Raw genomic sequence first — 95,805 nt, forward strand, 5'->3', positions numbered from 1 at the left:
CTGAACACCGCGCTTCGTAAGCCGTTGTGCCGTGTCAGTGGAGGCGCATTATAGGGAGTTCTTTCCGGCTGACAAGCGCTAATTTAAAAAAAATTATCGTTCGCATTAATTTTCGTCAAATCGCTGTTATTCACGCCGATTTGGTGGGTAACTGAGCAAATTCCTGCGCAAAACGCGCCACCTGATGCCAGTCGGTGTACTCCACCTCTTTCGTCTTGTCCGTTTCCCCGCCCGTCATGCGCATAATCAACTGAATCATCACCCGGTCAAACCAGCGATAGCGTGGATAGCGCAGCGCGCCAGCGAACACGGCGCAGCAATCAGGCTGCCAGGGCGACTGCTGTAAGAACTTACGCGTATAGGCATTAGTTTGCGGAGAACGTTTCTCCGGCTTACGCGCAGTCAGGTTCACGCAGAAGAAGCCGCTCGCACGCTGCTGTAGTTCACGCAGATGCGCCTTAACGAATTTCGCGACCGCCGGATGGAAATGGCCATAGCGGATCGAGGCGCCAATCAGCACGCGATCGTATTGCAGCCAGTCAACGGACCCGGCATGCAGAATATTGATAACGTCGCACGCCTGCTGCGCTTTTATCTCGCTGGCAATATAAGAGGCGATTTCGCGCGCTTGCCCGTCGCGGCTGGAAAAGAGAATCAAGGCTTTCATCGTTACATCCTGTTTTGCTTATTCACGCCAGAAGGTCGGCGTAAAGAGGACTAATAAGGTAAACACTTCAAGACGTCCAAACAGCATGGTCGAGATCAGGATCCATTTCGCCACGTCATTCATCGACGTAAAGTTGTCCGCCACTACGCCCAGTCCTGGCCCCAGGTTATTCAGGGTCGCCGCAACGGCTGCAAACGCAGAAAAGTCATCGACGCCGGTCGCGATAATCGCCAGCATGCTGATCAGAAACACCAGCGCATAGGCGGAGAAGAATCCCCATACCGCTTCCAGAATACGCTCCGGCAGCGCGCGGTTGCCGAGCTTGATGGTGTAGACCGCATTTGGATGCACCAGACGCTTCAGCTCGCGCGAACCCTGCTTGCACAGCAGCAGAATACGGATCACCTTCAGACCGCCGCCGGTAGAGCCCGCCATTCCGCCAATAAAAGCGGAGCAGAGCAACAGCACCGGTAAAAACAACGGCCAGCGTGCAATGCTGTCGGTAGTGAATCCTGCCGTGGTCGCCATCGATACCACCTGGAAAAAAGCCTGATTCAGGGTTTGCCAGCCGCTGGAGTAAACGTTGTGGAACCAGAGCACCAGCGTGCAGATAATGACCAGCGTAAGCTGCACGCCGATAAAGGTGCGAAACTCCGGATCGCGCCAGTAGACGCGTAGGCTGCGATTGCTGAGCAGCGAAAAGTGCAGGCCGTAATTACAGCCTGAAATCAGCAGAAAGATACCGATGATAGTGTTGATGGTGCCGCTATTGAAATAGCCGATACTGGCATCATGCGTAGAAAAGCCGCCAATGGCGATGGTCGAGAAGCTGTGTCCTATCGCATCGAAGAGCGGCATGCCCGCCAGCCAGAGCGCCACGGCGCAGGCTATTGTCAGCAATACGTAGATAAGCCACAGCGTTTTCGCGGTTTCGGCAATACGCGGTCGCATCTTATTGTCCTTCAGCGGCCCCGGCATTTCCGCGCGGTAAAGCTGCATGCCGCCTACGCCCAGAATAGGGAGAATCGCCACCGCCAGCACAATGATCCCCATCCCCCCCAGCCACTGCAGCATCTGCCGATAAAACAGAATGGCTTTAGGCATCGTATCGAGCCCCACAAGGGTGGTTGCGCCGGTTGTCGTCAGACCGGAAAAGGACTCAAAGAAAGCGTCAGTCACGGAGAGATGCGGCTGCTCGGCGAAGATAAAAGGCATCGCCCCCACGCTGCCCAGCACCGTCCAGAAGAGCACGACGATTAAGAAGCCTTCGCGCGGCTTCAGCTCGGTACGCTGTTTGCGGTTCGGCCACCACAGCAGCGAGCCGATCGCCAGCGCCATCAAAAAAGTCTGGCTAAACGCGCGCCCGGCGCCATCGCGATAAATTAAAGCCACCAGCCCCGGCACGATCATGGTTACGGAAAAGAGAATGACCAGCAGACCGACAATGCGAGTAATGGCGCGAAAATGCATTCAGCCGTTCCTTAGAAATGAGTTGTCATGGTGTTAAAGGGTCGAGGCTCAGCGCGCCCCGGCTAAAGTCAGAAAGCGTCTGTTTGAAAGCGTCAATGTGCGCATAGGGTAGCGCCAGCGTCAGAGCGATACGGTCCAGGTAAACAACCTCATCGATGCGGCCGTCGAACCTGGCCAGCAGGCGTTCGATATCGCCTAACTGAGCATAATCGCACTTTAGCTCATAGCGTTTCACAGGCACTTTGCGCATGCGCGCCAGCTGCTTAAGCCCTTGCTGAACGCCGCCACCGTAGGCTTTTACCAGTCCGCCGGTGCCCAGCATAACGCCGCCATAGTAGCGCACCACCACGGCGGTGATCTCGCCGATATCCGCGCCCATCAGCTGCGCCAGCATCGGTTTGCCCGCCGTACCGGAGGGTTCGCCGTCATCTGAAAAGCCCAGCTGCTGCGAATCCTGCGGCGCGCCCGCAACCCAGGCCCAGCAGTGATGACGCGCGTCGGGATGTTCGCCTTTCACCTGCTGAACAAAGGCGCGCGCCGCCTCCACGCCGTCGGTATGGGCCAGCAGCGTGATAAAGCGGCTTTTCTTAATCGTCTCCTCGCTGATGCTGACGGCATCAGCGGGAATATCGTAAGCGTCCATCAGGCAAGGTGCAGATCGCGCGTCATGTTCTCAATACGGTTCGCATGGATCACGACGTTATCTTCAATGCGAATGCCGCCGTAGGGCTTCAGCGCATCAATCGCTTGCCAGTTAAGGTATTGACTGAACGGATCTTCCCGCAGCGGCGCCAGCAGCGACTCGATAATATAGAAGCCCGGTTCGATGGTCAGCACCATGCCTGGCTCCAGCACGCGCGTGCAGCGCAGATAAGGATATTGCGCCGGGGCCGCCAGATGCGTGCCCGCCTCATCCTGCATAAAGCCTGCGACATCATGCACCTGCAAACCGAGCGGATGCCCCAGCCCGTGCGGCATAAAGGGTCCGGTGATGTTTTCCGCCACCAGCGCCTCTTCACTTATCCCTTGCGCCAGCTCGAATTTCAGCAGCAGCTTAGCGATGCGCTGATGCATCTGCAGATGATAGTCGGTGTAGCGAACGCCCGCTTTCAGCGTGCCGATCAGCGCCAGCTCCTCGCTGTTCATCGCCGCGACCAGGCTGGCATAAAGCGAGTTCTTTTGCGCCGCATAGCTGCGCGTTAAATCGGCGGCATAGCCGAGATATTCGGCGCCCGCGTCAATCAGAAAGCTGTGGCGTTTCGACGGTGGCTGGTGATCGAGGCGAGTGTAATGCAGTACAGCGGCGTGCTCGTTAAGCGCAATAATATTGCCGTAGGGCACATCGATATCGCGATGGCCAGTCGCCGTCAGGTAAGCCTGATTGATATCGAACTCGCTCAGACCAGAGAAAAACGCCTCTTTAGCGGCGCGATGCCCGGCGACAGCCAGCTTTTGCGCCTCGCGCATACAGGCCAGCTCGTAATCGGTTTTGATGCTGCGATGGTAGTGCAGAAAATCGATCACCGCTTTCGGGTTAATGTTATCGGCGCTGATGCCCAGCTGCGCGGCGCGCTGCACGACTGGACCGATATAGGCGACCTTATCGCGCTGCGCGGGCAGCAGCTGAGCAATCTCATCGGCGCTTTTCAGACCCATTACCTCAACGGCCTCAGTCCAGAAGCTGTTCGGTAACGGCTCAACGTTATGCCAGTAATCGACCGGCGAGTAGAACCAGAGTTTGGGCTTATTGACCCCGTCGATCCAGAGCCAGCAGTTCGGCACCTGCGTGACCGGCACCCAGGCTTTGAACTGGGGATTCACCTTAAAGGGATAGTCATGATCGTCGAGAAAAACCGTCAGTAATTCGCCGGAGTGAATCAACATCGCATCCAGTTTATTACGTGCCAGCACCTGCTGCGCCCGCTGTTGCAGCGTAGCGATATGCGTCTGATACAGCGTTTTCATTGAATCCATTGCTCGCTCTCCCGTGTCGCGAAAATCGCCGCAGTGTAGCACAGCCGCAGCCTGAACGCCGCGTTGCAGACGCTGTGATCCTGTTAGCAAATAATCAAACTTTGGTTTGCAAAAAATTAACACGAATCCCACACTCCTGATCATCTGGTACGACCAGATCCCCTTTCGCGATCAGGAGACGCACATGCTCTACCAAGGCGATACCCTTTCACTGCGCTGGCTTGAAGACGGCGTCGCTGAGCTGCAGTTCAACGCCCCCGGCTCAGTCAATAAACTCGACACCAAAACCGTCGCCAGTTTTGGCGAAGCGATTAGCGTGCTGGAGCAACAGACCGCACTGCGCGGCGTGCTGCTGAGTTCGGCTAAACCCGCCTTTATCGTCGGGGCCGATATTACTGAATTTCTCTCGCTGTTCGACGCACCGACGGAAAAGCTCAGCCAGTGGCTGGCCTTCGCTAACAGCATCTTTAACCGGCTGGAAGATCTGCCGGTGCCGACTATCGCCGCTATAGATGGCTACGCGCTGGGCGGCGGGTGCGAATGCATCCTGGCGACCGATCTCCGCGTCGCCACTCCCGGCGCGCGTATCGGGCTGCCGGAAACCCGACTGGGCATCATGCCCGGCTTCGGCGGCAGCGTACGCCTGCCGCGCCTGCTGGGCGCAGATGCCGCGCTGGAGATCATCGCCGCCGGAAAAGAGGTCGACGGCGTTAGCGCGCTGAAGCTCGGGCTGGTCGATGCGGTGGTCAGCAGCGACAAACTGCGCGATGCCGCGCTCGCCATGCTGAAAGACGCCATCGAACAGGGCGGCTGGCAGACGCGCCGCGCGCCAAAACTGGCGCCGCTGCGCCTGAGTCCCATCGAGGCGGCCATGAGCTTTACCGTTGCCAAAAGCGTCGTGCTGCAGACCGCAGGCAAACACTATCCTGCGCCGCTCGCCGCGGTAAAAACCATTGAGGCCGCCGCCGCGCTGGGACGGGACGATGCGCTGAAGCTGGAAACCGCCGCTTTCGTGCCGCTGGCGCAGAGCGATGAGGCGCGCGCGCTGGTCGGCATTTTCCTTAACGATCAGTACGTCAAAGGGCTGGCGAAAAAATATGCCAGCGCCAGCAGCACGCCTGAGCAGGCGGCAGTACTGGGCGCGGGCATTATGGGCGGCGGCATCAGCTATCAGTCGGCGTGGAAAGGCGTACCGGTGAAGATGAAAGATATTCAACCGCAGGCGCTGGCGCTGGGCATGAGCGAAGCGAGCAAGCTGCTGAATAAACAGCTGGAGCGCGGCAAGATCGACGGCGCCAGGCTGGCCAGCACCATTGCGATGATTCAGCCCACGCTCGACTATGCCGGTTTTGAACGCGCCGATATCGTGGTCGAAGCGGTAGTGGAAAATCCGCAGGTCAAAGCGAAAGTGCTGGCGGAAACCGAGCAGCATCTGCGCGCGGATGCGGTACTCGCTTCTAATACCTCCACGATCCCCATCAGCCAGCTGGCGCAGGCGCTAACACGCCCTGAGAATTTCTGCGGCATGCACTTCTTCAACCCGGTGCCGCGCATGCCGCTGGTGGAGGTGGTGCGCGGCGAGAAGAGCAGTGACGCCACCATCGGCAAAGTGGTGGCCTGGGCGAGCAAAATGGGCAAAACGCCGATCGTCGTCAATGACTGCCCCGGCTTCTTCGTCAACCGCGTGCTCTTCCCCTATTTCGCCGCGTTCGGCCTGCTTCTGCGCGACGGCGCCGATTTCCGCCAGATCGACAAAGTGATGGAGAAGCAGTTCGGCTGGCCGATGGGCCCGGCCTGGCTGCTGGACGTGGTCGGCATCGATACCGCGCATCACGCGCAGCGCGTGATGGCGGAGGGTTTTCCGACGCGCATGCAGAAAGATTACCGCGACGCTATCGACGTGCTGTTCGAAGCCGAGCGCTATGGCCAGAAGAACGGCAAAGGCTTCTACCGCTGGGAGACGGATCGCAAAGGCAAAGCGAAAAAAACGAACGATGCAGAGGTGGACGCGCTGCTTAACCCGGTATGCGCCTCTACGCGCGTCTTCAGCGACGAAGAGATCCTCAACCGCATGATGATTCCGATGCTTAATGAAGTCGTACGCTGCCTGGAAGAGAACATTATCGCCTCTCCAGCCGAAGCCGATATGGCGCTGGTCTACGGGCTCGGCTTCCCGCCCTTCCGCGGCGGCGCGCTGCGCTATCTCGACACGCTCGGCAACAGCAACGTCGTAGATCAGGCGAGACGCTACAGCGATCTTGGCGCGCTTTATCAGCTGCCTGAACTGCTGTTGCAGAAAGCGCATCGACGCGAAAACTGGTATCCGGCGGTTAAACCCATCGACGAAGCGGCGCTGCAAAGCGCCTGAGGAAAGAAAATGGAAAATGTGGTGATTATTGATGCGCTCCGCACGCCGATGGGCCGCTCCAAAGGCGGCGCCTTCCGCCAGGTAAGGGCGGAAGACCTCTCCGCGCACCTGATGCGCGAACTGTTAAACCGCTATCCGGCGCTCAATCCCGCGAGCCTGGATGATGTGGTGTGGGGCTGCGTGCAGCAGACGCTGGAGCAGGGATTCAATATTGCGCGCAACGCCGCGCTGCTGGCGGAAATCCCCCATCGCGTTCCGGCGACCACCGTCAATCGCCTGTGCGGCTCATCAATGCAGGCGCTGCACGATGCGGCACGGGCCATCATGGTAGGCGACGCGCACGCCTGTTTAGTCGGCGGCGTTGAACATATGGGACATGTGCCGATGAGCCACGGCGTCGATTTTCATCCCGGACTGGGCCGTACGGTGGCTAAAGCGGCGGGCATGATGGGTCTGACCGCGGAAATGCTGGCGCATATGCATCATATCAGCCGCGAGCAGCAGGACGCCTTCGCGCTGCGCTCTCACCAGCGCGCCTGGGCTGCAACGCAGCGCGGCGACTTTTTGCGGGAGATTGTGCCGACCTACGGACACGACGCCGACGGCGTGCTGAAACGCTACGACTATGACGAAGTGATCCGCGAGGAGACCAGCCTCGAAGGGCTGGCGGCACTGAAGCCGGCGTTCGACCCGGTCAACGGCACGGTCACGGCGGGCAGCTCATCGGCGCTCTCCGACGGCGCATCCGCGATGCTGGTGATGAGCGAGAGCCGCGCGCGCGAACTGGGCCTGACGCCGCGCGCGCGTATCAAAAGCATGGCGGTCATCGGCTGTGACCCGTCAATTATGGGCTACGGCCCGGTGCCCGCCAGCAAGCTGGCGCTGAAGCGCGCCGGATTAAGCGTGGAAGATATTGAGGTATTCGAGCTGAATGAAGCCTTCGCCGCGCAGACGCTGCCCTGCATTAAAGATCTCGGTTTGCTGGAAAAGCTGGACGACAAAGTGAACCTGAACGGCGGCGCGATTGCGCTCGGGCATCCGCTCGGCTGTTCCGGCACGCGCATCAGCACCACGCTGCTGAATATTATGGAACGACGCGATGCCCAGTTCGGCCTTGCCAGCATGTGCATCGGCTTAGGCCAGGGCATCGCAACCGTATTTGAACGTCTGTAATACGTTGATTATGTTGGTAGTTTGTTCCCGCCTGTCAGGGGCGGGTTTTTTCTGCCTGCGGCGCCTTAAATAAAGGCGAACGCGTCACCAAACATCTGCGTCTCTTTTGCGCCGCGCTCGACGCAGAAGCGGTCGCGCGCGATCTTCGCCATCTCAAAGCGTCCGGCGATATAGATATCATGCTCCGCCAGCGTGGCGTAATCCTGCATAACAGCAGTCAGCACCGTACCAGAACGTCCCTGCCAGCCCTCTTCCGGCTGCTCGACTACCGGCACCACGCGTAAATTCGGGTGCTTCACCGCCAGCGCCTTGAGCTCATCCAGATCGTAAAGGTGCTGCAGTTCGCGGCCGCCCCAGTAAATGGCGATATCGCGATCCGGCTGCTGCGCCAGCGCGGTCAGCAGGATTGAGCGCGCATAGGAAAAACCGGTGCCGCCAGCGATCAGGACAATCGGGCGCGTGCTATCTTCCCGTAGCCAGGCGTCGCCGTGCGGAATATCCACGGTGATCTGACGATCGTCGCGAATGCGATCCATCACCGCCATGGCGTAGAGATTAAGATCGGAAGCACCGATATGCAGCTCGATAATATCCTTTTCCATCGGCGTCGAGGCGAGCGAGAACGGGCGCTTGTCGCGTTCGTCCATTACCACCATCAAATACTGCCCGGCGCGAAAGGTAAAATCCGCTTCGGGGATCAGGCGAACGCGATATACGGTATCGGTAATCGCTTCAACCGAGGTTACTTTACAGCTTAAGGTTGTCATGCGTTCCCTCTGTCGGGTCGTCATTAGGGTTGTGCTCGCCGTCAGCGCTGCGGCGGCGGGTTAAAGATGCCTAAGTCATCCCAGATCGCGTCGATGCGCGCCGTCACGGCGGGATCTTTCACGATCGGACGTCCCCACTCGCGCTGGGTCTCGCCCGGCCATTTATTGGTCGCGTCCAGGCCCATCTTGGAACCCAGACCGGAAACCGGCGAGGCGAAATCCAGATAGTCGATAGGCGTGTTCTCTACCAGTACCGTATCGCGTGCCGGATCCATACGCGTGGTAATGGCCCAGATCACGTCGTTCCAGTCGCGTGCGTTAACATCGTCGTCACACACAATAACAAATTTGGTGTACATGAACTGCCGCAGGAATGACCAGACGCCGAACATGACGCGTTTGGCATGACCTGCATACTGTTTCTTCATCGTCACTACGGCCAGGCGGTAAGAGCACCCCTCCGGCGGCAGATAGAAATCCACGATCTCCGGAAACTGCTTAATCAGGATCGGCACCAGCACTTCGTTCAGCGCGACGCCCAGCACCGCCGGTTCATCTGGCGGACGGCCGGTATAGGTGGAGTGATAGATGGCGTTCTGCCGCTGCGTGACGTGCGTGACGGTGAAAACGGGAAAGTTATCAACTTCATTGTAGTAGCCCGTATGATCGCCATACGGCCCTTCCGGCGCCATATCGCCCGGCTCAATATAGCCTTCCAGCACGATCTCCGCGCTGGCGGGCACTTCCAGATCGTTGGAGAGACACTTCACCACTTCGGTTTTGTTGCCGCGCAGCAGGCCGGCGAAAGCATACTCCGACAGCGTGTCCGGTACCGGCGTCACCGCGCCGAGAATAGTGGCGGGATCGGCGCCGAGCGCCACCGACACCGGGAAGCGTTCGCCGGGATGCGTCTGGCACCACTCCTGAAAGTCGAGCGCGCCGCCGCGGTGGGAGAGCCAGCGCATAATCAGGCGGTTTTTGCCAATCACCTGCTGACGATAGATGCCCAGATTTTGCCGCTCCTTGTGCGGGCCACGCGTGACGGTCAGCCCCCAGGTAATCAGCGGCGCGGCGTCGTCCGGCCAGCACTTCATAACCGGAATGCGCGACAGATCAACCTCATCGCCGCTGAACACCACTTCCTGACAGGGCGCGTTGCGCAGCCGTTTGGTCGGCATGTTCAGCACCTGTTTAAACTGCGGCATTTTGTCGAACAGATCGCGAAAGCCTTTCGGCGGCTCCGGCTCTTTCAGAAACGCCAGCAGCTTGCCGACTTCGCGCAGAGCGCTAACCTCTTCCTGGCCCATGCCCATCGCCACGCGTTTCGGCGTGCCAAACAGGTTGCACAGCACCGGCATGTCATAGCCTTTAGGATTTTCAAACAACAGCGCCGGTCCGCCAGCGCGCAGCGTGCGGTCGGCGATTTCCGTCATTTCCAGTTCAGGATCGATAGACTGGCTAATACGCTTCAACTCGCCGCGCTGTTCCAGCAGGGTGAGGAAGTCTCGTAAATCGTGATATTTCATGCGGCCTTCGCTTCCAGCCAAAGTGAATCGGCCATTATAGGGCCGATTCTTAAGCCGTGTTGGATTTTATGCGGCAACCTCAGTTGCAGCGAAAAGGAACCAGCGCCTGTAGCGCCGAGACGTCGCGATAAGCCTGGATCGGCTGTTCGTGGCGAAAAACTTTAAAGTCTTCGTCGCGCACGCTGAAGTAAGAGAGCTGGTTTTCATGCACATGCAGGAAGCTGCCTTCGCGCAGCGCAATGACCGACTCCTCAGGATTGACGGCGCAAAACTCCGCCAGGCGTTCGTCGCGCGTTTCGCCCATATGCCCGCTGGCATGCGCATCAAGATAGTGTGGGTTGATCTGGAGCGGAAACAGGCCCAGCGCAGGCAAGACCACACTACTGCGCACCGGCATATCATTAGTGGTGCGAATCGACGGCGTCGCCACGTTGCAGCCGGCGCTCCAGCCGACGTAAGGCACCGCCCGTTCGCGTACAGCGCGCTGGATCGCTACGATCAGGCCGGTCTCGTGCAGCATCTGATTGAGCAGCCAGGTATTGCCGCCGCTGACCAGAATCAGTTCGGCCTGCTCGATGGCCGCCACCGGCGTAGCGAAATCCTGCACGCAGCGAACCGCCACGCCCAGCGACGCGCTCAGCTCGGCGGCGCGCTGTTGATGGTCACCGCGAATAATGGCGTACGGCACCAGCACCGCAGAACGGATACCGCGCTGGGCGATCATCGCGTGCAGCTGCGGCTGCGCATAACCCAGCAAAGGCGCATCGTCAGCCAGCTTGCCGTTGCTCAATAAAAACAGTTCCATCAGCAGATCCTTTTCGCAAACGTGATAAGCACCGAGTCTGACCCAGCGCACCGCCGCTCGTCAATTATCCTTCTTGCGGCGGGCTGTTTGCGGAAACCTCAGCCAGTTTGCCCGCCCCGGCATCTTTCCGCGCTGCGATGCGCTATAACTCTGGCAGCAGGTTTGCTATTCTTAGCGTCCATTCAATGGGAGCATTTATGGAATCCTGGTACTTACTCTATTGCAAACGTGGACAGCTGTTGCGCGCGAAAGAGCATCTTGAGCGGCAAGAGGTGCATTGCCTCAGCCCAATGATCGCTCTGGAAAAAGTGGTGCGCGGCAAACGGACCACCGTGAGTGAGCCCCTGTTTCCTAACTACCTGTTTATCGAATTCGATCCGGAAGCGATTCATACCACCACCATCAGCAGCACGCGCGGCGTCAGCCACTTCGTGCGCTTCGGCACGCTGCCCGCGACGGTGCCTTCAGCGGTCATCGAAGCGCTGCAAACCGACGCGCCGCAAACGCTGATCGATCCGGAAACGCCGCAGGTCGGCGATGAGGTCATCATCACCGAAGGAACCTTTGAAGGCCTGCGCGCCATCTTCGCCGAACCAGACGGCGAAACCCGCTCTATGCTGCTGCTTAACCTGCTGAATAAGCAGGTGATGCGTAGCGTAGACAACAAGCAGTTCCGCAAACTTTAAGCCAGGCGGAACAGCGCACGCGCGTTGCGATCGACCTGCGCCGCCAGCGCATCCTGCTCTTCCCCGCGCCACTTCGCCACCTGCTGCACGATATGCGGCAGAAAACAAGGCTCATTACGACGTGACGCGGGCCGTGGATGCATATCGCGCGGTAGCAGATAAGGCGCGTCCGTCTCCAGCAGCAGACGATCTGCTGGAATCAGCGGCAGCATGTCGCGCAGCGCCATGCCACGTCGTTCATCGCACACCCAGCCGGTAATGCCCACCGACAGCCCCATCGCCAGACAGGCCTCCAGCTCCTCGCGCGTGCCGGTAAAGCAGTGCACCACCGCGCCCGGCAGCTTCGGCAGCCAGGGCGCCAGCACCGCCGCAAAACGATCGTGCGCCTCGCGGCAGTGGAGAAATACCGGCATATTCAGTTCGGCGGCCAGCGCCAGCTGCGCGTCAAAAGCGTACTCCTGCTGATCGTGCGCGGCGAGGTTGCGGTTGAAATCGAGCCCGCATTCGCCAATCGCCACCACCTGCGGCCGCTCTGCCAGACGACGCAGCGTATTGGCCGTCTCATTCGACCACTCACTGGCGTGATGCGGATGCACGCCCGCCGTAGACCAGCAAAAGTCGGGCTGGCGCTCCGCCAGCCGCTGCGCCTGCTGGCTCTCCAGCGCATTGGTCCCGGTTATTAATATGCCGGTGACGCCCGCTTCGCGCGCGCGCTTTACCACCTTGTCGCGGTCGGCGGCGAATTGCGTGCTGGTCAGGTTTACACCGATATCAAACATAATTTTTCCCATAGCTTATTAAACAAAAACCGCCCAGATGGGCGGTTCGGTAACAGGTTCTACCCGCCAGGCGCGGGAAACATAATCAGAGCGGATCAGGAATCGGTATGCTGTTCCTCTTCTTCCTGCGACCGCCGTCCCTTCCCGACGTAGTAACGGGAAAAGAATACGCCGACTTCAAACAGGCAGTACATCGGAATAGCGAGCAAAGTTTGCGAGAAAACGTCCGGCGGTGTGAGCAGCATCCCAACAACGAACGCGCCGACCAGGATGTAAGGACGTTTCTTTTTCAAATCTTCCGGCGTGGTAATGCCGGTCCAGCAGAGCAGCACAATCGCCACCGGCACTTCGAACGCCACGCCGAACGCCATAAACAGCGTCATCACGAAGTCGAGGTAGTTAGTGATATCGGTTGCGATAGTCACGCCCTGCGGCGCGGTTTTAGCAAAGAAGCCGAACGCCAGCGGGAAGACGATAAAGTAGGCAAAGGCCACGCCGACGTAAAACAGCAGGGTGCTGGAGAAGAGCAGCGGCATCACCAGCTTACGTTCGTGACGATAGAGCGCCGGGGCGACGAAAGCCCATACCTGATAGAGAATGACCGGCACCGCAAGAAAAACCGACACGATGATGGTGAGCTTAATCGGCGTAAAAAAGGGCGACGCGACATCGGTAGCAATCATGCTGGCGCCTGCCGGCATCTGGCTGATCAGCGGCGAGGCGACCAAATGATAGATGTCATTGGCGAAAGAGATCAGCGCCAGGAAAATCACAAACACCGCGATAATGCAGTACAGCAGACGCTTACGCAGCTCAATCAGATGGCTGATAAGCGGTTGGGTATCTTCAACGGCCATGGTTATCGTTCATCATTTGCAGAAGAGGTTGTTGCCGGACTGCGCGACGCGGCCGGTTGCGGGTTAACAACCGGCGCTTGCAGGTTCGCATCGGTTTTAGCGGGGTCAGCGACATCTGGCGTCTGCGCCGGGGCGCTGGCCTGCGTGTGGGCCGTCGCGGGCGTCACGGACTCAGCCGCGCGCTGCTGCTGCGGCGCATGAATGGTATTGGCTTCGTCCTCGGCTTTCTCGATGTCGATGCTCTGCTGAACCGAACGCTTCATTGAATCGGCGGTTTTACGCAGCTCTTCCATTGACTCTTTCAGCTCCGGCGACATGGTGCCGCGGCTCGCCTCTTCCACTTTTTTCAGGCTGTCCTGCAGCTCCTGCAGTTTCAGCTCTTGCGCCAGCTCATGCTGCACGTTGGCGGCCAGCGAGCGCATCGCCCGAATCCAGCCGACTACGGTTTTTACCGCAACCGGTAATCGTTGCGGGCCGAGAACAATCAGCCCGATCACGAACACTAATACCAGTTCACTAAAACCAATGTCGAACACGGTTTATACCTGCTTGTCGTTTTTGGCTTCTTCTTTGTTAGCCGGAGTTTGCTGTTTGTCCGCCAGCGTTTTAGCGCTAAAGTCAGCGTCCTGCGGCGGGTTTGGTTCGTTCTTTTTCTCTTCTTCATCGCTCATGGCTTTTTTAAAGCCCTTGATAGAAGAACCAAGATCGGAACCCAGGTTTTTTAACTTATTGGTTCCAAACAAAAGAACAACGATGACGGCAATGATTAACAATTGCCAGATACTGATACCGCCCATGAGATATAGCCTCTGATGTTGCGAGATATTGAGAAGAATAATGTCAGCCAAAAGCCCTGATGACGCCGGGCTTAAGGCTGCGACATTACCGCGATTCAGGCGTGGCTGACAATTAGTTTGTCTTACGCCAGCCGATGAGCCAGGTGACGAAACCCGCCGCCATTAACAGGGCCGGGAAGAAATCCCAGTCCGGACGACTCAGCAATACGGCAGTACCGCTTAACAGCAGGGTCGCGCCGACGCCGAACAGATAGCGCGCTTTATGATGGCGCGTCCGCTGGGCGTGCATATCGTGGGTCAGCTTATCGACGCTGTGCTGCAAAAGTTTATGGTGCCGCATGCTTTCATAGAAAAGCTCCGGCAGTTCCGGCAGCTTCTCCGCCCAGAATGGCGCTTTCTCTTTTACGGCGCGCAGAATCGCAGGCAGACCAATCTGATCTTTAATCCAGTCCTCAAGGAATGGCTTTGCGGTTTTCCACAAATCGAGCTGCGGGTAGAGCTGACGACCAATGCCTTCAATATAAAGCAGCGTTTTTTGCAGCAGCACCAGCTGCGGCTGGACTTCCATATTGAAACGGCGCGCGGTGCTGAACAGGTTCAGCAGCACATGGCCGAAAGAGATCTCCGCCAGCGGCTTTTCAAAGATAGGTTCGCAGACGGTACGAATGGCGAACTCAAAATCTTCCACGTTGGTGTCGGGCGGCACCCAGCCTGAATCAACGTGCAGCTCTGCCACTTTGCGGTAGTCGCGGTTAAAGAAGGCGATAAAGTTTTCCGCCAGGTAGCGCTTATCCTCTTTATTCAGCGAACCGACAATGCCGCAGTCGATGCCGATATATTGTGGATCTTCCGGATGGTCATAGCTGACGAAAATATTGCCGGGGTGCATATCGGCGTGGAAGAAGCTGTCCCGGAAAACCTGGGTAAAGAAGACCTGCACGCCGCGCTCGGCCAGCAGCTTCATATTGACGCCGTGCTGCTCCAGGGTCGCCACGTCGGAGATGGGGATGCCGTAAATGCGTTCCATCACCAGCATCGTCTCGCTGCAGTAGTCCGAGTAGACCTCCGGCACGTAGAGCATGCGGCTGTCTTCGAAATTACGGCGCAGCTGAATGGCGTTGGCTGCTTCACGCAGCAGGTTCAGCTCGTCGATTAACGTCTTCTCATAGTCGCGCACCACTTCCATGGGACGCAGACGACGCCCGTCTGGCAGCAGACGCGGCACCCAGCGCGCCAGGCGGTAGATCAGCTTCATATCCGCCTTGATCACCGGCAGGATGTCCGGGCGAATCACCTTGATCACCACTTTTTTGCCGGTGGCTTTCAGGGTAGCGGTATGCACCTGGGCGATCGACGCTGACGCCAGCGGTTTGATATCGAAATCGTCAAACCAGGTTTCAACCGGACCGCCGATCGACTTTTCAATTTGCTCTTTGGCTTTCACGCCGTCAAAAGGCGCGACGCGATCCTGCAGGATGGCGAGCTGATCGGCAATAACGGGCGGAAAAAGGTCGCGACGCGTTGAGAGCATCTGACCGAATTTAATCCAGACCGGTCCCAGCTGCTCCATTGCCAGTCGCATACGGACGCCAATCTCTTCATCTTTATGACGATTGGGGATCCAGAAAATAGTGCGACGCCAGAGGCGCAGCGGGATGGTAAGGCGCATGCGGGGGATCAGTTCATCAAGACCGTAGGTCAAAAAGATCCTGATGATGAAATACAAACGGCGAATCTCTCCAAATGTCATTTCGCCTCCAGCTGCGCTAAACGCGCATTCAGCGCATCAAGCGAACGTTCCATCGCGTCTACCTCCTCAGAAAACCACGCCAGTTCCAGCGCGCCCGGCGCGACGCGCCACTCTTCGGTTAATGCCTGCCCCAGATAATCCTGACGACGTGAGACCTCGCCACGTAGCCGCCGCACAACGCGCTGCGCCGCCTGGCTGACGCCCTGCGCGGCGATATCGCCGATCCAGGGCGCGAGATATTCGGCCGGATCCAGCTCTGCCAGATCGATCAGCGCGGAAAAGCGCTGCACAACCTGCAGATCGCCTTCGACCTGCAGCTCGCCGCTGCGGATCAGGCTGGTCAGCTGCTGGCGGTCGCGCAGCTTCGGCAGGGTCTTCAGCTGCGTAATCACGGTGCAGTCGCTGCTGTCCTGCCAGTCGCTCAACACATCGAGCTGCTGTTCGCTAAAGACCAGCACCAGCGGATGGGAAAGCTCCTCAAGACGCAGCGTCAGCACCTGTCCCACCAGTCGCTGGCGAGCGGCTTTCAGGCTGCGATCGCGATAGAGCATGCGGTTTAGCGCGGTCTCAAGACCGGCGGTAATCAAGGGCGTCAAGCGCATCACCATATCCGGTTAAAACTTAAATCCACGATGCAACGCGACGATGCCGCCGGTCATGTTGTAATAAGTAGTGTTCTCGAATCCGGCGTCGTTCATCATCGCCTTCAGGGTTTCCTGATCGGGATGCATACGGATCGACTCCGCCAGATAGCGGTAGCTTTCAGCGTCCTGCGCCACCAGCTGACCGACGCGCGGCAGAATATGGAATGAGTAAGCGTCGTACGCCTTGCTGAGCGGATCGAGCACCGGTTTGGAGAACTCCAGCACCAGCAGACGTCCGCCTGGCTTGAGCACGCGGAACATCGACGCCAGCGCCTTCTCTTTGTCGGTCACGTTACGCAGCCCGAAAGAGATGGTGATGCAGTCGAAATAGTTATCCGGGAAGGGCAGCGCTTCGGCGTTGGCCTGCACATAGCTGACGTTGCCGACTACGCCGAGATTGCGCAGCTTGTCGCGGCCCATTTTCAGCATCGAGCTGTTGATATCCGCCAGCACGACCTGGCCGTTATCGCCGACCAGACGGGAAAACTTTGCCGTCAAATCGCCGGTGCCGCCCGCCAGATCCAGCACGCGCTGTCCGCGGCGCACGCCGCTGCTGTCGATGGTAAAACGCTTCCAGATGCGATGGATGCCAAACGACATCAGATCGTTCATCAGGTCATATTTCGCCGCTACGGAGTGAAACACGTCCGCGACTTTGTCAGCCTTTTCGCTTTTGGCGACCGTCTGAAAGCCAAAATGGGTAGTTTCCTGCTGTGATTCATCTGCCATCGGTTTTACCTGTTCCACAAACAATACTTCCCGAAGTGTATCAGAGTCAGGGTAGTCAGGCACGCGACGACCCGCTTATTCATGGAGCCGCCTTACGCGCGCTTCCATTGTTGCGACGTCGTCGTCGGGCGTCTCCTCGTCGTCCCATGCCTTTTCCGGCATAGCCTGCTCGACTAACTGCGGATTAATTGACCGTTTAACTTCAACGCCCAGGGATTTAAACGCCTCGCTCTGCGCGATCAGGTTGCCGCGCCCTTCCGCCAGCTTTTTCATCGCCTCGCGGTAGCTGTTATGCGCCTTGTCCAGATTATGGCCGATGCCGGTCATATCATCGACGAATAGCCGCATTTTGTCGTACAGGCGCGCCGCGCGTTCGGCGATACGCTGAGCGTTGCGGCTCTGATGCTCGTAGCGCCAGAGATTATTAATAGTACGCAGCGCTACCAGCAGCGTAGTCGGGCTGACCAGCATAATGTTCTGCTGCAGCGCCTCGCTGATCAGCTCCGGCTGACGGTCGATCGCCAGCAAAAACGCCGGCTCCACCGGGATAAACATCAACACATAATCGAGGGAGCGTAAACCGGCAAGTTGTTGATAATCTTTACGACTCAGCAGGCGAATATGGCTGCGTACTGCGGCGACGTGCTCCTGCAATGCCTGTTCGCGCGTCGCCTCATCTTCCGCGTTGAAGTAGCGCTCATAGGCCACCAGCGTCATCTTGGCGTCGACCACCACATCTTTGCCCTGCGGCAAACGCACGATCACATCCGGTTGCATTCTCCCCTGCTGTTCCGACTGTAAACTCACCTGCGTCTGATATTCATGACCTTCGCGCAGGCCTGAAGCCTCCAGCACGCGGCTCAGCACCACCTCGCCCCAGTTGCCCTGAATTTTGTTGTCGCCCTTCAGCGCCCTGGTCAGGTTGATCGCCTCCTGCGCCATCTGCGCGTTCAGCTGCTGCAGCTGACGGATCTCATGCGCCAGCGTGTGACGCTCGCGCGCTTCCTGACCAAAGCTGTCGTGCACCTGACGACGAAAGCCGTCCAGCTGTTCACGCAGCGGGCCGATCAGGCTGTTCAGGCTCTGGCGGTTCTGTTCGTCGACGCGGCGGCCGCTGTTTTCGAAGATGCGGTTGGCGAGATTTTCAAACTGCGCGCTGAGGCGCTGTTCGCTGTTGGTGAGCAAACGCTGCTTCTCCTCGGCGGCGAAGCGCGTCTCTTCAAGGCGGATGGTCACTTCGCGCAGTTCAGCTTCCTGCGCGCTGTTGACCTCCAGCTGGTTGCGCAGTTCGCGGTTAAGCTGTTCGCATTCGCCGCGCCAGTAATCGAGCTGTTGCAGACGCTCCTGCGCACCGCTCAGCGAGCCGTGCAGCTGGCGCAGCTCTTGTTCGCGCTGCTGAAGCTGCTGCTGGAGCTGTTCAAGCTGCTGCTGTTGACGCTGCTGCGCCTCCTGCTGCAGGCGGCGCTCGGTGGCGAAGCTGGCCGCCTGATGGCTGGCGCGCAGCTGCGCCAGCATCCAGCCGATACCCAGTCCGGCGAGCGCCAGACAGGCGCTGATAATAATCTGCTGATCCATAATTCCCTCGCGACGCGCGTTGCTGGGAAGAAAGTAGAGTCGCACTGTATGAATGTCCAGACTATTTTCAGTCCGGAAAAGGATTTACAGCGCTTTTACCTGCAGGTCGCCTGCTTTCCAGGCGTCAGTTAAAAAGAACGGCATCGGCATTATCCATTCATCGCCGGTTACCCGCGCCGGATAAACAAAGGCGCTGCCGCCGTAAGTCAGTTCTACAGGCTGCATCTCGCCCTCTTTCACCGTCGCCTTGCCTGCCATGCTGGCGAAACCGGCGTTGCTGCCGACGTGGAAGTTGTCCATTCGCCAGCGCACCGGCGCATGCGGCGGCCAGGGCTGCGCCTGATGAAAATGAAAAATCTCGTCGTGGCTGAGCAGGCTCTCCCGCACCGTCGGCCACAGCGCCACCTTCAGGAAATATTGATCGGTAAAGCGCGCGCTGCCGCTATAGCGGGCGATAAAGTCGCGCATCGCCTGCGCCATATTGCTGAAGACGCCGTTGCAGCCGCCCCACATGCCCGCCAGCAGCAGCTCGGTATGAGAAAAATAGTCGCGCATATGGTGGAACCAGTATGGCGAAGCGAGCCAGGCGTTTACCGCCGCTGCTTCACGCTCCGACAGCAGCGAGTCGGCGTCACGGATAATGAAGCGTCTGACGCTGGGGTCGTCCATTACCAGAAAACGCCACAGCGTCGGGTAAATCGCTTTTTCCTGCGACATATCGATCAGCGTGACGTGCGGCTGCTTGAGACGCTGCCACACATGCTGCGGCACGCTCTCATCCAGATAGATGCGACAGGTCCAGCCGGGATAAAGCGCCTGCGCGACCTCAACGTTTTTAATCAGGGTTTCGCAATAGCGCGGGTGGCTGCCATAAAGGCTGAAGGCGATTACGTTCTGCTCGGGCCGGGTGAGATCGACAGGTTCAGGCCGCGCCGCCGGAAAGGCGAAACGCTGGCCCTGGCGGAAACGCGCGTCCGCGCCGTTGAGCGATTCCAGACCATATTTCGCCAGCTCATCTTTTTTACCCATCCAGCCGCACAGCTCCGCCAGACCATCCAGCCAGGTTTCCGATGCGGTTGCGCGCACCGCGGGCGGCGCCTGATATATCTTCTGATAGATCTTGTAAGACTTGTTGTACTGACCAAGCCGCAGCAGGCAGAGCGCATAGTCGCTCAGCACCTGCATCTGACTGGGCATCGCGCGCAGCACCTCTTCACAGCACCGGGCGGCGGCGGCGTAATCCTGCTGCGCCATATGCTGGCGGAAGCGCGCGGCGGCATGTTCAAGACGCGCCTGCATGACGGCGGGGGAAGCGGTTAAGGCCGGTTTTTGTCGGGGCGGAGTCTGGCGCATCGGGCGGTCCTCGCTTTTGCTGTAAAGAGCAGAGGCAGCGCGCGCGGGCGCGCTGCCTGAAAAGCGTTATAACAAACGGCGCGCCGCTTCGACCACTATTTTTACCGCATCGCTCTCGGTCTGCTTCATGGTGGCTGCATCCGGGATCTCTTTCTGGGTACGGTTGACGATAACGCCCGCCACCATGCCCGCGCGCAGTCCCTGGCTGGCGCACATCGTCAGCAGCGTAGCGGACTCCATCTCATAGTTGAGCACGCCCATCTGCTGCCACTCTTTCATTGAGCCCTGAAAGCGGCTGACTACGCGGCCAGAGAAGGTGTCGTAACGCTCCTGGCCCGGATAGAAAGTATCGGACGATGCGGTAACGCCGATATGGGTCGTGGCGCCGCTCGCCTCCGCCGCCGCGACTAGCGCGGTGGTACAGGCGAAATCGGCTACCGCCGGAAACTCCAGCGGCGCGAAGTGCTGGCTGGCACCGTCGAGACGCACCGCGCCGGTGGTGACCAGCACGTCGCCGACGTTAATGTGCGGCTGGATCGCGCCGGTGGTGCCGACGCGCAGGAAGGTGCGTACGCCAAGCTGCGCCAGTTCTTCCACTGCGATAGAGGTCGAAGGCCCGCCGATGCCGGTCGAGCAGACGACGACGGGTTTGCCGTCCAGCTTCGCCAGCCAGGAGGTGAATTCCCGGTGCGATGCCAGCGGCTGGGCATCCGCCATCAGTCCGGCAATTTTTTTTACGCGCTCCGGATCGCCGGGAACGATAGCAAGGGTCGCGCCCTGCAGATCGGCTTTGGTCAGGCCAAGATGGAAAACGTCAGACATAGCAAACTCCTGAACAGGGAAGTGAAGCGCGCCACTCTACGTGAGCGCAGCGCAAATTTGTGTGATAACAATCACCATCAAAAATGAATGTTACATTTTATCAGTCCACAAACGAGACCTTTGTCACATAACTCATCCATTCAGAGCGCCATTGCTACAAGCTGTATGCGCCAGGGTTGGCAGCAATGTTAAAGAGAAGAGTGTTTTTACTCGCTTCCTGCTCTGTTCCCCACCTCTGGCTCAGACGTCATCTGGCCAGGCTATAGTTACGTGATTGCGCTACTGCCAGCACGGAGAGAAAAATGAAAACCGAAGACAATATGGCACAAAAATCATCGACGGGCGGTTTTGCACCCGCAGTACAGCCGACCGCCTCAACCACTATTCACACCGACAGCCCGGATATTCAGGCTGGCGAAACCTCGGTGCCGAGCCAGGGCGAAAATATGCCCGCCTGGTACGCCAGACCCAAAGAGGCCAGCGGACCGCTGCCAGTGGTGCTGGTGGTGCAGGAGATCTTTGGCGTGCACGAGCATATTCGCGATATCTGTCGCCGCCTGGCGCTGGAAGGCTATCTGGCCGTCGCGCCGGAGCTTTACTTCCGCGAAGGCGATCCGAATGATTATCACGATATCCCGACGCTGTTCAGTGAGCTGGTAAGCAAAGTGCCGGATACACAGGTACTCTCCGATCTCGACCATGCCGCTAACTGGGCGGCGCGCAACGGCGGCGATATTCGCCGCATGGGCATTACCGGCTTCTGCTGGGGCGGCCGCATCAGCTGGCTTTACGCCGCGCACAATCCGCAGCTGCGCGCCGCCGTCGCCTGGTATGGCCGTCTGATCGGCGAAAAAACCATGAAGCAGCAGAAGCATCCGATCGATATCGCGGTAGATTTAGGCGCGCCGGTGCTGGGCCTCTACGGCGGCCAGGATGAGGGCATTCCGCTGGAGAGCGTAGAGCAGATGCGCCAGGCGCTGCATGCCGCTAACGCTAAAGCGGAGATCGTCGTTTATCCCGACGCGGGCCATGCGTTCAACGCCGACTACCGTCCGAGTTATCACGCCGAGTCGGCGCAGGATGGCTGGGCGCGTATGCTGACATGGTTTAAGCAGTTCGGCGTTGTCTGATTTCGCCATACAAAAAGGGGGCGCATAGCGCCCCAATATCAACAACACACAGCAAAATCAGGCGGTTTCGCCGCGCAGTTTCTTCGCCGCTTCCACCATGTTCGCCAGCGCCTGACGGGTTTCCGTCCAGCCGCGCGTTTTCAGCCCACAGTCCGGGTTAACCCACAGACGCTCTCGCGGAATGCTCTGCGCCGCTTTACGCAGCAGGTTTTCCATCCACTCAACGCTCGGCACGTTGGGCGAATGAATATCGTAAACGCCGGGGCCGATTTCGTTCGGATACTCAAAGGCTTTAAAGGACTCCAGCAAATCCATATCGGAACGTGAGGTTTCGATGGTAATAACGTCCGCATCCAGCGCCGCGATAGCGTCCATGATGTCATTGAACTCGCAGTAGCACATATGGGTGTGGATCTGCGTGTCATCTTTCGCCACGGCAGCGTTAAGACGGAAGGCGTCTACCGCCCACTTCAGGTAGGCCGCCCAGTCGGACTGGTGCAGCGGCAGCCCCTCGCGCAGCGCCGGTTCGTCAATCTGGATAATGCCGATGCCCGCCGCTTCGAGATCCGCCACCTCGTCGCGCAGCGCCAGCGCGATTTGCTTCGCAATGGTTTCGCGCGATACGTCTTCACGCGGGAAAGACCAGCAGAGAATAGTCACCGGGCCAGTCAGCATCCCTTTTACCGGCTTGTCGGTAAGCGACTGCGCGTACTTCGCCCACTCCACGGTAATCGGCTGCGGACGGCTAACGTCGCCGATAATGACCGGCGGCTTGACGCAGCGCGAGCCGTAGCTCTGTACCCAGCCGTTTTGCGTGAACACAAAGCCGTCGAGGTTTTCGCCGAAGTATTCCACCATATCGTTACGCTCAGCTTCGCCGTGAACCAGCACGTCGAGACCCAGACGCTCCTGCTCGAGGATCGCCTGCCTGATATGTTCCGCGATGCCGGTGCGGTAGTTGCCGCCGTCGATGTTGCCTTTCTTGAAGTCGAGACGCAGACCGCGAATTTCAGGAGTCTGCGGGAAGGAGCCGATGGTAGTGGTCGGCCAGGCGGGCAGATTAAAACGGTTGCGCTGCTTGCTGGCGCGTTCGGTATAGGGACTTTGACGCTCGGTATCCTGCGCCGAGATCGCCGCCAGACGCTTGCCGACCGCAGCATTGTGTACGCGGCTGGAGTGAGCGCGGTTGCGGATCGGCGCGCTCCAGGCCTCCAGCGAGGCCGCGTCGTTGTTATTAAGCGCATCGCTCAGCAACTTCAGCTCGCCGCATTTTTGCAGCGCGAAGGCGAACCAGCTTTTCACTTCGTCATCAAGGCGCGTTTCAACACTCAGATCGATCGGACTGTGCAGCAGCGAACAAGAGGAGCCGATCCACAACTGGTTGCGCTTGCCGACCAGCGGCTGCAGACGCTCGAACCAGCGGCTCAGATCGGCACGCCATACGTTACGGCCGTTGATGACGCCGAGCGACAGCAGCCACTCCGCGGGCAGCTGCTGATTGAGCAGGTCGATATCGTCGTGACCATGCACCAGATCCACATGCAGCCCCTGCACCGGCAGGTCGCGGATCACGTCAAGATTCTGGCCGATACTGTCGAAATAGGTGGTCAGCAGCAGCTTCACGTTGCCCTGCAGCGCGCTATAAGCGGGTTTGAACGCGTCGCGCCACGCCTGCGGCAGTTCCAGCGCCAGCGCAGGCTCATCAATCTGCACCCACTCAATATCGCGTTTTTTCAGCTCGGCCAGTACCTGCTGATAAACCGGCAGAACGGCATTCAGCAGCGACAGACGATCAAACGGCTCGCCTTTGACTTTGCCTAACCAGAGCCAGGTCACCGGGCCGAGCAGCACGGGTTTCACCTTATGGCCCAGCGCCAGCGCTTCGTCCACTTCGTCCAGCAGCTGCGTCCAGGTCAGTTTGAACTGCTGACCTTTAGTGAACTCCGGCACGATGTAGTGATAGTTGGTGTTAAACCATTTGGTCATCTCACCGGCCGCTGCCGGTTCACCGGTCGGTGCACGGCCGCGTCCAATGCGGAACAGCGTATCGAGATCGACGGAGCCGTCTCTATTCTGATGGCGTGCCGGTACGTTGCCCAGCATCAGGCTGGTGGTCAGCACATGATCATACCAGGCGAAATCGCCGACCGGCACCAAATCAACGCCCGCCTCCTTCTGCTGCTGCCAGTGACGGGCGCGCAGCTCACGGCCCACGGCCAGCAGCGCTTGCTGAGTGACATTGCCCGCCCAGTAGCTCTCCTGCGCTTTTTTCAGTTCACGACGCAGACCGACGCGGGGAAAGCCAAGGGTGTGGTTCAGAATAGTCATTTGCTCTTCTCCAGTAATCTCTCTCTTAGGCTTCGCCTGGAAGCCAAAGGATGTTTAGCCGTCCAGATGTTTACACCGCTATATTCTGCGGGTAGTGTATGTTCCTCAAGCGCAAATTGTTCAATCTCGATGTGAAGGACTCTCATGATCGAACTCAAGCACCTGCGGACGCTTCAGGCTCTGCGTAATACTGGCTCGCTGGCCGCCGCCGCCGCGCAGCTTCATCAGACGCAATCCGCGTTGTCTCATCAGTTCAGCGATCTCGAACAGCGGCTGGGATTCCGCCTGTTCGTGCGTAAAAGTCAGCCGCTGCGCTTCACGCCGCAGGGCGAGATCCTGCTACAGCTGGCGGAGCAGGTGCTGCCGCAGATCCAGCAGGCGCTGCAGGCGTGTCACGAGCCGCACCAGGCGACGCTGCGCATCGCGATTGAGTGCCACAGCTGCATACAGTGGCTGACGCCCGCGCTGGATAATTTCCGCCAGAGCTGGCCGCAGGTGGTGATGGATTTCAAATCGGGCGTCACCTTCGATCCGCAGCCTGCGCTGCAGCAGGGCGAACTGGACGTGGTGCTGACCTCGGATATCCTGCCGCGCAGCGGCCTGCACTACACGCCGATGTTCGATTTCGAGGTGCGGCTGGTGCTGGCGCCGGATCATCCGCTGGCGCAGATTGAACACATTACGGCGGAGGATCTGGCGCAAGAGGTGTTGCTGATCTATCCGGTACAGCGCCAGCGGCTGGATATCTGGCGGCATTTTCTTCAGCCGGCGGGCGTCAGCCCGGCGCTGAAAAGCGTCGACAACACGCTGCTGCTGATTCAGATGGTATCGGCACGCATGGGTATCGCCGCGCTGCCGCACTGGGTCGTAGAGAGCTTTGAAAAGCAAGGCTTAATCGTCACGAAAACGCTGGGCGAAGGTTTGTGGAGCCGCCTCTATGCCGCCGTTCGCGACGGCGAGCAGCGTCAGCCGGTACTGGAAGCCTTTATCCGCTTTGCACGCCAGCACGCTTGCGAACATCTGCCGTTCGTGCGCGATGCCGCGCATCCCGGCGCGATTTTGCAACGCTGAGCCGCAATTTCCCCTATAATGCGCAGCCTGTTAAACGACCATGAGAAAATCTCACCATGACCAATAACGATATTTTGCGCAGCGTGCGCTTTATGCTGGATTTAAGCGATGCCAAAGTGGTGGAGATTTTCGCACTGACCGACTGCGAGGTCGCGCTGAGCGACGTGCAGGCCTGGCTGAAAAAAGAGGATGACGCCGCCTATAAAGCGCTGCCGGACGTGCTGATGGGCTACTTTCTTAACGGCCTGATTTTCTTCCGCCGCGGCAAAAGCGAAGATGCGCCCGCGCCCTCCATCGAGCGTCGGATGAACAACAATATTTTTATGAAAAAACTGCGTATCGCTTTCGATCTGAAGACCAGCGATATTCCGGCGGTGCTGGCTAAAGCCAACTTCTCGGTTTCCCAGGCGGAAATAGGCGCGATTTTCCGCAAGCCGGATCATAAAAACTATCGCGAATGTGGCGACCAGATTATGCGGAATTTTTTAAAGGGCCTGACGCTGACGCTGCGCCCGACGCAGGCGGCGAAATCAAAATAATCCCAACCTCAGTCAGGGCGTGAAGCCTGTCTGGCCCCTGCCCTGACTGTCGGCGCTAGTTATTGCGTACTACCCAGCGCTTATGCACATACAGCGAGGCGAAAATCACCAGCGCCCCGGCGATAAAACTGGGCCAGTGCGGCTTCTGCTGCCAGATAGCCAGATTGACCAGCAGTCCCGCCGGAACGTGCATATTGTTCATAATGCCCAGCGTGCCCGCATCCACCTGCGTGGCGCCGTAGTTCCACATAAAGTAGCCCAGCCCTGACGCCGCCACGCCCAGCCAGACCAGAATGCCCCACTGTAGCGAGGTGGTCGGCAGCTTCGCGGCGTTGCCCCAGAGACACCAGGCGATAATCGCGATCAGCACCGCGCCGAGATAAAACCAGGAAAAGGCGGTGTGCTGCGGCATTGGCCGGGTTTCCTGGAGACGCTTGTAACCCACCATACCTACGGCAAAGCAGATATTCGCCAGCTGCACCAGCAGCAGACCCAACCAGAAATGATCGCTGACCTTGTCATAGCGAATAATCGCCGCGCCCGCGACCGCCAGCAGCGCGCTGAAGGCGTAGCCAATACGCAGCGGCCGCTTGCTGATCAGATCATAAATCAGGGTGACATAGAGCGGCGTCATGACGGTAAACAGCAGGAACTCCGATACGCTGAGGTAAAGGTAAGCCTCGAAGCTGATCAGATACATGATGCCAAGCTGAAGCATGCCCACCAGCATATAGAGCAGCAGCGTGGACGGACGGTAGCCGCGCCAGCGCAGAAAGGGTAAAAACACCAGCGCCGCCAGCGCCAGGCGCATCAGAACGGAGAACCAGGTATCTACCTGCCCCGCCAGATATTCTCCGATCAGGCTAAACGAAAAAGCCCAAAGAATGGTGGTAACGATCAGTAACAGCACAGCGTCAATCCTGAAAAAAGAGAGAGGCGGCTAGTGTAATCAATGTCCTCTGCGCACGCGGCGCTTTTTGGTTGACAACTGTTCACAAACAAGACGTTTAGCGTGCATTGCACCCGATCGTTTTATCAGCCATGCGCGTTTAACACCTCTGTGTGAATTTAACTCGACGTGATTGTCATAAAAGTGTAACAAATGTGTCAACTGTCACAGCCAGCATGCGCGAAAAACGCCATAATAAACGCGAAAAGGAACATGGCGGCGCAACCTCTGGGCATATCCGCTCATTTCCATTTCCCATAACGACAATACCGCCTGGGAGGGCAGCTATGCTGAGTATCTTTAAACCCGCGCCTCATCGACCGCAGGTAGCGGACGATCAGGTTGATCCTTTATATCGCCGCCTGCGCTGGCAGATCTTCTTCGGGATCTTCTTTGGCTACGCCGCCTACTATCTGGTACGCAAAAACTTCGCGCTGGCGATGCCCTATCTGGTAGAGCAAGGCTTTTCGCGCGGCGATCTCGGCTTTGCGCTTTCCGGCATCTCTATTGCGTATGGCTTTTCGAAATTCATTATGGGTTCGGTCTCGGATCGCTCTAATCCGCGTGTCTTCTTGCCTGCCGGACTGATCCTCGCTGCTGCGGTAATGCTGATAATGGGCTTCGTGCCCTGGGCGACCTCCAGCATTATGGTGATGTTCGCCCTGCTGTTTATTTGCGGCTGGTTCCAGGGCATGGGCTGGCCCCCCTGCGGACGCACTATGGTGCACTGGTGGTCGCAGAAAGAGCGCGGCGGCATCGTCTCGGTGTGGAACTGCGCCCATAACGTCGGCGGCGGCCTTCCGCCGCTGCTGTTCCTGCTCGGCATGGCCTGGTTCAGCGACTGGAAAGCGGCGCTCTATATGCCCGCTTTCGCCGCCATCGCCGTGGCGCTGATCGCCTTTGCGCTGATGCGCGACACACCGCAGTCCTGCGGGTTGCCGCCCATTGAGGCGTACAAAAATGACTACCCGCTGGACTACAGCGCCACGCATGAAGAGGAGCTGACGGCGAAGCAGATTTTCACCCAGTATGTGCTGCCCAATAAGCTGCTGTGGTATATCGCGCTGGCCAACGTCTTTATCTATCTGCTGCGCTACGGCATTCTCGACTGGTCGCCAACCTATCTGAAAGAGGTGAAGCACTTCACGCTGGATAAGTCTTCCTGGGCCTACTTCTTTTACGAGTACGCCGGGATCCCCGGCACGCTGCTGTGCGGCTGGATGTCGGATAAAGTGTTCAAGGGGAACCGCGGCGCGACCGGCGTCTTCTTTATGACGCTGGTAACCATCGCCACGGTAGTCTACTGGTTTAATCCGGCGGGCAATCCCGGCGTGGATATGGCCTGTATGATCGTGATCGGCTTTTTGATTTACGGCCCGGTGATGCTGATCGGTCTGCATGCGCTGGAGCTGGCACCGAAAAAAGCGGCGGGCACCGCAGCAGGCTTTACCGGCCTGTTCGGCTATCTCGGCGGATCGGTCGCGGCCAGCGCCATTGTGGGCTATACCGTCGACTTTTTCGGCTGGAACGGCGGCTTTCTGGTGATGGTGGTGGGCTGCGTACTGGCGGTGATCCTGCTGCTGTTAACCATGATTAATGAACGCAAACACAAGCAGCAACTGGCGTCATAACTAAAGGGGCCGGCATCGCGCCGGCCCTTTGGCCGTCAGGATAAAAACAGCGTGCGCAGCGTATGCGGCACGGCGTCTTCTGCATTGCTGCCAATCACTTCCAGTTCAGGCAACGTATCTTTCAGCCGCTGATGGGCGTTGCGCATAATGCAGCCTTTGCCCGCCATGCTCAGCATCTCTACATCATTCATGCCGTCGCCGAAGGCGATACACCCTTTTAGCGAGTGCCCAAGCTGTTTCGCCACCGCTTCCAGCGCATGCCCTTTCGACACGCCGCCCGCCATCACCTCCAGGCAGGTAGGCAGCGAAAAGCTGACGTTGACGCGATCGCCCCAGCGCGCCTGCAGCGCCAGCTCAAGCGGAATGAGCGCGTCGGGATCGTCGCTGGTGAAAAAGACCTTGCTGATATTATCGCCGGGCAACATGCCTGGCTCATAAACCTGATAAGTGAATACGGACTCGCGAAAATAGTCCTGTTCCGCCGGATGCGCGCGGCTCATAAACCACTCATCGTCGCGGTAGACGTGCGTCAGGATAGCGGGACTGGCGTAGTGCAGCTCGTAAAGCTCCAGCGCGATATCTTCGTCAAGGTTGTGGCTGAACACCAGCTCGCCCTCGGCATTGTGCACGCGCGCGCCGTTAGAGGTAATCATATAAGCGGGAATGCCCAGCTTATCGCGCATCTGCCCCACGTCGATGTAATGGCGTCCGGTAGCGAAAACAAAGTGGATATCGCGCGCCACCAGCTGTTGCAGAGTATCGTGCGCGTAAGGCGTCAGGCGATGTTCAGGAGAGAGCAGCGTGCCATCCAGATCGGATGCGACGATTTGAAACATGAAAACCTCAGGTATTGTTTTAGGCCGTAGCCGGTAAGGTAGCGATTCGAATTACGGGTGCGCCTCGAAAAAATCGACCAGCGCGTTGAGCGCCTCAGCGCGCATGGCATCTTTTTCAAACAGGATTTCATGGCGCGCTTCTTTAATCAGGCGCGTCTCGCATCGATGACCCGCCTGCGCCATCGCCGCGCAGAAGAGATCCTGCGAACGGTTATCCACCACGCGGTCGTCGCCCGCCTGCAGCAGCAGGACCGGCGTAGTGATAGTGTTTGCCACGCTCAGGATATTGCGCCCGGCATGGATGCCTTCACGTACCCAGTGATAGGTCGGGCCGCCCACGCGAATAGCGGGATCGTCAGCGTAAAAGCGCAGGCTACGGCGGTAGCGCTCCGCACTGTGCGTCAGGCGATTGATGCCGAACGGATGGGCACGCCAGCGCCCGGTGCCGAGCGCATACCCATCGCGGATCGCCGGTCGCTTTTCCGCCCAGTCGAGGATGCGGTTCGCCAGGAACGAGGGCATCGGCAGCGCGATGCCGAACATCGGCGCCACCAGCGTTACGGCGTGAAACGCCTGCGGCTGACGCGCCAGAAACAGCGCCAGGATCGCGCCGCCCATCGAATGCGCCAGCGCGTAACGGCGCTGGTAATGACCACCGACGATCTCTTTCAGGTAGAGAGTCTCTAAGTCATCTACGTAGTGCGTGAACTCCACGACATGGCCGCGATGGGTATCCTGCAGCAGGCGATCGGAACGTCCCTGCCCGCGATGATCGAGGATTACCACGTCAAAGCCGCAGTGAAACAGGTCATATGCGAGTTCAGGATATTTGACGTAGCTTTCAATACGTCCAGGTACGATAAGAATAACGCGCTTATGTTGCGGTGCAGTGAAACGCACATAGCGCAGCGTAACGTTTTCCACGCCGATAAATTCACGCTCTTCGCGGCGGTGCCAGAAGTCGAGCAGCGGACCGTGCGCAAAGGCGGCAAAGGCTTTTTCCCGATTGAGCCAGCTCGCTTTATGTCGTTCCATCCAACCCCCTGCAGATGCGCGATTAAAGAGTAACAGGCTGCGCATGCAGCCCGTAGCGCCGCGCTTGTTTCTGGCGTATTGTGTCACATTTCCGCCCAGACAGGGAGCGCAACCCATGACCACTGAATGGTGGCTGACCTACCTTCTTACTACCACTATCCTCAGCCTGTCGCCGGGCTCCGGCGCGATTAATACCATGAGCACCGGCATCAGCCACGGCTATCGCGGCGCAGCGGCCTCTATTAGCGGTCTGCAGCTTGGGCTGGCGATTCATATTGTGCTGGTGGGGATCGGTCTGGGCGCGCTCTTTTCGCAGTCGCTGCTGGCGTTCGAAATTCTGAAGTGGGCGGGCGCAGCCTATCTGGTGTGGCTCGGCATTCAGCAGTGGCGCTCTGCAGGCGCGATCGATCTGGATGCGGTAGCCAAAGCGATGCCGCGCCGCCGCCTGTTTAAGCGGGCGGTACTGGTGAACCTCACCAACCCGAAAAGCATCGTGTTTCTCGCCGCGCTGTTTCCGCAGTTCATCCTGCCGCACCAGCCGCAGGCGATGCAGTATCTGGTGCTCGGCGCGACCACCATTGTCGTCGATATTATTGTGATGATTGGCTACGCCACCTTAGCCACGCGCATTGCGGCATGGATCAAGGGGCCGAAGCAGATGAAGCTGCTGAACCGTATTTTCGGCGGATTGTTTATGGCGGTCGGCGTGCTGTTAGCCAGCGCCAGAAAAATCGCATGAAGGTGTAACGAGAGCACCAGGAATAAGAGCCGTCGGCGGCGCAGTCAGATTTCGGGCGGACAGCGCGCAGTCACCGCAGCGTACTTTGAGTACGTGAGGATGACGAGCACTGCCCGCCCGCAAGCTGGCCAGTAAGCCAGGCTCTAGCGTGAAAGGATAAGGTGAATGCCGAAACCGGCGAATAACACGCCCGCCACGCCATCCACCCATTTTGCCGCACGCTGATACTTGTCGCGCATCCACGGCAGAGCGAAAATCGCCGCCACCAGCGTAAACCATGCAAAGGTTTCGCCAACGATCAGCAGAAACAAGCCCCAGCGCTCCAGCGCACCGACGTCGTTGCCGACGAACAGCGAGAATACGCTGCCGAAGTAGATAATCGCTTTTGGATTGGAGAGGTTGGTGAGAAAGCCTTTCAGAAAACTTCTGCCTTTTTTCGGCAACTCTACCACCGGGGCATCCTGCACCGGCTGTTTATGGCGCTGACGCGCCGAGCTGAGCAGCTGCCAGCCCATCCACAGCAGATAGAGACCGCCGCCGATCATTATAATCTGATGCAGCCACGCCATTTTCTCCAGGATCAGGTGCAGCCCCATCAGCGCGACGCCCGCCCAGATAACGATCCCCAGCGTAATGCCCAGCACGCCCATCATCGCCTCTTTGCGCGAGCGGCTGGCGGCGGTTTGCGAAACGAAAAAGAAGTCCGGGCCGGGGCTCATCAGCGCAACCAGATGCACCAGCGCGACCGTAGCAAATAACATCAGCATGGGTAGTATCCTTTACTCTTCATCAAGATGCTCTTTGATCATTACCAGGAAAGGTTTGCCAAAGCGCTCCAGTTTGCGGTGGCCGACGCCATTGACGCTCAGCATCTCCGACGCCGTGACCGGCATCTGCTCTGCCATCTCAATCAGCGTGGCGTCGTTAAACACCACGTAGGGCGGAATGTTCTCTTCGTCGGCGATGGCTTTACGTAGCTTGCGCAACTTGGCGAACAGCTTGCGATCGTAATTGCCACCATAAATTTTCGGCGAGCTGCTGCTCTTCGGCTTCGCCGCGTTCAGACGCGGCACCGCCAGCATCAGCGGCACTTCGCCGCGCAGCACCGGGCGCGCCGCTTCTGTCAGCTGCAGCGCGGAGTGCATGGCGATATTCTGCGTCACCAGCCCAAGATGGATCAGCTGGCGCAGCACGCTGACCCAGTGTTCATGGCTCTGCTCGCGGCCGATGCCGTACACCGGCAGCTTGTCATGGCCCTGCTCGCGGATGCGCTGGTTGTTAGCGCCGCGCAGCACTTCCACTATATAGCCCATGCCGAAACGCTGCCCGACGCGATAGATGCTGGAAAGCGCTTTCTGCGCCTCGACCAGGCCATCGTAACGCTTCGGCGGATCCAGACAGATATCGCAGTTGTCGCACGGCTGCTGGCGTCCTTCACCGAAATAGTTAAGCAACACCAGACGACGGCAGGTTTGCGCTTCGGCGAACGCGCCCATGGCGTTAAGCTTATGGCGTTCTATATCCTGCAGCGGACCTGGCGCTTTCTCTTCCAGGCATTTGCGCAGCCACGCCATATCCGCCGGATCGTAAAGCATCATCGCTTCGGCCGGCAGCCCGTCGCGTCCGGCGCGACCGGTTTCCTGATAGTAGGATTCGATATTGCGTGGAATATCAAAGTGCACCACGAAGCGCACGTTGGGCTTGTTGATGCCCATACCGAACGCGACCGTCGCCACCACGATCTGCAGATCGTCGCGCTGAAACGCCTCCTGCACGCGCGCGCGCTGCGCGCTGTCGATGCCCGCATGATAGGCGCCAACGCTCAGCCCGCGGCTTTGCAGACGCGCGGCGGTGTCTTCCACTTTGGCGCGGCTGTTGCAGTAGATAATGCCGCTCTTGCCGCGCTGATCCTGAACGTAGCGCAGCAGCTGCTCGGTGGGCTTGAACTTTTCCACCAGCGTGTAGCGAATATTGGGACGATCGAAACTGCTGATCTGAATCAGCGGGTCCTGCATATGCAGCAGGTGCACAATGTCGTTGCGCGTGGTTTCGTCGGCGGTGGCGGTCAGCGCCATAACCGGCAGCTGCGGGAAACGCTGGCGCAGCTGGCCCAGCGCGCCATATTCGGGACGGAAATCGTGACCCCACTGCGAAATACAGTGCGCCTCGTCGACCGCCAGCATCGCAGGCTGCCAGTGCGCCAGGTTCTCGAGGAAGTTGTCCATCATCAGACGCTCAGGCGCGATATAGAGCAGCTTGACGCGGCCGGTGCGGCAATCCGCCATTACCTGCTGCTGCTGCTCGCGCGTCATGGTGGAGTTGAGGCACGCTGCCGCCACGCCGTTCGCCAGCAGCTGATCCACCTGATCTTTCATCAGCGAGATCAGCGGCGACACCACCAGCGTCAGCCCGTCTTGCACCAGCGCCGGGATCTGATAGCAGAGCGATTTACCGCCGCCGGTGGGCATAACGACCAGACAATCCCGTCCGCTCAGCGCCGCATTGATAATGGTTTGCTGACCGGGACGAAAATGCTGATAGCCGAAGGTATCCTGCAATACCTGCTGCGCCAGCGACTCCTGATTATGTACTACCGAGATTGCCACTGTATTCCTGTTGTTTTCCGGAGAGTCAGAACAGATCGTTTAGCATGACGCCGACGCCGACACGCGTCTGGCGATGGTTGTAGTCGATAAGCGACTCGCCATAACCGCTAAACACCTGGGTATAGAAACGAACGTGTTCGCTGAGCGGATAGCTCCAGCCCAGCGTCGCGCCGCCAAAGCCGGTGTTCCAGTTGTAGTTGCCTTCCACGCTGAAGATATTCTCACCGGCGATATAACCCAGTTTAAGACGGTAGTAGCCCATATATTTAGTAATATCCGGGTTATCGTCTTCACTGTCCGGTATGCGATACCAGGGTTTTACTTCGGCGAGGAAGTTGCCGTTCTGCGCCATCAGGCGCGCGTAGACGCGGTTCCAGCTGCGCGACGTCGGATCGCTGCGGCCGTTGGACTGGTGATTAAAGCCCATTTCAACATCGCGCAGCGTCCAGCCGGCGAAGTCATAATCCGTAGCCCAGCCGAGGAAAATCTGCGGCTCGTAGTTGGTTTCGCGAAACGGCGACGACTCGCCGCGGTTCGACAGCTGCCACCAGGAGCGCTGCGTATAGGAGGCCGCCAGTACGGAGTTATCCCCCAGAATACCGCGCCACAGCGGAAATGCCAGACTGAGCTGAAATTTCACTTCATCTTTGCGCGCGTTATCCGCCCAGTTATATGAGGAGATCGCCTCTTTATTCATGTTGCTGGTATAGGTATAGAGCAGATAGTTGCTCTCATACGGGTAGAGCACAAACGGATTGTCGTGCTGCTCCAGCAGGTTGGCGATAATGCTGCCGCGCACCTGAGGGGTGTCGTGGACATCTTTAACGGTGGCTTCCTCAGCCTGCGCCAGCGCAGGAAATAACAGGGCGGCTGCTAACAAGGCGCGATGCTTGCGCATAACTTTCTCCGATGAAGGCTGCGTGTCAAATGAATGGGGAGTCATAAAAAGGAGGCCATTCTACACGCAAAATGCGGTGAAGATGAGCGCTGATTTCTGAAACTGGAAACCCCTTCGCGCGCGGCTTAGAATACACAACTCGTTAACATTTCGCGCCGCTAAAGGCGTGTTCGCAGGAATCTCGTCATGTCATCAGTGCTGCTGTCTCAGCATGAAGCCCGCCGGATGGTGGGCGAAATCTTTGTTTATCATATGCCCTTCAATCAGGCGCTCGGCCTGGAGCTGGATCGGCTGGAGAGCGACTACGCTGAAATCAGCTTCGCCAGTAAAACCATGCTCATTGGCAATGCGGCGCAGCAGATCCTGCACGGCGGCGTTATCGCCTCGGTGCTGGATGTCGCCGCCGGTATGGTCTGCGTCAGCAACGCCCTGACGCGCGCGGAGACCATTAGCGAAGAGGAGCTGCGTCAACGTCTCTCGCGCATGGGCACCATCGATATGCGTGTCGACTATCTGCGCCCCGGCCGCGGCGAACGCTTTACCGCCACCAGCAGCCTGCTGCGCGCCGGGAATAAGGTGGCAGTGGCGCGCGTAGAGCTGCATAACCAGCAGGGCGACTATATTGCCACGGCGACGGCGACCTATTTGATTGGTTAATCGCGGGCGCCATGCGAGAATCGACTTTTTGCGGACGCTTTCTATCTATGGATACGCAACAAACTCGCCAGGGCATAGGCTTCGCGCTCGGCGCCTACTTTATCTGGGGCATCGCTCCGGCCTACTTCAAGCTGGTCAAAACCGTTCCGCCGACAGAGATCATGACGCATCGCGTGATCTGGTCAGCGCTCTTTATGCTGGTGCTGATTAGCCTGAGCCGCAGCTGGGGACAGGTACGCAGCGTGCTGGCGCAGCCGAAGAAGGTGCTGCTGCTGGCGCTGACCGCCGTGACCATCGGCGGCAACTGGCTGCTGTTTATCTGGGCGGTGAATAACCAGCATATGCTGGAAGCGAGCCTCGGCTACTTTATCAACCCGCTGATTAACGTGGTGCTCGGCATGCTGTTCCTGCGCGAGCGCTTCCGGCGGCTGCAGTGGCTGGCGGTAGCGCTGGCGACCATCGGCGTGCTGGTGCAGCTGTGGAAGTTCGGTTCGGTGCCCCTGATCGCGCTGGGTCTGGCGTTGAGCTTCGCCTTTTATGGACTGGTGCGCAAAAAAATTCAGGTCGATGCGCAGAGCGGCATGCTGATTGAAACGCTGTGGCTGTTTCCGCTGGCGGCGATCTATCTGTTCGGCGTCGCCGATACGCCAACCAGCCACCTGAGCGCCAATCCGCTGAGTCTGAACCTTAAGCTGGTCGCAGCAGGCATCGTGACGACGATTCCGCTGATGCTGTTTGCCGCCGCCTGTACGCGACTGCGTCTTTCCACCGTCGGCTTTTTCCAGTACCTCGGCCCGACGCTGATGTTCCTGCTGGCGGTGCTGTTTTACGGCGAGACCATTACGCCCGACAAGATGGTGACGTTTGCCTTTATCTGGCTGGCGCTGGCGGTGTTTATTTTCGATGCGCTGGTGGCGACGCTGCGTAGCCGACGCGCGATAAAGCAACAGGTTATTTAATTCAACAGCGCGCAAAAATGTCAAAACGCGAATGACAGGGGCCTAAAAGCAAAGCGTCCCGCGCCAGGGAGGGCGCGGGACGAGCGGGCAGCGATACCGTTTTTTGCGTCTTTGCGATCGGTCCTTGCTATTTGCGTAGGCCCCGGATTCGCCGTCCGCTGATGAACGATTACAACCAGTTTTTGCGCTTAAAGTAGAGATAAGGCGCCAGACCGGCGAGGATCATCAGGCCAATCGCCGCGGGATAACCAAAGCTCCACTTCAGTTCAGGCATAAATTCAAAGTTCATGCCGTAGCTGGAGGCCACCAGCGTCGGCGGCAGGAAGACAACCGACACCACCGAGAAGATCTTGATAATGCGGTTCTGCTCGATGTTGATAAAACCCATCGCCGCCTGCATCAGGAAGTTAACCTTCTGGAACAGTGATTCGTTATGCGGCAGCAGCGACTCGATATCGCGCAGGATCTCGCGTGCCTGCTCCAGCTGGTTGTTCGGCAGACGCGCCTTGCGCACCAGGAAATTAAGCGCGCGCTGGGTATCCATCAGACACAGCCGCACCTTCCAGCCGATATCTTCCAGCTCGGCGAGACGCGACAGCGCCTGGTCATACTCTTCGCCCTGCTGCCCTTCCATAATCACGCGGCTGAGCTTCTCCAGCGCGCTATAGATGTTCTCGATCTCATCCGCCAGCTGTTCGATTTTAGTCTCAAACAGATCCAGCAGCAGTTCGAAGGCGTTACCGTCGATCAGCGTCTGATTGCGGGCGCGCATACGGTAAAGGCGAAACGCAGGCAGCTCGCGCTCGCGCAGCGTATAGAGCCGCCCTTCACGAATGGTGAACGCCACGGTGGAGTTGCCGGCGTGGTCTTCCGCATCTTCATAAAAGAAGAAAGAGTGGATATGCAGCCCGTCTTCATCTTCGAAGAAACGCGCCGAGGCTTCGATATCCTCCAGCTCCGGACGCGTAGCCAGGCTCTGGCCCAGCTCGCTCTGCACGCGCTCGCGCTCGCCCTCTTCCGGCTCGATCAGATCGACCCAGACCGAGGTGGTCAGTTTGTCGTTTTCGTCTTCCAGCTCCAGACGCGTAAGGCGGCTGCGATCCAGTTTAAATGCGCTCAGCATAGCAATACTCCCCATTGCAGACTTAATGGGACAAGGCCGTAGACCGATCGGCCACGGCAAACGCCTGAACACGGAAACGCTCGTTCAAAAGGTGAATCAGTGCTGACTCATGCGACGGGATAAAAAAGGGAGGTCGCTGATAACCGCTAAGGCTACCAGCAAAAAGAGGTAGCCTTAGATGTTATTCCTGGTAACCAGGTGACTGAGCCAGCATCGACTGGGCGTGTCCAAGGCATTGTCCTCTCTTGATAATAGTGCGCGCATGTTACGCTGAGACGAAAAAGTCGTCAACCGGTGACTAAGCAGTTTCCAGCTTCGCATAGGCGGCCACCAGCCACTTGATGCCCTGGCCCTGAAACGCCACCTGAACGCGGCTGTGCTCGCCGCTGCCCTCCAGATTGATGATGGTGCCTTCGCCGAATTTCGCATGCTTCACGCGCTGTCCCAGCGAAAAACCGCTGTCGCTTTTCGAGACCGGCGTGCCCATACGCTGATGGCTAACCGGACGGCTGACGCTGGCGCGCAGGCGCACCTCTTCGATGCACTCTTCCGGCAGCTCGCCGATAAAGCGCGACGGCCGGTGATACACCTCTTTGCCGTAGAGCCGCCGCGTCTCGGCATAGGTCAGCGTCAGCTTCAGCATGGCGCGCGTCACGCCGACATAGGCAAGACGACGCTCCTCTTCCAGACGACCGCCCTCATCCAGCGACATCTGGCTTGGGAACATCCCCTCTTCCATACCGACGATAAAGACCTGGCTAAACTCCAGCCCCTTCGCCGAGTGCAGCGTCATCAGCTGCACCGCATCCTGCCACTTATCGGCCTGGCCTTCGCCCGCCTCCAGCGCGGCGTGCGACAGGAACGCCTGCAGCGGCATCAGATCTTCATCTTCATCCTGGTAGCTGAACTGGCGCGTTGCCGTCACCAGTTCCTCAAGGTTTTCAATACGCGCCTGGCCCTTTTCGCCTTTCTCCTGCTCATACATGACCCACAAGCCGGAATCTTTAATCACGCGGTCGGTTTGCACATGCAGCGGCATTTCGGCGGTTTCGCTCGCCAGTGAATCGACCAGCTCGCAGAAGCGCTGCAGCGCCGAGGCCGCACGGCCCGCCAGCGCTTTGGTTTGCAGCAGCTCACGCGTCGCCTGCCACAGCGTCATCTGCCGTTCGCGAGCGGTCTGGCGTACCACGTCGAGCGTGCGATCGCCCACGCCGCGCGTCGGCGTATTGACCACGCGCTCAAAGGCCGCATCGTCGTTGCGGTTGGCGATCAGGCGCAAATAGGCGAGCGCGTCTTTAATCTCCTGACGCTCGAAGAAGCGCATGCCGCCATAAATGCGATACGGCATGCTGCTCTGCAGCAGCGCCTCTTCCAGCACGCGCGACTGGGCGTTGCTGCGGTAGAGAATGGCGCAGTCCTGCAGGGCGTTGCCGTTCTCCTGCCAGGTTTTGATGCGGTTGACCACAAAGCGCGCTTCGTCCAGCTCGTTAAAGGCGCAGTAGATGGAAATGGGATCGCCGTCGGTGCCATCGGTCCACAGCTCTTTGCCGAGACGGCCATTGTTATTGGCGATCAGGGCGTTAGCCGACTTCAGGATATTATTGGTAGAGCGATAGTTCTGTTCAAGGCGAATGGTTTCCGCCGCCGGGAAATCCTGCAGGAAACGCTGAATGTTCTCGACCTGCGCGCCGCGCCAGCCGTAAATCGACTGATCGTCGTCGCCGACGATAATCACGCGGCCGCTGTCGCCTGCCAGCATGCGGATCCAGGCGTACTGAATGTTGTTGGTGTCCTGAAACTCATCCACCAGAATATTGCTGAAGCGTTCCCGATAGTGATTGAGAATATGCGGCTTATGCAGCCACAGCTCATGGGCGCGCAGCAGCAGCTCGGCGAAATCGACCAGTCCGGCGCGGTCGCAGGCTTCCTGATAGGCCTGATAGATGCGCAGCCAGGTCTGCTCTACCGGATTGCCATAGCTTTCAATATGTTTCGGGCGCAGCCCTTCATCTTTTTTGCCGTTGATGTACCACATGCCCTGACGCGCGGGCCACTGCTTCTCATCCAGATTCATCGCCTTAATCAGGCGTTTCAACAGGCGCAGCTGATCTTCGCTGTCGAGGATCTGAAAATCCTGCGGCAAGCCAGCGTCGAGATGGTGGGCGCGCAGCAGACGATGCGCCAGGCCGTGGAAGGTGCCGATCCACATGCCGCCCTGGCTGGTGCCGATCAGCTGCTCGATACGGTGGCGCATCTCCGCCGCCGCTTTGTTGGTAAAGGTCACCGCCATAATCGAATAAGGCGAGCAGTTCTCCACCGACAGCAACCAGGCGATGCGGTGCACCAGGACGCGTGTTTTTCCGCTGCCCGCGCCTGCCAGCACCAGCAGGTTGCCGCGCGGCGCCGCCACGGCTTCGCGCTGTTTGTCATTCAAACCGTTGAGCAGATCAGAAACGTCCATAAGCACCGTTCACTAAAGAAAACAAAAAGCGAACCCTGAATCATTCGGCTTGCAGCAAGGCGCATGACTCAGGGTACGACTGGATAAATCTACAGCCATTATAACAGTGAGGTCAGGGATGCCAATCGCGAAATTTCCACATGCGGCACCAGACGCGCATCGGCAATGTGCATCAGGTTGCCGCCACGCAGATTGATCCAGCACGCCTGCATACCGCAGCGCAACGCGCCAGCCACATCGGTGGTCAGATCGTCGCCCACGTGCAGGATCGCTTCCGGCGGAAGGCCGAGACGCTGCGCGGCGAGATGGTACATATCCTGATAAGGCTTCGCGCGGCCGTCCGGCCCGGCGCGCAGCGCGAACTGAAAATAGTCGGCGATCCCGAGCTGTTCCGGACGCGCGTTGCCGTTGGTGATCGCCACCAGCGGGACTTTTTCGCCGAGCGCTTTGAGCGTCTGATGCGTCTCTTCCGGCATCTCCACCTGGCTGCGCCAGTGATGGAATACGCTCATGATCTCCTCAGCGCCGGTCGTCGCTTCCTGCGCCGAAAGACCGACGTTCAGCAGCGCCAGCTCGACCGAGCGTCGACGCCACTCTGAGACGTCGTGGTAAATATCCGGCTCGCGCGCCAGCAATTCGTCGCGCAGCTTCTGATAGTCCAGCGGCGTAAATTCGCGCAGCGACGGATGCCAGGCCTGCAGCGCCGCGTGCGCTTCAGCGGTGGTTTTGCGGATCACGGGATAGTTGTCGTAGAGCGTATCGTCGAGATCGAAAGTGATAGCCTTAACGGCGCGTAATGGACGGTAAAACTTCATTCGTTCTTTCCTCGTTTGGCGCGGGGATGCGCAGCATCATACACCGTCGCCAGATGCTGGAAATCGAGATGGGTATAGATTTGCGTCGTAGAGAGGTTGGCGTGGCCCAGCAGCTCCTGCACTGCGCGCAGATCGCCGCTCGACTCCAGCAGATGGGTAGCGAAGGAGTGACGCAGCTTGTGCGGATGGATGTGGCTGGCGACGCCCTGTTTGACGCCCCATTCGGCGAAACGCTTTTGCACGTTACGTGCCGAAATCCGGCGTCCGCGGCTGGAGAGAAACAGCGCGTCATCCTCGCCGCCGAAACTGGCGCGCAGCGGCAGCCAGCGCTCCAGCCAGGCAACGGCGGTGCGGCCGATCGGCACGCGACGCTCCTTGCTGCCTTTTCCCACGACCCAGACTTCGCCCGCCTCAAGATCGACGTGACGGCAGTCCATATTGACCAGCTCCGACAAACGCAGCCCGCCGCCGTACATCACCTCCAGCATCGCGCGGTCGCGCACCGCCAGCGGATCGTTGAGGTCGATCTCCAGCAGCTGATTGACCTCATCGACGTCGATATTCTTCGGCAGGTGACGCGCGTTGCGCGGCGTAGTGACGCCTTTAGCGGGGTTAGCGGAGAGCCGGCCCTGGCTGACCTGCCAGTCGAGAAAACTGCGCAACGCCGACAGGCGCAGCGCGAGGCTGCTGGCGCCTAAACCAGCGCGGCGGCTGCGTGACGCCATGCTGCGCACCTGCGCAGGCTCCAGCTTCGCCCAGTCGTCCAGCTTCATCTCTTCGGCCATCGTCGTCAGCGCCGCCAGCTGGCGCGCATAGTTCTCCTGCGTCAGCGGGCTGAGCTGGCGCTCAACCTTGAGGTAGCGCAGGAATTCGTCGACGACCGCCTGGAGCGCGTTCATGCGCGTTCTACCCAGCGCGACAGCAGCTCCGGCATCATCTGCGCCAGATGCTGCAACAGCAACGTGCCCATACCAGCCTGATAGTGCTGGCTGTCGCGGCTGCTGAAAATCAGCACGCCCAGTTCGCCGCGCTCGCCCATAAGCGACATCGCAACCGAACCGATCGCCTTGGCCTGCGGCAGCAAGAGCAGCAGTTCGGGACCGTTCAGGCTGCCGAGAAAATGGTGTTGCTGACCGAAACGCTGGATGCGTAACGGTTCAAACGCCTGACGCGACAGACTGAGCTGCACGAACTCAGAGGGTGCGCCCAGTCGCCACTGGTCGGCGAAGAGGCGCAGGTTAGCACCAGCCAGACCCAGCTCGCGCGCCCAGCGTTGCAGGCGATTAAGCATCTCCTGCAGCGAATCGGCCGCCGCCAGATGTCCCTGCAGCGCCAGCAGCCGATCGAACAGCTCATGGTTGGCGCTGGCCTGCTCCATCAGCAGCGTGATCTCTTCCTCCAGCCGCTGAATATGGTTGCGCTGGCGCGCCATATGCCACTCCACCAGCGACACGCTGCCGCGCACCGGATGCGGCACCGCCATCTGTTCGACCTGGCGGGCGTTGCGGATAAAGAAGTCAGGATTTTGCTGCAGATAATCGTTAACGGCCTGATCGTCCAGCAGGAGAGTATTATCAGCCTGCTCTTCGATATTTTTCATAAATGAATAAACCCATCATAAACGTGTGTGGCGGGTCCGGTCATAAACAGCGGCTGACCGGCTCCTTTCCAGGCGATATGCAGCATGCCGCCCGGCAGATCGACGCGCACCTTCGGCGCCAGAATGCCCTGCTGAACGCCGCAGGCTACCGCGGCGCAAGCACCGCTGCCGCACGCCTGGGTTTCGCCCGCGCCGCGCTCGTAGACGCGCAGGCGAATATGCTCTGACGACACCACTTCCATAAAGCCGACGTTGACGCGTTCGGGAAAGCGCTCGTGGCTTTCCAGTGCCGGGCCCAGCGTTTCGACCGCGGCGGTCTGCACGCTGTCGACCTGGATCACGCAGTGCGGATTGCCCATGGATACCGCACCGAACATCACCGTCTGTTCGGCGACGCGCAGCAGATAGAGGTTTTCCGCCTTATTGGCGCGGAACGGCACCTGCTGCGGCTCGAAGTTGGGCTCGCCCATATTGACGCGCACCAGTTCGTCCGGCGTCACGCTCAATACCATGCGGCCGGTTTGGGTGCTGACCCGGATCTCGCTTTTGTTGGTCAGGCCTTTCAGCCGCACAAAGCGGGCAAAGCAGCGCGCGCCGTTGCCGCACTGCGCCACTTCGCTGCCGTCGGCGTTGAAGATGCGATAGTGGAAGTCGAGGTCGGGATCGTAAGGCGGTTCGACGATCAGTAGCTGATCGAAACCGATCCCCAGATGGCGATCCGCCAGCCGGCGAATCAGCTCCGGCGAGAAAAAGACGTTTTGCGTCACGGCATCCACAACCATGAAATCGTTGCCGAGTCCGTGCATTTTGGAGAACTGCATTTTTTGCTCCGCCGGGTGCGCCATTACAATTATTCTGCTGACATGCTGGCGTTGCCGCCGCTCACCAGTCCACGCGTATCCGCCTGCGCCGCTCGCTGTTGCTGCTGCTTTTTCTGCTGCTCAGCTTGCTGTGGAGTTTGCGTTTTCGGCTGGTTAGCGGGCGGGAAGTAAAGCGGTCCTTTTAGTCCACAGCCTGCCAGGCTCGTCAGCGCCAGCGCCATTGCCAACAGGCTTTTTACTCTCTTCATCTCTTCTGCTCTTTTGTCCTTAACCTGGTTGCTTATCATCGCAGTTGAAGATGGAAAAGCAACAGGAAATCCCCGCAATTCACGTGCGCGCGGTGACAGTTCAGCAAGGAAAGGGCCGCGCGGCGAGCGCGGCGTCAGTGTACCTGGTAGCGCGGCTGATAGTCGCCGTTGTCGTTATCTGGCTGCGTGGCGCAGAGCTGGGCCAGCGTCTGGCTGCGGAACGGGATAACCTGGAAGCGTTCGCCGGTATTTACGATCTGGTAGAACTGCGGCAGGTTAAAGTTGATAAAGCTGGAGCCGTAGGTAAAACTATCGTGCGAAGAGGAGTAAAAGCGGCTGACGTCGCGCACCAGCTCCTCTTTGCTGCCTTCGCAGTGGTGATAGACCTCGACGCGGTTGGTTTCATCCAGAATATAGATGTTGAAACCTTGCTCGTCGGTGGTGTCTTCGAAGAAGAACTGAATAATGCCTTCGCTGGCGTAGCCGTTCACGACCGGCGGCAGCGGCGTCTGGTTCGACTCCACTTTAATCGACAGGCCGTGCAGCTTGTTGTTGGAAATCGCGCCGTAAAACTCCACGGCATTTTCCAGCTTCTGTACCGAGACGCTCATGCGCTCAAAGAAGAGTCCCCACGTCTGGCCAGCCATGCGCAGCGCCTTAAAGCGACCCGGCTCCTGACGCGTGCTGGAGAGACGCAGCTCAATGCATTCGGAGACGAGCTGCTGAACGCGCGTGCGGATCAGCCCACGCAGATGCTGGCTGTAGCAGAACACTTCGACCGTGTCCGGCGGCGCGGCATCCTGGTGCATTTTGCCCAGAATAGTTTTTAACGCCTCGATCATCGCCTGCTCGCCGCTGAAGTGCAGCGTGCGCACTTCATTCCATGAGTTGCGATAGAGCAGATCGATGCTGCCGATCAGGCACTGCTGCTGTTGACCGAAGCTAAAGACGTCGAGCTTACGGAAATCGAAATGCACCACCTGATTGCGAAAAGCGGAGGTCGGGTCGTGCTCAAGGTTGACGATAATCGCCAGATGACGGATCTCGCATGGGCTATAGAGCGCTTTCGGCGTCGGCGCAGGCAGACGCAGCGGGAAGTGAGACGACACGTCGTTCACCAGCTCCTGCAGACGCGCCAGATCGCAAATCTCGTTGCCTTTGATATGCAGACGCGTCTTGCTGGTCAGCAGGCCGTTGAACCACGCCCAGGCCACCAGCTTATTCAGGTAGCGGTTATACTCCAGCGGCTGATGGCTGATGATTGAGCTCATATCCGGCGCCTGATTATAGAGATACCAGCCTGAACGGTTGGCGCGACCAGCCGGGACATGAATAAAGGTGAGGTTCTCTTCCGACAGATCGGGTGAAATCTGCGGGTTGACCAGCGTCACTTTGCCCGGCAGCGCTTCAAAAGCGGCGTACAGTTTACGCGTCAGCACGCCGATATCCTGCGGACTCGCGCTGACGCTTAAATTGTTGCGGCGGGCAAAACGGATCAGGTTGCGATAGCTCTGCATCATCGCATCCAGCAGTTCGTTGTGCGCCTCGCGCACGCGTTCGATTTTCCAGCCGCCGCGGTTATCGAGGATCGCCAGTTTCTCTTCGTCCCAGCCCCACTCTTTCACCAGCTGCGACAGGATCTCGCGTCGCCAGCCTGAGCGGCTGCTGTTTTCGTCGGCACTCAGCTTCTCGCACACTTTCAGATAGAAACAGCGGCGCACCAGATCGAGACGCGGCTGATCGTCCACGCTGGTCAGATAGTGCGTCACGCGCTCCAGCATCATGCAGTAAGGATCAAGACCAAAGCTGACGATTTCGCCGTCGTGCAGGCGCTGTTTAATGTCCATCGCCAGCAGCTGCGTGTTGGGATACTCCCAGCTATACGCTTCCAGCAACAGGGTTTTCAGCACCGCCTTATAGGGTGAGTCGATACTTTTATAGAGCTGCCACAGGCTGGCGCCGAAATACTCTTCCGCCGACAGCGTGCCGAGTCCGCCAAGATCGAGCCACTCGTTAGGCGTCAGCACGCCCTGCGCATAAAGCGACATCACATAGTCGTCGTAGTGATGTTCTTCTTCGCACGGCACCATATTCCACAGGATGCGTTTACCCGCCATACGCACGGCGGTGCGATAGAACTCATCCAGCAGCAGGATATGTTGCGTCGAGCCGCAGTCTTCTGCGCCGAGGCTGCCGCTTTCATTATGGCGGAAGCGGTTTTCATCAATCAGGAAGAAGCTGACTTCCACGCCCATCGACACGCACCACTTCTGCAACAGCGTACATTTGCGCTGCAGGTTGAGACGCTCTTCGTTGTCCAGCCAGGATTGATGACAGACCCAGATATCAAGGTCAGAGACGCTGTTCTGCCCGACCGACGAGGTGCTGCCCATGGAGTAGATGCCGGTAATCGGCATTTCGCCGGTGCGCGATACGTCCAGCGTCAGCTCATGACCGCCCGCCAGCTCACGCATCAGCAGAAGCTGGTTTTCTTCAGGCGTGAAGAAGCTGATACCGCGGGGAACGTTACCGTCGAAGTAACCCGGCATCAGCGGATGATGATAATGCAGTAAGGTCGGCAGCAGACTGTATACGTGCTGGAAAGCAGGTCCCATCGCAGCCAGCGCACGATCGACGCGCAGCTGATTAATGGCATCCAGTCTCTGTTTCAGTGTCTCAATGTAGAGGTACAAGACGTTTCGCCTGATTGTCCCAGTGTTTAAGCAACCTGTTTCCGAAATCCGCCGCTTAATAATCGAAAAAGATGGGCAGATTATTGCTGGAAACGTGATCAATCTAACACCTGGCAGATTGACCGTAAAGAAAGTTGCGCTACTTAACAGTTTAGCACGTTCCTGTTCGCTTCCTGCGCTTTCGGACACCGGTATCCGCTTCATCCTCTTTTAACTGGCGAATCTTCCCGCCTGCCCGGTCAAATAATCCGTTGAAACTGTCAGCCTTCAGCCGACAATGATAGGATATTCGGTGAACGATCAAAATGGTTAACAGCATGTTAGACAAAATTTTCAGAATTGCTACAAGACAAAGTCCTCTTGCGCTCTGGCAGGCACATTATGTCCAGCAACGCCTGATGGCCGCGCATCCGGGCCTGCGCGTTGAGCTGGTACCTATGGTCACTAAAGGCGACGTCATCCTCGACACGCCGCTGGCGAAAGTGGGCGGTAAAGGACTATTTGTCAAAGAGCTTGAGCTGGCGATGCTGGAAAATCGCGCCGATCTCGCCGTCCACTCAATGAAAGATGTGCCGGTCGCGTTCCCCGAAGGATTAGGGCTGGTCACGATTTGCGAACGCGAAGATCCGCGCGACGCCTTCGTCTCGAACCACTACAACTCGCTTGACGAGCTGCCGCAGGGTGCCGTGGTAGGCACCTCCAGCCTGCGTCGCCAGAGCCAGATTAGCGAACGCCGTCCCGATCTGGTGATCCGCTCGCTGCGCGGCAACGTCGGGACGCGCCTGTCGAAGCTCGACGCCGGCGAATATGACGCCATTATTCTGGCGACCGCCGGTCTGAAGCGTCTGGAGCTTGAAGCACGCATTCGTCAGCCGTTGCCGGCGGAAATTTCTCTGCCCGCTGTCGGCCAGGGTGCGGTGGGTATTGAATGCCGCCTCGATGACAGCGAGCTGATCGGGCTGCTGCAGGCGCTCAACCATGACGATACCGCTGTGTGCGTCAAAGCCGAACGCGCCATGAACACGCGCCTGGAAGGCGGCTGTCAGGTGCCGATCGGCAGCTTTGCGCTGCTGGAAGGCGACGAGCTGTGGCTGCGCGGTCTGGTCGGCGCGCCAGACGGCAGCGTAATGGTGCGCGGCGAACGTCGCGGCCCGCGCGCCGAGGCGGAAGCGATGGGAATTTCTCTCGCCGAAGAGCTGCTCGGCAAAGGCGCGCGCGATATTCTGCGCGACGTCTACCAGGGGCAGCAGCCGCTATGACTATTCTGGTCACTCGCCCGGAGCCCGCAGCCAGCGCGCTGGTGACTCGCCTGCGCGCGCTTGGCCGCGAGGCGTGGAGCCTGCCGCTGATTGAGTTTGCACCGGGCAGCGACCTTGGCCGCCTGCCACAACAGCTTGCCGCGTTACGCAAGGGCGACCTGGTTTTCCTGCTTTCTCAGCAGGTGATCCAGTATGCGCAGCCCGCGCTGGCGCGCTACAACGCAGCGTGGCCCGCAGACGTGGACTATTATGCAATTGGTCGCAGCACCGCGCTGGCATTTCACACCGCCAGCGGCCGTCACGTCGACTATCCGCACGCGCAGGAAACCAGCGAAGCGCTTATCAACATGGCGGCATTGCAGCGGGTATCCGGTAAGAAAGCGCTGATTTTACGAGGGAATCCAGGGCGCGAACTGTTGGCGGAAACGCTGATCGATCGCGGTGCGGAAGTCTCGTTCAGCCAGTGCTACCAGCGCTGTCAGAAGCACTATGACGGCCCCGTTGAAGGCCGACGCTGGCGTAACCGCGGCATCACAACGCTGGTGGTCAGCAGCGGTGAAATGTTACAACAGCTCTTTTCTCTGTTCCCCGCGGTCGATCGCGAGGAATGGTTATTACGCTGCCGACTGGTTGTCGTCAGCGAACGTTTGGCTACGCTCGCCAGTGAACTGGGCTGGCAGGATATTCAGGTAGCCGATGGTGCCGATAACGATGCGCTGCTGCGCGCGTTACGCTGAACTTAATCATGGGATGTGCCACAGATGACGGAACAAAAAGCGACCTCCGCCACGGTTGAAGAGACTACGCCAGCGGCAGATACTTCGCCCTCTTCCCGCCAGCAACCGCCGCGCGACAAAAAGAGCGGCGGCATGGTGCTGGGCGCAGTGGCGATTATCATTGCCCTGGCGACCGGCGCGGGTTTATACCTTAACGGGAAACATCAGGCTGAACTTCAGGCGCAGGCAAATCAGAGCCTGAGCGATAAGCTGAACGCCTTGCAGCAGCAAGCGAGCAGCGACAAACAGCAGCTGGCGCAGCAGCTCAGCAGCGCACAAAACGCGCTGAACGACGCGCGCACCCAGCAGGCCGCCACGGCGAAGGAGCTGGAGACGCTGCGTGAAAAGGTCGCCACCATCTCTGGCAATGATGTACACGCCTGGCTGGTGTCGCAGGCCGACTATCTGGTGAAACTGGCGGGCCGCAAGCTCTGGAGCGATCAGGATGTCACCACGGCGGCGGCGCTGCTGAAAAGCGCCGATGCCAGCCTGGCCGATATGAACGATCCGAGCGTCACCAACGTGCGTCGCGCGCTGACGCAGGATATCAGCACGCTCTCGGCTATCAACCAAATCGATTATGACGGCATTATTCTGAAGCTGAACCAGCTATCGAACGGCGTCGATAATCTGCGTCTGGCGGACAACGACAGCGACGACGCACCGATGGACAGCGATGGCGGCGAGCTGACCTCCTCGCTGCGCGAATGGCGTCAGAACCTGGTGAAAAGCTGGCATAACTTTATGGATGACTTCATCACTATTCGCCGCCGCGACAATACGGCGCAGCCGCTGCTGGCGCCGAACCAGGACGTCTATCTGCGTGAGAACATCCGCTCGCGTCTGCTGATCGCCGCGCAGGCAGTGCCGCGTCATCAGGACGAAATTTATAAACAGTCTATCGACACCGTATCCAGCTGGGTTCGCGCCTGGTACGACACTAACGATCCCGCGACCAAAGCCTTTCTGGCGCAGCTGGACGAACTGAGCCAGCAGAGCATCAATATGAATCTGCCGGATAATCTGGAAAGCCAGCCGCTTATCGATAAGCTGATGCAGACACGCGTGCGCAACCTGATCGCGCAGCCTTCCGTCGCCGCTGACCAGCAAGGAGGCTAAGCGCATGCTTAAGGTATTTATCCTTTTCGTCCTGCTTATCGCCGGCATTGTGGTAGGCCCGATGATTGCTGGTCATCAGGGCTATGTGCTGATTCAGACCGATAACTGGAACGTAGAAACCAGCGTAACCGGACTGGTGATCATTCTGATCATCAGCCTGCTGATTATTCTGGGTGTTGAATGGCTGCTGCGTCGTCTGTTTCGCACCGGCGCACGCACCCGAGGCTGGTTTACCGGTCGCAAACGCCGTCGTGCGCAGCGCCATACACAGACCGCGCTGATGAAGCTGGCCGAAGGCGATCACCGTCAGGTTGAAAAGCTGCTCTCTAAAGATGCCGATCACGCTGACGTGCCGGTAGCCAACTACCTGCTGGCGGCTGAAGCGGCGCAGCAGCGCGGCGATGAAATCCGCGCCAACCAGCATCTTGAGCGGGCCGCTGAACTGTCGGACAACGATGTTATTCCAGTCGAAATCACCCGCGCGCGCATTCTGCTGGCGCGTAACGAAGATCACGCTGCGCGTCATGCCATCGATCGACTGCTGGAAGTCGCGCCGCGCCATCCGGAAGTTCTGCGGCTGGCGGAGCAGGCTTACGTGCGCACCGGCGCATGGAGCTCGCTGATTGATATTCTGCCTGCGATGGAGAAATCGCAGGTTGGAGATGAGCAGCATCGCGCCGACCTGCAGCAACAGGCGTGGCTGGGTCTGATGAATCAGGCGATGGCCGATCAGGGCAGCGACGGCCTGAAGCGCTGGTGGTCAAATCTGAGCCGTAAAACGCGTCAGCAAACGGCGCTGCAGGTGGCGATGGCTGACCATTTGATTGAGTGCGACGATCATCAGACCGCGCAGGATATTGTGCTGGACGGCCTGAAGCGACACTACGACGATCGTCTGGTGCTGCTGATGCCGCGCATCAAAAGCAGCAATCCGGAAGCGCTGGAGAAAGCGCTGCGCCAGCAGATTAAGCAGCATGGCGCGACGCCGCTGCTGCACAGCACGCTGGGGCAGTTGCTGATGCGCCATGGCGAATGGCAGCAGGCCGTTGACGCGTTCCAGCAGGCGCTGGCACAGCGTCCCGACGCGTTTGACTACGCGTGGCTGGCGGACGCCTACGACCGTATGCATCGCCCGGAAGAAGCAGCGAAAATGCGCCGTGAAGGCTTACTGCTGACGCTGAAAAACAACCCGAATGCTTAATGCTGTTGTTACTTGTTTACGCCGGGCTTGCCCGGCTTTTTTTTGCCCTTTATCCGTACCAAAAAAAAACACCTGCCAGAGGCAGGTGTAAAATCAGGTCGGTAAGACAACCTTGAGGTATCCGACTCAACGGTATGTCTGTTGACCCTGCAAGGCGTAAGCGATGCAGGCAGGCAGACAACGGATACCCAAAAGTGGCTCTGCGTCATTCCCAGGTTTATGCAGCATCAGCAGACATAAGAGGTGGAATGAGCATCTACGCGATAATTATTGCACAGCGCGTGCCAGGTTGCAGAAGATAAAATAAAAGCTTTAATTTCAAAGGGTTGAATTTGACTGCTCAGACAAAAAAGGCGCAGGTTGTCTGTGCCAGACGACAAACAGCCTGGACGCTGTCTCCTTTTTGAGACGATGAAGCGCATTTATTTTTAATATCTGTTAAATCAATAAATTAGTAGTCTCCAGAAAGAGACAATGAGTCTGTTTCTGTCACAGAGGGCAATCTGCTTATCCTCATTTTCTACAGACGAAAAAAAACCTGCTTTTTCAAGCAGGTTTATAAAATGGTCGGCGAGAGAGGATTCGAACCTCCGACCCACTGGTCCCAAACCAGTTGCGCTACCAAGCTGCGCTACTCGCCGATAATTTTTATTGTTTTGTTTTGCCTGGTGCGAAGAGAGGGACTTGAACCCTCACGTCCGTTAAGACACTAACACCTGAAGCTAGCGCGTCTACCAATTCCGCCACCTTCGCGTATCCCAGCAAAATCTGGGGTGGCTAATGGGACTCGAACCCACGACAACTGGAATCACAATCCAGGGCTCTACCAACTGAGCTATAGCCACCACAATTCGTTATGTTGCAAGTCTCTGACCTACAGCATGTAACTCTTTACTAACGCGGTAATGTAACCACCGCAGCTCCTGCGCACAAACTAAATGGCGCGCCCGACAGGATTCGAACCTGAGACCTCTGCCTCCGGAGGGCAGCGCTCTATCCAGCTGAGCTACGGGCGCGTAGCGCCGTTGCGGATGGGCATACTACGGACTTGGGGTGATGCTGTCCAGTGCTTTTTTAATAAAAAAACGCGTTTGATTACGCTTTGTGCATTTCGTCGAGTAATGCAGCACTCTGGCTATTTCCTCAGCGAAAAAACGCCGCAGTAATCAGTGATATCAGAGATCGCCGCGCCAGTGATAGCGCAAATATTTGATCAGTTTTAACTGGCGGCGCAGGCGGCTGGGCTGTCGAATCAGGCGATAGAGCCATTCCAGCCCCAGACGCTGCCAAATCTTCGGCGCGCGCTTTATCTGTCCCGTAAAGACATCATAGGTTCCGCCGACGCCCATATAGAGTGCGTGCGGCCAGCGCGCGCGGCAATCGCGCATTAACAGCTCCTGACGCGGCGATCCCAGCGCCACGGTGACGATACGCGCGCCGCTGGCGGCGATGCGGGTAAAAAGCGCATCACGATCGGCTGGCGCGAAGTAGCCGTTCTGCGCGCCGACGATATTCAGGTTCCACTGGCGACGCAGCTTGTTGCAGGTCTCATCCAGCACCGCCTGTCGCCCGCCAATCAAAAACACCGGCGTGCCCTGCCGTCCGGCGCGTTCCATTAAGGCCTCCCACAAATCCGCGCCCGCTATACGCTGCACCTCGGCATGGGGATATTTTTTACGGATGGAGCGCACGATACTGATGCCGTCGGGGTATTTAAACTCCGCCTCCTGCAACAGCGCGCGCAGTTCATCATCCTGCTCCGCCGTCAGTATCTTTTCGGCATTAATCGCCACTAACGTTCCGCTGCGTACCGCCTCGTCCGGCAGCAGAAAATCCACAAACGCGGACATACTGTCGAAACCATACAGCGACACGCCGCGTATCTCATACTGCGGCGCTTCTGGTAACCTTGTCATGGTTGAGTTTTGTTTCCCTGTTATGCCAGAGGCGTTAAGTGGAGCTCTGTAAAACCTGGCCGCTGCGACGTCGAATCAGCCCGGCGCGATCCAGCAGCCAGTAAAGCATCTTCGCCACGCCGAGGCAGGCCAGAAAAATTAAAGCGAAAAAGACCACGCGGGAGCCGAACGCATCCAGCCCCTCGCGCGCCAGCACAATCATATTGAACACCGCGCCAAAGCAAAAACTCTGCATGATCGCACCGCTGTAGCGGTTGCTGGCGTCGCGGCCGCGCAAATAAAGCGTATCGAAACCCTTAATAATCAACCCGACCGCCACCGCGCCCGGCAGAATAAACCAGACGCCGCCCATTACCAGCAGCGAGCCCAGCAGCGTAGGCGAAATCGCCAGGCCTGAATGGTTGTTCAGTACTTCCCAGGTAAAATAGTTAGCACTGTTCAGTACCATCGACGGCCTGCCCGGCCACAGCCAGCCCGGAATATAGACATAGAAGTCGCGCCAGATGGGTGCCAGCCCCTGAAATTCTATTTTGGAATAATTTTCCAGCAGCAATGCCAGATTCTCCCACGGCGAAAACGTATCGCGCGTCAGGTAAAGAAACGTGTAAACCGCCTCTTCGCCGAGCACGTTAAGGTTATAGCGCCGCAGCGCCAGCCAGAACATGCCGCCTATCGCCAGGACGCCCGCCGCCGCCAGCATCCACAGGCTGATCCAGCCGCGCGTAATGCCGATAAACAAAAACAGGGCAAAAGCGATAATGATATTGGCGCGCGTACCGCCGACCAGCGCGTAGGTCAGCAGGCCGAACGCGACCGTAACCACCAGAAACAGCAGCCAGTTGCGCTGCGTAGGACGCAGAAAATAGAGGATCAGCATCGCCGGAATAAAGAAATAGAAAAAGCGCTTCAGCGCCACGCCGGAGACTTCGCTGGAGAAAATCTGGTTATAGGCGGTCAGGCGGAACAGCAGAAAGCCGTTGTTCAGGAAAAACACCGTCACCGTGCCGATAGCGACCAGCGCCAGCAGCACACAGGTCAGGTGCGTCTCGACGCGATTCATCTGCAGCCAGGGTCTGGCGCGCGGCACTGCCGCAGGTCGCAGCCGCACCTTATAGCTGACGTAATAAACGGCATAGAACGCCGTCGCCGACAGCAGCGCCTGCAGCAGATACTCAGGCGGCACCACCTCAACATTAAAGCGGAACACCAGCAGGCTGGTCAGCGGGAAGCCGAAATAGAACGTCAGTAAAAACAGCAGGGTAAAAAAGAGGTGAAAGTTAAAGCGTACGCGCCTGAACTCCCGCCAGGTCAGCGTCAGGATAAAACCCAGCGACAGCAGATAAACCACCAGCAGACCGCTGAACTGCATCAGGTTCATGAGGACTCCCTTTCACAATGGCGCAATGCCTCACGCCAGCCCGTCACATAGCCCGGCGCGAAAAAAGCGATGGCCTGTTTGTCGCAGCTCGCCAACTGGCGGCGCGCTTCCGCCACGCTTCCGCTGTCCAGCACATCGCCACTAAACAGCACCGGCAGCCCCTGCTCGCTGAGATCGCGCCAGAACGGGTTGCGCCGGTTAAGCACAAAAGGCACGTTGGCCTGAATCAGCAGGCAGAGCGTTCCGATGCCCTGCTGCCGTTCGAACATAAAATAACCTAAATGACAGCGGGCGAGCAGCGCTAAATAGTCATCAAAGGCGAGATGACTGCGCAGCAGCTCGACCTGGCCGTCAGGAAACAGCCTGTCTGCCGCTGTCGCTACCTCGTTAATGTAGGCTTCATTGTTCGGCGGATAGCCCAACGGCACGACGATGCGCACCTCTGTGCCAAACTGCTGGCGGATAGACGTTAAGCCTTCAATATGGCGATTGCTGGCGTCGCCGGAGTTGCCCAGCAGAATGGTAAAACGCGATTCCGGCGCGCTTTGCGGCGCGGTGGAGGGCATTTTAGTTGGAAAATAGAGCCGCGCAGCAGGCACGCGGGGATGGCGCTGCTGGTAATAGTGTAAATCGCCAAGAGTGGCGAAAACCTGCGCCACGCGCCCCTGCGCGATACGTCGCAACAGATAAAAGAGGCGGAACTTCAGGCTACGCGACTCTTCGTAAAGGTCGGCGCCCCAGACGTGCCAGTAGAGCTGGCTGGAGCGGATCTTACCGCTCAGCAGCGCCAGCCAGATGCCCGGATTAAACTGCCCGTGGCAGAAAAAACGTTGTTCACGGTTTTTCGCCCGCGCCGTCAGCGCCTGCGCCAGCGCTTTCTTCGAACCAAAGGTCTCAATAGCAAGATTGCTGAAAGCGGCGAGCGAGGCGGGCTGCTGCGTCACCACCATAAACTGGCGCGGCTGGTCGACAGGCAGCTCAACGCTTAACACATCGTTGAAAAAGCGCAGCACCGTTTGATTGTGATGAGGGATATCCGATCCCAGAACGTGTATTAACGTCATTTTTTCCGGTAATAAACCATAAATGCGCCGCAGCAGAGCGCGAAATAACAGAGATAGGTCGCCATGTAGGCCTGCGCTGCGCCGGTCGCTCCCGACAGCGGGATCAGCCAGCGCGAGAAGAGCGTCAGCAGCACGAACTGGCTGATTTCGGCCAGAATATAAAAGCGCAGCGACGCCTTAGCAATCACCAGATAACCGAAAACGTAGGCGCCGACCTTAAACACATCGCCGCACAGCTGCCAGACAAAGAGATCGCGCATGGCGTGAAACGCCGGAGAAAAGAGCAGCCAGATCGCCAGATCGCGCAGCAGCCAGACGCAAAAGCCGACTGCCGCCACGGCAGGCAGAACAAAGCGCAGCGCCCGCATGATTTCGCGCGCAATATCGCGCTTCTGCTCCAGGCGCGCCAGCGTCGGCAATAGCCAGACGCTGAAGGTGGCGGTAATGAACTGCAGCCAGGCGTCCGAGATGCTGGTGACGCCCTGCCACAGACCGACCTGCGCCCAGCCGTTATGTTGCGCCAGCAGGTTACGCATCATGACCCAGGCTACCGGCAGCGTTACCGAGGTAATCAGCGCCATCAGGGTAAACTTCGCCAGGCTGCGCGCAAAGTCTGGCTGCCACTGCGGCTTCAGCCAGCCGATCGGCAGCGGTACGCGTCGCTTTAGCAATGCGAATGCCGGTACCACAACCAGCGCAGGCACCAGCGCAAATCCCACCAGCGCGCCCGCATAGCCACCAACCCACCAGCACAGCACGTAGGCCGCGACCCCGATTAGACTACCGATGATCAGCGCCAGCGCGTTGCCGCGCGCGTCGCGATAGCCTTTCAGCAGCGCCAGCGCCAGGTTAGCCCAGGCTATGCCGAACTGCAGGAAGGCGACAATGCGCACCACATTCTCGAAGCGCGTGTGGCCGAACAGCGCCTGGCTGATCGGCGCGGCCGCCAGCAGAAAAACCAGCGCCAGCAGCGTGGAAAAGCCCAGCACCATCGCGGATGCGGTACCCAGCAGCGCACGTAGCGGCTCCGGCTGATGCTGATACTTCGCCACAAAGGTGGTGACGCCATTAAAGATGCCTGCGCCCGCCAGCACGCCAAGAACGGTGATCAGCTGACGAAAGTTACCCGCCTGCCCTACGCCTTCCGGGCCGAAACTCACCGCCAGTAGTTTCACCACCAGCAGCCCGGCAGCGATTTTCACCAGCGTAGACGATGCCGTCCACACCGACGCTCTGGCCAGCGACATCAGGCGAAGAAGCTCAGTAAGGAACTTATAACCGTATTCTGGTTATTGTCCGTCAGGTTATAAAACAGCGGCAGGCGCAGCAGCCGCTCGCTCTCGCGCGTAGTAAAAAGGTCCTCGCCATGAAAGCGGCCAAACTCTTCGCCGGCGGGCGAGCTGTGCAGCGGAATATAGTGAAAAACCGTCAGGATCTCCGCCTCTTTCATCCAGCTAATCAGCGCCTGGCGATCGTCGCTGTCGCGCAGTTTGATATAGAACATATGCGCATTGTGCTCGCAGGCGGCAGGCAGCGTCGGCAGCTCGATGCGCCCTTTCGCCGCCAGCGGCTGCAGCGCGTCATAGTAGCGCTGCCACAGGCGCAAACGCTGCTGATTGACGCGTTCGGCCACCTCCAGCTGCGCCCACAGGTAGGCCGCCTGTAGATCCGCCATCAGATAGCTCGAGCCGATATCGCGCCAGGTATACTTATCTACCTGGCCACGGAAAAACTGGCTGCGGTTGGTGCCCTTCTCGCGAATCACTTCAGCACGCTCGATTAGCGCCGCATCGTTGATCAGCGTCGCGCCGCCTTCGCCGCCCGCGGTGTAGTTCTTGGTTTCATGGAAGCTGAAGCAGCCGATATGGCCGATAGTGCCCAGCGCGCGGCCCTTGTAGCGCGACATCACGCCCTGCGCCGCATCTTCTATCACCCAGAGCTTATATTGCGCCGCCAGCGCCATAATAGCGTCCATTTCGCAGGCCACGCCCGCATAGTGCACCGGCACGATGGCGCGCGTTTTCTCGTTGATCGCCGCTTCGATTTTGCTTTCGTCGATATTGAGCGTATCCGGACGAATATCCACGAAGACGATGGTCGCGCCGCGCAGTACAAAGGCGTTGGCGGTAGAGACAAAGGTATAGCTCGGCATAATCACTTCATCGCCGGGCTGAAGATTAATCAGCAGCGCCGCCATCTCCAGCGACGCGGTGCATGACGGCGTCAGCAGCACTTTTTTGCTGCCGAAGCGCTGTTCCATCCACTGCTGACAGCGACGGGTAAAACCGCCGTCGCCGCACAGTTTGCCGCTGGCCATCGCCGACTGCATATATTCAAGCTCGCTACCCACTATCGGCGGCGCGTTAAATGGGATCATGATCTTTCCTGTAGAACCAGTAAGCGGTGCTTTCCAGCCGGGCACCGCTGCGTAAATAGAGTCGCATCGCCGAGAGGTTGCTGAGCTGCGTCGCAACGCGCAGACGGCTGAGCTGACGAACCCGTCCCCAGTCTGCGCCCGCCAGCAGCAAACGCTGCCCGATGCCGTTGCCCTGCGCATGGGGCAGGACGCCCAGCAGCCCGACGCGCGCGTCGCCTTCAGTCTCGCGCAGCGAAATAAAACCCTGCAGTGCGCCGGACTCATCGCTGGCGATCAGGCACTGATGATCAAAAGTGCCGCGCACCGCGTTTTCAATCCACTGGGCGTAAAAGCGGGCGCTGGCGTCCGCATCGAACCAGGGCGCGCGAAAGCGGCTCTGCACGAAGATCTGCGCCGCCGCTGCACGCAGCGCGTCGATTTGCGCTTCACGGGCGATGCGGATACCGCTCTGTCGTTCCGTGCGTTTAATATTAATAGCCAGGTCCGCTTCGCCTTCCGCCAGCTGAAAACCCTGCTGGCAGAGGGCGTCGATCGCCTCAAGGCGGTCGGCAGGCACTTTGATTTGCCATAACCCGGCCGGATGGCGCAGCGCCTCGTCCAGCGACAGGTCTCCATCGAGATCGAGGCGCGCTGTCTCGCAGCCGAAAAAGGCGCTTTCCCACGCCAGGGGATTAATACTGACGCGGACGGGCATGTAGGAGATCCAGCAGATACTGGCCGTAGCCGGTTTTTGTTAATGCCTCACCGGCGGCACGCAGCTGGTCGTCGCTCAGCCAGCCGTTGCGCCAGGCAATTTCCTCCAGACAGGCGACTTTGAATCCCTGTCGCTTTTCCACCGTCTGTACGAAGGTGCTGGCTTCAATCAGGCTGTCGTGCGTGCCGGTGTCGAGCCAGGCGAATCCGCGGCCTAACAGCTCGACAGAGAGCTGACCGCGCGCCAGATACATCTGGTTGATAGCGGTAATTTCCAGCTCGCCACGCGCTGAAGGCTTGACCTGCTTCGCAAAATCCACGACCTGATTATCGTAAAAATAGAGGCCCGTTACCGCCCAGCGCGATTTTGGCGCACTGGGTTTCTCTTCGATAGAGAGCGCGTTAAACGCGTCATCAAATTCCACCACACCAAAACGTTCGGGATCCATAACCTGGTAGCCAAACACCGTCGCGCCCTGCTCGCGAGCGGCGACTTTCCTTAATTTAGGGCTGAAGCCCTGACCAAAATAGAGGTTGTCGCCTAACACCAGGCAGCAGTTATCGCCGTCAATAAAGTCTTCGCCGATAATAAACGCCTGAGCCAGACCATCCGGGCTTGGCTGCACCGCATAGCTAAGGTGAATGCCGAACTCGCTGCCGTCGCCCAGCAGGCGCACAAAATGATCGCGATCCTCCGGCGTGGTGATCAGCAGGATGTCGCGAATGCCCGCCAGCATCAATACCGACAGCGGATAGTAGATCATCGGCTTGTCGTAAACAGGCAGCAGCTGTTTAGAGATCGCACGCGTGATGGGATGAAGACGCGTGCCTGAACCGCCCGCCAGAATAATACCTTTCATCGCTTCTGCTCCTCAGACGCCGTCATAAGCGCGACGCAGCCAGGCCAAGCCGCTCGCCGCGATAGCGCTCGTCCAGAATAGCCTGCCACCATGCCTGATTATTTAAATACCAGAGCACGGTTTTACGCATACCGCTTTCAAAGGTTTCCTCTGGCGTCCAGCCCAGCTCGCGCGCAATCTTACTGGCGTCGATGGCATAGCGCTGATCGTGCCCCGGGCGATCGGCGACAAAGGTAATCAAATCGCGGTAGTGAGTAAGACCTGCGGCTTTACGTTCCGGCGCCAGCAACTCCAGCAAATCGCAGATGGCGTGCACCACATCGATATTACGCTGCTCATTGTGTCCGCCGATATTGTAGGTCTCGCCTACCTTGCCGCTGTTCACGACGCGATAGAGCGCGCGCGCGTGATCTTCGACATAAAGCCAGTCGCGGATCTGTTCGCCGTTGCCGTAAACCGGCAACGGCTTGCCTGCCAGCGCATTGATAATGGTGAGGGGGATCAGCTTTTCCGGGAAATGGCAGGGCCCATAATTGTTTGAGCAGTTGGTTACGATAACAGGCAGGCCATAAGTCCGAAGCCAGGCGCGCACCAGGTGATCGCTGCTGGCTTTGGTCGCAGAATAAGGGCTGCTGGGCGCATACGGTGTGGTTTCGGTGAAAAAGGCCTCGGGGTCCAGCAGATCGCCGAACACTTCATCAGTCGAAATATGATGGAAGAGAAAAGCTTCCCGCCGCTGCGCGTCCAGTTTGTTCCAGTAACCGCGCGCCGCTTCCAGCAACTGATAGGTGCCAACAATATTGGTTTCGACAAAGGCGATAGGGCCGTCAATAGAACGATCAACGTGGCTTTCCGCCGCCAGATGCATGACGCAGTCAGGCTGATAGCGCGCAAAAACCGCTTCCAGCGCCGGTCGATCGCAAATATCCACCTGCTCGAAAGCGAAGCGCACATCCTGCATGACGCTGGCCAGCGAGGCGAGATTGCCTGCATAGCTGAGCTTGTCGACCACTACTATGCGGTGATCTGTCTCTTCGATAAGAAAACGCACCAGCGCCGAGCCGATAAAGCCCGCGCCGCCCGTGATCAAAAATTGTTTCACCGCCATACTCCCCGCGTATCCACAATCCAGGATTGGGTAACCTGGGAGGCATCAACGGCGCGGAAATGGTCATGATCCACCAGCATTACCAGCACGTCGGCCTGCGCCAGCGCCTGCTCGCGGGAGACGAGTTCAGCGTTGTCGCCGAGCGTGGCGGGCAGCGCGGCGATATGCGGTTCCACCACCCAGCTCTGGCCGCGGTGCCATTCGGCGATCATCTGCGCGACCTGCATCGCCGGGCTTTCGCGTAGATCGTCGATGTTGGGTTTAAACGCCAGGCCGAAGCAGGCAATAACGATCTCATCGGCGCGCTTGCCGCTCTGGGTCAGGCAGTCAGCCAGCGCCGCTTTGACCTGATTAAGCACCCAGTGCGGCTTGCTGTCGTTCACTTCCCGCGCGGTGCGGATCAGTCGCGCCAGCGATGGGTTCTGCGCCACGATAAACCAGGGATCGACGGCAATGCAGTGCCCACCGACGCCAGGGCCAGGCTGTAAAATATTGACGCGCGGGTGGCGGTTCGCCAGCGCAATCAGTTCCCAGACGTTAATTCCCTGATCGGCGCAGATTAGCGACAGCTCATTGGCGAAAGCGATATTGACGTCGCGGAAGCTGTTTTCCGTTAGCTTGCACAGTTCCGCCGTGCGCGCGTTGGTCTCAACGCATTCACCCTGCAGGAAAATGCGGTAGAGCGCGCTGGCCTGCGCCGAGCAGGCGGGGGTCATGCCGCCGATCACGCGGTCGTTGTGAATCAGTTCCTGCATGATTTTGCCCGGCAGCACGCGCTCCGGACAGTAGGCGATAAAGATATCCGGTTCGCCGCCGTGTTGCGGAAAACGTAGATCTGGACGCGTCACCGCCAGCCACTCCGCCATCTGCTCCGTCGCGCCAACCGGCGAGGTCGATTCCAGGATGACTAAATCGCCTTTTTTCAATACCGGCGCGATCGATTCCGCCGCCGCCTTAACGAAGCGCAAATCGGGCTGATGATCCGCCATAAAAGGCGTCGGCACAGCAATCAGAAAAGCATCGGCCGCTTCAGGCTGCGTGGTGGCGCGCAGAAAGCCCTGGGTAACCGCATCATGGACCACTTTGTCCAGCGCGGGCTCGACGATATGGATCGCCCCGCGATTAATGGTTTCTACCGCGTGGGCGTTGATATCGACGCCCACAACGTTTTTCTTCTGCGACGCAAAAACGGCTGCGGTCGGCAGCCCGATATAGCCCAGTCCAATCACAGAAATGGTATCAAAACTCATAGGTTAACTCGGGTATCTTTTAAGGCTTGCAGAATGCGCTGACAGGCGTTGCCGTCGCCGTAAGGGTTATGCGCGCGGCTCATGGTTTGCCATGCCGCGTCGTCGGTCAGCAGCAGGCTGGCTTCGGCCACGATCTTCTCCACGTCGGTGCCGACCAGCTTCACGGTGCCAGCATCAACCGCTTCGGGACGTTCGGTAGCGTCGCGCATGACCAGCACCGGCTTGCCCAGCGACGGCGCTTCTTCCTGAATACCGCCTGAATCAGTCAGGATCAGCCAGGCGCGGTTCATCAGCCAGACAAAAGGCAGATAATCCTGCGGCTCGATCAGCACAATATTGTCGATGCCGCTAAGAATACGGTTTACCGGCTCGCTGACGTTGGGATTGAGGTGTACCGGATAGACGATTTGCGCGTCAGGATGCTGGCGAGCGATGCGCGCCAGCGCGCTGCAGATGCGCTCAAAGCCTTCGCCAAAGCTTTCACGTCGATGGCCGGTAACCAGCACCAGTTTTTTCTCGCTGTCGAGGAAGGGATAGTGCCCCGCGAGCTGCGCGTTGAGGCCCGGATCGGCGATAACCCGATCGCGTACCCACAGCAGCGCGTCAATCACCGTATTGCCGGTAACGAAGATACGCGCGTCGGGCAAATTTTCCGCCAGCAGGTTCTGGCGCGATCGTTCAGTCGGGGTAAAGTGCAGTCGGGCAAGATGGCCCGTTAGCTTGCGGTTGCCCTCTTCCGGCCAGGGCGAAGTCAGATCGCCAGTACGTAGCCCCGCCTCGATATGCGCGACCGGTATCTGGTGATAAAACGCAGCCAGACTGGCGGCGAGCGTCGTGGTCGTGTCGCCGTGCACCAGCACAACGTCGGGTTTGAAATCGAGCAGTACGGTTTTCATGCCTTGTAAAATGCGGCAGGTGATCTCCGTTAATCCTTGCTCAGGGCGCATAATGTTCAGGTCGTAATCTGGCTGCAACGCAAAGAGGCGCAGCACCTGATCAAGCATTTCGCGGTGCTGCGCCGTAACGCACAGGCGCGATTCAAACGCAGGATCCTGCGCCAGCGCCTGCACCAGCGGCGCCATTTTTATCGCCTCCGGGCGAGTCCCGAATACTGTAAGCACTTTCACGCGGTATCTCTCACTGATCTGGCGCCGGAACGGCGCGCCAGCGCCACGCCTGCGCCCGTCAATGCGCCTAACGCGCCCCACATAATCATCATAAACAGACGACGCGGACTGTCGCGTGAAACCGGCTCTTCCGGCGTACGCAGATAGCGGTAGGTCTGGAAGGTTCGGTTTAACGTCGGCCCGGCGCTCAGGGTCGTGAGCATCGCCCTGTTCTGATCGTAACTGATATCGTAAGTCGGCCCGGTCGCCTGCAGCGTTTCCAGCTGCGCCTGCAGCTGCGGCTCGCCGAGCAGGAAGAGATCGCTGTCGGCGATCGGCTCGCGCGCGTCGCGCGAACGGTTCTCATGAATGCCTTGCTGGCTGGCCACCTTCAGCGCCTGCTGCAGACGGTGCTGCTGACGCTGGAAAACAGCGTTCGCCACATCTTCCTGCCGTTTCACCTGCGCCCGCAGCTGCTCGCTGCGCGCCTGCCAGGCACCTTGCAGTTCACCGTTAAGGTGGCGCGCCGCGCGCTCGCTGGCAAACGCGATATACTGCCGCAGCAGGTTATTGGCGTCGCTGGCGGTTTCCGCGATCAGCTTAACGCTGTCACGCGTGTTGCGCGCCGTATCGGCGGGCAGAAACTGGATATTAGCGACCATATCGTCCAGCAGCGCGGCGTCGTTGTGTGCGTTGCCTGAGCGGCGGCTTTTATAATACTCCGTCTGCTGCCAGAAGTCGCGGCGCGTATCCCAGGCGCCCAGTTGCATAATAAATTCCTGATAGACCTCATCCATTATGGTCGGCGAGGAGGTCGCCAGACTGAGCGTATTGTTGCGCACGTCGAGGTTGTTCAGAAATTGTTCCTGTGCGTAATAGTCGCCGAGCATATTTACCGTTGGACGATCGGTGATCGCCGTGGTGCTCCACGCCTGCGTCATCAATAGCGAAGCGAGCCAGGCGACCAGCGCGAAAAGCAGCGCCAGGCCGATAATCCAGCGCTTACCGCGCCATAACGTGCAGCCCAGCCCGCGAATATCCAGTTCGTTATCTGCAACCTCAGAGGTCATAACAAGGCAATCCTTATCAGGGTAATTTTTTCTTAGCATCGCCGTGAGCGTTCAGACGACGTTTTATACGACGAATCAGGCGCGCCACGCGCCAGGCGTGTTTCAGGCAGTAGCCGTAAAACATAAACGCCACCATAAACAGCACCAGCATCACCCATTCAGGGATAAAGGCGAGATATTCGCCGAGCACGCCGATACCGGCGAGAATAGCGGCTGCCACGGTGATCAGCACAAACGCCTGACGCGAGGTGAAGCCGGCGCGCATGATCAAATGGTGGATATGCTGGCGGTCAGCGGAAAAGGGACTCATGCCTTTGCGCAGGCGGCGATACATAATCGCCACCATATCCATCAGCGGAATGGCGATCAGCCAGAGCGCGGTAACGGGCGTAATCGGATGGCTTAATCCCTGCGTGGTTTCCAGCAAAATCCAGATAATGGTAAAGCCAATCATGGTACTGCCCGCGTCGCCCATAAAGACTTTATAGCGGCGGCCGAGGAAACCCAGATTCAACAGGATGTAGGGAATGGTGGCGGCGATCATGGCGAAGCACCACACCGCAAGGCTGTACTGTCCGTCGAAGCAGAGAATAATGCCCATCGCCGCAAAGGTGACGGACGAAAGGCCGCCCAGCAAGCCGTCGATGCCGTCCACCATATTAAAGGCGTTAATCGCGGCCCAGACGGCGAACAGCGTCAGCACATAGCCGAACGGCCCCACCACCAGTTCCACCGGGCCGATAATAAAACCGAGGCTGAGCAGATAGAGCTTGGCACCCACCATCATCGCCACCGCTACGGCCGCCTGCACAACGGCGCGGATTTTAACGCTGATATCGAAGCGGTCATCGAGCGCGCCGACCAGCACCAGCAGCCCCGCGCAGATAAGATAGAGCGTGGCGTGCGGCAGATAAAAACGGGTGATGAGAAACATAAAGCAGATGCCGGCATAGACGGAAATGCCGCCGACCAACGGAATCGCGCCGTGATGGCGTTTACGGGAATTCGGCGTATCGACCAGACCTATTTTTTTAGCCGCTTTGCGCGCAAAAAAGATAAAGACTAAAGAAAATAGAAAAGTAAGCCCCAGCTCAGTACTCATAGTGAGTAAATTCACGTTTAACGCTCTCAGCTAAAATCAGGGACAGGATAAACAAACTGCATGTTTTTGCCTTTCATCCCGAGTCCGAATTCTGCTTCCGACCACGCGCGCATGGTTAACTTTTGCGCACTGCCGCCGCAGTCATTATAAATGCTCCTGCCAGCGGTAATCCTAATGCGCACAAATAAAAAACGCCACGTTAAGACGTGGCGTTAGGGCGATTTCCTGCGCATTTAGGCTAAAAAAGTCGGTTTAGCCGTTTCGATTAGTCGATGCAGGATTACGAGCGCTTCATCATATCGAAGAATTCGTCGTTGGTTTTGGTCATCGCCAGTTTGTTGATGAGGAATTCCATCGCGTCGATCTCGCCCATTGGGTGAATGATTTTGCGCAGGATCCACATCTTCTGCAGCTCTTCCTGAGTAGTGAGCAGCTCTTCTTTACGCGTACCGGAGCGGTTGTAGTCAATCGCCGGGAAGACGCGTTTTTCCGCGATTTTACGAGAGAGATGCAGCTCCATGTTACCGGTGCCTTTAAACTCTTCGTAGATCACTTCGTCCATCTTCGAACCGGTGTCGATCAGCGCGGTTGCGATGATGGTCAGGCTGCCGCCCTCTTCCACGTTACGCGCAGCGCCGAAGAAACGTTTCGGACGATGCAGGGCGTTGGCGTCAACACCACCGGTCAGCACCTTGCCGGAAGCCGGCACGACGGTGTTGTAGGCGCGCGCCAGACGGGTGATGGAGTCGAGCAGAATAATGACATCTTTCTTGTGCTCAACCAGGCGCTTCGCCTTCTCGATCACCATTTCGGCGACCTGAACGTGGCGTGAAGCCGGTTCGTCGAAGGTAGAGGCGATAACTTCGCCTTTGACCAGACGCTGCATCTCGGTCACTTCTTCCGGACGTTCGTCAATCAGCAGCACCATCAGCACGCAGTCTGGATGGTTGTAGGCGATGCTCTGCGCGATATTCTGCAGCAGCATGGTTTTACCCGCTTTCGGCGGCGCGACGATCAGACCACGCTGGCCGCGGCCGATCGGCGAAGCCAGATCCAGCACGCGTGCGGTAAGGTCTTCCGTCGAACCATTGCCGCGCTCCATGCGCAGACGGCTGTTGGCGTGCAGCGGCGTCAGGTTTTCGAACAGAATCTTACTACGCGCGTTTTCAGGCTTATCGTAGTTAACCTCGTTAACCTTCAGCAGTGCAAAGTAGCGCTCACCCTCTTTCGGCGGACGAATTTTGCCGGAAATGGTGTCACCAGTGCGAAGGTTGAAACGGCGAATTTGGCTGGGAGAAACGTAGATATCGTCGGGACCGGCGAGGTAGGAGCTGTCTGCGGAGCGGAGGAAACCAAATCCGTCCTGCAGTATCTCCAGCACACCATCACCGAAGATGTCCTCGCCGCTCTTCGCGTGCTGTTTGAGGATGGCGAAAATAATGTCCTGTTTGCGCATACGCGCCAGGTTTTCCAGCCCCATATTTTCGCCGAGGGTTATCAGCTCAGAAACCGGCGTATTCTTTAATTCGGTAAGATTCATAGTGATGGGTTCTTAAACTCGGGGTAATTCTCGAAATGTTGGTCGTGAATGGTATGGCTTAATATTCCATGCCTGTTAATGGCGCTTTCAACTCTTCTCGACGATCATCGTCAGGGATGGCGACTGGAAGCGAGAGAGACGGTTGAAATGCGATGCCAAAGTTGGTGCTAACCGTCAGAATTGTCAAACCGCTGCATACGGAACGTGCTTCAGGGTTTAACAAAGGAAATCTTTAAGATGCAAACTACAAGGTAAGTGCGTAATGCAGTGAAAGTAACTTAGCACGCTAAAATGCGAACGTCCAGCAGTGGAAGAAAATTCGCCACCGCCGAACGTTCTCGTCCTTACGCCAGGTTGGCGTTCAGGAACTCTTTAAGCTGGCTTTTAGACAGCGCGCCGACTTTGGTCGCCGCGACTTCACCGTTTTTGAACAGCAGCAGCGTCGGAATGCCGCGAATGCCGTACTTCGGCGCCGTGCCCGGGTTGTCGTCGATGTTCAGCTTGGCGATAGTGAGCTTACCGTCGTACTCTTCGGCAACTTCGTCGAGAATCGGGGCGATCATTTTGCAAGGACCACACCATTCAGCCCAGAAATCAACCAGCGTGACACCTTCTGCTTTCAGAACGTCTGCATCGAAACTGTCATCGGTGAGGTGAACGATTTTATCGCTGCTCATGTATTACTCCACAAGATTATGCCTGGCGAATTGGCGTAAAGTTTACCAACGAAGGTTGACTTTATTTCATCGGATACGCTTTCGTAAAGCGATAGTAAGCTGATATTCTACCACACTATGAGCAAAACACACTTAACAGAACAGAAGTTTTCCGACTTCGCCCTGCACCCTCTGGTCGTGGAAGCCCTTGATAAAAAAGGCTTTCATCACTGCACGCCTATTCAGGCGTTAGCTCTGCCTTTTACGCTTTCAGGGCGTGATGTCGCAGGCCAGGCGCAAACCGGTACCGGCAAAACGATGGCGTTTCTGACGTCAACGTTTCATCATCTTCTCTCTCACCCCGCGCAGGAAGGCCGTCAGATCAATCAACCGCGCGCCCTGATCATGGCTCCGACGCGTGAACTGGCAGTGCAAATCCACGCCGACGCCGAACCGCTGGCGCAGGCAACCGGTCTGAAACTGGGCCTGGCTTACGGCGGCGACGGTTACGACAAACAGCTTAAGGTGCTGGCCGACGGCGTAGATATTCTGGTCGGTACGACAGGCCGCCTGATCGATTACGCTAAACAGAATCACATTAACCTCGGCGCGATCCAGGTACTGGTGCTGGACGAAGCCGACCGCATGTTCGATCTCGGCTTTATTAAAGATATTCGCTGGCTGTTCCGCCGCATGCCGCCTGCAACGCAGCGTCTGAGCATGCTCTTTTCCGCTACGCTCTCATGGCGCGTGCGTGAACTGGCTTTCGAACACATGAATAACGCCGAGTACGTTGAGGTGGAGCCAGAGCAGAAAACGGGGCACCGCATTAAAGAAGAGCTCTTCTACCCGTCGAACGAAGAAAAAATGCGCCTGCTGCAGACGCTGCTGGAAGAAGAGTGGCCGGATCGCGCTATCGTCTTCGCCAATACCAAGCATCGCTGCGAAGATATCTGGGGCCATCTGGCGGCGGACGGCCATCGCGTCGGCCTGCTGACCGGTGATGTCGCCCAGAAGAAGCGCCTGCGCATTCTGGATGACTTCACTAAAGGCGATGTCGATATCCTGGTTGCCACCGACGTTGCGGCGCGCGGTCTGCATATTCCTGCGGTTACGCACGTCTTTAACTACGATCTGCCTGACGATCGCGAAGACTACGTTCACCGTATCGGCCGTACCGGCCGCGCGGGCGCAAGCGGACATTCGATCAGCCTGGCCTGTGAAGAGTACGCACTGAACCTGCCGGCGATTGAAGAGTATATCGGCCACAGCATTCCGGTGAGCAAGTACAACAGCGATGCGCTGATGAACGATCTGCCGCCGCCGAAGCGCCTGGCACGTACTCGTACCGGCAATGGTCCGCGTCGTGGCGGCAACAACGCGAATCGCCGTGGAGCGCCGCGTAATAACAACCGTAAACGTTCAGGTTAATCCACACTATGCTAAGCGCATCGTCACTTTATGCTGCGATTGATCTGGGCTCCAACAGCTTTCATATGTTGGTGGTGCGCGAAGTTTCCGGAAGTATTCAGACCGTCGCGCGTATTAAGCGCAAAGTGCGCCTGGCTGCGGGCCTTGATAAAAATAACCACCTTTCCGCCGAGGCGATAACGCGCGGCTGGGAGTGCCTGAAGCTCTTCTCCGAACAGCTGCAGGATATCCCGTCTGAGCAGATACGCGTTGTCGCTACCGCTACGCTGCGCCTGGCGGTCAATGCGAACGACTTTCTTTTTACCGCGCAGCAGATTCTCGGCTGTCCCGTCAACGTTATCAGCGGTGAAGAGGAAGCGCGCCTGATTTATCAGGGCGTCGCGCACACCACCGGCGGTTCGGACAAGCGGCTGGTGGTCGATATCGGCGGCGGCAGCACCGAGCTGGCCAGCGGCGACGGCTCGCACGCCTCTGTGCTCTTTAGCCTGCCCATGGGGTGCGTCACCTGGCTTGAACGCTTCTTTAGCGACAGGCATCTGGCGAAAGAGAATTTCGCCGCCGCCGAACAGGCCGCGCGCGATATGATCCGCCCGATTGCCGCACCGCTGCGCGCTCATGGCTGGGAAGCCTGCGTCGGCGCCTCCGGCACCGTACAGGCGTTGCAGGGGATTATGGTGGCGCAGGGCATGGATGAACGCATCACTCTGAGCAAATTGCAGCAACTCAAACAGCGCGCCATTCAGTGCGGCAAGCTGGAAGAGCTGGAGATCGAAGGATTAACGCTGGAGCGTGCGCTGGTTTTCCCCAGCGGGCTCTCGATTCTGATCGCGGTATTCCAGGAGCTTGGCATTGAGAGCATGACTCTGGCTGGCGGCGCGCTGCGAGAAGGGCTGGTTTACGGCATGCTCCACCTGCCGGTAGATCGCGATATTCGCAGCCGAACGCTCCAGAACGTACAGCGTCGTTTTTCCATTGATGTGGAACAGGCGGCGCGCGTGCGTCAGGTAGCGGACGTTTTTTTCCGCCAGGTAAGCACGGTATGGAAACTGGATCAGCGCTGTCGAGAGCTGCTGCTCAGCGCCAGCGCAATACATGAAATCGGCCTCAGCGTCGATTTTCGCCAGGCCCCTCAGCACGCCGCCTATCTGGTTCGCCATCTTGATTTACCCGGCTTTACGCCCGCGCAAAAGAAACTGCTGGCCTGCCTGCTGCAAAACCAGAGCGGCAGCATTGATTTAGCGCTGCTTACCCAGCAAAACGCCTTGCCTCCACGTCTTGCCGAGCGCCTGTGCCGACTGCTGCGGCTGGCGATTATCTTTTCCAGCCGTCGTCGCGACGACACCCTGCCTGCGGTGCGTCTGCAGGCTGACGACGATACGCTGCAACTTACTCTGCCGACAGACTGGCTGGACGCGCATCCGCTGCGCGCCGAGCTGCTTGAGCAGGAGAGCCATTACCAGTCCTATGTGCACTGGCTGCTGACCATCGCCTGATTTCAGACGGGGCTTTTTAGCCCTTTTTCGCCTTCTCCAGCATCGCTCGCAGTCCGGCAACCCGCGTTTGCCCGGTTTTCATTCGCTCTTCTGCGCTGACGACTTTGCGCTCGGTTTCCCAGACGACATCATCCTGCGGCAGCTCCAGCAAAAAGCGGCTCGGCTCCGGGCGCACCAGTTCGCCATACTGACGACGCTCGCGGCAGAGCGTAAAGGTCAGCTCTTTCTGCGCGCGCGTGATGCCGACGTAGGCCAGACGGCGCTCCTCTTCGATATTGTTCTCATCGATGCTGCTCTGATGCGGCAACAGTCCCTCTTCCATACCGACCAGAAAGACATAGGGGAACTCCAGCCCTTTCGAGGCGTGCAGCGTCATCAGCTGAACCTGATCGAGATCTTCATCGCTTTCGCCGCGTTCCATCATGTCGCGTAGCGTAAAGCGCGTCACCACCTGGGTCAGCGTCATCGGCTCATCAATATCGCTGCCTTCCAGCATCTCCGTCATCCACTGGAACAGCGTATTGACGTTCTTCATCCGCATCTCGGCCGCTTTCGGACTGCCCGACGTTTCGAACAGCCAGCTTTCATAGTCGATGCCGCGGATCAGATCGCGCACCGCATTGACGGGCTCGCGCTCGGTCATCTGCACGATCTCATGCAGCCAGTGGGTAAAGCGCTGTAAGTGCTCCAGACCGCGCCCGCTCAGCGTCTGGCCTAATCCAACGTCGAAGCTGGCGTTAAACAGGCTTTTGTTGCGCAGGTTCGCCCACTCTCCCAGCTTTTGCAGCGTCGCCGGGCCGATCTCGCGACGCGGCGTATTGACGATGCGCAGAAACGCGCTGTCGTCGTCCGGGTTAGTCAGTACGCGCAGGTAGGCGAGCAGATCCTTAATCTCCGGCCGCGAGAAAAAAGAGGTGCCGCCTGAGATGCGATAGGGAATGCGGTTCTGCATCAGCAGCTTTTCAAACACGCGCGACTGGTGATTACCGCGATAAAGAATCGCATAATCTTTGTACTGCGTTTTGTTGATGAAATGGTGAGCAATCAGCTCGCCCGCCACGCGCTCTGCCTCATGATCTTCATGATTCGCAGTCAGCACCTTCAGCTCGCTGCCGAGACCCAGCTCGGAGAAAAGGCGTTTCTCAAATACGTGTGGGTTGTTGGCGATAAGGATATTTGCCGCCTTCAGGATACGCTGCGACGAGCGGTAGTTCTGCTCCAGCTTGACCACTTCCAGCGCTGGAAAATCCTCTTTCAGCAACACCAGGTTTTGTGGCCGCGCGCCGCGCCAGGAGTAGATAGACTGATCGTCATCGCCTACTACGGTAAAGCGCGCCCGCGCGCCGACCAGCAGCTTCACCAGCTCATACTGGCTGGTGTTGGTGTCCTGATACTCATCCACCAGCAGATAGCGAATGCGCTGCTGCCAGCGTTCGCGGACCTCCTGGTTGCGCTGCAGCAGCAGCGTCGGCAACAGGATCAAATCGTCGAAATCGAGCACGTTGCAGGACTTCAGATGCTGGTCGTAAAGGCTATAGCAGTGGGCGAAAATATTGTCGCGCTCGCTGCGCGCCAGCGCGGCGGCGCGCGGCGGATCGACCAGATCGTTCTTCCAGTTGGAAATGGTGGAAATGAGCTGCTGTAGCAGCGTCTTGTCCTCTTCCAGCCACGGCTGCGTCAAATCTTTCAGCAGCGCCAGCTGGTCGGTATCGTCGAACAGCGAGAAATTGGACTTCATGCCCAGCGCGGCATATTCGCGCTTGATAATTTCCAGCCCCAGCGTATGGAAGGTAGAGATCATCAGACCGCGCGCCTCTTTTTTTCCCAGCGTCTGGGCTACGCGCTCTTTCATCTCGCGCGAGGCTTTATTGGTAAAGGTCACCGCCGCGATATGACGCGCCTGATAGCCGCATTCGCGGATCAAATGGGCAATCTTGTTGGTGATGACGCGGGTTTTGCCCGATCCCGCTCCCGCCAGTACCAGACAGGGGCCGGTAACAAACTCGACGGCGCGTTGTTGGCTGGGGTTTAAACGCATAGTAAAAAATCGCTCAGTAAAAAGGGAGGAGGATGAAATAATGGGCGGTCAGTATACACAATCAGAGGACTATCATGGCGAAAACCGCGGCGGCTTTACACATTCTGGTGAAAGAGGAAGCGCTGGCTCACGAGCTGCTGGCGAAGCTGGAAAAGGGCGCCAGTTTTCAGCAGCTGGCGAAGAAGCACTCTACCTGTCCTTCCGGGCGCAACGGCGGCGATTTAGGCGAGTTTCGACAAGGCCAGATGGTGCCGGCCTTTGATAAAGCGGTCTTCACCTGCCCGCTGCTGAAACCTTTTGGGCCGGTGAAAACCGCATTTGGTTATCACATCATTAAAGTGCTCTACCGCAGCTGATTACTTCTTGCTTTTCATCTGCTGCAGCACGTTGCTGCACTGGTTATCCTCGTTGTCGCTTGGGCTGATTAACGCCAGCAGCGCGGCGGCGGGGCCTACCACAGTGCCGAGCGCCACGGCCACCGCGCCGCGCGCCAGCAGTGGTCCAGCTTTTACTCCCGCGTCTGGATTTTTAAAAGTGCCGCGTACATAAAGCGGCGAACGCAGCGTCACAATACGGATGCCTTTACTCTCGGGATTAATCGACAGATCCAGACGCTCGCTGGCGAAGTTGGCGTTGCCGGTAACGTTGATTACCGCGTTTTCGGTGTCAAACACAAACAGGTTCGGCGTTGCTACCCCGTTTTGCAGCTTCACATCCGTCGCGGCGCAGTTAATGCGCACCTCATCGTCGCCAAAGAGCTTGCCGACCACATAGTTGCCGACGTTCAGCCCGGCGATCTCCATCAGGCTGCGGCTGATCACGCCGTCGTTCATCAGCAGCTTCAGCTGGCCGTTGCTGGTCGCCAGCAGATCCGCCACTGAATTGCCGGTGCCGGTAAAGCTGGCGTCGCCGTTCAGCTGACCCAGGCTGCGCTGCATCGCTTCGACGTTCGGGAAGAGCTGCCGCAGGTGCAGGCGACGCGCGTGGATATCGGCGCGGCCGCGCATCGGCGATTTATCTCCTTCAAGACGGATGGTGCTGTTCAGCGTGCCGCCCGCCATGCCGAAGCGCAGCGGATCGAGCAGTAGCTCGCCATCTTTTAGCTGCAGATGAGTATAAAGATCGCTTAACGGCAGCGAACTGCCATGTTCGATGCGCTTGCCGGTGAACTTCACATCGGCATCCATCACGTCCCAGCTTTTGGTGTCGAAGCTGTCATGCGGCAGCACGCGATCGGCGGGCTGCGTCGCCTTACCGTCTCGCTTCGCCTTCGCCTGTTCGGTTTTCGCGCTGCCTTTGCCGGAGTCAACGCCGATAAGCGGCCCCAGGTCCGCCATACGCAGCTGCTTCGAACTCAGCTCGCCCACCAGTGCCGGACGCGGTTCGCCCTGCGTGTAGGTAAGCGAGCCATGAATATCGCTGTCGCCGATATGGCCGTTAAAGTTCTCGTAATGGTATTCCGGCCCTTTTTTCCCGGCGAAGCGGGCGATCAGGTGGCCGTCGGTTTCATAGGGCGGCGTGTCGGGCAGCAATACGCCGGTCAGGCCGTAGAGGTTAGCGAGCGTATCGCCGGAGAAGCGCAGTCGCACATTCACGCCGCCGAGATTCATTGGATCCTGAATGCCGCCCGTGACCTGCACGCGCGTCGTACCGTTACGCACATCGGCCTGAATGGGGAATGGCGTCGTTTTGCTGCGCAGCGAGAGCATGCCGCCGGTTTTGCCTTCGCCTTCCAGCTGCTCGTTGTTATAGGTGCCGCGCGCTTCCCAGCCGAAGACAAAGTCGCCCGCGCCTTTTTGCGCGTCGCTGCCGCCCGCCACCTGCCCGTAAGCCACCGGTTTGCCGAGCGGATTAATTTTTACCGTGACGTCAGCTTTATTAACCGCATCGCGGTAGCGCACCAGGCCCTGGTCGAACAGAATATTGTCGAGGCGGAATGACCAGGCGGATGGCGGTGCGTTAGGATCGGTATTACCGCTGTTGGCGAGATTGAAGGTCCAGTTGTTCTTTTTATCGGCAGTCTGAATCAGCCGCGCATCGGGCTGCTGAAGTTTGATCCATGGAATGTAGATCTCCTTATGCAGCAGCGCCAGCGGCGACAGGGTCGCGTCGACGCGCTCCAGATGCACCATCGTAACCTCTGCCATCTCAGGCGGATTGCCTAATATGATGTCCTGCGCGTGAACATGGGGCCAGGGGATCCAGCTGCGCCAGCCAGGTTCATTACGGTTGCGCTCCCAGGCGACGCCCAGATCGCCGCGAATCGCGAACTGGCGGTTCAGCTCCGTCGAGACCTTCTGATTGATGGTGGGCTTCAGACGATTCCAGTCAAAGGTCGCGATGATTACGATAATCACCACGATCAACAGCAAAAGAATCCCGACTATCCAGCTAACAATTTTTCCTGCGCGCGACATCTCGCTTCCTCCTTGCCTTTCCACAGTCTCCGTTAAAGATAGTCGAGACGTTGTAGAAGGACATCAGACAAGCTGAAGCGGCAGATGATTAAGTTGTGAAAAAGGGACCGGTCTTGAAAAAAAATAGCCTTGCGCCGCCATTGCAGGGGAACAGCACACCTGCCGCCACTCCTCTTCGGTTTCGACGCCTTCGACGATAACGCCGTTGCAGTAGCGGTTAATCAGCGCCAGCAGCATCGAGAAGAGCGCTTTGCCCTCTTCGGTTCTGCGCAGCAGGATAAACAGCTCGCGCGACAGCTTGATATAGTCATACTTCAGCTCCGTCAGCGCTGAAAAGTTCGCCATGCCGGAACCGAAATTGTCCAGCCACAGCGGCCCAAGCTCAGGCATCTGCGCGATCATCTCTTCCTGCGGCAGCGCGTGATGCTCGGTCAGCTCGAAGCGCACCCACGGCAGATCGGTGATTAAACGACGAATCGGCGGGTGCTGCTGAATCGCCATGAGCGTCGGACCGTCGATATTGACCGACGCCACGACCTGATTGTCGCAAAAAAAGCGCTCCCACTCTTTCAGCAGCGCCAGCTGTTCATGGACCACATGCAGGCGCTGGTTAATCGCCAGCGCCTCGAAGTAAGCCTCCGGCGATAGCCGTTTCTCCGGCGCGGCTGGATGCGTTACCGCAGTCAGGATTTCAATTGCCAGCAACCGGCCCGATACCTGGTATATCGGCTGGAAAGTGTAGAATCGTTGGCATTGCTGCCAGAAGAGACGCGCTTCCTGTTGTGGGTTGATGTCAGCTGAAGAAGGTAGCCAATGACTAATATTCTTCATCACCATGGTTTTTTCCTGGTTGTTGGCGAGTGCCATGTGTCAGCTCAGCGGCAAGTATCGGCTGTCCCCGCCATATCTTTATCCGCCTGCTGGACACATAAGACTACAGAGTGTAACAACCCGAATCGGACGCAATCGTGAAAAAAAGCCCGGCTTTGACCGCTAAATCGCCGCTAAGAAAGGCTTTTTTTACCTTAAGTGGAATTAAAACGACGTTTTAAAAATCATTGACGTCTGCCATACCAGACGCGAGACTAAGGCACTATTTCACTACAGGCCAAATACCATGACGCATAAAAAAATAGCCATTATCGGCGAGTGCATGATTGAGCTGTCCGAGAAGGGTGAGAACATTAAACGCGGCTTTGGCGGCGATACGCTGAACACGGCGGTTTATCTGGCGCGCCAGGTCGATGAGGCGCAGCTCAGCGTCGATTACGTCACGGCGCTGGGCATCGACTCCTTTAGCGATCAGATGATCGCCGCATGGCAGCAGGAAAAGGTGAATACCGGCTTAATCCAGCGGCTGGAAAACAAAATGCCTGGCCTCTATTTCATTGAAACTGATGATAAAGGCGAGCGCACCTTCTGGTACTGGCGCAGCGACGCCGCCGCGCGCTACTGGCTCGACGCCCCGCACGCCTCTGCCATCGTCGACGAGCTGGCGCACTACGATTACCTCTACCTGAGCGGCATTTCGCTGGCGATTTTGCCTGCCGATAGTCGCGAGAAGCTGATGACGCTGCTGGATCGCTGCCGCGGCAATGGCGGTCAGGTGATTTTCGACAATAACTATCGTCCCCGCCTGTGGGCCGACAAAACAAGCGCGCAGCAGGCTTACCGCGCCATGCTGCAGCGCACCGACATCGCTTTTCTGACGCTGGATGACGAACATCTGCTGTGGGGCGAGCATCCGCTAAGCGCGGTGATTGAGCGCACGCGCGCGGCGGGTGCCAGCGAAATCGTGATTAAACGCGGTGCGGAGTCTTGCCTGGTAGCGATCGGCGACGATGCGCTGATCGACGTGCCAGCGGTGCGCCTCGATTCGGCGAGCGTGATTGATACCACTGCGGCGGGCGACTCCTTCAGCGCGGGCTATCTGTCGCGGCGTCTGACAGGCGGTTCGCCGCAGGCGTCCGCCGAGCGCGGCCACCTTACCGCCAGCACGGTTATCCAACATCGCGGCGCGATTATTCCGCTGGAGGCGATGCCGGAATAAAGGCGCGCCAGGTAGCCGGGGCGTGTTATTTTCACCGCTGCATAGCCAGCCAAACAGCGTTGCATTTGCGTTAGCACACGATATTCAGCGGTAAATATTAGTTATCATCACAGTAAAGGCTGGCGTTGATTTTTAAGCGAACGCCAGTCTCGCTTTTTCGACCTTAACCCTTATCGATCCTCACTCCAGGCATAGTCTGAATCCTTCTTTGCACTCCGTTTTCGGATGGACGACCGCCGAAAAAAAGACCATCTTTTCTTCAATAACAGCAGGACGCTGTTTATCCGGCCGCGACAAAAAAATTACAACACTTCTCGCATCAGGACCGTTTTATGCACACAGAAATTATCAATATCTGGCCAAACGGCGACGCGCCAGGTGCCAGCGATTCGCGCGCGCAGCCGCAGATTGTCGATCTGGCGAAAGAGTATGAGCCTTACGATCGCGCAGCCACAGGCGTGCGCTGCCCGGAGATCGCCATCTGGCATCCCGAAGAGTCTAACGGCATTACGCTGCTGGTCGCGCCGGGCGGCGGCTATCAGCGCGTCCTTATCGATCGCGAAGGCAGCGCGCTGGCGACATTTTTTACCGCGATGGGCTATACCCTGGCGGTCATGACCTATCGTCTGCCCTACGACGGCCACCACGAAGGCCCGGACGCGCCGCTGGCCGATGCGCAGCGGGCGGTGCGCGTGCTGCGCGAACGCGCCCAGCGCGGCCTGAACGGAAAATATATCGTTATGACGGGCTTCTCGGCGGGCGGCCATGTCGCCGCCAGCCTGGGAACGCGCTTTGCCGAGAAAATCTATCCGGTACAGGACGGCGCGGATAACTTCTCGCCGCGTCCGGATGCGATGGTGCTGGTCTATCCGGTGATCAGTATGCGCGACGGCATTGCACATGAGAGTTCGCGTACGCGCCTGCTCGGCGCCTGGCCCGATGAGAAAACCATCGAAGCCTATTCGCTGGAGACGCGCGTCCACGCGCAGACCCCGCCAACGCTGCTCATCCACGCGGCGGATGATGAAACGGTCTCGGTGAACAACAGCATGGCGTTTTTCAGCGCGCTCCGCGAACATAAGGTGCCCGCAGAGCTGCACTTCTATCAGAAAGGCGGCCACGGATTCGGCATCCGCGGCGTAGCGGATCTGCCCCTTGCCAGCTGGCCGATGCTGGTGACCGAGTGGCTCAGGGCGAAAACCTGAGGGATCAGGAAGAAGGCGGCGCGCTGTCGCTGGCGCTGCTCTCCTGCGGCGCGGCGTCAGCTGCCGCTGGCGGCGCCATTACCTTATCCCAGATGGCCTGCAGACTTTTGACGTTGGTTTCCGCTTCGCCTTCCGGCTGCATCAGCACCATGGTGAGCTCTTGCGACAGCTGCTGACGCAGCTCCTGATTCAGCTGCTCGCGCGTCAGGCCGCTCAGAAACGCCTGACGCAGCTTCTGATACTGCTCAGGCGCGATATCCACCACGGCGTTCTGCTGCGAACGCAGACGCTGACTCATCAGCACGTCGGTATCGGTGCGCGCATAGGTAGCGAACAGCTTGTTCAGCTCCAGCAGCTTCTGCGCCATCAGCGCATCAAACTCCTCCTGCGGCAGCCCTTTGTCACGCACCTCGGCCAGCTCGCGCGCCACCATATTCAGGCCCGGCTCCAGAGCGTCGTTGCGCGCGTCGAGATTAACCGAGCACTGGGCGCGCTGGTAGAGCACGCGGCAGTCGAAACCGACCTGCAGGTTTTGCGTTTTGCTGTCGCCCAGCGTGCGCTGCAGATGCCAGAACAGCGCCTCGCGCGCCAGATCGCTCTGCCAGTAGCGCTGCAGATTTTGCGAATCGCGAATCGGCTGCCAGGGCGTATCCCACACCAGCGCCAGTCGATCCTGACTTATCGCGCTGTTGACCAGATTAATCGGCTGATGCGGCAGCGGCGAGAGGGTCGGCAGCGGTGCGGGACTGCTGCGCTTGCCTTTCAGCGAGGAGAAAGCTTTATTGATCTGCTCCGCCAGGCTGCGGCTCTCAACGTTGCCGACGACATAGAGCGTCATAGCATCTGGTGTGTACCACTGCTGGTAAAAGTCGTTCAGCGCGTTCAGGTCGACGGGCGCGCGCGGCTGCTCGGCAGGATCGTGCGCCAGCAGCGTCGAGCCTTTCAGGCGGTAGCGCCACCAGACATCCTGGGTACTGGCAGGCCAGGTCGCTGTAGGATCGGAGGCGCTCAGCGCGGTGCTGACCACCTGCTCGTTAATGGACATCTTGCCCGCCGTCGCCGCCAGCCAGTTAAGCGCTTCTTTCAGCAGCTCCGGGCGGTTGTTGGGCAGGCTAAGGTTATACTGGGTAAAGTCGTAAGAGACGATCGCGGGCGGCAGCGGATGCTGCGGATCCATCGCCTGCTGCCACAGCGCGCGCTGCTGATTGGTGTCGAGCGCGGCGTTGTGCACCATCGCCAGGCGCGGCAGAAGATGGCTGAAGCCGCTCTGCTGGGTCGTTTCCACCAGCGATCCGGTATTCACAACCATGCGCAGTTCAATGCGATCGCTGGGACGCTGCGGCGTAGTCAGCAGCTGCCAGCTCAATCCGTTATCCAGTTTCCCTTCCTGCCAGGCAGGATCGGGCTGCAGCGTTTCGGCATAAGCGCCAAAACTGGCGGCCACCCACGCTAACCCCCCAACCAAAAGCCGAATTCTGGTGCCCTGCATGTGAACCTCTAATCTAAAAGTCGTTATCACTGGCACGTTTCGCCGTTGTAATACGCGGTGAGTTTTTCTCTTTTTAGCCGCGTCGTTTTTCGACAACAGAGTCTTTGACCACGTGAAGGCCAGGATGTCGCGCAACGAAGTGAAAAACCATGAAAAAAATAAGTGGGCATTATTATGCAAATGCCCGCTGTCAGGGCAAGCGACAGCGGGCATTTAGAGGGTTTTTGCTAAAAAGGGGGCGTTATACGGAGGTTTCCGGCACTTTTTTCGCCTTTGCTTTGCCGGAAAGCGTCGCCTTTAACTGATTTTCATCGAGCTGGCCGACCCACTTCGCTACCACCACCGTCGCCACGCCGTTGCCGACCAGGTTGGTCAGCGCGCGCGCTTCAGACATAAAGCGGTCGATGCCGAGGATCAGCGCCAGACCCGCTACCGGCAGGTGGCCTACCGCCGACAGCGTCGCCGCCAGTACGATAAAGCCGCTGCCGGTTACGCCCGCCGCGCCCTTCGAGGAGAGCAGCAGCACCACCAGCAGGGTGATCTGATGGAAGATATCCATATGCGCGTTGGTGGCCTGGGCGATAAATACCGCCGCCATGGTCAGGTAAATTGAGGTGCCGTCGAGGTTAAACGAGTATCCGGTCGGAATCACCAGCCCCACGACTGACTTTTTACAGCCCAGCTTCTCCATCTTATCCAGCATACGCGGCAGCGCAGATTCAGACGAAGAGGTGCCGAGCACAATCAGCAGCTCTTCTTTGATATAGGCGACGAAGCGGAAGATATTGAACCCGGTGACGCGCGCAATAATCCCCAGCACCACCACCACAAACAGCACGCAGGTAATATAGAAACAGACGATCAGCTGGCCGAGCTGCACCAGAGAACCGACACCATATTTACCGATGGTAAAGGCCATGGCGCCGAACGCGCCGATTGGAGCAAGACGCATAATCATATTGATGATGCCGAAGATAACCTTCGAAAAGCTCTCAATCACGTTAAAAATCAGCGTACCGGCACTGCCGAGACGATGCAGCGCGAAGCCGAACAGAATCGCGAACAGCAGCACCTGCAGGATATTGCCGCTGGCGAAGGCGCCGATGACGCTGCCAGGGATCACGTCCAGCAGGAAGGCGACCACGCCCTGCTGTTCCGCCTGCTGGGCATAGACCGCGACCGCTTTCGCATCCAGCGTCGCCGGATCGACATTCATGCCCGCGCCCGGCTGCAGTACGTTAACCACCACCAGACCGATAATCAGCGCGATAGTGCTGACGATTTCAAAATAGAGCAGCGCGACCGCACCGGTACGCCCTACTGCTTTCATGCTCTCCATGCCGGCAATACCGGTCACGACCGTACAGAAAATCACGGGCGCGATGATCATCTTGATCAGTTTGACGAAGCCATCTCCAAGCGGCTTCATTTGCGTGCCTAGCTCTGGGTAGAAATGGCCTAACAGAACGCCGATGCCGATGGCTAACAGCACCTGAAAATAGAGGCTTTTAAACAGTGAAGTTTTCATAAGATGTGTCCACTACAACAGGGTTGTGAGGTTGTCGTTTTATTGTGTCCGCAAGTAAAGCGCTCCCCGGCGCTGGCGGTTGGCAAAAAATAACACCCTGTTAACGGGATTAATACAGGCCTACAAAGGCCGAGGGTTTTCTGGAAACGCAACTATGAACTGAAACGCTTCAGCAAGACCTTTTGTAACTAAAAAACGCGGGAAATCAACGAATCAGGTTGTTAAATCTTTTCGCAAGCGAGTAGCTGAACGGAGGTGCAAAGCGCCCCGCTGCGTTAAAAGCGCGGCAGAATCAGAAGAGAGGGTCGCACTGACAGTCGTTGATGTCGCGCCCTGACCGGCCTACTGGTCAGAAGCGAGAGCGGGCAGCCAGGTTTGCACAAACCGCTCCAGCGGCAGCGCTTCGGCATAGAGATAGCCCTGGCCGATATGAATACCCCGCGCCAGCAGCCAGTCGCGCTGCTCTGCGGTTTCTACCCCTTCAGCGATAACGTCGAGATCGGTGATTTCGGCGATGGCCGCCACGATGCGCACCATGGTGTCGTCATCAGGCAGCGCGGCGACAAAGCTGCGATCCATCTTCAGCTTGTTGACCGGCAGCGACTTGAACTGATGCAGGTAGTTCAGATTGGAGTAGCCCATACCGAAATCGTCCAGCGCGACCGCGACGCCCACCGTCTGCAAAGAGCGCAGCAGCGCCATCGCCACTTCGGCATCGCCAATCTGCGCGGTTTCGGTAATCTCCAGCACGAAACTGCCGGGCGCGATCTGATGACGCTGCAGCAAGCCCTGCAGATGATTCACCATGCTGGCGTCGCGCAGCTGCACGGCGGAAATATTGACGCTAAGCGGGATGAATATGCCGCGCTTCTGCCAGCCCGCGAGAATGCGGCATGCCTCTTCAAATACCCAGCGTCCGATGGCAGCGATGACGCCGATCTCCTCCGCGCTGGCGATAAACTCTTCCGAGAGGCCGTAGCTGCCGTCCGGCATGCGCATACGCAGCAGCGCCTCCGCACCCGCCAGTTCGCCGGTTTGCATATTGATCTGCGGCTGAAGAAACAGCCGGAATTGCTCATCCTGCAACCCCTGCAGAATGTCATGCTCCTGCGTCAGGCGCTTCTGCGCGCGCTCGGTAAGCGCCGCATCGAAAAAGAGGATCTGGTTTTTACCTGAATGACGCGCTGACATCATCGCCGAGGTAGCGCGATCGAGCTGCTCGTTGGCGGAGAGGCGCTCTTCGTCATACAGCGCAAGACCGATGCTGGCATTGGGCCGCAGCTGGAGCTGATGCAGCGTCACCGGCTGGTTAAGGCGGATCATCAGATTGCGCGCCAGGCGCATCGCGCGAAACGGGGTACTGGCGCGCTTCATCAGCAGCGCGAAGTCGCTCGGCCCGGTCTGCGCCAGCAGCGTATGGTCGTCGATGGTGCTGCGTATCTTCTCTACCAGCGTCAGCATCAGGGTGTCGCGCTGCTCGTCGCTCAGTACGCCGTTGGCTTCCTGCAGCGTTTCGATGCGGATCACCATCAGCCCAAACCCTTTGCTGTGGCTGCGCAGGTGCTGATCGACCAGCGCCAGAAAGAGCGCGCGGTTGGGCAGATCGGTCACGGCGTAATGGGTGGTCAGCCGGCTCATCTCGTCATGCACCGACTCCAGCACCTGCTGGTTGCGGTTATAGCTGCGGATCAGCATGCCGATCTCATCGTCACGGTGGCTGGCGGGCAGCGCCAGCTTGTGGGTGAGAATCGCCTGCGGCGGCAATTCCTGCAGCTCGCGTGAGATATTGCGCAGCGGATGGACCACCAGCCGGTTGATGCACCAGCTGATCGCCACCGACAGAATAAGCGCCAGCAGCAGATAGGTGGTGACCATAGTAGAGACGGTGCTGAGGATAAACTGGTAAACGCGTGTGGAGTTGGCCTGCAGCACCAGATAGGCGAGCGGCTTGGGCGAAGCGCTGCTCTCGACCGAATAGAGCGGCACGGTGATCTGCACCGGCAGTTCGAACAGGCGAGTAATTAGCAGCGGGATCGGTTTTTCATTCTCGAAGCTGGCGTGCAGCGCCTGAAAGGCGTTAGGTAAAACCACGTCGGCACGCGAAAGGACGCCAGCAGGCTTCAGGGTTTGCAGAATGCGCTCGGCCTGGGCGATATCCGCTTTCAGTACCGCCTCGGAGAGCGGTTGCCGCACGGTATGCGCAATATTCTCCATCTGCTGGGCGTAGTCGATCCTGCGCTGTTGCACAAAATGAAACAGTTGAATGACGATAAAGACAGAGACGGTTATCAGCGCCACCGCAGATACCGTCGCCATTTGCTTTATCGTAAGTGAACGGCTGACGCGCAAAATCTTCTCCAGGCTAAAAAGCACAGCTATCAGACAGGAAAATGCGCAGCAAGTATATCCTGGAACTCACTTTTTTTACTGCCTGCCAGAGTCCGAGTTTTACACGACCCGACGATTATTTAAAATCTGCGTATGGGGTAAGCGGCTCTGGCGGCATATCGAGATCGCCGTCCCAGCCGGCGGCGGAGTAGCGCACATAGAGCAGCCCGTGGCTCGGGGTATAGTCCTTCGCCTGTTGAATATCCACTCCTGCGCCGATAAACCAGTGCGGTGTAATACGGCGCTCGACGACGGCCTGTAAAGTATAGCCGACGCCGCCTCCGCTGCTGCTCGCCGAGGTGGGATTACTCGCCAGCGTAAAGCCGGGATTCACCGGATAGCGCTGCTGCGCGTCTGTTTTCGAATGCGACCAGGAGACCGAGCCGCCCAGATCAAACGACCAGTTTTCGGTGCGCTGCCGCCAGGTGACCGGCACGGAAAACGACAGATACTCTTGCGGGCTGTAGTAGCCGCCCTGCCCGAAGGTATAGCCGCTGAGATCTTTCTGGTAATGCCACAGCATGGAGTTGAACCCCACGGTGGCGCGCTGGTTATCGGTATTGATCAGCTTGTAGTAGTAGCCCGCCATCAGGCGCTCGCGGCTGTTGTCCGTGACGTTCTCGCCGGTGATCTGATGCGCGCTGATATCGGCCCAGACGCCGTGTGCGCCGCCGCGATCGTAGCTCAGCCCGACGCTGCCGCCGGTCGCCACCACGCCGCCCCAGGTTTTGCCGCCGTTGGCCGCCGGATCGCGCGCGCCCGCAAAGGCGAGCAGCGAGCTGGAAACAGGCCGCCGCGAGGCGGTGAGCGTCACGCCGACCTCTTTTACGTCGGTTTTCCAGCTCACCCCACCTACCCAGTTAGTGACCTCAAAGCCAAGCGGCGTCGTGCCGAGGTCGGCCGACCAGACATCGTTGCGCCAGCCGACGCCCAGCGCGGTGCCTTCATCGCGCTGGTTGGCGTAGCGGCTACAGCCGCCTGAGTTCGCATCGTCGCAGCTGCCAAAAGTCTCGTCAAAACTGCCGTTGCTGGTAGAGAACGTGCCTGCCGACACCTCAACGCGATCGAGTCGTAAAAAGCCGCGTCCGTCAGCAAGCGGCGTTTCCGCCTGCAGCATAGTGGTATGAGCGGTAAAGTCAGAAACGCCGCCGGTGCCCTTGTTACGCGAATAATCCTGCTCCAGCATCAGCGTGGTGTCCTGCTGGCGATAGAGATCGGCGGCGTCGCTGCGGATGCTGCGCTTCAGCCAGTCATCCTGCGCGTTATTGCGCGTCAACCGGCTGATATTCTCGCCGTCGCCGATACCGCTGGCGACCATCGCCTGCCGGTAATCCGCCAGCGCGGCGTCGGGTTGCTGCTGCACGCGCTCAAGCCGCGCTGCATCGCGAAATACCAGCGCCTTATCCTGCGAAGGCGGCTGCGAGGCGGCGCGCTGCTTCAGACCCGCGAACTGCGCGGCGGCCTGCGTCACGTCGCCTGTCGCCTGCCACGCCAGCGCCACGCGGCGGTCGGCGTTCAGGCTGACCTGTGCGGGCGGCAGCGCCTTTAACGCCGCGCGCGCCTCGCTGGTGCGGTTCAGCGCCACCAGCGCCTCGATACGCCCGAGCGACGCATCGCCGTTGTCGGCGTCCCGCGCAAGCACCTGTTGATAACCATCAAGCGCCTCTTGCGCATCGCCGCGCGCCAGCGCCCAGTCGGCCAGCGTCAAATCGCGGCGGCTCGAGGCGGGCTGCTGGCGCAACAGGGCGATGGCCTCTTTCTCCTGCCCTGCCGCGCGTAAATCCTCCGCATGCGCGAACAGCTTATTCTGCGTCAGGCGTTCAGCCAGCTCGCGCATATTGCTGCTCCACTGCGCCTCCGGCAAACGATGCAGCGCCGCCAGCGCCGCCTCGTCATCATCCTTACCGGAGAGGTAGAGCGCCGAAGCATAGAGTGCGTTGGCATCCTGCGGGCGCTGCTGCTGCAGCGCCGCCATAACGGCATCCGCCTGCTGCGGTGCGCCGCCGTTGCGCAGCGCGCCAGCCAGGCGATAGCTGAGCCAGACGTCGTCCGGCGACAGCGCCTGCGCCTGGCGATACTTCTCCGCCGCCTCTGACCAGCGGCTCTGCTGCGCCAGCGTGTCGGCCTCGGCGCGCAGGCTGTCGCTGCGCAGGGAGCGAAGGGTATCGGCCAGCGCACGCTGCTGCGCGGCGGGCAGGCCGTTAATAAACTGCATCGCGCGCGCTGGCGACTGTGTCTGATAAAGTCCCGCCAGGCGGCGAACCGCAGTGGTATTGCTGGCGTCAAGACGCAGTGCGCGCTGCCATAACTGCTCGGCGCTCTGCGCATTGTTGCGCGCCATCGCCACGTCCCCAAGGCCAATCAGGGCATAGCTGTCGGTATTATCCAGCGTCTGCGCGTCGCGATAGCGGCGCTCCGCGCCGTCGAGATCGTGCTGCGCCAGCGCCTTATCGCCTTCATCAATGGCCTGCCAGTAGCGGTTGGTTTGCAGCAGCGACTGCCACTTGCCCACCTGCGTGCTTTGCTGGCCTGCCTGAATCGCGCGCTCCAGCCAGAGGACAGCGGCGGCGCGATTGTTGGCGCGCGCCTGCGCCTGGCCCATCGCCCCCATCAGATCCGCATCGTTGGGATTAGCCTTTAGCGCGGCGCTCAGCGTCGCGATGGCGTCGGCGCCGCCGCCTGCGTCCACCAGCGCCAGTCCACGCATACGTTCGCGATAAGCGGGATCGGCGAGCAGCGCCTGCTGTTTCGCCAGCGCGTCCAGCCCCTGCTTCTGCGCGTCGCCTTCGGTAAAGACGGAGAGGTACGTTTTCAGCTCTGCTACGCTGCTGTCGCTGACCGGCTGATTAGTGATCTGCTGCAGCCAGAGTTCCGCCGCCGCGTCGCGTCCGCCGTTGCTGCTCGCCAGTCGCTTCAGCTGCTCTACCGCCTGCGCCGTCTGCTGGCGATCGAACGCCATACGCGCGATTTGCAGCTCAACGCCGATATTGCCGGGGTAGCGCTGCTCCAGCGCCTGCAGCTGCTGATAAGCGACATCCTGCTGGCCCGGTATGCGCGCCAGCAGTCGCCAGTACTCCAGCGCGGTATTCGCATCGGGAAAGACGCCGTTGAACAGCACGTCGTAGGCGCTTTTCGCTTCCGCGAGGCGGCCGGAGGTGGCGAACAGGCGCGCCTCCTGCAGCTTCTGCCGTCCCTCAGACGACATCAGCGCCAGACCCACGGCCGATTCGCGCGTAGCCGCCGAATCGGGGGCGACCTTTTTCAGCTGCTCCAGCAGCGTCTGCGCAGCGGCGACGTCGCCCTGATGCAGCGCCAACCGCAAACGCGCCGCCAGCACCTGCGGGTTATCGGGATCGATCTTCTCCAGCCGGTAGAGCGACTGCTGTACCAGATCATATTTGTTAGTCGACTCGCCGGTGCGGATCTGCGTCAGCAGCCAGTCCACCGGTGAGACCTCCGGGCCTGCGCCAGGCGCAGCCAGTCCCGGCAGCGCGCCTAACACGCCGCTCAGCAGCAGGCTCGCCCGTAGCGCGTAAGCTTTATTCATCTTCATCATCAAGCAGACGGCGACGGGTAATGATGCGCATCAGGCGCCAGGTCATCAGCGCAAACAGCACCACGACAAATACCGCGCAGAGCGCCAGCCAGAACGGATGCGTCGCCAGCATCGTCCATAAACGCTTTCACCAGGGGAGATGGCCGACGAAATAGTTACCGCCGACGCGCAGGCTGTTAACGCCCGACTCGCGGATAATGGCGGCGGAGCCGAAAATCGCGCCGCGCTTGCCGCTGTCGATCAGCGCATCGTTCAGTAGCTGCCAGGCGCGCGGACTGCCGTCCGCCAGCAGCGCGACCACGCTGCGCTGATCGTTAAACGGCGACTGGAAGCCGATAACCGTCGCCAGCGGACCGCGCGAACCGATGGCGGTGGTGCTCTCCACCGCGCGATCGCTGTCGCTGAGGCTGCCGCTATCGGTGGCCGCCTGGCGCACAGGCGTGTTGATCCAGCTTGCGGCAGCGTCGACCAGCGCGCTGATCCGACGGTCATCCTGCAGATCTTTCGGGATGTCGCCGATCATCAGCAGATCGGCGTCCTCATCCTTCGCCTTGCCCCAGTCGTCGGTAAATTGCACCCGCAACGCCGGATAGCCGGTTTGCGCGCCGATATTGCCCAGCGTGTTCAGCAGCGTACCAACCTGCTGCGCGTCGGGTTTCGGCTGCACCAGCACCAGGGTCTGCGCCAGATCGGCGTAGCGCGTGAAGGGGAAGCCCGCGCCAGCCCAGGCGCGCAGCGAAGGCATTTCGATATAGTGACGGTAGCCGGAGAAATCGACGCTGGAACTGTCATCCACCACCACATGATGGCTGACCGGCGTGACGGTTTCGCAGCGTCCGTCGGCCGTGCCGCCGATATAGGTGTTGGAGTAGTCGAAGTCGAAGCGCAGCTGATTCACCACGCCGAGACGCAGCGCCGGAATCGTCAGCTGGCGGCTGTTATCCTGCAATCCCTGAACCAGCGGGATATGCAGCAGTTGCTGACCGGCGGTGTTTTTCGGCGGCAGTGGGTAATCCTGAATGAACTGGTTATTCAGGTTGACCGCCAGCCGCGAGCCGTCTGCCTGAATCGGCGCGGTGTAGCGATAGCTTAAATCCATATCGATGCCGCGCGCGCGCACCAGAAACAGGTCGGGCGGCAGATTAAGCGTCAGGCTGACTGGATTCGGCTGCAGTCCGTCGGACTGCAGCTGGTTCTCATACTGCGTCAGTTCGGCGAAGGTGGTGCGTCGATCGGTACGCACCCAGTTCGGCGCGTCGTAGGCTTTGCGCGGCGCGAGCAGCTTCACGCTGTCGATAGTCGACGTATCGCCGCGCAGCAGCAGCTCGCCCTGCGCGATGCCCTGCACCGCTGTCAGCAGATCCTGATCGTTGCGCCCCAAAATCAGCAGCATCTTTTCGTAAGGATTGTCGGGCTGACTGACGATCTCCACCGTGGGTTTGGTCACCGGCGGCAGATCTTTCAGAAAGTCCGGGCGAGCATCATTGGTGGCGAAGACAACGGCATGCTGCTGCTGCGGCAGCTGATTGTAGAGCACCGGGAAGTTCTGACCGCGCCATGCGGCTTTGCTGCCGAACCAGGAGGCGAGTATCGCGGCGGCGCGCTGCTGCGTCACGTCCGGCTGCGCGGCAAAGACGACCGGCAGCGTCAGCGGACGCTTGTCGCGCGCGTCGAAGAACGGCTCCGGAAAGTGCGACAGGTCATTTTTCAGCGGCAGCTTTTGCAGCGTTAAATCGATGCCGCTCTCTTTACCGATATCGAGCCAGATGGTGCTGTTGGCCGGGTTTTCGCAGACGTTGGCGTAATGACCAACCAGCTCAAAGCGCACGCGGTTGAAGTCGGTAATAAAGCGCGGATCGATCGCCATCTGGGTTTGATTCTCTTTGCCGAGCTGCTCCGGCGTCACGGTGATAACGCCGATCAGTTCGTCGTTGAGGTAAACCTTAAGCTGCGACAGCGTCGGCAACAGCGCGGGCGAGGGACGATAGCTGAGGTTAAGCAGCGCACGCGTCACCACCTCGTCGCTGCGCACGCCGAACTCAATCTGACCGATCGGCTGCGTGCCGCGTAGCGTCATGCTGCCCGGCGGCGGCGCCAGCTGGGTAAAGTCGAGCTGGCTGTCGCGCAGCGGCGCGGCGGGGTCCTGCGGCGCGGCCTGAACCGGCGCCGGGTCGGCGGCGTTCGCTGGCGCGGCGTCCTGCGCAGCGGCGCAGCTCAGCGTTGCGGTGCCCAGCAGCAGGGCGGTAAACCAACCGTTCACTCTCGTCATCGTCATATCATCAACTCAATACGTTTTTTGAAGCGGGCCCACGTCCGATGCCTTGCGGCAACAGCGAGGCCAGCCAGCTCACCCCAGCGGTAAGCAGGTTAAACAGCCGACGTAACTGCGGCGGACCATATTCCGCCAGGCGCAGATAGCCTTTAAAGCCGAGGATCATGATGTCGGCGAGGCTCTGCACCGGTTTATCTTCCGGGAAACCGTCCTGCCACAGCGCCCAGGTATCGGCGCGGGCGAAGGTGCACTGGATAAATTCGATGTGCTGCTGGGTCGTAAGCTGATGCAGGCGAATACCAGCTGATGCAGGCGAATACCGGCGCGCAGGCCAAAAACGCGCTGTACGCGGCAGGGAAAGCTGAACTCCTGCTGGCCGCGGCGCAGCAGCAGCCAGACCTTTTCATCTTCCTTCAGCGCATTCGACTCGCGCAGCTCGACGCCGACACCGCCGTCGGAGTAGTCGCGCAGCGTACAGGGCAGCATATGCCCGTCTTCGCGGGCAATGGCGGCTGGCATAGCGATCTCCACGCGGTGCGCCTCGCGGATCTGCCGCGCCTCGACGGAAACCGCCACCGCGCCGCCGAGGATCACCATGTTGTAGACGACCCAGACCAGGCTCACCCACACCGTCAGCACTTCATTGGCCGGGCCGTTGTGCATGCGCCAGAACGCCATCGCGACGCCCGCCAGGTTGAGCAGCACCAGGAACATATAGGGTTTAGTGATCACCCAGTCGAGATGATGCTCCTCGACCAGACCGCCTTTCGCCGTGACGTTGAATTTGCCCTTATGCGGATTAAACAGAGCCACGGTGGTCGGCCGGGCGATATACCAGGCCAGCACGGTTTCATACACTTCGCTCCAGAAGGAGTGACGCCAACGTCCCTGAATGCGCGAGTTGGTCAGGCTGGTGTGTAGCATATGCGGCAAGACGTAGATGGCGATCGCCAGCGCGGGCGCGTAGATGATGTAAGCGTGGCAGAGCAGAAACGCCAGCGGCGCCAGCAGGAAGATGAGCCGCGGAATGCCGGAAAGAAAGTGCAGCATGGCGTTGGCGTAGCAGAGACGCTGTACCCACTTCAGCCCCTTGCCGAATAAGGGGTTATCGAGACGGAAAATCTGCACCATACCGCGCGCCCAGCGGATGCGCTGGCCGATATGCGCCGACAGGCTTTCGGTTGCCAGTCCCGCCGCCTGCGGAATGCGGATATAGGCTGAGGCGTAGCCGCGCCGGTGCAAACGCAGCGACGTGTGCGCATCTTCAGTAACGGTCTCTACTGCAATGCCGCCGATCTCATCCAGCGCGCTGCGGCGCAGCACGGCGCAGGAGCCGCAGAAGAAAGTGGCGTCCCAGGTATCGTTGCCGTCCTGCACCAGGCCATAAAACAGCGAGCCTTCGTTCGGCGTGCGGCGGAAGCGGCCCAGGTTGCGCTCAAAGGGATCGGGCGAGAAGAAGTGGTGCGGCGTCTGCAGCATCGCCAGCTTCGGATCCTTAATAAACCAGCCGATGGTCATCTGCAGGAAGGCGCGCGTCGGCACATGGTCGCAGTCGAAAATCGACACAAATTCGCTGCGGCAGCGCGTTTTCAGCGCGTGGTTGATGTTGCCCGCCTTGGCGTGTTCATGCGTCGGGCGCACCACATAGTTAACGCCGACGCTGGCGGCGAATTCGCGGAACTCTTCGCGGCTGCCGTCGTCAAGCAGGAAGATATTGAGCCGGTCTTTCGGCCAGTCGATGCCCATCGCCGCATAGATGGTCGGCTTGACGACGCTGAGCGGCTCGTTATAGGTCGGTACCAGCAGATCGACGCTCGGCCACTGATCGAGCGTCGTCGGCATCGAGACCGGCTGGCGGTTAAGCGGCCAGAGCGTCTGGAAATAGCCCAGCACCAGCACCACCCAGGCGTAGGTTTCCGCGGCAATCAGCAGCAGACCGAACACCAGGCTGAGCGGATCGTCCCAGTTTAACGTCGAGGTGTAACGCCACCACAAATAGCGGCAGGAGACAGTCAGCGACAGCACAATCAGCATCATGGTGGGGAAGCGGCCCGGCACGCGCCGTACCAGCATCGCCAGGCACCAGAGCAGCACCACAAAGATAAACTGTGTCATCAACCCGAACGGCTGACTGATACAAAGCAGCGCCAGCAGCGAGGCGAACAGCGCCGCACCGATAAAGATCAGGCGACGCGTTAACGGCGATAACCGCTGCAGCCGCTGCTCAATACGTTCGTCGACATTGCCCGTCTGCACGCGCGCGGAGAGCGTATCGAGCCACTGATAACCGCGCTGACGCCAGCGAAACAGCGGCTGGAAGGCTTTAAAGCGCTGCCGTTCGCTGCGGCCGCTCTCATCCTGCGGCAGGGTAATGACCAGCCATAGCGTCTGCACCAGATAGCGAAGAATGTCTAACGGACGCGGCCGTTCCGGCGAGATATGCGGATAGAGACGACGGCGATCCTGAATAATGCGCTGCCAGCCCGGCGTTTCAAAACGCAGCAGCGCCCAGCCCAGCGTACACCAGAGCAAATTCAGGCCGCTGGCGAAGCGGGAGGCCCCCTTGTCGCGCGCCGTGGCATAGCGCACACGCAGCGCCTGCCAGACCGGCGCGGTCAGCAGCCAGCGCAGCGGATTCATGGACGCGCTCCGTTCAGATGGAGCAGCAGCCAGTTCGCCAGCGTCGTGATCTCTTCGCTGACCAGCGCGTGCGGACGGTACTCCCCTACCGGCTGCTTCATCATCAACGCTTCCGCCAGCGCTTCGTCACGGTGGACTAACAGCGGGATCAGGTTGTTCAACGACGCGACCCACAGCTGATGGAGATCCTGCTGCAGACGGCTGTTGGCGTTGAACTGATTGATAATAAAGTGCGTATGCGGCGTAAAGCGCTGCTGATGCAGGCGCAGATGACAGTTGGCGTCCGGCGCCAGCACGCACAGCACGCCGTCGAGTTGTTCATAAAGCGTTTCATGCCAGGGCAGCAAATCGGCCGGAAGGTCAAAAATCAACCACTTATAGCGACTGTTCAGATCCGGCAGCGCATCAAGCAGCGGCGCGGCGACCGCGGCCTCCTGGCGCAGCAAAGTAAAGTCCTGCTGATGAGAAAGCGAGCCGTGCGGCAGCAGATCAGGACCATGGGGATAGCGCAGCGCGGTTGCCTGCCAGGCGTCACCGCGGCGCAGCGCCTGCATCCAGCCGTTTTCCGGCAGCGCGGGCAGGTTGAAGTGCGCGCCAAGCTGGCTGGACGGAGAGCCGTCGATCAGCAGCACGCTTTCTCCGAGTGCCGTCAGCGCCCAGCCGAGCGCCGCGCAAAGGGAAGTTGCGCCCGTTCCGCCGCGTACGCCTTGCAGCGCGATCAGCGGCATTAGCGCGTACGTCCCGGCCTGTCGCCCGCCGTTTCAGCCAGCAGCGGCCAGCGCGCCACGATGTTCGTCAGGCGCTCTTCACGGGCGATATCGATATAGCGAAAAGCCTGCAGAGAAAAAGCGTCGCGCAAGGCGCTAATATCATCCTGACGTTGGCCGTCGGACGCGACCAGAGTATAAGCATTTTCATTTTTCATTACTTTTCGCCACGGATAAAACAAGGTCGGGTATAAGGCGGTTATATTCACGCGGGAGTTAAATCGACTCCGTCTGAATCGGCGCGATGATAGATCAATGCGAACCCGTCTGTCATAACGTATTTTTAAATTTCTTTGGTTGCATCCTGCCCCGTCTATAATAAGCTAGCCTGGACTGAACAAATCGCGAATTCAATATGAAAAATTCCTTTGCGCTGGGGCTGTTGCAGGTTCAGCCTGAATTAACGGTATTGCAAACGCCCGGCTGTTATTGGGTAACCTGCGCGCGTCATGAAGACGCGCGCGCTTTTATTCGGCAGGCTATCCTGGCGCAGCAATCCGTCACCCTTATCAGCGCAGACGAAAAACCACACGATCTGTTGACGCCGGACCCTGCAGGCGGTCCAGATCGTATTCCGTTGTTTTCTCTGCCTAAAAATAAAAGCAGTTTGCTGCGTCTGGAGAGCGACTTTACCCGTAAGCTCAGCAGTAAAAACGGACTGGTGATTTTTAACAGCAGCGCGGCGCAGTGGGATAAACTTGACGAGGCGGAGTTAACCTCCTGGATAAAGCGTATGCGTCGGGTGCTGAATAAAAAGCAGATGACGCTTTTAATGGTCACGTCAGGCGCAACGATAATTAACCTGCGTAATAATCTTCAGCGTTATTTTCGCCAGCTGGACGGCGTGGCTCATTTAACATTTCAACAGGATAGCTGGCAGTATCGAATTAACTGGTGGTACGCCGGCGATCGGCTGCTCGCTGACCGCGCCATTCGACTTGACTGCAAAGACGATCGTTTTTACGCCGTAAATGAAAATGAAAAGCAGGAGCCGCTCAGCCTTAACGATGAGCAACATTATCTTGCGGAGAAAATAGTGCTGGAGGGCGCGCCGCCGCTTTCGCGTCAGTGGCAACTCTTTGACGATAATGAACAGGTCTTTTTCCGTGCGCAGCAGGCGAGCGCCGCGACGGTGATTTTCAGCCTGACCCGCAGCGACTATATCGGCGAGCTGGCGAAAATGGTGCACAGCCTGCGCCGCGCGCGCGGCAACGGCTTAAAAATCGTGGTGCGCGAGATGGGCACCAGCCTGCGCTACAGCGATGAACGCCTGCTGCTGGCGTGCGGCGTCAGCGCCATCGTGCCGACCAGCGCGACCATGTCGCGCTTTCTGACGACGCTGGAAGGTCTGCAGGGTCAGGTATTCAACCGCCGCGTGCCTGCCAACCTGGACGCGCTGACCGCCGCGCTGCAACCGCTGCAGGAGAAAGGCTATCTGCGCCTCGATGCCTTCTGTCAGGCGGTAGGACAGCTGATCGGCAATACGCTGCTGCCGGAGAACGATAAAGGTTTGCTGGTGGCGCTGCGCCCGGTGCCGCAGCTTAAACCGCAGCAGGTGTTGACTCTGTGCAAACCGCGCCGCTTCGGCGATCTGGTTACGGTGCTGGACGATCGCGTCATTCTGTTTCTCTCTTCCTGCCGCTATAACGATCTTGATAAGGCGCTGAAATTTATCTTTTCGCTGCCGCACGACGAGCTTTTCGCTAACCGACTGGTCTGGTTTGAGGACAATCAAATTCTTGCGGAAATCAACAACATAAAAAATCTGACGCCCAATGCGCTGCAGGACATTACACCCGAGCTTCAGCCAACGCAGCCCGCCGCAGAATCGGTTGAAACCCGCGAGCGCCCCACGCCGCAGCCCATCATTTTACTGGCGGAGAGTAAAACCCGATGAACCTGATGGACTGGGTGCAAATCGCGCTCTTAATTCTGGTTATTTTATTGTTTTTAAAGCCGTTATATCGGCAATGGCTGCCGCGTCGCTGGAACGGCATGTTGAATCGCCTGCTGCCCGCCCGTGCGCTGAAGTCTGAAGGTCACTGGCAGCGTAAATCCTCGAAAAAGGATGCAAATCATTAATGAATAACGATCAATCCACTTCCGCTCACTCTTCCCGCTTATGGTCTTACTGGCGCGGGCTGGGCGGCTGGAACTTCTACTTTCTGCTTAAGTTCGGTCTGTTGTGGTACGGCTACCTCAATTTCCACGCGTTGAGCAACCTGATATTCCTGGCCTGGCTGCTGTTCCCGCTGCCCTCGCCGCGTCTGCATCGCCTTCGCAGCTGGATATCGCTTCCCATCGGCTTCGGCCTGTTCTGGCACGATACCTGGCTGCCGGGCATAGAGAGTATCCTTAGCCAGGGCAACCAGGTGGCGGGCTTCTCCGGTGCCTATCTGCTCGATCTGGTTAATCGCTTCATTAACTGGCAGATGATCGGTGCCGCCTTTGTGCTGCTGGTGCTCTATCTGTTTATCTCGCAGTGGGTACGCGTGACGGTGCTGGTCTCCCTGATGCTGATCTGGCTTAACGTGCTGACTATCGCCGGTCCCGCGCTGTCGCTGTTGCCAACCAAAGCCGCCACGCCAGAGGTGGTGCTGAACCAGACGCCTGCCGCCGGTCAGCCACAGGCCGCCAGCGCGCCGGACGGGCTTGACCAGTCGGCGCCGCCCACCAGCGCTAATCTTACCGCCTGGCTGAACCGCTTTTACGACAGCGAACGCAAGCGTGTGACCCATTTTCCCGACAGCCTGCCTGCGGATTCGCAGCCGTTCGATATTCTGGTGGTAAATATCTGTTCGCTCGCCTGGTCGGATATGGACGTCTCACAGCTGCGCAGCCATCCGCTGTGGCAGCACTTTGATATCGTGCTGAACAACTACAACTCCGCTACCGGCTACAGCGGCCCGGCGGGCATTCGTCTGCTGCGCGCCAGCTGCGGCCAGACCTCGCACAGCGATCTCTATAAGCCGACTGACGCGCGGTGTTATCTGTTTGATAATCTGGCCAGGCTGGGCTTTAAAGAGCAGCTGATGATGGATCACACCGGCGTGTTTGGTAACTATCTGAAGGAACTGCGCGACGACGGCAATATTCAGGCGCCGCTGATGTCGCAGGCGGGTATTGCGCCGGAGCTGACCTCGTTCGACGGCTCGCCGGTGTTCAACGATGCACAGCTGATGCAGCGCTGGCTTGACGATCGCAGCAAGAGCAGCGACGCGCGCAGCGCCACGTTCTATAACCTGATCCCGCTGCATGACGGCACGCGCGATCTGGGCAGCACCCAAACCGCGCCGTGGAAGCCGCGTGCACAGGTGCTGTTCGATCAGCTTGATGCCTTCCTGACGAATCTTGAGAAGTCGGGACGACGCGTGATGGTGCTGGTGGTGCCGGAGCATGGCGCGGCGCTGCAGGGTGACAAGATGCAGATGTCTGGCCTGCGCGATATTCCCAGCCCGAGCATTACTCACGTGCCGGTTGGCATTAAGTTTGTCGGCATGAAAGCGCCGCATCAGGGCCAGCCGTTAACCATCGATACGCCGGCCAGCCTGCTGGCGATTTCCGAGCTGGTTTCCCGCGTAGTGGACGGTCAGGTATTTAACGCGCCGAACGTGAATATGTCGGTGCTGGCGGACAAACTGCCGCAGACGCCGGTTGTCTCGGAGAATGACAATGCCGTGGTGATGATGTATCAGGGCAAGCCCTGGATCCGGTTGAACGGTGGCGACTGGGTGGCTTATCCGCAGTAAGCGGGTTTCGCCCGCCTGGTTTGCATGGCGTTCGCTGCGCGAACGGCTGGCGTTGTGCAGGTTCCGCCCGCCAGGCGTCGGGGAATTTCAGCAGCTGCGCTGCCGGCGTGCGTATTAAGGGGCTTGCCAGCCCCTTAACAATCCCGGCTTCCGGCAGCCTCCACGCCGCGCTATGCGCGGTCCCTTCGTTGCTTACGTCAGCCTTACGGACCGCGCGGATTCGCCGTCCTGGCTCATGCCGCGCTCTCGCCGACTTCCTGTCGGCTCGTCCTGGCCGCCGTGCGCGCCTCAGCGTGTCGGATGCCTCTGTCACACCCTCGCCTGTGAGTTCTCATTTTTTTATAAACGGCTGCGTTGTCTGTATGCAGGATGCGCGCTTGCAGCGATAAGATTGCGTCTTCTGGAGTCAGGACTCTTCGTCCTCGC

Annotated in this window: 77 protein-coding genes, 4 tRNA genes and 2 pseudogenes; 22 read left to right on the forward strand and 61 right to left on the reverse strand. The window is 58.8% G+C overall.

The window, feature by feature from the left end; translation table 11 throughout:
• Window positions 1-130: 130 nt before the first annotated feature.
• The 4 genes from hemG to pepQ are packed head-to-tail and all read right to left on the reverse strand — an operon-like array spanning window position 131 to window position 4,111.
• Window positions 131-667 carry a menaquinone-dependent protoporphyrinogen IX dehydrogenase gene (gene hemG / locus EKL29_RS19220; protein ID WP_120457858.1) on the reverse strand — a complete coding sequence of 179 codons (537 nt, stop codon included), beginning with the start codon at window positions 665-667 and terminating at the stop codon, window positions 131-133.
• Window positions 668-685: 18 nt separating this feature from the next.
• Window positions 686-2,137, reverse strand: coding sequence for a Trk system potassium transporter TrkH (trkH, locus tag EKL29_RS19225; protein WP_126690464.1), 1,452 nt, complete (start codon window positions 2,135-2,137; stop codon window positions 686-688).
• Window positions 2,138-2,162: 25 nt separating this feature from the next.
• Window positions 2,163-2,780, reverse strand: a complete 618-nt coding sequence (locus tag EKL29_RS19230; RefSeq protein WP_120457861.1) for an IMPACT family protein — start codon at window positions 2,778-2,780, stop codon at window positions 2,163-2,165.
• Window positions 2,780-4,111 (reverse strand): Xaa-Pro dipeptidase, encoded by a 1,332-nt coding sequence (pepQ, locus tag EKL29_RS19235; RefSeq protein WP_126690465.1) that lies wholly within the window; start codon window positions 4,109-4,111, stop codon window positions 2,780-2,782. Before pepQ ends, EKL29_RS19230 begins: the two co-directional genes overlap by 1 nt.
• Window positions 4,112-4,295: 184 nt before the next feature.
• Between pepQ and fadB the strand changes: the two genes are divergently transcribed.
• Both fadB and fadA read left to right on the forward strand, forming a co-directional pair.
• Complete coding sequence (gene fadB, locus EKL29_RS19240) at window positions 4,296-6,479, forward strand: fatty acid oxidation complex subunit alpha FadB (protein WP_126690466.1); 2,184 nt, start codon at window positions 4,296-4,298, stop codon at window positions 6,477-6,479.
• 9 nt (window positions 6,480-6,488) lie between these two features.
• The gene (gene fadA, locus EKL29_RS19245) at window positions 6,489-7,652 is read left to right on the forward strand and encodes an acetyl-CoA C-acyltransferase FadA (RefSeq protein WP_120457867.1); all 1,164 of its coding nucleotides are present in this window, start codon (window positions 6,489-6,491) and stop codon (window positions 7,650-7,652) included.
• A 65-nt stretch (window positions 7,653-7,717) separates the two neighbouring features.
• Here fadA and fre read toward each other — a convergent pair whose 3' ends face one another.
• The 3 genes from fre to pepE form a co-directional block, all read right to left on the reverse strand.
• Complete coding sequence (gene fre / locus EKL29_RS19250; RefSeq protein WP_126690467.1) at window positions 7,718-8,419, reverse strand: NAD(P)H-flavin reductase; 702 nt, start codon at window positions 8,417-8,419, stop codon at window positions 7,718-7,720.
• 41 nt (window positions 8,420-8,460) lie between these two features.
• On the reverse strand, window positions 8,461-9,945 hold the full coding sequence (gene ubiD, locus EKL29_RS19255) for a 4-hydroxy-3-polyprenylbenzoate decarboxylase (protein WP_120457872.1): 1,485 nt from the start codon (window positions 9,943-9,945) through the stop codon (window positions 8,461-8,463).
• 79 nt (window positions 9,946-10,024) lie between these two features.
• On the reverse strand, window positions 10,025-10,750 hold the full coding sequence (pepE, locus tag EKL29_RS19260; RefSeq protein WP_120457874.1) for a dipeptidase PepE: 726 nt from the start codon (window positions 10,748-10,750) through the stop codon (window positions 10,025-10,027).
• A gap of 197 nt (window positions 10,751-10,947) precedes the next feature.
• Between pepE and rfaH the strand changes: the two genes are divergently transcribed.
• Window positions 10,948-11,436 carry a transcription/translation regulatory transformer protein RfaH gene (gene rfaH, locus EKL29_RS19265; RefSeq protein WP_081137977.1) on the forward strand — a complete coding sequence of 163 codons (489 nt, stop codon included), beginning with the start codon at window positions 10,948-10,950 and terminating at the stop codon, window positions 11,434-11,436.
• Here rfaH and tatD read toward each other — a convergent pair.
• The 10 genes from tatD to udp all read right to left on the reverse strand — a co-directional run bounded on the left by tatD (window position 11,433) and on the right by udp (window position 20,742).
• Window positions 11,433-12,215 (reverse strand): 3'-5' ssDNA/RNA exonuclease TatD, encoded by a 783-nt coding sequence (gene tatD / locus EKL29_RS19270; RefSeq protein WP_120457876.1) that lies wholly within the window; start codon window positions 12,213-12,215, stop codon window positions 11,433-11,435. The genes rfaH and tatD overlap by 4 nt on opposite strands.
• Window positions 12,216-12,310: 95 nt before the next feature.
• Window positions 12,311-13,072: a Sec-independent protein translocase subunit TatC gene (gene tatC / locus EKL29_RS19275; RefSeq protein WP_120457877.1), complete on the reverse strand. Its 762-nt coding sequence runs from the start codon at window positions 13,070-13,072 to the stop codon at window positions 12,311-12,313.
• Between the two features lie 2 nt (window positions 13,073-13,074).
• Window positions 13,075-13,608: a Sec-independent protein translocase protein TatB gene (gene tatB, locus EKL29_RS19280; RefSeq protein ID WP_120457879.1), complete on the reverse strand. Its 534-nt coding sequence runs from the start codon at window positions 13,606-13,608 to the stop codon at window positions 13,075-13,077.
• Window positions 13,609-13,611: 3 nt separating this feature from the next.
• Window positions 13,612-13,869, reverse strand: a complete 258-nt coding sequence (gene tatA / locus EKL29_RS19285) for a Sec-independent protein translocase subunit TatA (RefSeq protein WP_120457881.1) — start codon at window positions 13,867-13,869, stop codon at window positions 13,612-13,614.
• A 112-nt stretch (window positions 13,870-13,981) separates the two neighbouring features.
• The gene (gene ubiB, locus EKL29_RS19290; protein ID WP_120457882.1) at window positions 13,982-15,619 is read right to left on the reverse strand and encodes a ubiquinone biosynthesis regulatory protein kinase UbiB; all 1,638 of its coding nucleotides are present in this window, start codon (window positions 15,617-15,619) and stop codon (window positions 13,982-13,984) included.
• Window positions 15,616-16,221, reverse strand: coding sequence for an SCP2 domain-containing protein (locus tag EKL29_RS19295; protein WP_120457884.1), 606 nt, complete (start codon window positions 16,219-16,221; stop codon window positions 15,616-15,618). The genes ubiB and EKL29_RS19295 overlap by 4 nt, the downstream gene beginning before the upstream one ends.
• 12 nt (window positions 16,222-16,233) lie before the next feature.
• The gene (gene ubiE / locus EKL29_RS19300; protein ID WP_120457886.1) at window positions 16,234-16,992 is read right to left on the reverse strand and encodes a bifunctional demethylmenaquinone methyltransferase/2-methoxy-6-polyprenyl-1,4-benzoquinol methylase UbiE; all 759 of its coding nucleotides are present in this window, start codon (window positions 16,990-16,992) and stop codon (window positions 16,234-16,236) included.
• Between the two features lie 75 nt (window positions 16,993-17,067).
• Window positions 17,068-18,567, reverse strand: a complete 1,500-nt coding sequence (gene rmuC / locus EKL29_RS19305) for a DNA recombination protein RmuC (RefSeq protein ID WP_126690468.1) — start codon at window positions 18,565-18,567, stop codon at window positions 17,068-17,070.
• 84 nt (window positions 18,568-18,651) lie between these two features.
• Window positions 18,652-19,920 carry a lipopolysaccharide assembly protein LapB gene (locus EKL29_RS19310; protein WP_120457890.1) on the reverse strand — a complete coding sequence of 423 codons (1,269 nt, stop codon included), beginning with the start codon at window positions 19,918-19,920 and terminating at the stop codon, window positions 18,652-18,654.
• A 66-nt stretch (window positions 19,921-19,986) separates the two neighbouring features.
• Window positions 19,987-20,742: a uridine phosphorylase gene (gene udp, locus EKL29_RS19315; protein ID WP_081137960.1), complete on the reverse strand. Its 756-nt coding sequence runs from the start codon at window positions 20,740-20,742 to the stop codon at window positions 19,987-19,989.
• A gap of 302 nt (window positions 20,743-21,044) precedes the next feature.
• Here udp and EKL29_RS19320 point away from each other — a divergent pair, with 302 nt between their 5' ends.
• A complete protein-coding gene (locus EKL29_RS19320; RefSeq protein ID WP_120457892.1) occupies window positions 21,045-21,872 on the forward strand; it encodes a dienelactone hydrolase family protein in 828 nt (275 codons plus the stop codon).
• Between the two features lie 57 nt (window positions 21,873-21,929).
• On the opposite strand, the gene metE is transcribed toward EKL29_RS19320, so the two are convergent.
• Window positions 21,930-24,200, reverse strand: coding sequence for a 5-methyltetrahydropteroyltriglutamate--homocysteine S-methyltransferase (gene metE / locus EKL29_RS19325; protein ID WP_126690469.1), 2,271 nt, complete (start codon window positions 24,198-24,200; stop codon window positions 21,930-21,932).
• A gap of 144 nt (window positions 24,201-24,344) precedes the next feature.
• Between metE and metR the strand changes: the two genes are divergently transcribed.
• Both metR and EKL29_RS19335 read left to right on the forward strand, forming a co-directional pair.
• Entirely contained in the window at window positions 24,345-25,271 is a 927-nt protein-coding gene (gene metR, locus EKL29_RS19330; protein ID WP_126690470.1) for an HTH-type transcriptional regulator MetR, read from the forward strand.
• 56 nt (window positions 25,272-25,327) lie between these two features.
• On the forward strand, window positions 25,328-25,810 hold the full coding sequence (locus EKL29_RS19335; RefSeq protein WP_120457899.1) for a DUF1456 family protein: 483 nt from the start codon (window positions 25,328-25,330) through the stop codon (window positions 25,808-25,810).
• A 55-nt stretch (window positions 25,811-25,865) separates the two neighbouring features.
• Here EKL29_RS19335 and EKL29_RS19340 read toward each other — a convergent pair whose 3' ends face one another.
• The gene (locus EKL29_RS19340) at window positions 25,866-26,720 is read right to left on the reverse strand and encodes a carboxylate/amino acid/amine transporter (RefSeq protein ID WP_120457902.1); all 855 of its coding nucleotides are present in this window, start codon (window positions 26,718-26,720) and stop codon (window positions 25,866-25,868) included.
• A gap of 326 nt (window positions 26,721-27,046) precedes the next feature.
• Here EKL29_RS19340 and glpT point away from each other — a divergent pair, with 326 nt between their 5' ends.
• Window positions 27,047-28,390, forward strand: a complete 1,344-nt coding sequence (glpT, locus tag EKL29_RS19345) for a glycerol-3-phosphate transporter (protein WP_126690471.1) — start codon at window positions 27,047-27,049, stop codon at window positions 28,388-28,390.
• A 35-nt stretch (window positions 28,391-28,425) separates the two neighbouring features.
• Here the strand turns inward: glpT and yigL are convergent, their stop codons facing one another.
• Window positions 28,426-29,226: a sugar/pyridoxal phosphate phosphatase YigL gene (gene yigL / locus EKL29_RS19350; protein WP_120457907.1), complete on the reverse strand. Its 801-nt coding sequence runs from the start codon at window positions 29,224-29,226 to the stop codon at window positions 28,426-28,428.
• Window positions 29,227-29,277: 51 nt separating this feature from the next.
• Window positions 29,278-30,261 (reverse strand): lysophospholipase L2, encoded by a 984-nt coding sequence (gene pldB, locus EKL29_RS19355; RefSeq protein ID WP_120457909.1) that lies wholly within the window; start codon window positions 30,259-30,261, stop codon window positions 29,278-29,280.
• A gap of 115 nt (window positions 30,262-30,376) precedes the next feature.
• Between pldB and rhtB the strand changes: the two genes are divergently transcribed.
• Window positions 30,377-31,000, forward strand: a complete 624-nt coding sequence (gene rhtB / locus EKL29_RS19360) for a homoserine/homoserine lactone efflux protein (protein WP_120457911.1) — start codon at window positions 30,377-30,379, stop codon at window positions 30,998-31,000.
• Window positions 31,001-31,143: 143 nt separating this feature from the next.
• On the opposite strand, the gene rhtC is transcribed toward rhtB, so the two are convergent.
• Genes rhtC through pldA form a run of 3 tightly spaced genes read right to left on the reverse strand, consistent with a single transcriptional unit; the run spans window position 31,144 to window position 34,504 of the window.
• Window positions 31,144-31,767: a threonine export protein RhtC gene (rhtC, locus tag EKL29_RS19370; protein WP_120457915.1), complete on the reverse strand. Its 624-nt coding sequence runs from the start codon at window positions 31,765-31,767 to the stop codon at window positions 31,144-31,146.
• Window positions 31,768-31,779: 12 nt separating this feature from the next.
• Complete coding sequence (recQ, locus tag EKL29_RS19375; protein WP_126690472.1) at window positions 31,780-33,606, reverse strand: ATP-dependent DNA helicase RecQ; 1,827 nt, start codon at window positions 33,604-33,606, stop codon at window positions 31,780-31,782.
• 25 nt (window positions 33,607-33,631) lie between these two features.
• Window positions 33,632-34,504 carry a phospholipase A gene (gene pldA / locus EKL29_RS19380; protein ID WP_126690473.1) on the reverse strand — a complete coding sequence of 291 codons (873 nt, stop codon included), beginning with the start codon at window positions 34,502-34,504 and terminating at the stop codon, window positions 33,632-33,634.
• A gap of 186 nt (window positions 34,505-34,690) precedes the next feature.
• Here pldA and EKL29_RS19385 point away from each other — a divergent pair, with 186 nt between their 5' ends.
• A complete protein-coding gene (locus EKL29_RS19385) occupies window positions 34,691-35,161 on the forward strand; it encodes a thioesterase family protein (protein WP_120457922.1) in 471 nt (156 codons plus the stop codon).
• A gap of 47 nt (window positions 35,162-35,208) precedes the next feature.
• A complete protein-coding gene (gene rarD / locus EKL29_RS19390) occupies window positions 35,209-36,120 on the forward strand; it encodes an EamA family transporter RarD (RefSeq protein ID WP_126690474.1) in 912 nt (303 codons plus the stop codon).
• A gap of 169 nt (window positions 36,121-36,289) precedes the next feature.
• Here rarD and corA read toward each other — a convergent pair whose 3' ends face one another.
• The 8 genes from corA to EKL29_RS19430 all read right to left on the reverse strand — a co-directional run bounded on the left by corA (window position 36,290) and on the right by EKL29_RS19430 (window position 45,881).
• Window positions 36,290-37,243, reverse strand: a complete 954-nt coding sequence (corA, locus tag EKL29_RS19395; protein ID WP_120457926.1) for a magnesium/cobalt transporter CorA — start codon at window positions 37,241-37,243, stop codon at window positions 36,290-36,292.
• A gap of 298 nt (window positions 37,244-37,541) precedes the next feature.
• Complete coding sequence (gene uvrD, locus EKL29_RS19400; RefSeq protein ID WP_126690475.1) at window positions 37,542-39,704, reverse strand: DNA helicase II; 2,163 nt, start codon at window positions 39,702-39,704, stop codon at window positions 37,542-37,544.
• A gap of 98 nt (window positions 39,705-39,802) precedes the next feature.
• Entirely contained in the window at window positions 39,803-40,519 is a 717-nt protein-coding gene (gene yigB, locus EKL29_RS19405; RefSeq protein WP_120457930.1) for a 5-amino-6-(5-phospho-D-ribitylamino)uracil phosphatase YigB, read from the reverse strand.
• Window positions 40,516-41,418 carry a tyrosine recombinase XerC gene (gene xerC, locus EKL29_RS19410; RefSeq protein ID WP_120457932.1) on the reverse strand — a complete coding sequence of 301 codons (903 nt, stop codon included), beginning with the start codon at window positions 41,416-41,418 and terminating at the stop codon, window positions 40,516-40,518. Before xerC ends, yigB begins: the two co-directional genes overlap by 4 nt.
• Window positions 41,415-42,119 carry a DUF484 domain-containing protein gene (locus tag EKL29_RS19415; protein WP_126690476.1) on the reverse strand — a complete coding sequence of 235 codons (705 nt, stop codon included), beginning with the start codon at window positions 42,117-42,119 and terminating at the stop codon, window positions 41,415-41,417. Before EKL29_RS19415 ends, xerC begins: the two co-directional genes overlap by 4 nt.
• The gene (gene dapF, locus EKL29_RS19420) at window positions 42,116-42,940 is read right to left on the reverse strand and encodes a diaminopimelate epimerase (RefSeq protein ID WP_120458151.1); all 825 of its coding nucleotides are present in this window, start codon (window positions 42,938-42,940) and stop codon (window positions 42,116-42,118) included. The genes EKL29_RS19415 and dapF overlap by 4 nt, the downstream gene beginning before the upstream one ends.
• Window positions 42,941-42,969: 29 nt before the next feature.
• Window positions 42,970-43,188, reverse strand: a complete 219-nt coding sequence (gene lptM, locus EKL29_RS19425; protein ID WP_120457936.1) for an LPS translocon maturation chaperone LptM — start codon at window positions 43,186-43,188, stop codon at window positions 42,970-42,972.
• A 134-nt stretch (window positions 43,189-43,322) separates the two neighbouring features.
• The gene (locus EKL29_RS19430) at window positions 43,323-45,881 is read right to left on the reverse strand and encodes a class I adenylate cyclase (protein WP_126690477.1); all 2,559 of its coding nucleotides are present in this window, start codon (window positions 45,879-45,881) and stop codon (window positions 43,323-43,325) included.
• A 317-nt stretch (window positions 45,882-46,198) separates the two neighbouring features.
• Between EKL29_RS19430 and hemC the strand changes: the two genes are divergently transcribed.
• The 4 genes from hemC to hemY are packed head-to-tail and all read left to right on the forward strand — an operon-like array spanning window position 46,199 to window position 50,236.
• Entirely contained in the window at window positions 46,199-47,140 is a 942-nt protein-coding gene (gene hemC, locus EKL29_RS19435; RefSeq protein ID WP_120458152.1) for a hydroxymethylbilane synthase, read from the forward strand.
• Window positions 47,137-47,877, forward strand: coding sequence for a uroporphyrinogen-III synthase (gene hemD / locus EKL29_RS19440; protein ID WP_126690478.1), 741 nt, complete (start codon window positions 47,137-47,139; stop codon window positions 47,875-47,877). The genes hemC and hemD overlap by 4 nt, the downstream gene beginning before the upstream one ends.
• A 24-nt stretch (window positions 47,878-47,901) precedes the next feature.
• Complete coding sequence (gene hemX / locus EKL29_RS19445) at window positions 47,902-49,035, forward strand: uroporphyrinogen-III C-methyltransferase (RefSeq protein WP_120457943.1); 1,134 nt, start codon at window positions 47,902-47,904, stop codon at window positions 49,033-49,035.
• 4 nt (window positions 49,036-49,039) lie between these two features.
• A complete protein-coding gene (hemY, locus tag EKL29_RS19450; protein ID WP_126690479.1) occupies window positions 49,040-50,236 on the forward strand; it encodes a protoheme IX biogenesis protein HemY in 1,197 nt (398 codons plus the stop codon).
• A gap of 564 nt (window positions 50,237-50,800) precedes the next feature.
• On the opposite strand, the gene EKL29_RS19455 is transcribed toward hemY, so the two are convergent.
• The 18 genes from EKL29_RS19455 to trxA form a co-directional block, all read right to left on the reverse strand.
• Window positions 50,801-50,877 (reverse strand) — tRNA-Pro (locus tag EKL29_RS19455).
• Between the two features lie 25 nt (window positions 50,878-50,902).
• Window positions 50,903-50,989: transfer RNA gene (locus EKL29_RS19460), tRNA-Leu, on the reverse strand.
• 16 nt (window positions 50,990-51,005) lie between these two features.
• A tRNA-His gene (locus EKL29_RS19465) sits at window positions 51,006-51,081 on the reverse strand.
• 94 nt (window positions 51,082-51,175) lie between these two features.
• A tRNA-Arg gene (locus EKL29_RS19470) sits at window positions 51,176-51,252 on the reverse strand.
• 159 nt (window positions 51,253-51,411) lie between these two features.
• The gene (gene wecG, locus EKL29_RS19475) at window positions 51,412-52,152 is read right to left on the reverse strand and encodes a lipopolysaccharide N-acetylmannosaminouronosyltransferase (RefSeq protein WP_120457947.1); all 741 of its coding nucleotides are present in this window, start codon (window positions 52,150-52,152) and stop codon (window positions 51,412-51,414) included.
• Window positions 52,153-52,186: 34 nt separating this feature from the next.
• Window positions 52,187-53,530 (reverse strand): ECA oligosaccharide polymerase, encoded by a 1,344-nt coding sequence (gene wzyE / locus EKL29_RS19480; RefSeq protein WP_126690480.1) that lies wholly within the window; start codon window positions 53,528-53,530, stop codon window positions 52,187-52,189.
• Window positions 53,527-54,594: a TDP-N-acetylfucosamine:lipid II N-acetylfucosaminyltransferase gene (locus EKL29_RS19485; protein WP_126690481.1), complete on the reverse strand. Its 1,068-nt coding sequence runs from the start codon at window positions 54,592-54,594 to the stop codon at window positions 53,527-53,529. Before EKL29_RS19485 ends, wzyE begins: the two co-directional genes overlap by 4 nt.
• On the reverse strand, window positions 54,591-55,841 hold the full coding sequence (wzxE, locus tag EKL29_RS19490; RefSeq protein WP_126690482.1) for a lipid III flippase WzxE: 1,251 nt from the start codon (window positions 55,839-55,841) through the stop codon (window positions 54,591-54,593). Before wzxE ends, EKL29_RS19485 begins: the two co-directional genes overlap by 4 nt.
• Window positions 55,841-56,971, reverse strand: coding sequence for a dTDP-4-amino-4,6-dideoxygalactose transaminase (gene rffA, locus EKL29_RS19495; protein WP_126690483.1), 1,131 nt, complete (start codon window positions 56,969-56,971; stop codon window positions 55,841-55,843). The genes wzxE and rffA overlap by 1 nt, the downstream gene beginning before the upstream one ends.
• Window positions 56,958-57,665 carry a dTDP-4-amino-4,6-dideoxy-D-galactose acyltransferase gene (rffC, locus tag EKL29_RS19500; protein ID WP_126690484.1) on the reverse strand — a complete coding sequence of 236 codons (708 nt, stop codon included), beginning with the start codon at window positions 57,663-57,665 and terminating at the stop codon, window positions 56,958-56,960. The genes rffA and rffC overlap by 14 nt, the downstream gene beginning before the upstream one ends.
• Window positions 57,643-58,524, reverse strand: coding sequence for a glucose-1-phosphate thymidylyltransferase RfbA (gene rfbA / locus EKL29_RS19505; RefSeq protein ID WP_126690485.1), 882 nt, complete (start codon window positions 58,522-58,524; stop codon window positions 57,643-57,645). The genes rffC and rfbA overlap by 23 nt, the downstream gene beginning before the upstream one ends.
• Window positions 58,525-58,546: 22 nt before the next feature.
• Window positions 58,547-59,626 carry a dTDP-glucose 4,6-dehydratase gene (rfbB, locus tag EKL29_RS19510; RefSeq protein WP_126690486.1) on the reverse strand — a complete coding sequence of 360 codons (1,080 nt, stop codon included), beginning with the start codon at window positions 59,624-59,626 and terminating at the stop codon, window positions 58,547-58,549.
• Window positions 59,623-60,882 carry a UDP-N-acetyl-D-mannosamine dehydrogenase gene (gene wecC / locus EKL29_RS19515; RefSeq protein ID WP_126690487.1) on the reverse strand — a complete coding sequence of 420 codons (1,260 nt, stop codon included), beginning with the start codon at window positions 60,880-60,882 and terminating at the stop codon, window positions 59,623-59,625. Before wecC ends, rfbB begins: the two co-directional genes overlap by 4 nt.
• Window positions 60,879-62,009 carry a non-hydrolyzing UDP-N-acetylglucosamine 2-epimerase gene (wecB, locus tag EKL29_RS19520; RefSeq protein ID WP_120457961.1) on the reverse strand — a complete coding sequence of 377 codons (1,131 nt, stop codon included), beginning with the start codon at window positions 62,007-62,009 and terminating at the stop codon, window positions 60,879-60,881. The genes wecC and wecB overlap by 4 nt, the downstream gene beginning before the upstream one ends.
• Window positions 62,006-63,058 (reverse strand): ECA polysaccharide chain length modulation protein, encoded by a 1,053-nt coding sequence (gene wzzE, locus EKL29_RS19525; protein ID WP_120457963.1) that lies wholly within the window; start codon window positions 63,056-63,058, stop codon window positions 62,006-62,008. The genes wecB and wzzE overlap by 4 nt, the downstream gene beginning before the upstream one ends.
• 16 nt (window positions 63,059-63,074) lie before the next feature.
• Window positions 63,075-64,160, reverse strand: a complete 1,086-nt coding sequence (gene wecA, locus EKL29_RS19530) for a UDP-N-acetylglucosamine--undecaprenyl-phosphate N-acetylglucosaminephosphotransferase (protein ID WP_120457965.1) — start codon at window positions 64,158-64,160, stop codon at window positions 63,075-63,077.
• A 280-nt stretch (window positions 64,161-64,440) separates the two neighbouring features.
• Complete coding sequence (rho, locus tag EKL29_RS19535; RefSeq protein WP_120457967.1) at window positions 64,441-65,700, reverse strand: transcription termination factor Rho; 1,260 nt, start codon at window positions 65,698-65,700, stop codon at window positions 64,441-64,443.
• Between the two features lie 344 nt (window positions 65,701-66,044).
• Window positions 66,045-66,377, reverse strand: coding sequence for a thioredoxin TrxA (gene trxA / locus EKL29_RS19540; protein ID WP_033754540.1), 333 nt, complete (start codon window positions 66,375-66,377; stop codon window positions 66,045-66,047).
• Between the two features lie 117 nt (window positions 66,378-66,494).
• On the opposite strand from trxA, the gene rhlB reads away from it, so the two are divergent.
• Both rhlB and gppA read left to right on the forward strand, forming a co-directional pair.
• Window positions 66,495-67,787: an ATP-dependent RNA helicase RhlB gene (rhlB, locus tag EKL29_RS19545; RefSeq protein WP_120457969.1), complete on the forward strand. Its 1,293-nt coding sequence runs from the start codon at window positions 66,495-66,497 to the stop codon at window positions 67,785-67,787.
• A gap of 8 nt (window positions 67,788-67,795) precedes the next feature.
• The gene (gene gppA / locus EKL29_RS19550; protein ID WP_126690488.1) at window positions 67,796-69,280 is read left to right on the forward strand and encodes a guanosine-5'-triphosphate,3'-diphosphate diphosphatase; all 1,485 of its coding nucleotides are present in this window, start codon (window positions 67,796-67,798) and stop codon (window positions 69,278-69,280) included.
• Between the two features lie 16 nt (window positions 69,281-69,296).
• Here the strand turns inward: gppA and rep are convergent, their stop codons facing one another.
• Window positions 69,297-71,318, reverse strand: a complete 2,022-nt coding sequence (rep, locus tag EKL29_RS19555) for a DNA helicase Rep (protein ID WP_120457973.1) — start codon at window positions 71,316-71,318, stop codon at window positions 69,297-69,299.
• Window positions 71,319-71,392: 74 nt separating this feature from the next.
• On the opposite strand from rep, the gene ppiC reads away from it, so the two are divergent.
• On the forward strand, window positions 71,393-71,674 hold the full coding sequence (gene ppiC, locus EKL29_RS19560) for a peptidylprolyl isomerase PpiC (protein ID WP_126690489.1): 282 nt from the start codon (window positions 71,393-71,395) through the stop codon (window positions 71,672-71,674).
• Here ppiC and EKL29_RS19565 read toward each other — a convergent pair whose 3' ends face one another.
• Together EKL29_RS19565 and pdeH are read right to left on the reverse strand one after the other, a co-directional pair.
• Window positions 71,675-73,735: an AsmA family protein gene (locus tag EKL29_RS19565; RefSeq protein ID WP_126690490.1), complete on the reverse strand. Its 2,061-nt coding sequence runs from the start codon at window positions 73,733-73,735 to the stop codon at window positions 71,675-71,677. It abuts the gene before it with no gap.
• Window positions 73,736-73,798: 63 nt separating this feature from the next.
• Window positions 73,799-74,572, reverse strand: a complete 774-nt coding sequence (gene pdeH, locus EKL29_RS19570) for a cyclic-guanylate-specific phosphodiesterase (protein ID WP_126690497.1) — start codon at window positions 74,570-74,572, stop codon at window positions 73,799-73,801.
• A 280-nt stretch (window positions 74,573-74,852) separates the two neighbouring features.
• Between pdeH and EKL29_RS19575 the strand changes: the two genes are divergently transcribed.
• Together EKL29_RS19575 and EKL29_RS19580 are read left to right on the forward strand one after the other, a co-directional pair.
• A complete protein-coding gene (locus EKL29_RS19575; RefSeq protein ID WP_126690491.1) occupies window positions 74,853-75,785 on the forward strand; it encodes a sugar kinase in 933 nt (310 codons plus the stop codon).
• A 332-nt stretch (window positions 75,786-76,117) separates the two neighbouring features.
• Window positions 76,118-76,990 (forward strand): alpha/beta hydrolase, encoded by an 873-nt coding sequence (locus EKL29_RS19580; protein WP_120457981.1) that lies wholly within the window; start codon window positions 76,118-76,120, stop codon window positions 76,988-76,990.
• Window positions 76,991-76,994: 4 nt separating this feature from the next.
• On the opposite strand, the gene EKL29_RS19585 is transcribed toward EKL29_RS19580, so the two are convergent.
• The 8 genes and pseudogenes from EKL29_RS19585 to bcsR form a co-directional block, all read right to left on the reverse strand.
• Entirely contained in the window at window positions 76,995-78,479 is a 1,485-nt protein-coding gene (locus tag EKL29_RS19585; RefSeq protein WP_120457983.1) for a pitrilysin family protein, read from the reverse strand.
• Between the two features lie 241 nt (window positions 78,480-78,720).
• The gene (locus EKL29_RS19595; protein WP_126690492.1) at window positions 78,721-80,007 is read right to left on the reverse strand and encodes a dicarboxylate/amino acid:cation symporter; all 1,287 of its coding nucleotides are present in this window, start codon (window positions 80,005-80,007) and stop codon (window positions 78,721-78,723) included.
• A gap of 342 nt (window positions 80,008-80,349) precedes the next feature.
• Entirely contained in the window at window positions 80,350-82,356 is a 2,007-nt protein-coding gene (gene hmsP / locus EKL29_RS19600) for a biofilm formation regulator HmsP (RefSeq protein ID WP_179256449.1), read from the reverse strand.
• 115 nt (window positions 82,357-82,471) lie between these two features.
• The gene (bcsC, locus tag EKL29_RS19605) at window positions 82,472-85,942 is read right to left on the reverse strand and encodes a cellulose synthase complex outer membrane protein BcsC (RefSeq protein WP_126690493.1); all 3,471 of its coding nucleotides are present in this window, start codon (window positions 85,940-85,942) and stop codon (window positions 82,472-82,474) included.
• Window positions 85,935-88,220, reverse strand: a pseudogene (gene bcsB, locus EKL29_RS19610) (cellulose biosynthesis cyclic di-GMP-binding regulatory protein BcsB). The gene bcsC and the pseudogene bcsB overlap by 8 nt, the downstream one beginning before the upstream one ends.
• A gap of 10 nt (window positions 88,221-88,230) precedes the next feature.
• Window positions 88,231-90,863: pseudogene (bcsA, locus tag EKL29_RS19615) on the reverse strand (UDP-forming cellulose synthase catalytic subunit).
• Window positions 90,860-91,591 (reverse strand): cellulose biosynthesis protein BcsQ, encoded by a 732-nt coding sequence (gene bcsQ / locus EKL29_RS19620; protein WP_126690494.1) that lies wholly within the window; start codon window positions 91,589-91,591, stop codon window positions 90,860-90,862. The pseudogene bcsA and the gene bcsQ overlap by 4 nt, the downstream one beginning before the upstream one ends.
• Window positions 91,591-91,788 (reverse strand): cellulose biosynthesis protein BcsR, encoded by a 198-nt coding sequence (gene bcsR / locus EKL29_RS19625; protein WP_120457991.1) that lies wholly within the window; start codon window positions 91,786-91,788, stop codon window positions 91,591-91,593. Before bcsR ends, bcsQ begins: the two co-directional genes overlap by 1 nt.
• Window positions 91,789-91,985: 197 nt before the next feature.
• Here bcsR and bcsE point away from each other — a divergent pair, with 197 nt between their 5' ends.
• The 3 genes from bcsE to bcsG are packed head-to-tail and all read left to right on the forward strand — an operon-like array spanning window position 91,986 to window position 95,379.
• The gene (gene bcsE / locus EKL29_RS19630) at window positions 91,986-93,527 is read left to right on the forward strand and encodes a cellulose biosynthesis protein BcsE (protein ID WP_126690495.1); all 1,542 of its coding nucleotides are present in this window, start codon (window positions 91,986-91,988) and stop codon (window positions 93,525-93,527) included.
• Window positions 93,524-93,712, forward strand: coding sequence for a cellulose biosynthesis protein BcsF (gene bcsF / locus EKL29_RS19635; RefSeq protein WP_126690496.1), 189 nt, complete (start codon window positions 93,524-93,526; stop codon window positions 93,710-93,712). The genes bcsE and bcsF overlap by 4 nt, the downstream gene beginning before the upstream one ends.
• On the forward strand, window positions 93,712-95,379 hold the full coding sequence (gene bcsG / locus EKL29_RS19640) for a cellulose biosynthesis protein BcsG (protein WP_120457997.1): 1,668 nt from the start codon (window positions 93,712-93,714) through the stop codon (window positions 95,377-95,379). Before bcsF ends, bcsG begins: the two co-directional genes overlap by 1 nt.
• The last annotated feature ends 426 nt before the right edge of the window (window positions 95,380-95,805 follow it).

The organism is Pantoea sp. YU22, from assembly GCF_003970755.1.
Lineage (GTDB): Bacteria > Pseudomonadota > Gammaproteobacteria > Enterobacterales > Enterobacteriaceae > Pantoea > Pantoea piersonii.

What these genes read in the sequence shown, in the direction of transcription:
- hemG (WP_120457858.1), bottom strand. Translation starts at nt 667, where the DNA reads ATGAAAGCCTTGATTCTCTTTTCCAGCCGCGACGGGCAAGCGCGCGAA.
- trkH (WP_126690464.1), bottom strand. Translation starts at nt 2,137, where the DNA reads ATGCATTTTCGCGCCATTACTCGCATTGTCGGTCTGCTGGTCATTCTC.
- EKL29_RS19230 (WP_120457861.1), bottom strand. Translation starts at nt 2,780, where the DNA reads ATGGACGCTTACGATATTCCCGCTGATGCCGTCAGCATCAGCGAGGAG.
- pepQ (WP_126690465.1), bottom strand. Translation starts at nt 4,111, where the DNA reads ATGGATTCAATGAAAACGCTGTATCAGACGCATATCGCTACGCTGCAA.
- fadB (WP_126690466.1), top strand. Translation starts at nt 4,296, where the DNA reads ATGCTCTACCAAGGCGATACCCTTTCACTGCGCTGGCTTGAAGACGGC.
- fadA (WP_120457867.1), top strand. Translation starts at nt 6,489, where the DNA reads ATGGAAAATGTGGTGATTATTGATGCGCTCCGCACGCCGATGGGCCGC.
- fre (WP_126690467.1), bottom strand. Translation starts at nt 8,419, where the DNA reads ATGACAACCTTAAGCTGTAAAGTAACCTCGGTTGAAGCGATTACCGAT.
- ubiD (WP_120457872.1), bottom strand. Translation starts at nt 9,945, where the DNA reads ATGAAATATCACGATTTACGAGACTTCCTCACCCTGCTGGAACAGCGC.
- pepE (WP_120457874.1), bottom strand. Translation starts at nt 10,750, where the DNA reads ATGGAACTGTTTTTATTGAGCAACGGCAAGCTGGCTGACGATGCGCCT.
- rfaH (WP_081137977.1), top strand. Translation starts at nt 10,948, where the DNA reads ATGGAATCCTGGTACTTACTCTATTGCAAACGTGGACAGCTGTTGCGC.
- tatD (WP_120457876.1), bottom strand. Translation starts at nt 12,215, where the DNA reads ATGTTTGATATCGGTGTAAACCTGACCAGCACGCAATTCGCCGCCGAC.
- tatC (WP_120457877.1), bottom strand. Translation starts at nt 13,072, where the DNA reads ATGGCCGTTGAAGATACCCAACCGCTTATCAGCCATCTGATTGAGCTG.
- tatA (WP_120457881.1), bottom strand. Translation starts at nt 13,869, where the DNA reads ATGGGCGGTATCAGTATCTGGCAATTGTTAATCATTGCCGTCATCGTT.
- ubiB (WP_120457882.1), bottom strand. Translation starts at nt 15,619, where the DNA reads ATGACATTTGGAGAGATTCGCCGTTTGTATTTCATCATCAGGATCTTT.
- EKL29_RS19295 (WP_120457884.1), bottom strand. Translation starts at nt 16,221, where the DNA reads ATGCGCTTGACGCCCTTGATTACCGCCGGTCTTGAGACCGCGCTAAAC.
- ubiE (WP_120457886.1), bottom strand. Translation starts at nt 16,992, where the DNA reads ATGGCAGATGAATCACAGCAGGAAACTACCCATTTTGGCTTTCAGACG.
- rmuC (WP_126690468.1), bottom strand. Translation starts at nt 18,567, where the DNA reads ATGGATCAGCAGATTATTATCAGCGCCTGTCTGGCGCTCGCCGGACTG.
- EKL29_RS19310 (WP_120457890.1), bottom strand. Translation starts at nt 19,920, where the DNA reads ATGCGCCAGACTCCGCCCCGACAAAAACCGGCCTTAACCGCTTCCCCC.
- udp (WP_081137960.1), bottom strand. Translation starts at nt 20,742, where the DNA reads ATGTCTGACGTTTTCCATCTTGGCCTGACCAAAGCCGATCTGCAGGGC.
- EKL29_RS19320 (WP_120457892.1), top strand. Translation starts at nt 21,045, where the DNA reads ATGAAAACCGAAGACAATATGGCACAAAAATCATCGACGGGCGGTTTT.
- metE (WP_126690469.1), bottom strand. Translation starts at nt 24,200, where the DNA reads ATGACTATTCTGAACCACACCCTTGGCTTTCCCCGCGTCGGTCTGCGT.
- metR (WP_126690470.1), top strand. Translation starts at nt 24,345, where the DNA reads ATGATCGAACTCAAGCACCTGCGGACGCTTCAGGCTCTGCGTAATACT.
- EKL29_RS19335 (WP_120457899.1), top strand. Translation starts at nt 25,328, where the DNA reads ATGACCAATAACGATATTTTGCGCAGCGTGCGCTTTATGCTGGATTTA.
- glpT (WP_126690471.1), top strand. Translation starts at nt 27,047, where the DNA reads ATGCTGAGTATCTTTAAACCCGCGCCTCATCGACCGCAGGTAGCGGAC.
- yigL (WP_120457907.1), bottom strand. Translation starts at nt 29,226, where the DNA reads ATGTTTCAAATCGTCGCATCCGATCTGGATGGCACGCTGCTCTCTCCT.
- pldB (WP_120457909.1), bottom strand. Translation starts at nt 30,261, where the DNA reads ATGGAACGACATAAAGCGAGCTGGCTCAATCGGGAAAAAGCCTTTGCC.
- rhtB (WP_120457911.1), top strand. Translation starts at nt 30,377, where the DNA reads ATGACCACTGAATGGTGGCTGACCTACCTTCTTACTACCACTATCCTC.
- rhtC (WP_120457915.1), bottom strand. Translation starts at nt 31,767, where the DNA reads ATGCTGATGTTATTTGCTACGGTCGCGCTGGTGCATCTGGTTGCGCTG.
- pldA (WP_126690473.1), bottom strand. Translation starts at nt 34,504, where the DNA reads ATGCGCAAGCATCGCGCCTTGTTAGCAGCCGCCCTGTTATTTCCTGCG.
- EKL29_RS19385 (WP_120457922.1), top strand. Translation starts at nt 34,691, where the DNA reads ATGTCATCAGTGCTGCTGTCTCAGCATGAAGCCCGCCGGATGGTGGGC.
- rarD (WP_126690474.1), top strand. Translation starts at nt 35,209, where the DNA reads ATGGATACGCAACAAACTCGCCAGGGCATAGGCTTCGCGCTCGGCGCC.
- corA (WP_120457926.1), bottom strand. Translation starts at nt 37,243, where the DNA reads ATGCTGAGCGCATTTAAACTGGATCGCAGCCGCCTTACGCGTCTGGAG.
- uvrD (WP_126690475.1), bottom strand. Translation starts at nt 39,704, where the DNA reads ATGGACGTTTCTGATCTGCTCAACGGTTTGAATGACAAACAGCGCGAA.
- yigB (WP_120457930.1), bottom strand. Translation starts at nt 40,519, where the DNA reads ATGAAGTTTTACCGTCCATTACGCGCCGTTAAGGCTATCACTTTCGAT.
- xerC (WP_120457932.1), bottom strand. Translation starts at nt 41,418, where the DNA reads ATGAACGCGCTCCAGGCGGTCGTCGACGAATTCCTGCGCTACCTCAAG.
- EKL29_RS19415 (WP_126690476.1), bottom strand. Translation starts at nt 42,119, where the DNA reads ATGAAAAATATCGAAGAGCAGGCTGATAATACTCTCCTGCTGGACGAT.
- dapF (WP_120458151.1), bottom strand. Translation starts at nt 42,940, where the DNA reads ATGCAGTTCTCCAAAATGCACGGACTCGGCAACGATTTCATGGTTGTG.
- lptM (WP_120457936.1), bottom strand. Translation starts at nt 43,188, where the DNA reads ATGAAGAGAGTAAAAAGCCTGTTGGCAATGGCGCTGGCGCTGACGAGC.
- hemC (WP_120458152.1), top strand. Translation starts at nt 46,199, where the DNA reads ATGTTAGACAAAATTTTCAGAATTGCTACAAGACAAAGTCCTCTTGCG.
- hemD (WP_126690478.1), top strand. Translation starts at nt 47,137, where the DNA reads ATGACTATTCTGGTCACTCGCCCGGAGCCCGCAGCCAGCGCGCTGGTG.
- hemX (WP_120457943.1), top strand. Translation starts at nt 47,902, where the DNA reads ATGACGGAACAAAAAGCGACCTCCGCCACGGTTGAAGAGACTACGCCA.
- hemY (WP_126690479.1), top strand. Translation starts at nt 49,040, where the DNA reads ATGCTTAAGGTATTTATCCTTTTCGTCCTGCTTATCGCCGGCATTGTG.
- wecG (WP_120457947.1), bottom strand. Translation starts at nt 52,152, where the DNA reads ATGACAAGGTTACCAGAAGCGCCGCAGTATGAGATACGCGGCGTGTCG.
- wzyE (WP_126690480.1), bottom strand. Translation starts at nt 53,530, where the DNA reads ATGAACCTGATGCAGTTCAGCGGTCTGCTGGTGGTTTATCTGCTGTCG.
- EKL29_RS19485 (WP_126690481.1), bottom strand. Translation starts at nt 54,594, where the DNA reads ATGACGTTAATACACGTTCTGGGATCGGATATCCCTCATCACAATCAA.
- wzxE (WP_126690482.1), bottom strand. Translation starts at nt 55,841, where the DNA reads ATGTCGCTGGCCAGAGCGTCGGTGTGGACGGCATCGTCTACGCTGGTG.
- rffA (WP_126690483.1), bottom strand. Translation starts at nt 56,971, where the DNA reads ATGATCCCATTTAACGCGCCGCCGATAGTGGGTAGCGAGCTTGAATAT.
- rffC (WP_126690484.1), bottom strand. Translation starts at nt 57,665, where the DNA reads ATGCCCGTCCGCGTCAGTATTAATCCCCTGGCGTGGGAAAGCGCCTTT.
- rfbA (WP_126690485.1), bottom strand. Translation starts at nt 58,524, where the DNA reads ATGAAAGGTATTATTCTGGCGGGCGGTTCAGGCACGCGTCTTCATCCC.
- wecC (WP_126690487.1), bottom strand. Translation starts at nt 60,882, where the DNA reads ATGAGTTTTGATACCATTTCTGTGATTGGACTGGGCTATATCGGGCTG.
- wzzE (WP_120457963.1), bottom strand. Translation starts at nt 63,058, where the DNA reads ATGACCTCTGAGGTTGCAGATAACGAACTGGATATTCGCGGGCTGGGC.
- wecA (WP_120457965.1), bottom strand. Translation starts at nt 64,160, where the DNA reads ATGAGTACTGAGCTGGGGCTTACTTTTCTATTTTCTTTAGTCTTTATC.
- rho (WP_120457967.1), bottom strand. Translation starts at nt 65,700, where the DNA reads ATGAATCTTACCGAATTAAAGAATACGCCGGTTTCTGAGCTGATAACC.
- trxA (WP_033754540.1), bottom strand. Translation starts at nt 66,377, where the DNA reads ATGAGCAGCGATAAAATCGTTCACCTCACCGATGACAGTTTCGATGCA.
- rhlB (WP_120457969.1), top strand. Translation starts at nt 66,495, where the DNA reads ATGAGCAAAACACACTTAACAGAACAGAAGTTTTCCGACTTCGCCCTG.
- gppA (WP_126690488.1), top strand. Translation starts at nt 67,796, where the DNA reads ATGCTAAGCGCATCGTCACTTTATGCTGCGATTGATCTGGGCTCCAAC.
- rep (WP_120457973.1), bottom strand. Translation starts at nt 71,318, where the DNA reads ATGCGTTTAAACCCCAGCCAACAACGCGCCGTCGAGTTTGTTACCGGC.
- ppiC (WP_126690489.1), top strand. Translation starts at nt 71,393, where the DNA reads ATGGCGAAAACCGCGGCGGCTTTACACATTCTGGTGAAAGAGGAAGCG.
- EKL29_RS19565 (WP_126690490.1), bottom strand. Translation starts at nt 73,735, where the DNA reads ATGTCGCGCGCAGGAAAAATTGTTAGCTGGATAGTCGGGATTCTTTTG.
- pdeH (WP_126690497.1), bottom strand. Translation starts at nt 74,572, where the DNA reads ATGGTGATGAAGAATATTAGTCATTGGCTACCTTCTTCAGCTGACATC.
- EKL29_RS19575 (WP_126690491.1), top strand. Translation starts at nt 74,853, where the DNA reads ATGACGCATAAAAAAATAGCCATTATCGGCGAGTGCATGATTGAGCTG.
- EKL29_RS19580 (WP_120457981.1), top strand. Translation starts at nt 76,118, where the DNA reads ATGCACACAGAAATTATCAATATCTGGCCAAACGGCGACGCGCCAGGT.
- EKL29_RS19585 (WP_120457983.1), bottom strand. Translation starts at nt 78,479, where the DNA reads ATGCAGGGCACCAGAATTCGGCTTTTGGTTGGGGGGTTAGCGTGGGTG.
- EKL29_RS19595 (WP_126690492.1), bottom strand. Translation starts at nt 80,007, where the DNA reads ATGAAAACTTCACTGTTTAAAAGCCTCTATTTTCAGGTGCTGTTAGCC.
- bcsC (WP_126690493.1), bottom strand. Translation starts at nt 85,942, where the DNA reads ATGAATAAAGCTTACGCGCTACGGGCGAGCCTGCTGCTGAGCGGCGTG.
- bcsQ (WP_126690494.1), bottom strand. Translation starts at nt 91,591, where the DNA reads ATGCCGCTGATCGCGCTGCAAGGCGTACGCGGCGGAACGGGCGCAACT.
- bcsR (WP_120457991.1), bottom strand. Translation starts at nt 91,788, where the DNA reads ATGAAAAATGAAAATGCTTATACTCTGGTCGCGTCCGACGGCCAACGT.
- bcsE (WP_126690495.1), top strand. Translation starts at nt 91,986, where the DNA reads ATGAAAAATTCCTTTGCGCTGGGGCTGTTGCAGGTTCAGCCTGAATTA.
- bcsF (WP_126690496.1), top strand. Translation starts at nt 93,524, where the DNA reads ATGAACCTGATGGACTGGGTGCAAATCGCGCTCTTAATTCTGGTTATT.
- bcsG (WP_120457997.1), top strand. Translation starts at nt 93,712, where the DNA reads ATGAATAACGATCAATCCACTTCCGCTCACTCTTCCCGCTTATGGTCT.